At 66.4% G+C, this 111,018-nt stretch carries 112 protein-coding genes, 1 tRNA gene and 1 riboswitch (1 of these 114 cut by a window edge); of the genes, 34 read left to right on the top strand and 79 right to left on the bottom strand.

What is annotated here, in order from left to right:
• The 3 genes from ACV7NL_RS13915 to ACV7NL_RS13905 all read left to right on the top strand — a co-directional run.
• Positions 1-150 carry the end of a heme ABC transporter permease gene (locus ACV7NL_RS13915; protein ID WP_056183605.1) on the top strand. Its footprint begins 672 nt before the window's first position, so the window shows 150 of its 822 coding nt (coding positions 673-822); its start codon lies off the left edge, out of view; it ends in the stop codon at positions 148-150.
• A 63-nt stretch (positions 151-213) separates the two neighbouring features.
• Positions 214-390, top strand: coding sequence for a heme exporter protein CcmD (gene ccmD, locus ACV7NL_RS13910; protein WP_082507830.1), 177 nt, complete (start codon positions 214-216; stop codon positions 388-390).
• Entirely contained in the window at positions 387-998 is a 612-nt protein-coding gene (locus tag ACV7NL_RS13905; RefSeq protein WP_463355964.1) for a DsbE family thiol:disulfide interchange protein, read from the top strand. Before ccmD ends, ACV7NL_RS13905 begins: the two co-directional genes overlap by 4 nt.
• Before the next feature lie 37 nt (positions 999-1,035).
• Here the strand turns inward: ACV7NL_RS13905 and ACV7NL_RS13900 are convergent, their stop codons facing one another.
• Positions 1,036-1,752 carry a Crp/Fnr family transcriptional regulator gene (locus tag ACV7NL_RS13900; protein WP_463355963.1) on the bottom strand — a complete coding sequence of 239 codons (717 nt, stop codon included), beginning with the start codon at positions 1,750-1,752 and terminating at the stop codon, positions 1,036-1,038.
• Positions 1,753-2,622: 870 nt separating this feature from the next.
• Between ACV7NL_RS13900 and ACV7NL_RS13895 the strand changes: the two genes are divergently transcribed.
• Positions 2,623-3,168: a Crp/Fnr family transcriptional regulator gene (locus tag ACV7NL_RS13895; RefSeq protein WP_463355962.1), complete on the top strand. Its 546-nt coding sequence runs from the start codon at positions 2,623-2,625 to the stop codon at positions 3,166-3,168.
• Positions 3,169-3,178: 10 nt separating this feature from the next.
• On the opposite strand, the gene ACV7NL_RS13890 is transcribed toward ACV7NL_RS13895, so the two are convergent.
• Both ACV7NL_RS13890 and ftsY read right to left on the bottom strand, forming a co-directional pair.
• Positions 3,179-3,796, bottom strand: a complete 618-nt coding sequence (locus ACV7NL_RS13890) for a septation protein A (RefSeq protein ID WP_056183647.1) — start codon at positions 3,794-3,796, stop codon at positions 3,179-3,181.
• A gap of 58 nt (positions 3,797-3,854) precedes the next feature.
• A complete protein-coding gene (gene ftsY / locus ACV7NL_RS13885) occupies positions 3,855-5,330 on the bottom strand; it encodes a signal recognition particle-docking protein FtsY (protein WP_463355961.1) in 1,476 nt (491 codons plus the stop codon).
• Between the two features lie 41 nt (positions 5,331-5,371).
• Between ftsY and ACV7NL_RS13880 the strand changes: the two genes are divergently transcribed.
• The gene (locus ACV7NL_RS13880) at positions 5,372-6,073 is read left to right on the top strand and encodes an RluA family pseudouridine synthase (protein WP_463355960.1); all 702 of its coding nucleotides are present in this window, start codon (positions 5,372-5,374) and stop codon (positions 6,071-6,073) included.
• Positions 6,074-6,109: 36 nt separating this feature from the next.
• Here the strand turns inward: ACV7NL_RS13880 and mtaB are convergent, their stop codons facing one another.
• Together mtaB and dapF are read right to left on the bottom strand one after the other, a co-directional pair.
• Entirely contained in the window at positions 6,110-7,369 is a 1,260-nt protein-coding gene (gene mtaB, locus ACV7NL_RS13875; RefSeq protein ID WP_463355959.1) for a tRNA (N(6)-L-threonylcarbamoyladenosine(37)-C(2))-methylthiotransferase MtaB, read from the bottom strand.
• Between the two features lies 1 nt (position 7,370).
• Positions 7,371-8,264: a diaminopimelate epimerase gene (gene dapF, locus ACV7NL_RS13870; protein ID WP_463355958.1), complete on the bottom strand. Its 894-nt coding sequence runs from the start codon at positions 8,262-8,264 to the stop codon at positions 7,371-7,373.
• A gap of 249 nt (positions 8,265-8,513) precedes the next feature.
• Here dapF and ACV7NL_RS13865 point away from each other — a divergent pair, with 249 nt between their 5' ends.
• Positions 8,514-9,248 (top strand): GyrI-like domain-containing protein, encoded by a 735-nt coding sequence (locus ACV7NL_RS13865; protein WP_463355957.1) that lies wholly within the window; start codon positions 8,514-8,516, stop codon positions 9,246-9,248.
• 7 nt (positions 9,249-9,255) lie between these two features.
• Here the strand turns inward: ACV7NL_RS13865 and ACV7NL_RS13860 are convergent, their stop codons facing one another.
• The 4 genes from ACV7NL_RS13860 to gcvT form a co-directional block, all read right to left on the bottom strand.
• Positions 9,256-9,768, bottom strand: a complete 513-nt coding sequence (locus ACV7NL_RS13860; RefSeq protein ID WP_463355956.1) for a methylated-DNA--[protein]-cysteine S-methyltransferase — start codon at positions 9,766-9,768, stop codon at positions 9,256-9,258.
• Positions 9,769-9,829: 61 nt separating this feature from the next.
• On the bottom strand, positions 9,830-12,676 hold the full coding sequence (gene gcvP / locus ACV7NL_RS13855; protein ID WP_463355955.1) for an aminomethyl-transferring glycine dehydrogenase: 2,847 nt from the start codon (positions 12,674-12,676) through the stop codon (positions 9,830-9,832).
• Between the two features lie 287 nt (positions 12,677-12,963).
• Positions 12,964-13,326 carry a glycine cleavage system protein GcvH gene (gene gcvH, locus ACV7NL_RS13850; RefSeq protein WP_247636208.1) on the bottom strand — a complete coding sequence of 121 codons (363 nt, stop codon included), beginning with the start codon at positions 13,324-13,326 and terminating at the stop codon, positions 12,964-12,966.
• 50 nt (positions 13,327-13,376) lie between these two features.
• The gene (gene gcvT, locus ACV7NL_RS13845) at positions 13,377-14,507 is read right to left on the bottom strand and encodes a glycine cleavage system aminomethyltransferase GcvT (protein WP_463355954.1); all 1,131 of its coding nucleotides are present in this window, start codon (positions 14,505-14,507) and stop codon (positions 13,377-13,379) included.
• Between the two features lie 51 nt (positions 14,508-14,558).
• A riboswitch (glycine riboswitch) is annotated at positions 14,559-14,667 on the bottom strand.
• Between the two features lie 264 nt (positions 14,668-14,931).
• Here gcvT and ACV7NL_RS13840 point away from each other — a divergent pair.
• Entirely contained in the window at positions 14,932-15,723 is a 792-nt protein-coding gene (locus ACV7NL_RS13840; protein WP_463355953.1) for an endonuclease III domain-containing protein, read from the top strand.
• A 126-nt stretch (positions 15,724-15,849) separates the two neighbouring features.
• Positions 15,850-16,917 carry a tryptophan--tRNA ligase gene (gene trpS / locus ACV7NL_RS13835; protein WP_463355952.1) on the top strand — a complete coding sequence of 356 codons (1,068 nt, stop codon included), beginning with the start codon at positions 15,850-15,852 and terminating at the stop codon, positions 16,915-16,917.
• 44 nt (positions 16,918-16,961) lie between these two features.
• Here trpS and ACV7NL_RS13830 read toward each other — a convergent pair whose 3' ends face one another.
• The 6 genes from ACV7NL_RS13830 to ACV7NL_RS13805 all read right to left on the bottom strand — a co-directional run bounded on the left by ACV7NL_RS13830 (position 16,962) and on the right by ACV7NL_RS13805 (position 23,014).
• Positions 16,962-17,615 (bottom strand): pyridoxamine 5'-phosphate oxidase family protein, encoded by a 654-nt coding sequence (locus ACV7NL_RS13830; RefSeq protein ID WP_056183572.1) that lies wholly within the window; start codon positions 17,613-17,615, stop codon positions 16,962-16,964.
• Between the two features lie 217 nt (positions 17,616-17,832).
• Positions 17,833-18,852 carry a ketol-acid reductoisomerase gene (gene ilvC, locus ACV7NL_RS13825; RefSeq protein WP_056183570.1) on the bottom strand — a complete coding sequence of 340 codons (1,020 nt, stop codon included), beginning with the start codon at positions 18,850-18,852 and terminating at the stop codon, positions 17,833-17,835.
• A gap of 164 nt (positions 18,853-19,016) precedes the next feature.
• The gene (locus tag ACV7NL_RS13820) at positions 19,017-19,655 is read right to left on the bottom strand and encodes a glutathione S-transferase family protein (RefSeq protein WP_463355951.1); all 639 of its coding nucleotides are present in this window, start codon (positions 19,653-19,655) and stop codon (positions 19,017-19,019) included.
• 331 nt (positions 19,656-19,986) lie between these two features.
• Positions 19,987-20,529 (bottom strand): acetolactate synthase small subunit, encoded by a 543-nt coding sequence (ilvN, locus tag ACV7NL_RS13815; RefSeq protein WP_056183565.1) that lies wholly within the window; start codon positions 20,527-20,529, stop codon positions 19,987-19,989.
• Between the two features lie 116 nt (positions 20,530-20,645).
• Positions 20,646-22,421 (bottom strand): acetolactate synthase 3 large subunit, encoded by a 1,776-nt coding sequence (locus ACV7NL_RS13810; RefSeq protein WP_056183563.1) that lies wholly within the window; start codon positions 22,419-22,421, stop codon positions 20,646-20,648.
• 323 nt (positions 22,422-22,744) lie between these two features.
• Complete coding sequence (locus tag ACV7NL_RS13805) at positions 22,745-23,014, bottom strand: PepSY domain-containing protein (RefSeq protein ID WP_056183560.1); 270 nt, start codon at positions 23,012-23,014, stop codon at positions 22,745-22,747.
• A gap of 221 nt (positions 23,015-23,235) precedes the next feature.
• On the opposite strand from ACV7NL_RS13805, the gene ACV7NL_RS13800 reads away from it, so the two are divergent.
• The 8 genes from ACV7NL_RS13800 to ACV7NL_RS13765 all read left to right on the top strand — a co-directional run bounded on the left by ACV7NL_RS13800 (position 23,236) and on the right by ACV7NL_RS13765 (position 34,853).
• Complete coding sequence (locus tag ACV7NL_RS13800) at positions 23,236-23,787, top strand: chemotaxis protein CheW (RefSeq protein ID WP_463357129.1); 552 nt, start codon at positions 23,236-23,238, stop codon at positions 23,785-23,787.
• Between the two features lie 28 nt (positions 23,788-23,815).
• Entirely contained in the window at positions 23,816-25,336 is a 1,521-nt protein-coding gene (locus tag ACV7NL_RS13795) for a CheR family methyltransferase (RefSeq protein WP_463355950.1), read from the top strand.
• 65 nt (positions 25,337-25,401) lie between these two features.
• Positions 25,402-25,884, top strand: coding sequence for a chemotaxis protein CheW (locus tag ACV7NL_RS13790; protein ID WP_463355949.1), 483 nt, complete (start codon positions 25,402-25,404; stop codon positions 25,882-25,884).
• Positions 25,885-25,998: 114 nt separating this feature from the next.
• Positions 25,999-27,669 carry a methyl-accepting chemotaxis protein gene (locus tag ACV7NL_RS13785; RefSeq protein ID WP_463355948.1) on the top strand — a complete coding sequence of 557 codons (1,671 nt, stop codon included), beginning with the start codon at positions 25,999-26,001 and terminating at the stop codon, positions 27,667-27,669.
• 275 nt (positions 27,670-27,944) lie between these two features.
• The gene (locus ACV7NL_RS13780; RefSeq protein ID WP_463355947.1) at positions 27,945-30,191 is read left to right on the top strand and encodes a hybrid sensor histidine kinase/response regulator; all 2,247 of its coding nucleotides are present in this window, start codon (positions 27,945-27,947) and stop codon (positions 30,189-30,191) included.
• A gap of 56 nt (positions 30,192-30,247) precedes the next feature.
• The gene (gene cheB, locus ACV7NL_RS13775) at positions 30,248-31,291 is read left to right on the top strand and encodes a chemotaxis-specific protein-glutamate methyltransferase CheB (RefSeq protein ID WP_463357128.1); all 1,044 of its coding nucleotides are present in this window, start codon (positions 30,248-30,250) and stop codon (positions 31,289-31,291) included.
• Complete coding sequence (locus tag ACV7NL_RS13770; protein WP_056481108.1) at positions 31,288-32,994, top strand: response regulator; 1,707 nt, start codon at positions 31,288-31,290, stop codon at positions 32,992-32,994. Before cheB ends, ACV7NL_RS13770 begins: the two co-directional genes overlap by 4 nt.
• A gap of 2 nt (positions 32,995-32,996) precedes the next feature.
• Positions 32,997-34,853: a response regulator gene (locus tag ACV7NL_RS13765; protein WP_056481106.1), complete on the top strand. Its 1,857-nt coding sequence runs from the start codon at positions 32,997-32,999 to the stop codon at positions 34,851-34,853.
• Positions 34,854-34,982: 129 nt separating this feature from the next.
• Here ACV7NL_RS13765 and rplQ read toward each other — a convergent pair whose 3' ends face one another.
• The 46 genes from rplQ to ACV7NL_RS13535 form a co-directional block, all read right to left on the bottom strand.
• The gene (rplQ, locus tag ACV7NL_RS13760) at positions 34,983-35,390 is read right to left on the bottom strand and encodes a 50S ribosomal protein L17 (protein ID WP_056183546.1); all 408 of its coding nucleotides are present in this window, start codon (positions 35,388-35,390) and stop codon (positions 34,983-34,985) included.
• 272 nt (positions 35,391-35,662) lie between these two features.
• Positions 35,663-36,682 carry a DNA-directed RNA polymerase subunit alpha gene (locus tag ACV7NL_RS13755; protein WP_056183544.1) on the bottom strand — a complete coding sequence of 340 codons (1,020 nt, stop codon included), beginning with the start codon at positions 36,680-36,682 and terminating at the stop codon, positions 35,663-35,665.
• 120 nt (positions 36,683-36,802) lie between these two features.
• Positions 36,803-37,678: an MBL fold metallo-hydrolase gene (locus ACV7NL_RS13750; RefSeq protein WP_056481104.1), complete on the bottom strand. Its 876-nt coding sequence runs from the start codon at positions 37,676-37,678 to the stop codon at positions 36,803-36,805.
• A 44-nt stretch (positions 37,679-37,722) separates the two neighbouring features.
• Positions 37,723-38,112, bottom strand: coding sequence for a 30S ribosomal protein S11 (gene rpsK / locus ACV7NL_RS13745; RefSeq protein ID WP_055949325.1), 390 nt, complete (start codon positions 38,110-38,112; stop codon positions 37,723-37,725).
• Between the two features lie 180 nt (positions 38,113-38,292).
• Positions 38,293-38,661: a 30S ribosomal protein S13 gene (rpsM, locus tag ACV7NL_RS13740; RefSeq protein ID WP_019904471.1), complete on the bottom strand. Its 369-nt coding sequence runs from the start codon at positions 38,659-38,661 to the stop codon at positions 38,293-38,295.
• A 227-nt stretch (positions 38,662-38,888) separates the two neighbouring features.
• Positions 38,889-39,491, bottom strand: a complete 603-nt coding sequence (locus ACV7NL_RS13735) for an adenylate kinase (protein ID WP_463355946.1) — start codon at positions 39,489-39,491, stop codon at positions 38,889-38,891.
• A gap of 109 nt (positions 39,492-39,600) precedes the next feature.
• On the bottom strand, positions 39,601-40,938 hold the full coding sequence (gene secY / locus ACV7NL_RS13730; protein ID WP_056183538.1) for a preprotein translocase subunit SecY: 1,338 nt from the start codon (positions 40,936-40,938) through the stop codon (positions 39,601-39,603).
• 146 nt (positions 40,939-41,084) lie between these two features.
• Positions 41,085-41,588, bottom strand: coding sequence for a 50S ribosomal protein L15 (gene rplO, locus ACV7NL_RS13725; RefSeq protein WP_463355945.1), 504 nt, complete (start codon positions 41,586-41,588; stop codon positions 41,085-41,087).
• A gap of 11 nt (positions 41,589-41,599) precedes the next feature.
• On the bottom strand, positions 41,600-41,791 hold the full coding sequence (gene rpmD / locus ACV7NL_RS13720; RefSeq protein WP_056183534.1) for a 50S ribosomal protein L30: 192 nt from the start codon (positions 41,789-41,791) through the stop codon (positions 41,600-41,602).
• Between the two features lie 11 nt (positions 41,792-41,802).
• Positions 41,803-42,390 (bottom strand): 30S ribosomal protein S5, encoded by a 588-nt coding sequence (gene rpsE / locus ACV7NL_RS13715; protein WP_055949312.1) that lies wholly within the window; start codon positions 42,388-42,390, stop codon positions 41,803-41,805.
• A gap of 93 nt (positions 42,391-42,483) precedes the next feature.
• Positions 42,484-42,846 (bottom strand): 50S ribosomal protein L18, encoded by a 363-nt coding sequence (gene rplR, locus ACV7NL_RS13710; RefSeq protein WP_056183532.1) that lies wholly within the window; start codon positions 42,844-42,846, stop codon positions 42,484-42,486.
• Between the two features lie 12 nt (positions 42,847-42,858).
• The gene (gene rplF / locus ACV7NL_RS13705; RefSeq protein ID WP_056481098.1) at positions 42,859-43,392 is read right to left on the bottom strand and encodes a 50S ribosomal protein L6; all 534 of its coding nucleotides are present in this window, start codon (positions 43,390-43,392) and stop codon (positions 42,859-42,861) included.
• Between the two features lie 24 nt (positions 43,393-43,416).
• A complete protein-coding gene (gene rpsH / locus ACV7NL_RS13700) occupies positions 43,417-43,812 on the bottom strand; it encodes a 30S ribosomal protein S8 (RefSeq protein WP_055881679.1) in 396 nt (131 codons plus the stop codon).
• 12 nt (positions 43,813-43,824) lie between these two features.
• Positions 43,825-44,130: a 30S ribosomal protein S14 gene (gene rpsN / locus ACV7NL_RS13695; protein WP_056183527.1), complete on the bottom strand. Its 306-nt coding sequence runs from the start codon at positions 44,128-44,130 to the stop codon at positions 43,825-43,827.
• A 40-nt stretch (positions 44,131-44,170) separates the two neighbouring features.
• Positions 44,171-44,737 carry a 50S ribosomal protein L5 gene (rplE, locus tag ACV7NL_RS13690; RefSeq protein WP_056183525.1) on the bottom strand — a complete coding sequence of 189 codons (567 nt, stop codon included), beginning with the start codon at positions 44,735-44,737 and terminating at the stop codon, positions 44,171-44,173.
• Complete coding sequence (gene rplX / locus ACV7NL_RS13685) at positions 44,730-45,047, bottom strand: 50S ribosomal protein L24 (protein WP_056183523.1); 318 nt, start codon at positions 45,045-45,047, stop codon at positions 44,730-44,732. Before rplX ends, rplE begins: the two co-directional genes overlap by 8 nt.
• The gene (gene rplN, locus ACV7NL_RS13680) at positions 45,047-45,415 is read right to left on the bottom strand and encodes a 50S ribosomal protein L14 (protein ID WP_055949294.1); all 369 of its coding nucleotides are present in this window, start codon (positions 45,413-45,415) and stop codon (positions 45,047-45,049) included. The genes rplX and rplN overlap by 1 nt, the downstream gene beginning before the upstream one ends.
• A 353-nt stretch (positions 45,416-45,768) precedes the next feature.
• The gene (rpsQ, locus tag ACV7NL_RS13675) at positions 45,769-46,026 is read right to left on the bottom strand and encodes a 30S ribosomal protein S17 (RefSeq protein WP_056183521.1); all 258 of its coding nucleotides are present in this window, start codon (positions 46,024-46,026) and stop codon (positions 45,769-45,771) included.
• Positions 46,027-46,036: 10 nt separating this feature from the next.
• Positions 46,037-46,252: a 50S ribosomal protein L29 gene (rpmC, locus tag ACV7NL_RS13670; RefSeq protein WP_018044221.1), complete on the bottom strand. Its 216-nt coding sequence runs from the start codon at positions 46,250-46,252 to the stop codon at positions 46,037-46,039.
• 11 nt (positions 46,253-46,263) lie between these two features.
• Positions 46,264-46,677, bottom strand: coding sequence for a 50S ribosomal protein L16 (rplP, locus tag ACV7NL_RS13665; protein WP_056091591.1), 414 nt, complete (start codon positions 46,675-46,677; stop codon positions 46,264-46,266).
• Positions 46,678-46,724: 47 nt separating this feature from the next.
• On the bottom strand, positions 46,725-47,465 hold the full coding sequence (rpsC, locus tag ACV7NL_RS13660) for a 30S ribosomal protein S3 (protein ID WP_056481096.1): 741 nt from the start codon (positions 47,463-47,465) through the stop codon (positions 46,725-46,727).
• A gap of 10 nt (positions 47,466-47,475) precedes the next feature.
• Positions 47,476-47,862 (bottom strand): 50S ribosomal protein L22, encoded by a 387-nt coding sequence (gene rplV / locus ACV7NL_RS13655; RefSeq protein WP_056183517.1) that lies wholly within the window; start codon positions 47,860-47,862, stop codon positions 47,476-47,478.
• A gap of 2 nt (positions 47,863-47,864) precedes the next feature.
• A complete protein-coding gene (gene rpsS, locus ACV7NL_RS13650) occupies positions 47,865-48,143 on the bottom strand; it encodes a 30S ribosomal protein S19 (RefSeq protein WP_055949278.1) in 279 nt (92 codons plus the stop codon).
• A gap of 5 nt (positions 48,144-48,148) precedes the next feature.
• On the bottom strand, positions 48,149-48,985 hold the full coding sequence (gene rplB, locus ACV7NL_RS13645) for a 50S ribosomal protein L2 (protein WP_055949274.1): 837 nt from the start codon (positions 48,983-48,985) through the stop codon (positions 48,149-48,151).
• Between the two features lie 27 nt (positions 48,986-49,012).
• Positions 49,013-49,309, bottom strand: a complete 297-nt coding sequence (locus tag ACV7NL_RS13640) for a 50S ribosomal protein L23 (RefSeq protein ID WP_056091577.1) — start codon at positions 49,307-49,309, stop codon at positions 49,013-49,015.
• Positions 49,306-49,926: a 50S ribosomal protein L4 gene (gene rplD, locus ACV7NL_RS13635; RefSeq protein WP_056481094.1), complete on the bottom strand. Its 621-nt coding sequence runs from the start codon at positions 49,924-49,926 to the stop codon at positions 49,306-49,308. Before rplD ends, ACV7NL_RS13640 begins: the two co-directional genes overlap by 4 nt.
• Positions 49,926-50,666: a 50S ribosomal protein L3 gene (rplC, locus tag ACV7NL_RS13630; RefSeq protein WP_056183512.1), complete on the bottom strand. Its 741-nt coding sequence runs from the start codon at positions 50,664-50,666 to the stop codon at positions 49,926-49,928. The genes rplD and rplC overlap by 1 nt, the downstream gene beginning before the upstream one ends.
• 50 nt (positions 50,667-50,716) lie before the next feature.
• Positions 50,717-51,025, bottom strand: a complete 309-nt coding sequence (gene rpsJ / locus ACV7NL_RS13625; protein ID WP_018044230.1) for a 30S ribosomal protein S10 — start codon at positions 51,023-51,025, stop codon at positions 50,717-50,719.
• 89 nt (positions 51,026-51,114) lie between these two features.
• Positions 51,115-52,305 carry an elongation factor Tu gene (gene tuf / locus ACV7NL_RS13620; protein ID WP_056480538.1) on the bottom strand — a complete coding sequence of 397 codons (1,191 nt, stop codon included), beginning with the start codon at positions 52,303-52,305 and terminating at the stop codon, positions 51,115-51,117.
• A 72-nt stretch (positions 52,306-52,377) separates the two neighbouring features.
• On the bottom strand, positions 52,378-54,453 hold the full coding sequence (fusA, locus tag ACV7NL_RS13615) for an elongation factor G (RefSeq protein ID WP_463355944.1): 2,076 nt from the start codon (positions 54,451-54,453) through the stop codon (positions 52,378-52,380).
• A 30-nt stretch (positions 54,454-54,483) separates the two neighbouring features.
• Positions 54,484-54,954: a 30S ribosomal protein S7 gene (rpsG, locus tag ACV7NL_RS13610; protein WP_056183508.1), complete on the bottom strand. Its 471-nt coding sequence runs from the start codon at positions 54,952-54,954 to the stop codon at positions 54,484-54,486.
• Between the two features lie 123 nt (positions 54,955-55,077).
• Positions 55,078-55,449, bottom strand: a complete 372-nt coding sequence (rpsL, locus tag ACV7NL_RS13605) for a 30S ribosomal protein S12 (RefSeq protein ID WP_018044234.1) — start codon at positions 55,447-55,449, stop codon at positions 55,078-55,080.
• 446 nt (positions 55,450-55,895) lie between these two features.
• The gene (rpoC, locus tag ACV7NL_RS13600) at positions 55,896-60,104 is read right to left on the bottom strand and encodes a DNA-directed RNA polymerase subunit beta' (protein WP_056183506.1); all 4,209 of its coding nucleotides are present in this window, start codon (positions 60,102-60,104) and stop codon (positions 55,896-55,898) included.
• A gap of 172 nt (positions 60,105-60,276) precedes the next feature.
• Entirely contained in the window at positions 60,277-64,401 is a 4,125-nt protein-coding gene (gene rpoB, locus ACV7NL_RS13595) for a DNA-directed RNA polymerase subunit beta (RefSeq protein ID WP_056183504.1), read from the bottom strand.
• A 249-nt stretch (positions 64,402-64,650) separates the two neighbouring features.
• Entirely contained in the window at positions 64,651-65,025 is a 375-nt protein-coding gene (gene rplL, locus ACV7NL_RS13590) for a 50S ribosomal protein L7/L12 (protein WP_056183502.1), read from the bottom strand.
• Between the two features lie 57 nt (positions 65,026-65,082).
• Positions 65,083-65,613 (bottom strand): 50S ribosomal protein L10, encoded by a 531-nt coding sequence (gene rplJ / locus ACV7NL_RS13585; protein ID WP_056183499.1) that lies wholly within the window; start codon positions 65,611-65,613, stop codon positions 65,083-65,085.
• 568 nt (positions 65,614-66,181) lie between these two features.
• On the bottom strand, positions 66,182-67,807 hold the full coding sequence (locus tag ACV7NL_RS13580) for a B12-binding domain-containing radical SAM protein (protein WP_056183497.1): 1,626 nt from the start codon (positions 67,805-67,807) through the stop codon (positions 66,182-66,184).
• A 187-nt stretch (positions 67,808-67,994) separates the two neighbouring features.
• Complete coding sequence (locus tag ACV7NL_RS13575) at positions 67,995-69,326, bottom strand: aminotransferase-like domain-containing protein (RefSeq protein ID WP_463355943.1); 1,332 nt, start codon at positions 69,324-69,326, stop codon at positions 67,995-67,997.
• A gap of 391 nt (positions 69,327-69,717) precedes the next feature.
• The gene (gene rplA / locus ACV7NL_RS13570) at positions 69,718-70,416 is read right to left on the bottom strand and encodes a 50S ribosomal protein L1 (protein ID WP_056183492.1); all 699 of its coding nucleotides are present in this window, start codon (positions 70,414-70,416) and stop codon (positions 69,718-69,720) included.
• A gap of 12 nt (positions 70,417-70,428) precedes the next feature.
• Entirely contained in the window at positions 70,429-70,878 is a 450-nt protein-coding gene (rplK, locus tag ACV7NL_RS13565) for a 50S ribosomal protein L11 (RefSeq protein ID WP_018044245.1), read from the bottom strand.
• Between the two features lie 214 nt (positions 70,879-71,092).
• Positions 71,093-71,626: a transcription termination/antitermination protein NusG gene (gene nusG / locus ACV7NL_RS13560; RefSeq protein WP_056183491.1), complete on the bottom strand. Its 534-nt coding sequence runs from the start codon at positions 71,624-71,626 to the stop codon at positions 71,093-71,095.
• A 66-nt stretch (positions 71,627-71,692) separates the two neighbouring features.
• Positions 71,693-71,995 (bottom strand): preprotein translocase subunit SecE, encoded by a 303-nt coding sequence (gene secE, locus ACV7NL_RS13555; RefSeq protein ID WP_056483265.1) that lies wholly within the window; start codon positions 71,993-71,995, stop codon positions 71,693-71,695.
• Between the two features lie 228 nt (positions 71,996-72,223).
• A tRNA-Trp gene (locus tag ACV7NL_RS13550) sits at positions 72,224-72,300 on the bottom strand.
• Between the two features lie 218 nt (positions 72,301-72,518).
• Positions 72,519-73,709: an elongation factor Tu gene (tuf, locus tag ACV7NL_RS13545; RefSeq protein ID WP_056480538.1), complete on the bottom strand. Its 1,191-nt coding sequence runs from the start codon at positions 73,707-73,709 to the stop codon at positions 72,519-72,521.
• A 144-nt stretch (positions 73,710-73,853) separates the two neighbouring features.
• Positions 73,854-74,315, bottom strand: a complete 462-nt coding sequence (locus tag ACV7NL_RS13540) for a tellurite resistance TerB family protein (RefSeq protein WP_056183013.1) — start codon at positions 74,313-74,315, stop codon at positions 73,854-73,856.
• A gap of 119 nt (positions 74,316-74,434) precedes the next feature.
• On the bottom strand, positions 74,435-74,878 hold the full coding sequence (locus ACV7NL_RS13535) for a DMT family transporter (RefSeq protein ID WP_056182964.1): 444 nt from the start codon (positions 74,876-74,878) through the stop codon (positions 74,435-74,437).
• A gap of 206 nt (positions 74,879-75,084) precedes the next feature.
• Here ACV7NL_RS13535 and ACV7NL_RS13530 point away from each other — a divergent pair, with 206 nt between their 5' ends.
• Positions 75,085-75,705, top strand: coding sequence for a biliverdin-producing heme oxygenase (locus ACV7NL_RS13530; protein WP_056182961.1), 621 nt, complete (start codon positions 75,085-75,087; stop codon positions 75,703-75,705).
• Positions 75,706-75,769: 64 nt separating this feature from the next.
• On the opposite strand, the gene ACV7NL_RS13525 is transcribed toward ACV7NL_RS13530, so the two are convergent.
• From ACV7NL_RS13525 to ACV7NL_RS13495, 7 genes are all read right to left on the bottom strand, one after another.
• Positions 75,770-78,331: an HWE histidine kinase domain-containing protein gene (locus ACV7NL_RS13525; protein ID WP_056182959.1), complete on the bottom strand. Its 2,562-nt coding sequence runs from the start codon at positions 78,329-78,331 to the stop codon at positions 75,770-75,772.
• Between the two features lie 208 nt (positions 78,332-78,539).
• Complete coding sequence (locus tag ACV7NL_RS13520; protein ID WP_463355942.1) at positions 78,540-78,821, bottom strand: hypothetical protein; 282 nt, start codon at positions 78,819-78,821, stop codon at positions 78,540-78,542.
• Between the two features lie 22 nt (positions 78,822-78,843).
• On the bottom strand, positions 78,844-80,913 hold the full coding sequence (locus tag ACV7NL_RS13515; protein WP_463355941.1) for an OmpA family protein: 2,070 nt from the start codon (positions 80,911-80,913) through the stop codon (positions 78,844-78,846).
• A gap of 92 nt (positions 80,914-81,005) precedes the next feature.
• Positions 81,006-82,829 carry an ABC-F family ATP-binding cassette domain-containing protein gene (locus ACV7NL_RS13510; protein WP_463355940.1) on the bottom strand — a complete coding sequence of 608 codons (1,824 nt, stop codon included), beginning with the start codon at positions 82,827-82,829 and terminating at the stop codon, positions 81,006-81,008.
• Between the two features lie 56 nt (positions 82,830-82,885).
• A complete protein-coding gene (locus ACV7NL_RS13505; RefSeq protein ID WP_056480471.1) occupies positions 82,886-83,113 on the bottom strand; it encodes a hypothetical protein in 228 nt (75 codons plus the stop codon).
• A 101-nt stretch (positions 83,114-83,214) separates the two neighbouring features.
• Positions 83,215-83,529, bottom strand: a complete 315-nt coding sequence (locus ACV7NL_RS13500) for a polyhydroxyalkanoic acid system family protein (RefSeq protein WP_055951202.1) — start codon at positions 83,527-83,529, stop codon at positions 83,215-83,217.
• Positions 83,530-83,654: 125 nt separating this feature from the next.
• Positions 83,655-84,005 carry a septal ring lytic transglycosylase RlpA family protein gene (locus ACV7NL_RS13495; RefSeq protein WP_443136742.1) on the bottom strand — a complete coding sequence of 117 codons (351 nt, stop codon included), beginning with the start codon at positions 84,003-84,005 and terminating at the stop codon, positions 83,655-83,657.
• Positions 84,006-84,613: 608 nt separating this feature from the next.
• On the opposite strand from ACV7NL_RS13495, the gene ACV7NL_RS13490 reads away from it, so the two are divergent.
• Positions 84,614-85,807, top strand: a complete 1,194-nt coding sequence (locus ACV7NL_RS13490) for a site-specific DNA-methyltransferase (RefSeq protein WP_280138732.1) — start codon at positions 84,614-84,616, stop codon at positions 85,805-85,807.
• A 70-nt stretch (positions 85,808-85,877) separates the two neighbouring features.
• Here the strand turns inward: ACV7NL_RS13490 and mutY are convergent, their stop codons facing one another.
• Positions 85,878-87,224 (bottom strand): A/G-specific adenine glycosylase, encoded by a 1,347-nt coding sequence (gene mutY, locus ACV7NL_RS13485; RefSeq protein ID WP_463355939.1) that lies wholly within the window; start codon positions 87,222-87,224, stop codon positions 85,878-85,880.
• Positions 87,225-87,415: 191 nt separating this feature from the next.
• Between mutY and ACV7NL_RS13480 the strand changes: the two genes are divergently transcribed.
• From ACV7NL_RS13480 to ACV7NL_RS13440, 9 genes are all read left to right on the top strand, one after another.
• The gene (locus tag ACV7NL_RS13480; protein ID WP_463355938.1) at positions 87,416-87,901 is read left to right on the top strand and encodes a DUF721 domain-containing protein; all 486 of its coding nucleotides are present in this window, start codon (positions 87,416-87,418) and stop codon (positions 87,899-87,901) included.
• Between the two features lie 138 nt (positions 87,902-88,039).
• A complete protein-coding gene (locus ACV7NL_RS13475; RefSeq protein WP_056182939.1) occupies positions 88,040-88,693 on the top strand; it encodes a thioredoxin domain-containing protein in 654 nt (217 codons plus the stop codon).
• A 193-nt stretch (positions 88,694-88,886) separates the two neighbouring features.
• Positions 88,887-89,261 (top strand): AtpZ/AtpI family protein, encoded by a 375-nt coding sequence (locus ACV7NL_RS13470; protein WP_056182936.1) that lies wholly within the window; start codon positions 88,887-88,889, stop codon positions 89,259-89,261.
• A 121-nt stretch (positions 89,262-89,382) separates the two neighbouring features.
• Positions 89,383-90,138 (top strand): F0F1 ATP synthase subunit A, encoded by a 756-nt coding sequence (locus tag ACV7NL_RS13465; RefSeq protein ID WP_056182933.1) that lies wholly within the window; start codon positions 89,383-89,385, stop codon positions 90,136-90,138.
• Positions 90,139-90,231: 93 nt separating this feature from the next.
• Entirely contained in the window at positions 90,232-90,459 is a 228-nt protein-coding gene (locus ACV7NL_RS13460; RefSeq protein ID WP_018044493.1) for a F0F1 ATP synthase subunit C, read from the top strand.
• A gap of 91 nt (positions 90,460-90,550) precedes the next feature.
• Positions 90,551-91,114, top strand: coding sequence for a F0F1 ATP synthase subunit B family protein (locus ACV7NL_RS13455; RefSeq protein WP_056182929.1), 564 nt, complete (start codon positions 90,551-90,553; stop codon positions 91,112-91,114).
• A 95-nt stretch (positions 91,115-91,209) separates the two neighbouring features.
• Positions 91,210-91,695: a F0F1 ATP synthase subunit B family protein gene (locus ACV7NL_RS13450; RefSeq protein WP_463357127.1), complete on the top strand. Its 486-nt coding sequence runs from the start codon at positions 91,210-91,212 to the stop codon at positions 91,693-91,695.
• A 178-nt stretch (positions 91,696-91,873) separates the two neighbouring features.
• Positions 91,874-92,800, top strand: coding sequence for an ABC transporter ATP-binding protein (locus ACV7NL_RS13445; protein WP_463355937.1), 927 nt, complete (start codon positions 91,874-91,876; stop codon positions 92,798-92,800).
• Positions 92,797-93,558: an ABC transporter permease gene (locus tag ACV7NL_RS13440; protein ID WP_247636052.1), complete on the top strand. Its 762-nt coding sequence runs from the start codon at positions 92,797-92,799 to the stop codon at positions 93,556-93,558. The genes ACV7NL_RS13445 and ACV7NL_RS13440 overlap by 4 nt, the downstream gene beginning before the upstream one ends.
• A gap of 17 nt (positions 93,559-93,575) precedes the next feature.
• Here ACV7NL_RS13440 and ACV7NL_RS13435 read toward each other — a convergent pair whose 3' ends face one another.
• Both ACV7NL_RS13435 and ACV7NL_RS13430 read right to left on the bottom strand, forming a co-directional pair.
• Positions 93,576-94,340 carry an alpha/beta fold hydrolase gene (locus ACV7NL_RS13435; RefSeq protein WP_463357126.1) on the bottom strand — a complete coding sequence of 255 codons (765 nt, stop codon included), beginning with the start codon at positions 94,338-94,340 and terminating at the stop codon, positions 93,576-93,578.
• Positions 94,341-94,534: 194 nt separating this feature from the next.
• Positions 94,535-95,794, bottom strand: a complete 1,260-nt coding sequence (locus ACV7NL_RS13430; protein ID WP_056480452.1) for an outer membrane beta-barrel protein — start codon at positions 95,792-95,794, stop codon at positions 94,535-94,537.
• A gap of 347 nt (positions 95,795-96,141) precedes the next feature.
• On the opposite strand from ACV7NL_RS13430, the gene ACV7NL_RS13425 reads away from it, so the two are divergent.
• Complete coding sequence (locus ACV7NL_RS13425; protein ID WP_056182910.1) at positions 96,142-96,972, top strand: FkbM family methyltransferase; 831 nt, start codon at positions 96,142-96,144, stop codon at positions 96,970-96,972.
• A gap of 30 nt (positions 96,973-97,002) precedes the next feature.
• Here the strand turns inward: ACV7NL_RS13425 and sfsA are convergent, their stop codons facing one another.
• Positions 97,003-97,725: a DNA/RNA nuclease SfsA gene (gene sfsA, locus ACV7NL_RS13420; protein WP_463357125.1), complete on the bottom strand. Its 723-nt coding sequence runs from the start codon at positions 97,723-97,725 to the stop codon at positions 97,003-97,005.
• A gap of 182 nt (positions 97,726-97,907) precedes the next feature.
• On the opposite strand from sfsA, the gene ACV7NL_RS13415 reads away from it, so the two are divergent.
• Positions 97,908-98,780, top strand: a complete 873-nt coding sequence (locus ACV7NL_RS13415; RefSeq protein ID WP_463355936.1) for a DUF937 domain-containing protein — start codon at positions 97,908-97,910, stop codon at positions 98,778-98,780.
• A gap of 16 nt (positions 98,781-98,796) precedes the next feature.
• On the opposite strand, the gene ACV7NL_RS13410 is transcribed toward ACV7NL_RS13415, so the two are convergent.
• Positions 98,797-99,021, bottom strand: coding sequence for a Flp family type IVb pilin (locus tag ACV7NL_RS13410; protein ID WP_463355935.1), 225 nt, complete (start codon positions 99,019-99,021; stop codon positions 98,797-98,799).
• A 230-nt stretch (positions 99,022-99,251) separates the two neighbouring features.
• Entirely contained in the window at positions 99,252-99,497 is a 246-nt protein-coding gene (locus tag ACV7NL_RS13405; protein WP_247636047.1) for a DUF3072 domain-containing protein, read from the bottom strand.
• Between the two features lie 320 nt (positions 99,498-99,817).
• Between ACV7NL_RS13405 and ACV7NL_RS13400 the strand changes: the two genes are divergently transcribed.
• From ACV7NL_RS13400 to ACV7NL_RS13385, 4 genes are all read left to right on the top strand, one after another.
• Complete coding sequence (locus ACV7NL_RS13400) at positions 99,818-100,327, top strand: MarR family winged helix-turn-helix transcriptional regulator (RefSeq protein ID WP_056182898.1); 510 nt, start codon at positions 99,818-99,820, stop codon at positions 100,325-100,327.
• Complete coding sequence (locus ACV7NL_RS13395) at positions 100,327-101,049, top strand: response regulator (RefSeq protein ID WP_056182895.1); 723 nt, start codon at positions 100,327-100,329, stop codon at positions 101,047-101,049. Before ACV7NL_RS13400 ends, ACV7NL_RS13395 begins: the two co-directional genes overlap by 1 nt.
• Positions 101,050-101,054: 5 nt before the next feature.
• Positions 101,055-102,461, top strand: a complete 1,407-nt coding sequence (locus ACV7NL_RS13390) for an ATP-binding protein (RefSeq protein WP_463355934.1) — start codon at positions 101,055-101,057, stop codon at positions 102,459-102,461.
• A 149-nt stretch (positions 102,462-102,610) separates the two neighbouring features.
• Positions 102,611-102,805 carry a hypothetical protein gene (locus tag ACV7NL_RS13385; protein WP_056182889.1) on the top strand — a complete coding sequence of 65 codons (195 nt, stop codon included), beginning with the start codon at positions 102,611-102,613 and terminating at the stop codon, positions 102,803-102,805.
• Positions 102,806-102,915: 110 nt separating this feature from the next.
• Here the strand turns inward: ACV7NL_RS13385 and ACV7NL_RS13380 are convergent, their stop codons facing one another.
• Positions 102,916-106,056, bottom strand: coding sequence for an efflux RND transporter permease subunit (locus ACV7NL_RS13380; protein ID WP_463355933.1), 3,141 nt, complete (start codon positions 106,054-106,056; stop codon positions 102,916-102,918).
• Between the two features lie 12 nt (positions 106,057-106,068).
• Positions 106,069-107,304, bottom strand: coding sequence for an efflux RND transporter periplasmic adaptor subunit (locus ACV7NL_RS13375; protein ID WP_463355932.1), 1,236 nt, complete (start codon positions 107,302-107,304; stop codon positions 106,069-106,071).
• A 184-nt stretch (positions 107,305-107,488) separates the two neighbouring features.
• Here ACV7NL_RS13375 and ACV7NL_RS13370 point away from each other — a divergent pair, with 184 nt between their 5' ends.
• Positions 107,489-107,662: a hypothetical protein gene (locus ACV7NL_RS13370; protein WP_463355931.1), complete on the top strand. Its 174-nt coding sequence runs from the start codon at positions 107,489-107,491 to the stop codon at positions 107,660-107,662.
• Positions 107,663-107,790: 128 nt separating this feature from the next.
• On the opposite strand, the gene gmd is transcribed toward ACV7NL_RS13370, so the two are convergent.
• The 3 genes from gmd to ACV7NL_RS13355 all read right to left on the bottom strand — a co-directional run bounded on the left by gmd (position 107,791) and on the right by ACV7NL_RS13355 (position 110,922).
• Entirely contained in the window at positions 107,791-108,867 is a 1,077-nt protein-coding gene (gene gmd / locus ACV7NL_RS13365) for a GDP-mannose 4,6-dehydratase (RefSeq protein ID WP_247636045.1), read from the bottom strand.
• 93 nt (positions 108,868-108,960) lie between these two features.
• Positions 108,961-109,926: a GDP-L-fucose synthase gene (gene fcl, locus ACV7NL_RS13360; RefSeq protein ID WP_463355930.1), complete on the bottom strand. Its 966-nt coding sequence runs from the start codon at positions 109,924-109,926 to the stop codon at positions 108,961-108,963.
• A 237-nt stretch (positions 109,927-110,163) separates the two neighbouring features.
• Positions 110,164-110,922 carry a Crp/Fnr family transcriptional regulator gene (locus ACV7NL_RS13355; RefSeq protein ID WP_463355929.1) on the bottom strand — a complete coding sequence of 253 codons (759 nt, stop codon included), beginning with the start codon at positions 110,920-110,922 and terminating at the stop codon, positions 110,164-110,166.
• Positions 110,923-111,018 lie beyond the last annotated feature (96 nt).

The following is a 111,018-nucleotide window of genomic DNA, read 5'->3' as shown; positions in this document are numbered from 1 at the left end:
ATCCTGCGCCGCCGGGTTCGTGCCCTGACCCTGCGCGAGGCGGAGCAGCTTGATGCGGGGATGTCCACCGGAACCGCCGCCTCGGTCGCGCCTGGACGCAGCATTCCCCTGAGTCAGGCGCCAGTCGGGCGCGTGGCGCAAGGCCTGTGAGGACGGCGCAGGTCCTCACGAACAGGTCGGATTTCCTGCAACGCTGATGGTGAAGTTTCGATCATGAACGTTGGACCGCATGCCGGTTACATTTTCGCCGCCTATGCCTTCACGGCTCTGGTGATCGGCACCTTGATTGCGCGCGCTCGACGGGATCACACTGCCCAGAAGCGGGCCCTTGCGCGTTTTCAGGATGGGTCGCAGGGGGGATCGCAGGACGGGGCGGGAGTGCGCCCATGAGCCCGATCGACCCTGCCACGCATCGGGCGGAGCCCGCGCGCCGCTCGCTTTTGGTGATCCTGCCCCTCGTCACCTTCGCGGTCCTGGCCGCGATCTTTTTCCTGCGTCTGCGCTCGGGCGCGGACCCCGCAGCGATTCCGTCCGCGTTGATCGGTAAGCCGGCCCCGGAATTCGTTCTTCCCGGTCTGCCGGGTCTGGCCACCAACGGAGCTTCAATCCCCGGCGTGTCTCGCGCCGACCTTCTGGGCAACGTTACCGTCGTCAATTTCTGGGCATCCTGGTGCGCCCCCTGTCAGGTCGAGCACCCGCAACTGATGCGGCTCGCACGCGAGCCGGGCGTGCGCCTGGTGGGCATCGCCTACAAGGATACGCCCGAGAACGGCCGCCGCTTCCTGACCCGGAATGGCATACCGTTCCAGGCCGTGGGGTTGGATACGGAAGGGCGCACTGGGATCGATTTCGGCGTCTATGGCGTGCCCGAGACGTTCGTCATCGGGCCTGACGGCACGATCCGTGACAAACTCGTGGGCATCCTCACACCGGAGAGTTATGCCGGCGTGCTCGACAAGATCCGGGCCGCCGGAACTGCGCCGGCGTCGTCTCGCTGACCCGATAGAGCCGCGGACGAATCGGGCACCGGAACGCTCAGCGTCCAGTGCGGATCAGGCGCCCATATTCGATCTCCGGCACGCCGTAGCTGTCTCCCGCCGCGGTCTTCAGCTTCTCCCGATCCAAGACCTGGATGTGCGAGCGCCGGGCCTTGATCATGCCGCCCCCCTCGAGGCTGTGGATCGCCGTCGTGACGCCTGGCCGCCGCACGCCGAGCATCGTCGAGAGGAATTCATGGGTCACGGGAAACTCGTCCCCATCGACCCGATCGTGGCACATCAGCAGCCAGCGCGCGAGGCGCTCCTCCAGGGTATGGCTGCCGTTGGAGAGGGCCGTGCCGGCGGTCTGCATATGGGCCACGTAGGCGTAGTTCGCGAAGGTGCGTCGCAGGTTCGGCCGTTCCTCGATCAGGGTCCGGAAGCTTGCGGCATCGATCCGCAAGGCCTCGCACTCGATCTGCACGAAGGTCTCATGCGGTGTTCGGTCGACATCGAGCAGTAACGGGACCCCGACCATACCCTCGCGTCCGGTGATGCATACCTCGATCCGGCGCCCTTCCGGAGTGGCGGCAATCTCCGAGGCGATCCCGGCTTCCAGGAAATACACGTGGGTGATCGTCTTGTTGCCGGCGATCAGGATATCCCGCCGGCCGAGCATCACGCTCTCGGCGACAGCCTGAACGGCCCCATAATCATCACCACCCAGGATGCTGAGGAGCTGGTTTCGGACATATCGCTGAGACGGCACCGGCATGAAACGTAGCGGCTCGATAGAGCAGCCATCGTACGTTTTGCTGCTCGGGAGGAGGGATGGATGTCCCTCATAGCTGGATCGGGGTGTGAAGGAACCGCACAGTCCGGGGTCTGTACTATGTCGTACAATCTCTGGCTCTGGACCTTGTCTGCGCTGGGGCCCCACAGTCCGCTATCGTACGTGAAAACAGAGACATCCGTGTCGGATCTCACCTGCTCTTTCAGCGAGCGCGAAGGAGTCATCCTCTCCTGAAGCGCGGCGCTTCAGGTCGTGCGCCTCCCCGATGTCGGCGTCGCGTTTCGCGATCTGGTTCCGCTCATGGTCCGAGCCCACAAGCCCCTTGTCCGTCGCTTTATAAGCCCGGGTCACGTCTACTGCTGAAGGCCATCACCGTTGTGGCCGTGACTACCAAGTCTCACCGAAAGCCGGCACACAATCCCCGCGAGTGAACTTGCGGAGAAGCTGTGGCCGGCGATCGCGGCGAAAAATCGACGAAAATCGATAATACTTAGGCTATTTCGATCTTACGGTTGTAATTCATATTGTAATATCGAAGTTTGTCTGAAATCGGACAAAAATATAAGTCCACGTTCTCTTCCCTGTGTTAAATTCGTGTGCCATGTCCACTGCGTTCCCTGAAATGAATTCAGGTTGCGGGTGACCTTGCGTTTGCACTCCCGCCTATTGAGTGCCGGAGTTGTGGCGTCGTTCATCGTTCAATCTGAGGTCCGTAACCGCCTCCTTCGCGCATTGCCGCCGCTTGAGTTCGAGCGTCTTCAATCGCATTTCGTCCGGTGCTCGCTCGATCAGGGTGCCGTCCTCGAGGCACCTGGTGTCACGATCCGCGCTGCGCATTTCCCGGAACCTGGCATGATCTCCGTCGTCGCGCACGGCGCGGATGGAACCCAGGCGGAAGCCGGCATCGTCGGGCCGGAGGGCATGACTGGCATCACCCTGCTGAACGGCGTCGATGCCTCGCCCCATACGGCTCTGGTTCAGGTGCCGTGCCGAGCCCTGCGGATCGAAGCGGATGTCCTCCGGGGCGTGCTGGCTGAGAGCCGACCCCTGCATGATTACCTGTTGCGGTATGCCCAGGCCTTCGCGGTGCGGCTGGCTCAGGCCGGTCTCTGCAATGCCCATTTCACCATTGAGCAACGCCTCGCGCGCTGGCTTCTGATGTGCCACGACCGTGCCGATCGTGAGGATCTGCCGCTGACCCACGAGATGCTCTCGCTGATGCTCGGCGTGCGACGGGCGGGGGTGACCACCGGTCTGCGCGTGCTCGAACTCACCGGGGCCCTGAAGACACGGCGCGGCGGCGTCGACATCAGGGACCGCACGGCGCTGCTGGAGATTGCCGGGGCTTCCTATGGGGTTCCCGAACTCGAATATACCCGAATCCTAGGAATCCCCTGATGGGGTCCGGTCAGACCGGGTCTGCGCCGGGCTCCTTGCGCTCGTAGCGCATCAAGAGGGGCGTCTGGGCCAATGCGAAGACAATGGTCAGCGGCATGATGCCGAACACCTTGAAGCTCACCCAGAAATCCTCCGTCTGGGTTCGCCACACCACCTCGTTCAGGACCGCCAGTACCAGGAAGAATACGCCCCATCGGAAGGTGAGCTTGCGCCAGCCATCCTCGGTCAGGGTGAACATCGAATCGAGCACGACCGACAGCAGGGATTTTCCGAACGCGAGACCGCCGAGCAGCACGAGACCGAACAGCGTGTTCACGATGGTGGGCTTCATCATGATGAAGGTCTTGTCCTGCAGCGCCAGAGTCAGGCCGCCGAACACCACCACCACGACGCCCGAGACGAGCGGCATGATGGGAAGCCTCCGCATCAACGCGTAGTGGATTGCCAGCGCCACCACGGTCGCCGCGATGAAGACTCCGGTGGCCACGAACAGCTTCTGGTCGGGGTGAACGCCGAGGCGCTCGGCATAGGCATTGCCGAAGAAGAAGACCATCAGCGGCCCAAGCTCGAGCGCGAGCTTGAGCAGGGGCGGAAGATGGCGGCGCGGGGGAATGGCTTCGATCTGCATGGTGTCCATATCTATAGCAGTCCCGGCCGTTGTGGGCTGTGACGTGGCGCTCGGTCGCCTAAATGGCGTCGAGCCCGGCGATGGCGCGGGCGAAATCCCGGGCCTCGAAGGGCTCGAGATCTTCAACGCCCTCGCCGACCCCGATGAAGTGGACGGGGAGGCCGAACTTGGCCGCGAGCGCGACCAGGATGCCGCCGCGCGCGGTGCCGTCGAGCTTCGTCATGACGAGGCCTGTGACGTTGGCGGCCTTCGAGAACAGCTCGACCTGGCTTAGCGCGTTCTGACCCACGGTGGCGTCGAGGACGAGGAGGACGGCGTGGGGGGCCTCCGGGTCGATCTTGCGGATCACCCGCAGGATTTTCTCCAGTTCCGCCATCAGGCCGGCCTTGTTCTGGAGCCGTCCGGCGGTGTCGATCAGCAGTACGTCGGTGCCCTGTGCCCTGGCAGCCTCATAGGCATCGAAGGCGAGGCCTGCCGCGTCCGCGCCCTGGGCCCTGGCGATCACGGGGGTCTGCGTGCGCTGCCCCCAGACCTTGAGCTGCTCGATCGCCGCGGCCCGGAACGTGTCGCCCGCGGCCAACATGAGGGAATGACCTTCCGCCTTCAGCTTCATCGCGAGCTTGCCGATGGTGGTGGTCTTGCCGGCTCCATTCACCCCGATCATCAGGATCACGAAGGGCTTCTTCGTGGTGTCGATGCTGAACGGGATGGCCACGGGGGTGAGCGCCCGCTCGACTTCGGTTGCGAGGATCTCGCGCACCGCATCCGGTGAGATGCCTTTCTCGTAACGGCCCTTGCCCACGGCCTCGGAGATCCGCATGGCGGTCTCGATACCGAAATCAGCCTGGATCAGGGCGTCTTCCAGTTCTTCCAGCGTATCGGCATCGAGCTTGCGCTTGGTGAACAGGCCGGTCACGCGCTCGGTCAGCGCGGAGGACGTGCGCTTCATGCCTCCGGTCAAGCGGCTCCACCACCCGCGCTTGGGCTCCTCCGCAGCCGCGTCCGGCTCGGGCATGAAGATCTGGGTCGCGACTTCCGGCTCAAGCTTCAGATCCGGTACCTGCACTGGCTCGGACGGAAGGTCCGGTGCCTGCGCGGGCTCGGGTGCAAACGCCTGGGTCGTCGTATCGGCGGCCTCGGCACCCCGGTTCGGGTCGTCACCGGCCGTACCGGCGGGGGGACGCTCCTCGGCACCCTCCACCGGCTGCAGGTCGGCTCCTTCGAGTTCGTCAGGCACCGCGTTCTTGTCCGGCGTCCCTGTGCCGGGCTCGTTCGGCGGCGGTGGCACGTGGGACACATCCGTCGCGGCGGTGGCGAAGTCCGGCTGTCCTTCGGAGAACGAGGCTGGGGATTCGGGTGGGGGGGCTACGGGTGCGACGACAGGCTCAGGCACCGGTTGTGGAGTGGGCGCCAGAGTCCCTGCCGAAGTCGGCTTCGGGTCCGGCGGCTGAACTGGTACCGGTGCCGGACGCGGCTCCTCCTTGGTGCCGAACATCTTGCGCAGCAGCCAGCCCGGCCTCTTGTCTTCGCTCATTCCCGCTTGCTCCCCGGACCCGGCATGGTTAGCGCAGGGCCATGTCCCCAGCCGATGCCCTCGTAACAGACATAGGCGCGCGCCTCCTCTACCGCGATGCCCTGGTGCTCGTCATCGACAAGCCGGCGGGTTTGCCCGTTCATCCCGGGCCGAAGGGGGGCGAAACCCTCACCGACCATCTCGATGCCCTGCGCTTCGGCCTGCCCCGACGGCCTGAGGCCGCGCATCGGCTCGACCGGGACACCTCCGGCTGCCTCGCGCTCGGACGCCACGCCAAGGCGCTGGCGCGCCTGAACAAGCTGTTCGCCGCGAGCGGCACCGTCGAGAAGACCTACTGGGCCCTCGTGGAGGGAGGGCCATCCGACCAGTCGGGTACGATCGATCTGCCACTTGCACGCCGCTCCGACGATCCGCGCTCCTGGTGGATGAAAGCCGATCCGGCGGGCGATCCTTCCCTGACGCGCTACACCGTTCTGGGGCGCGGCGATGGCCTGACCTGGCTCGCCCTCTCGCCGGTCACCGGCCGGACGCATCAGCTTCGCGTCCATTGCGCGGCGATGGGCTACCCGATCCTCGGCGACCCGATCTATGGCGCCGGCCCCCGCAGCGGCGGTCCCGGGCTGCAGCTGCATGCCCGGGCCCTGCGCCTTCCGCTATACCCGAAGAAGCCGCCGATCACGGTGGAAGCGCCGGTGCCCGAGCCTATGCGCTCGAGGCTGGAGACGTGCGGCTACGCGCAGTGAACGGCGGCGCCCGACTGGGGCATCGACGCTCACCCTTCAGGACGCGATGAGCACCCGTCCGTCGTGCCCCGTGATCGTCACATCGAGAAACCGGCCCGCCGGTGTGTCGGACGACAGGCGGACGGGGGTAAACCCCTCGGTCCGCGCGATCCCACCGCGCTCGGTGAGCACCCGGTGGGTGCGCCCGACCTCGCTGGCGAGATGGACCGCCAGGGCGGCTGCGCCTGCCTCTCGCAGGCGGGCCGCGCGCTCCCGGACGATGTCATCCGGCACCGGCGGCATTCGGGCCGCCGGTGTCCCGGGGCGGGCCGAGTACGGAAAGACGTGCAGATGGGTCAGCCCGCACGCGTCCACGAGGTCGAGGGAGCGGGCGAACTGTGCTTCGGTTTCGGTCGGAAAGCCCGCGATCAGGTCAGCGCCGAACACCGCTCCCGGCCGTAATCGCCGCACGGCGTCGCAGAACCGGATCGCGTCGGCACGGGCGTGGCGACGCTTCATCCGCTTCAGGATGAGGTCGTCGCCGGCCTGAAGGGAGAGGTGGAAATGCGGCATCAGCCGCGCTTCGCCCGCAATCGCCTCCATCAGCGCATCATCGACCTCGATGGAATCGATAGAGGAGAGACGGAGCCGGCCGAGATCCGGGACCTGTGCGAGGATAGCCTGAACCAGTCGGCCCAGGCTCGGGGTTCCGTCGAGGTCTCGGCCATAGGCCGTGAGATCAACGCCGGTGAGCACCACTTCGCGGCCGCCGACCGCGACGATGCGGACGACTTGGTCGATGACGTCGGAGATCGGGACGGAGCGCGAGTTTCCGCGCCCGAAAGGAATGATGCAGAAGGTGCAGCGATGGTCGCAGCCGTTCTGGACGGGCACGAAGGCGCGGGTCTGCCCGGCGATGCCGGCGATCCGGGTGGAGTTCGCCCGACGCACCGACATGATGTCGTCGACCTCGATCCGTTCCGTCGAAGTCCGTTCCGCCGGCCACGCAAGTGGGCCCCAGGTCTCGGCGCGACTCTTCGCATCGTTGCCGACGAGACGTGCGACCTCGGGCATCGCCGCGTAGGCGGCGGTCTCGACTTGCGCGCCGCAGCCGGTGACAACGATCTCCGCGCCGGGACGCTCGCGGGCGAGGCGGCGAATGGCCTTTCGCGATTGGCGCCCGGCTTCGGCCGTCACCGCGCAGGTGTTGACGATGACGAGGTCGCGGTGCATCGCAGCCGCCTCCGCATGCTCGCGCATCACCTGCGATTCGACGGTGTTGAGGCGGCATCCGAAGGTCAGGGTTTCCACCGCCATGTCAGGCGGCGTCCACGTGCGAAAACAGCTCGGGCGGGAAGGTGCCCTCCCATTCGAGAGCCACGGGTCCGGTCATCAGGACGTGATCATCGGCGCGCCACTCGATGACCAGGTCGCCGCCCGGCAGGCTTACTGTGGCGCCGCGGCCGATCATGCGCAGGCGCGAAGCCGCCACCACGGTGGCGCAGGCGGCCGTGCCGCAGGCGAGCGTCAACCCGGCCCCGCGCTCCCAGACCCGCAGCTTGATCCGATCCGACCCGCGGACCTGCGCCACCGAGATGTTGGCCCGCTCCGGGAAGATGGGGTGGTTCTCCAGCATCGGGCCGATGCGGGCGAGATCGTAGCTGTCGGGGTTGTGCTCCACGAAGAAGATCGCGTGCGGGTTGCCCATGTTGACGACGCTCGGCGAGTGCAGGACCGGATCGTCGATCGGCCCGATCTGCAGCTCGATCCGCCGCGTATCCTGGAACGGTTCGGCGAGCGGGATCTCGTTCCAGGCCAGTTTCGGCCGACCCATGTCGACGGTGAAGGAGCGCTCGGCAACGCGCTTGACGCCCACCAACCCGCCCTGCGTCTCCAGGAGCAGCCGACCGCTCTCCGCCGGGCGCGCCATGGCCGGATCATCGAACATGGCGTAGGCGACGCAGCGGGTGCCATTGCCGCAGGCACCGGATTCCGATCCGTCCGTGTTGTAGATGCGCAGGGACGCGTCTGTGCCGGGGGTGCGGGCATCATGGATGACCATGAGCTGATCGAAGGCCGATCGTGGATGCTCCGCGATCGCGCGCGCCTCCCCGGGAGCGACCTGCGTGGAGGCTCCGCGCAGATCCAGCACCACGATCCGGTTGCCGGCTCCGTGCATCTTCAGGAACCGTCGATGGGCGAGCTCGCTCATGCCGCCTGGTCTCTTTCGTCTGTCTTCCGGTGTGTTCAATGCCCTAGGGCTATAGGGCAAAGCGCGCTCGCACGCACGGGGGCCAGCGCCAGAGCTGCGTTGCAGAAGCGCCGCGCCCTGCAGGCTTCGTGCGTCGCGACACCCATGATCCCTCGCCGATCGCTCCTGTCGCCACTAGGTTCCTGACCTCGGAGTCGCGTCGCCGATCCGACGTCATCCGCGCCCCAGCGACGTTCCGGAGCCCTCGCCTTGACCCGCACACGTTCCAAGTCGCGTTCGACGCTGCTGGCCCGCACGCTCGCCGGGTGCCTCGCGCTCTCGGTCGCCGATGCTGCCGCACCTGCTCTTGCTCAGTCACCGCCGCCGGCCGCAACGAACCCGCTGCCAACGACCACCAATCCCGATCCGAAGACGCCGGGAACGGCCGATATCCCGGTCCCCGCCCAGGCGGGTGCTGCTCCCTCCGCCACCCCGCCGGATGCGGCACGCGAGACACTGGTCGCGACGCCGGGCGACGCCAACGATGTCGACGAGGTTTCGCTGCCGGCCAAGCCGGCCGCCATCCTGGCGGGCCGGGCCAAGTGGGAGGAGGCGGTGCCGAGCCTGAAGGCCGCTTTCCAGCGGATCGAAGCCGATCTAGCCAAGGCCGGCATTCGGCCGGTGGGCCGGCCGATCGCCGTCTTCGCCAAGACCGACGATGACGGTTTCCAGTACGACGCGATGATCCCGATCGCCGCAATGCCGGACCCGAAGCCGGCCGAAACCGACGGCCTGCGCTTCGGCACCACGCCGAGCGGCAAGGCCCTGCGCTTCCCGCACAAGGGCTCCTACGACGAGATCGACGGCACCTACGAGACTCTGACGGCCTATCTCGATGCCAAGGACGTGGTGGTGCAGGATAGGTTCATCGAGGAATACGTCACCGATCTCAATGACAAGGCGGACGAGAAGCTGGACGTGAACATCTACGCCCTGCCGAAATAGGCGGGTATCAGGGTCGACCTATCTGCTCCAGCTGCGTGCGACCGTGACCGCGTTCGAGTGCCAGCAGGAAGCGCTTGGTATCGAGGCCGCCGGCAAAGCCAGTCAGGGCGCCGCCTGCACCGATGACCCGATGGCAGGGCACCACGATGGGCAAGGGATTGGCGCCGTTGGCCGCGCCGACGGCCCGGCTGGCACGCGGGCGGCCGATCCGTTGGGCGAGTTCGCCGTAGGAGATCGTCTCGCCCGGCGGAATTTCGGTGAGGGCCCGCCAGACCTCGAGCTGAAACGGCGTACCGCGCGGAGCGAGTTCCACCTCGAACCGTGTGAGGCACCCACCGAAATAGGCACCCAACTGGGCGCGCACATCCGGGAAGGCTGCATCGTCCCGTCGCCAGTCGGAACCCACTGTCACAGCGCCTTTGCCGGCGGGGAAACCGATGCAGGCGAGGCGTCCGTCCGCACCCACGAGGACGAGGGTGCCGATGGGGCTGGGCAGGGTTGTGTAGCGCATTCGGGACATGGCCCCTCCTAGCACGGCGCCACGCGCTTGGAATGGAGCAGGTGGCGCCGGCACGCGCGCCCTACTCCGCTGCCTCGCTGTAGGAATCCATCGGCGGGCAGGAGCAGACGAGATTGCGGTCGCCATAGGCGTTGTCGACGCGGTTGATCGGGGGCCAGTACTTGTCCATCCCGAGGCTGCCAGACGGGAAGCACGCGGCCTCGCGGGAATAGGGACGCTCCCAGGTCCCGACGAGGTCCCGGACCGTGTGGGGCGCGTGCTTCAGCGGGTTGTTCGCCTTGTCCATCCGCCCCTCCTCGATGGCGCGGATCTCCTCGCGGATCGCCAGCATGGCATCGCAGAAGCGATCGATTTCGCCCTTGGTCTCGGATTCGGTGGGCTCGATCATCAGGGTGCCGGCCACCGGCCAGGACATGGTCGGCGGGTGGAAGCCGCAATCGATCAGTCGCTTGGCGATGTCATCGACGCTGACTCCCGCGCTTTTCTGGAACGCGCGCATGTCGATGATGCATTCGTGCGCCACGCGGCCTCCTGCGCCGGAATACAGCACCGGGTAGGCGCCCGCGAGGCGGGCCGCGATGTAGTTGGCGTTGAGGATGGCGATGCGGGTCGCCTGGGTCAGGCCGCGCCCGCCCATGAGCAGGCAGTAGCTCCAGGAGATCGGCAGGATCGAGGCCGAGCCGTAGGGGGCGGCCGAGACCGCGCCCTCTTCACCCGTTTGCGGGTCGGAGGGCAGGAACGGGATCAGGTGCGCCTTCACGCCGATCGGGCCCATGCCAGGGCCTCCGCCGCCGTGGGGAATGCAGAAGGTCTTGTGCAGGTTGAGGTGGCTGACATCGGCGCCGATGTCACCGGGCCGGGCAAGGCCCACCAGCGCATTGAGGTTGGCTCCGTCGAGGTAGACCTGCCCGCCATGGCCGTGGACGATGTCGCAGATCTCGCGGACCTGCACCTCGAACACTCCATGCGTCGACGGATAGGTGATCATGCAGGCAGCGAGCTTGTCCGCGTGCTGCTCGGCCTTCCGGCGGAAGTCCGCGAGGTCGACGTTACCCTGGGCGTCGGCGCCCACCACCACCACGCTCATGCCGCACATCTGGGCCGAGGCCGGATTGGTGCCGTGGGCCGAGGATGGGATCAGGCAGACCGTACGGTGCGCTTCGTTCCGCGACAGGTGGTAGGCCCGGATGGCGAGAAGCCCGGCATACTCTCCCTGCGCCCCCGAGTTCGGTTGCATCGAGATCGCGTCGTAGCCGGTGATGGCGCAGAGCTTTTCGGAGAGGTCGTCGATGAGCGCCCGATAACCCAGTGCCTGGTCTGCCGGGACGAAGGGGTGGATCTCAGAGAATTCCGGCCAGGAGATCGGCAGCATCTCGGCGGTGGCGTTCAGCTTCATCGTGCAGGAGCCGAGGGGGATCATCGCTCGATCCAGCGCCAGGTCACGATCCGCGAGGCGGCGCATGTAGCGCGTCATCTCGCTCTCGGCCCGGTTCATGTGAAAGATCGGGTGCGTCAGATACGGGGAGGTGCGCACCAGGGCTTCCGGTAGGCGGGCTTCGGGCCAGGCCTCGTCGTAGGCCGGGTCCTGGGCCCCGAAGGCGCGCCACACGGCCTGGAGGATGTCGGGGCGGGTGCGCTCGTCCACCGTGATGCCGATGCGCTCGTCGCCGACCTTACGCAGGTTGACGCCGTTGGCCACGGCCTGTCCGAGGATCAGGCTCTGAAAGGCGCCGACCCGCACGGTGATCGTGTCGAAGAAGTGCTCCGGTTCCACCGTGAAGCCGAGGGCTTCCAGCCCAGCGGCGAGGCGCACGGCGTCGCGGTGGACGCGGGCGGCGATGGCCTTGAGACCGCGCGGGCCGTGGAACACCGCGTACATGCCGGCGATGACCGCGAGCAGCACCTGCGCGGTGCAGATGTTCGAGGTCGCCTTCTCGCGCCGGATATGCTGCTCGCGGGTCTGGAGCGCGAGACGGTAGGCCCGGTTGCCGCGGGCATCCACCGAAACACCGACCAAGCGCCCCGGCAGGGTCCGCTTGTGCGCGTCGCGGGTCGCCATGTAGGCGGCGTGCGGACCGCCGTAGCCCATCGGCACGCCGTAGCGCTGCATCGAGCCGATGGTGATGTCGGCGCCCATTTCACCGGGGGAGGTCAGCAGCGTCAGCGCCAGAGGGTCGGCCGCCACGACGGCGACCGCGCCGGCCGCGTGCAGGTCGGCGATGGGCTGTGTCAGGTCGCGGATGCCACCGCAGACGCCGGGATACTGGAAGATCGCGCCGAAGACCTGCCCCGGATCGAGATTGGTCGCGGGGTCGCCCACGACGATCGTCCAGCCCAGGGGCGCGGCGCGGGTGCGCAGCACTGCGATGGTTTGGGGCAGGCACTCGGCATCCACGAAGAAGGTCGTCTTCCCGTTGCCGGCAATGCGCTGGGCCATGCCCATGGCTTCCGCCGCGGCGGTGGCCTCGTCCAAGAGCGACGCGTTGGCGATGTCGAGGCCGGTGAGGTCGCAGACCAGAGTCTGGAAGTTCAGCAACGCCTCCAGCCGACCCTGGCTGATCTCCGGCTGGTAGGGCGAGTAGGCGGTGTACCAGGCCGGGTTCTCGAAGATGTTGCGCTGGATCACGGGCGGCATCGTCGTCCCGTGATAGCCCTGTCCGATCAGCGAGACGAGGAGCCGGTTCTTGTCGGCGATGCCCCGCATGTGCTCGATGACCCGGCGCTCGGTCATGGCGATCCCGAAGTCCAGGCGCTCTTCCTGGCGAATGTCGGCTGGCAGGGTCTCGTCCATCAGAGCGTGCAGGCTGTCCGTGCCCACGACTCCGAGCATCGCGTCGATTTCCTGCGTCGTTGGACCGATGTGGCGGCGGTTGGCGAAATCGTAGGGGTCGTAGCGGTCGGTGGTCATGGGGGCCTCGAATGGTGAATTGTCGGGATTGCGCCGGCGCTCTCACGGGTCTTTGCGAAAGGGAGCGGACGTCGCGAGTGGCGTGTCCGGTAATCGCCTGAGGCGCCGCGTTATCCTGGGTCCGCGCAGCGGAGCCCCGGATCCAGAACCGCATGGGGTGGGCGGTCCAGCGCCGTAGGCGGTTCTAGATTGCACGCCACTGGAGCGCCTCTTGGAGTCCGGGGTCGCCTGCGGCGACTTGAAAGGCGCGCGCAGGGAGACGGTCGTCGTCATGCGCCAGCGGGGCGCTACTTCGCGAAGTCCGCGTAGGCCGCCTCGTCCATCAGCTCGTCGAGGCTGGCGGGATCGTCGAGGCGGATGCGATAGAGCCAGCCGGCACCCTGCGGATCGGCACCCACGCTGGACGGGTCGGCCACAGCTGCCTCGTTAACCTCCGTAACCTCGCCGGAGACAGGTGCGTAGACGTCCGAGGCGGCCTTCACCGACTCGACCACCGCCGCGGCTTCGCCCTTCGTCAGCCGGGCGCCGACCTTCGGCAGCTCGATGAAGACGAGGTCACCGAGCTGCTCGGCGGCATGGCTGGTGATGCCCACCGTGGCCACGTCGCCGGCGCAGTCCAGCCATTCGTGCTCGTCCGTGAACTTCCGCATCGCTCTCTCCTGATTGTTGACATGCGTTGGGGGTCGACGTGAAAGGGGGGTCAGGCGCGCTTGAAGCCCGCCGGAACGAAGGGCAGTGCCGAGACCACGACGGCGAGGCGCTTGCCGCGCACCTCCGCGAAGATGCGGGTGCCGGGGGTGCTGAGCGCTGCCGGCAGGTAGCCCATAGCGATGGGCGCCTGCAGGCTCGGTCCGAATCCGCCGGAGGTGACGTGGCCGATTGCTTCGCCAGTCTCGTCGCCGAAAAGCGGCGCGCCGGCCCGAACGGGCGTCGGTCCCTCGGGGCGAAGGCCGACGCGCTTGCGGGGCGGCCCGTTTTCCAGGGCGTCGAGGACGCGCGCGGCGCCGGGGAAGCCGCCGCTCCGAGCGCCGCCACGCCGTCGCACGGCGGAAATCGCCCAAGACAGCCCGGCTTCTACGGGGTCGATTCCCGCGTCGATGTCGTTGCCGTGCAGGCACAAACCCGCCTCGAGGCGGAGCGAGTCGCGGGCCCCGAGCCCGATCGGCAGCACGGTCGGATCGGCCAGCAGTGCCTCGGCCAGGGCCTCGGCTCGGTCCTCCGGAACCGAGATCTCGAAGCCGTCCTCGCCGGTATAGCCGGAGCGGCTGACGATGGCGGACGTGCCGAGAAGGCCGAGCATCCGCACGTCCATGAAGCGCATCTCCGTCACCTCCGGCACGAGGCGGGACAGGGCCGCTTCGGCGCCTGGCCCCTGGAGGGCGACGAGGGCGCGGGCGAGGACCGTCACCTTGCAGGCATGGGACAGGTGGGCCCGCAGATACGCCTCGTCGGCAACCTTGTTGGCCGCATTCACCACGAGGAAGAGGCTGTCGCCGCAATGCGCGACCATGAGGTCGTCGCGAATGCCGCCGGATGCGTCGAGGAGGAGTCCGTAACGCTGGCGACCTGGCCTCAAGCCGAGCACGTCGATGGGCAGAAGCGTTTCCAGCGCGCGCGCCGCGTCCTCGACGTCGCCGGAATGCGGCGTAAGTCGAATCTGACCCATGTGCGACACGTCGAACAGGCCGGCATGAGACCGGGTGTGCAGGTGTTCCTTCATCAGGCCGGCCGGGTATTGCACCGGCATGGCATAACCCGCGAATGGCACCATCCGGCCGCCATGGCGCAAGTGCAGCCCGTGCAGGGGTGTGCAGGCAACATCAGGGGACATCGGATGACTCCACGACACAAAGCTTCCGGATGCTCGGTTGAGCGTTTCCGGCTGCCCCCATCTGTCGCGGTTACCTGAGAGTTTCTCCCGGGCTGCGAGTGCGGCCCAGGATTTCTCCTTCGGTGGACGCCGTCAGGCGCCTCTCTCCAGATTGTCCAACGATACGGTGATTGTGCCTGAGAGTTTCCGGGGGTGGTTGCTCCGTCGGCGCCATGGTCCGGACGATTCGCTCAGCGAAACTTGCGGCCTGGGCTCTCCCGTATCGTCATTGCTGACCCGGACAAGGTTCCACACCGCACCGCGTCAGACAAGCCGCCCGACACCGCAAGCGTGTGACGCTTGTGGTGATCCGTCATTCCGAATGGTCTGCCGGCAGCTGACGATCGCCTGGGAACCGCGAAGACTCGGCAGGGATTCCCTCCGCATGCCGACCCCATCCGGGCACGACCTCGCCGGCCCCCGCCCTCGCCGGACCCGTTCCTCGAAACCGCCCAAGACGGAGGTCGATCCGGCCCTGACCGACAAGGCCCTGGCGATCCATGCGCGCCTCTGTCCGGTCTATGGCTGTCCGATCCCGTACTTCCACGCGCTCGATCCCTTGAGCGAACTCGTCTCGTCGCTCCTCTCGCACCGGACGCGCAACGCGGATTCGGGACGTGCCTTCAAAGCCCTGCGATCCCGCTATCCCGATTGGGACATGATGCTGGCGGCTCCCGTCGCCGAAATCCAGGCGACGATCGCGGGTGTGACCTGGCCTGAACTGAAGGCGCCGCGGCTCCAGGCGATCCTGTCCGCCGTGAAGGCGCGCCACGGCCGTCTCAGCCTTGACTTCCTCAGGGACATGGCGGTGGACGAAGCCCGGGACTGGCTGGAGACGATTCCGGGTGTCGGGCCGAAGACCAGCGCGGCCGTGCTCTCCTTCAGCGTCCTGCGGATGCCGGCCCTGCCAGTGGATAGCCACCATCACCGAATCGCCCAGCGCACCGGACTCATCGGTTCGCGCGTCGACGTCGGACCGTCGCATCCGATTCTGCGGGCGCAATTGCCCGCTGACTGGAGCGCGCAGGCCCTCTACGACAATCATGAAGTGCTGATGCTGCATGGCCAGCAGATCTGCCACCATCGCAATCCGGCCTGCGGGCGCTGTGTGCTCCTCGACCTCTGCCCCGAGGGGCAGGCCCGAATGGGTGCCGGAGGCGCTATCCGCGAGCCCTGAACGCGGGTGCCTTCGCGGGCCTGGAGCCTTGACCGGTCCCGGCGCGGCGTCCAGAAACCGGCGCTTGGCTGCGGGATTGTTCGCCGGCGGCTGCCTCACCCCTATCCCTACGAGGACCACGCCGCGATGAGCGCGTTCAAGGAACTGGTGTTCTCGGGCGTACAGCCGACCGGGAACCTGCATCTCGGTAACTATCTCGGCGCCATCAAGCGCTTCGTCGAGATGCAGGCGCGCGACGCGCAGTGCCTGTACTGCGTCGTCGACATGCACGCGATCACCCTGTGGCAGGACCCGGCCGCGCTCAAGGGGCAGATCCGCGAGGTCACCGCCGCTTTCCTCGCCGCGGGCATCGATCCGAAGCGCTCGATCGTCTTCAATCAGAGCCAAGTGCCCCAGCACGCCGAGCTCGCCTGGATCTTCAACTGCGTCGCGCGCCTGGGCTGGCTCAACCGCATGACCCAATTCAAGGACAAGGCCGGCAAGGACCGGGAGAACGCCTCGATCGGGCTCTACGCCTATCCGGTCCTGATGGCAGCCGACATCCTGGCCTATCGGGCGACCCACGTCCCGGTGGGCGAGGACCAGAAGCAGCACCTCGAATTGACGCGGGACATCGCGCAGAAGTTCAACAACGATTTTTCGGAATCGATCGCCGCGCATGGGCACGACGAGGGCGCTGGCTTCTTCCCCGTCACCGAACCGCTGATCGGTGGGCCGGCCGCCCGTGTCATGAGCTTGCGCGACGGCACCAAGAAGATGTCGAAGTCGGATGCCTCCGACAATTCGCGCCTCAATCTTACGGACGATGCTGACGCCATCGCGGCCAAGGTGCGCAAGGCCAAGACTGATCCGGACGCCCTCCCCTCCGAGGTTGAGGGCCTCAGCGGCCGGCCAGAGGCCGACAACCTGGTGGGCATTTTCGCCGCCCTGAAGGATATCTCGCGCGAGGACGTGCTGCGCGATTACGGCGGCGCGCAGTTTTCGGCCTTCAAGGGTGCGTTGGTCGAACTCGCCGTCGAAACTCTGGCGCCCCTGGGCGCCGACATGAAGCGCCTGGTCTCAGATCCGGCCGAGATCGATGCCGTGCTGGCCGATGGCGCCGAACGCGCCGAGGCCATCGCGGCCCCAACCCTCGATGCGGTCAAGGACATCGTCGGGTTCGTCCGCCGGGGACCGCGCCTGCGGATGGTGTGAGGCGTTCCGCCCTCTCCCATGCAGGGAGAGGGCGGGGCGTGATGTCAGCTCTCGCCGCGGGCGACCCGGGCCTCGTATTCCGGAAGTTCGAGACGTCCTTCCTTCTCGACGCGGGCCTTGTCCGCTTCGGGAATGACGTCGGCGACCATGTCGAGCCGCTTCCAAAGGGCGAGAGGCGTCTCCTTGTCCGGGGTCGGTACGTACTTGTTCTGCGCCACCTTCTGGTACTTGTGGATGTAGCGTGGGCAGTTGACCCAGGCCTTCGTGACCTCGACGCGTACGAGGTACTTGGCCTCGGTGTACTCGGCCATCAGAGGATCGTCGCGAAGCATCCGGGCATGGCCCTGGACGCGGACCCTGTGCGGGGTCTCGAAATCGATGAACAGCAGGCCGACCTTGGACTGCCCCTCGATGTTGCCCATCGAGTACCACATGCCGTTGCCGTCGAAGCCCGGGAAGACGAGGGTGTTGTCGTCGAGCACCTTCACGAAGCCGGGGCTGCCGCCCTTGTAGGAGACGGTGGGCATGCCGTCGGGATCGACGGTGGAGAGAAAGAACATGTCTCGGCTGCCGATGAAGGCGGCTTCATCCTTGCCGATCGCGTCATGCACCCAGCCGGTATCCAGGCGCTCGGCGAGCTTGACGGTATTGTACTCCTCCTGCAGCGCGCGATGCTCGTCGTAGTATAGCGATGCCATGGGTGTCCTCCGCGTTTCGGCTGCTCTCAAGATGGGCGGCCGTTGCGGAGCATGATCGCGGGAAAGCTGTTTGAGCACAACAGGCGGGACGTCTTGATCACGTCTCAGTGACGGCTGCGTGTCCGATGATCGACGCATGAAAAAGCCGACGCCGCTTGCGCGACGCCGGCTTCATCCGCAACCGGAGGCCGAGCGAAGCCGGCCTCCCAATCCCGAATTAATTCTTGGCTTTGTCGACCAGGGCCTTCTCGGAGATCCACGGCATCATGCCGCGCAGCTTGGCGCCGACCTCCTCGATTGGGTGAGCGGCGAGCTTGGCGCGGGTGGCTTTGAACGAGGTCTGGCCAACCTTGTTCTCGAGCATCCAGTCACGGGTGAACTTACCCGACTGGATATCGTTGAGGACGCGCTTCATCTCGGCTTTGGTCTCCGGCGTCACGATGCGCGGGCCGGTGACGTACTCGCCGTACTCGGCGGTGTTCGAGATCGAGTAGTTCATGTTGGCGATGCCGCCCTCGTAGATGAGGTCGACGATGAGCTTCACCTCGTGCAGGCACTCGAAATAGGCCATCTCGGGGGCGTAGCCGCCCTCGACGAGGGTCTCGAAGCCGGCCTTGATCAACTCGACGAGGCCGCCGCACAGCACGGCCTGCTCGCCGAACAGATCGGTTTCGCACTCTTCCTTGAAGGTGGTCTCGATGATGCCGGCGCGGCCGCCGCCATTGGCCGAAGCGTAGGACAGGCCGAGATCGTGCGCGTTGCCGGAAGCGTCCTGCGCGATGGCGATCAGGGTCGGCACGCCGCCGCCCTTGAGGTACTCGCCGCGCACGGTGTGGCCGGGGCCCTTCGGCGCGACCATCAGCACGTCGAGGTCCTTGCGGGGCTCGATCAGGTTGAAGTGGACGTTGAGGCCGTGGGCGAACAGAAGGGCGGCGCCCTGCTTCATGTTCGGCTCGAGCGACTCCTTGTAGATGTCGCCCTGTAGCTCGTCCGGGGTCAGCATCATGACGACGTCGGCCTGCTTGGCGGCGTCGGCGACGTTCATCACCGTGAAGCCCTCATGCTCCGCCTTCTTGGCGGTGGCGGAGCCCTCGCGCAGGGCGATGACAATGCCCTTGACGCCCGAATCGCGCAGGTTGAGGGCGTGGGCATGGCCCTGGCTGCCGTAGCCGACGATGACGACCTTCTTGCCCTTGATCAGGTTCAGGTCGGCGTCACGATCGTAATAGACCCGCATGGCGGTACCTTCTCTTTTCTCTCGATTGAGCATGAGTGCGCTCCGGCGCCCTCATCTGAAACGACATCCGCGCGGCCGTGCGATCCGCGGAGCTTTTAGCGAGGCGATCCCCTTGACGGAAGGGGAATTGTCGCATGCCCCGCGCTTTGCTTCGCTTCCGGTACTCAGGCCGGCAGTTTCAATCCCTCGCGGGCGAAGACCGCCTGCACGGCGGGACGCGCAGCCATGGCGCGGGCATGCGCCGTCCAGGCGGGGAAGTGCGCCGCCATGTCGAAGCCGAGGGCCGGGCCGCGGCCCCAGGTCCAGAACAGCAGGAGGTAGGGATCGGCGACACTGTAGGTCTCGCCGATGGCCCAGCCGCCGTTGGAGAGCTTGACCTCGGTCATCGTGAAGAGGTCGCCGCAGGTCTCCGCACCCTTGGCCTGGATGCCCGGATAGGCTGCCTCGTCTCCACTGTAGCGCTCCGCTCGGCGGATATGCGCGTAGGCGATGTGGTGGCCGGTGGAGAGCCAGCCGAGCCATTCGTCGACCCTGGCCTGGTCACGCGGCGTCTCGGGCCACAGGCCGGCCTGCGGGTGAAGGCGCGCGATGTGGCGCAGGATCGCGGTGTTCTCGGTGAGCACCCAGTCGGTCTCCACCAGCGCCGGCACGCGGCCGCGCTCGTTAACGGCGAGGTATTGTGGGGCCCGCTGATCGCCCTTGGCGAGGTCGAGCCGCACGGTCTCGTAGGGCGCGCCGGTTTCTTCCAGCGCGATATGGGAGGCAAGCGAGCAGGCGCCGGGGGCGTAGTAGAGGGTGGTCATGTGGCTTCGTCTTCCTCCGCCAGGTCGATCACCGGTACGCCGATGAGGGTAGCCAGTTTCGATCAGGCTTCTGCAAGGATGTTTCCCGGAACTCTGCCGAGGCGTCGGTCTGTTCCGGTCCGGAGATCGATGAAGCGAACCTGATCAACCAGGATCGCTTCGGACGCCTTCCGCGCGTTCAGATCCAAGCTTTCAGATCTAAGGGTTCAGATTTAGGACCTGGATCGGAATGAACGCGCGTCCCATCGCTGGCGGTCCAGGAGACCAGTGGGGATCGTCGTCCTTGATGATGTCGGAACCGCCATCCGCCCTCTCTGTTTGCGAATTCCCGTCACATCGGCTCGGCGCCACGTCCCATTGCGGCGATCCCGGTGCGGGAGATCTCCACGAGGCCGATCACCGTCATCAGGCCGATGAAGCGATCGATCTCCTCGGTGGTACCGGTGACCTCGAACACGAAGGAGTTCAGGGTCGCGTCGAGGGTCTTGGCGCCGAAGGCGGCCGCGAGGGTCAGCGATTCGGTGCGGTGCTCGCCGGTGCCCGCGACCTTCACGAGGCACAGTTCGCGCTCGAGGGCCTTGCCCTGGAGGGTCAGGTCAACCACCCGGTGCACGGGAACGAGGCGGTCGAGCTGCGCCTTGATCTGCTGGATCACCGCGTCGGTTCCGGCGGTGACGATGGTGATGCGGGAGAGATGGCGCGCCACCTCGGTCTCCGACACCGTCAGGCTCTCGATGTTGTAGCCGCGTCCCGAGAACATACCCGAGATCCGGGCGAGCACGCCGGGCTCGTTGTCGACGATGACAGCCAGGGTGTGCCGGTTGATCGGCTCGACCCGGCCGGCATCGGGATAGTGCGTATTCATGGCGTTCATGGGCGTGCCCCGGATCTTCGTCTGCGATGGCGTGTCGTGGGTGGCCCGGCGGGGCCGATGGAGAATGAAGGGGTCGGCCGGGCGTGTCACCGCCCGGCCCGGCTGCGCCTGGAGGCTCAGACCAGCATCTTACCCTCTTCGGAGATGACGTCGCCGATCTCGACCCCAGTCTCGCCGAGGTAGTCGGACAGCAGCATCTCGTTGTGCGCCTTGCCCGACGGGATCATCGGGAAGCAGTTCTCCTTCTTGTCGACGATGCAGTCGAAGACGACCGGACCGTCATAGTCGAGCATCTCGGCGATCGCGGCATCGAGATCGCCCGGCTTCTCGCAGCGGATGCCCTTGGCGCCGTAGGCCTCGGCCAGCTTGACGAAGTCGGGCAGGCTCTCGGAGTAGCTCTGCGAGTAGCGCGAGCCGTGCAGCAGCTCCTGCCACTGGCGCACCATACCCATGTACTCGTTGTTCAGGATGAAGATCTTGACCGGCAGGCGATACTGCACCGCCGTCGACAGTTCCTGCATGTTCATCAGGATCGAGGCTTCGCCGGCAATGTCGATGACGAGGCCGTTCGGGTGGGCGAGCTGCGTGCCGATGGCCGCTGGCAGGCCGTAACCCATGGTGCCGAGGCCGCCGGAGGTCATCCAGCGGTTCGGCTCGTCGAACTTGAAGTACTGCGCCGCCCACATCTGGTGCTGGCCGACTTCGGTCGTGACGTAGGTCTCGCGATCCTTACAGGCCTCGTAGAGGCGCTGGACGGCGTATTGCGGCTTGATGATCGTGCCCGATGGCCAGTAGGCGAGGCAGTCGCGCGCCTTCCAGGTCCGGATCTTGGTCCACCAATCCTCAAGGCGAGCCTTGTCCGGCTGTCGGGGCAGCGCGGTCCAGGCGGCGAGCATGTCTTCCAGCACCGAGCCGCAATCGCCGACGATCCCGACATCGACCTTGACGACCTTGTTGATCGAGGAGGCATCGATATCGACGTGGATCTTCTTCGAGAACGGCGCGAAGGCATCGAGCCGGCCGGTGATCCGGTCGTCGAAGCGAGCGCCGATGCAGACCATGACGTCGCAATCATGCATCGCCAGGTTGGCCTCGTAGGTTCCGTGCATGCCTAGCATGCCCAGGAACTGGTCGTCCGAGGCCGGAAACGCGCCGAGACCCATCAGGGTCGAGGTAACGGGAAAACCAGTCTCGGCGGCGAGCTTGCGCAGCAGCGCCGAGGCGTGCGGCCCCGCATTGATGACACCGCCGCCCGTGTAGAGGATCGGCCGGCGTGCGGAAGCCATCAGTTCGACAGCCGCCTGGATCTGGGCCGCGTCGCCCTTGAAGGCCGGCTTGTAGGTCTTGTGGCCGTTCTGGGTCGGGCGCTCGTAGACGCCGGACGCGAACTGGATGTCCTTCGGCAGGTCGATGACGACCGGGCCGGGCCGCCCGTTGGCAGCGACGTAGAAGGCCTCGTGCAGGATGCGCGGCAGGTCGTCGATCGATTTGACCAGATAGTTGTGCTTCGTGCAGTGGCGCGTGATGCCGACCGTGTCGCACTCCTGAAAGGCGTCCGTTCCGATCAGGTGCGTCGGAACCTGACCGGTGATGCAGACCAGCGGGATCGAATCGAGCAGCGCGTCGGTCAGGCCCGTGATGATGTTGGTGGCGCCGGGTCCCGAGGTGACGAGGACGCAGCCGACCTTGCCGGAGGAGCGGGCATAGCCCTCCGCCGCATGGACGGCGCCCTGCTCGTGGCGCACGAGGATGTGCTTCAGGGTCTCCTGGTGGAACAGTGCATCGTAGATCGGCAGCACCGCGCCGCCGGGATACCCGAATAGCGTATCGACACCCTGATCCTGAAACGCCCGGATGACCATTTCGGCCCCGGTCATGACCTCGCCGCCCATCGTCCTGCTCCTTGAAACCTGTCTGTGCTGCTCGTGTCGTCCAGCGCGTCGCGGCAATAAAAAAGGGTCCCGAGGGACCCTGCATGCGCCACCATTCGGATCGCGGACCCTGCTGTCAGGTCCGCCCCGTCGGTGGCGCTTCCGTTACGATAAGGATGGCACGCATCGCGTTGTCGTCTGCCTTGTTCGTTCGCCAAGACGGCGAATCGAAAATCGTGTGGGGTGTCATACTGGAGGCGAGGTCCCCGGTCAACGCGCAGGGCGCACAATCGTGCAGGTTCAGACGTCGCGATGTGGGTATTGCGACGGTAAAACCGGCCACCCTATTCGACTGGAACCTCGCCGAGGATCGCACCGGTTCTCGGATCGGCATCGAAGGTCATCCGCCGCCCGTTCTTGATGCCCTCGCCGTCCCAGTGACCATCATCGGCTTCGAGCTTGGTGATCTCGCTGTAGCCCGCGCTTTTCAGAGCTTCCTTCGTCTGCGCCGGGGTCAGCCAGTCGGCACCCGGCATCTCGGCCGATGCCGGCAGAGGCGCGGCAAATGCGACGATCGCCAGGAAAGCGAGACCGTATCGGATTGGACGGGACATGCGGGCGATCCTTGCAGGATGAATCTGGCGGGGCGGGCCTGGCGAGACGGGTCTGGCAAGGCGAGTCTGGGTAGGGCGGTTCTTGCGAAACAGGCTTTGCGAACGGTGACGCCCGTGGATGGCGTGGTCTGACCGGGAATACCCGACATCGCAAGACGGCGGGCTCGGCCGGAGATTCAGATTTGCCCGGTCCCGTCTCCCCGTCCTATCAAGGCCGGAGGCTGCGAGAGGTTCGCGCCCGACCCCGGTCCTCTACCGAACAAGGATATCCAATCCTGCCCGAGACCACCGCCTTTCTCCTCCTCGACGTGGCGGGTGTCGCCTGCGCTCTGGCGCGGACGTCGGTGAGCGAGGTCCTGCCGCTGCCAAATCTACATGCTCCGCCAGCCGGAGGCGGTCCCCTGGAGGGCTTCCTCAACCTCGGCGGCAATCCGATTCCAGTCGTCGACCTCGCCCGTCTTCTCGGCCTCCGCGCGGGCGGCACCGAGTCGGAGGCTACAAGTGCCTACCGGCATATCGTGCTCGATGCGCAGGGGAGCACCGGCTTCCTGGTCGACAGGGTCGAGGACCTCATCTCGATCGAGGCCTCCGCGATCCGGGCGGTCTCACCGGAGCGGACCCTCAACGGTTGCGTCATATCCGAGATCGCGCACGACGACGGCCTAATCCACGTGCTCGGCTTGTCCCATCTCCTCACGTCGGAGGAGCGCCTGCGCTTGGCGGCGCTGGCCGATGCGGCGGCCGAGCGCCTCGCCGCGTTGTCCGCAGCCTGAGCAAACAGCGACGCGAAATGCAGCGCCCATGACGCGTCCGCCGCGCTCCGGTCCGGAGGTCGATCCGGGCTTCCCGGCTCTCAAGGCCCGGATCATCGCCCGCACCGGCCACCATTATTACGCCGACAAGGACGATCTTCTCTTCGATCGCCTGCGCAAGCGTTTCCGGGTGCTCGGGCTCACCGATTCGACAGCTTACGCCGCATGGCTCGACGACCGGTTGGCGGGCGGCCCAGAATGGGCTGCGTTGGAGGCCGAGATCACCATCGGCGAAACGTTCTTCTTCCGCTACGCCGAGCAGTTCGCCGCCCTGCGCACCACGATCCTGCCCACCCTGATCGCCGCTCGTTCGACCGAACGTACCTTGCGAGTCTGGAGTGCCGGCTGCTCCACGGGGGCGGAGCCCTACTCCATCGCCATTCTGCTGCACGAGCTTCTCGGCCCCGCCCTCCCCGATTGGCGCCTCTCGATTCTCGGGACCGACATCAGCACGGCGGCCCTCGAGACCGCCCGGGCGGGGATCTATGGTCGCTGGGCCCTGCGGACCCTGCCCCCCGGGGAGCGCCTCCGCTATTTCGTCCCGGGGCCGCCCGTGGCGGGATCGGGACGTGACGGCACCTATGCCCTGCGGCCGGAATTTCGCCGGATGGTGCGCTTCGAGCGGCGCAACCTCATGGACCTCATCGACGTCCGGGCGGTGCAGCCCCTGGCCGACTTCGACCTGATCCTCTGTCGCAACGTGCTGATCTATTTCGAGGCCGAGGTGGTCCTGGGGATCGTGCGCGGTCTCGGTCGGCGCCTGACCCCGGAGGGCTGGCTCCTCATCGGCCACGCCGAGCCGAATCCGGCCATCTCCGCCCTGCTCGAACCCGTCAACCTGCCCGGAACCGTGGCTTACCGTCCTTGGGGTGCACGGGCTCCGATCGCCCCTGCCCCGTCCTGGCGGCCGGAGCCGGTGGTTGCGGCGGCTGCAACGTTCCGGCCGGCAGACCCGCTTCCCCCCGCGATGGGCACCGGGGCGTCGTCCAGGTCCGAGGCCACGTCCTCTGATGCCCGGGAATCTCTGGCCGAATCTTCGTCCGATCCCTCGCCCGATCCTTTTCCCGAACCGCAGCCCGAGCCAGGATCTCATTCCAGCGAGCCGGCGGCTGTGCTTGCGCAGATCCGCGTGCTTGCAAATTCTGGGGACACGGCCGAGGCCTGGCGGGCTCTGCGGCGGGCAATTCCCGCCTCACCCGCCGATCCGGTGCTGCACTATTACGACGGCCTTCTCGCCCACAGCCTCGGACGCGAGGTGGAAGCCGAGCGCGCTTGGCGCGGCGCACTTTATCTCGACCGGGACTTCGTCATGGCCCACTACCAACTCGGCCTGCTGATGCTCGGCCTCGGTCGGTCCGCGGAAGCGGTCCGGGCCCTCGACAATGCCATCCGTCTGGCCCAAGCCCTGGCGCCCGATGCCAGGGTGGCAGAGGGCGACGGGATCGGTCCGTACGAGCTCGCGCGTAGCGCAGCCCTCGCCCGCGCAGCCGCGAAAGGAAAGGTGCCGTGACGGAGTTTGGTGGCGGCGAAACCGCCTCTCTGAACCTGCAGGTCTTGCGTGAGGAGCGCTCTCGCATGCTCGCCCGTCGCGGGCACGCGAGGGCGGGGGCCGCGGGCGGGATGCGCGCCCTTCTCGTCTGCGCCTGCGGAGACGAACGCTTCGCCCTCCCCCTGACCCATGTCGCTCAGGTGCTGCCGGCCCGAACCGTGACGCCACTGCCGGACGCTCCGCCCGCGATCCTCGGGCTCATCGCGATCTCCGGCCGGGTCGTCAGTCTGATTGCCCTGGGGCGCGCGCTCGGGCGTGCTGCGAATGGAGGAAGTGAGGCCGGACACGTGGTCCTGATGCGCGGGTCCGGAAGTCCCGTCGCGCTGGCTGTCGATCGGGTGCTCGGCGTTGTGGAGGTGGCGGAGGATTCGACTGACCTGACCTTCGGCGAGGCGGGTTTGAGCACCGAGGCGGTTTCGGGCTATGCCGCCCCCGGCGCCGGACCTGACGCGACGTCCGGGTTCGTCGTCGTCGACCTGCCGCGCCTGCTGCGCCAATTCCTGCCGTGAATTCGTCCCGTTGCGTGTCTCGCTGAGGCGCCGCTTCGGCTGAGACCCTTGTGAGGCTGACCCGGGCGCCGCCAGCCGGGATGTCAGTCGATTTAGCGAAGCCTGGAGCCACCTGTGTCGATCTCGATCGGAAAACGCATTCTCCTCGGCTTCGTCGCCATCACGGTGGTGAGTATCGCGCTCGGCCTCTACGCCCTCGGCCAGATCGCCGTCGTGCGCGACACCACGGACGGCATCGTCACCCGCGATCTCACCGTGGCGCGTCAACTCGACGAACTCGCGAACAAGGCCCGTGACATGGGTCTTCAGCGGCGCAACGCGATCATCGCCCTGCTGATGCGCGCGCGTGGCGGACCGGAGCGAGAGGATGTCTCCGGGAGCTGGCGCCGGGCGGCGACGGAAGCCGATGCGATCCTCGCCGACCTGATCCGCGCGAGCGATGGATATCAGAGCCGCTCAGCATCCGAGGAGCGCAGCCGGGCCTGGCGCAAGGTGAACGGCATCGCGCTCGAGGCCGCGGCCGATCTACGCGAGCTGCGTTCCGCCAGCGAGGCGCAGCTTGCCGCCATCGCCGCCAAGGATATCGACGGTGTCGAGTCCCGGAACGACGCGGTGAATCGCAGTCAGGACGTGTTCCTCGCCGATGTCGAGCGCACGCGCTCTGCCCTTGATGAGGGCATCACGGCGGGACAACACCGGGTCGCTGACGTGTACGATCACAGCCGCTTCCTGATTCTGGCGACCCTCGGCGCCTGCATTCTCCTCAGCGTCCTCATCACCATCCTCATCAGCCGGGCGGTCGTGCGACCCCTCGAAGAGGTGATGGCCTTCGCCGAGCGCGTCGGCGAGGGCGACCTGTCGGGCACCCTGGATGCGCGGGGCAAGGACGAGATCGGACGCCTCGGGCGAACTCTCAACCGCATGGTCTCGGGTCTTGCCGATCTGGCGCGGACCAACCGGGCCGCCACCTCCGACCTGAATGCGGCGGCCGCCGAGATCCGCGCTTCCGCCCAGGAACAGGCGGCCAGTGTCGAGGAGCAGTTCGCCGCCGTGCAGGAGACCGCCGCCACCGTCGACGAGATCACCCATTCGGGCGCTCAGATCGGCAAGCGTGCCGGCGAGGTCATCGCCACCGCACAGTCGACGGCCCAGACCTCCCGCGCCGGTCTGCGCGCGGTGGCCGACACCGCGCGGGCGATGGATTCGATTCGCGAGCAGGCCGAGGCGGTGGCCGGCAACATCGTCGCCCTTTCGGAGAAGACGCAGGCGATCGGCGACATCATCACCACCGTCAACGACATCTCGGAGCGCACCCACCTCCTGGCGCTGAACGCCGCCATCGAAGCCGCGGCGGCCGGCGAGAGCGGACGCAGCTTCGCCGTCGTCGCGTCCGAGATGAAGCTCCTGGCCGATCAGGCCAAGGCGGCCACCGGACAGGTCCGCACCATCCTTGGCGAGATCCAGCGTGGCATCAATACCTCGGTGATGCTCACCGAGGAGGCGGTCAAGCGTGCCGCGACCGGTAAGGCCCGCTCCGACACGACGCAGCGGACCATCGAGGAGATCACCGCCCGGGTCGAGGAGAGCGTCCAGACCTTCCAGCAGATCGTCGCGTCGACGAACCAGCAGCAACTCGGCATCGAGCAGGTGATGGGCGCCCTGCAGAACATCCGTCAGGCGAGCCAGCAGACTGCGGCCGGCACCCGCGAGGTCGAGGCAGCCTCGGCCAACCTGACCGAACTCGCGCAAGCCCTGATGACGCTCGCCGAGCGCTACCGGCACTGATACGGCATCCGCACGAACCGAGCGGTTGTCGGGCAAGTCTCTATTGGGCAAGTCACTGTCGGGAAAGTCGCTGCCGGGTCACTCGACCCGGTGCGCTACTGGGGGCAGCTCGGATCACTCATTCGGATGGATCCGGGCATATGGATCTGGGATGGGACGTTTTTCGCACTTCACCGGTCATGAGAAGCCGGCGAAGCTCATCGCTCACGAATGGGTGGTCGGCTCTTCCGAAGTTTTGGGAGTCGCGCTGACTCCGAGGTGGCCCTAGGCGACGGATGGATATTCGCCAGCTTCTTCTTGCGGCATTCGAGGTCGAGCATCGCGAACATGTCGATGCGATTCGCGCCGCCCTGGGTGGCGAGGCCAGCACGCACGCCCCCGATTGGAACGACATCTTCCGGCGGGCGCACAGCCTGAAGGGTGCGTCACGCGCCGTTGACCTGCCAGCGGTGGAGGCCGTCGCTCATCGGTTGGAGACCCTGTTCGAGCGCGTCGTCGCACAGGACGGGGGCCTGTCGCGCGCCGCCGCCGCTGCCGTGCATCTCGCCCTCGACCGGATCGAGGCTTATGTCGCCGGCCTTACCGATGGAGCCGGCCCGGACATGCCGGGCGATGCCCTCGCGGCGCTGGACGGAGCGCTCGACTCGAAGGCCGCGCTTGCGCCAGAACCAGCGCCGCCAGTACCCCCGGCCCCATCCCCTCCTCCTGTTGCCGCTGCCAAGCCCACGGCGACGGAGCCACCGGCCGAGGGGGTTCAGACCCTCCTGCGGGTCCCGGCAGACGCGGTTGAAGCCCTGACCCGGGCGACGCATGAACTTGCCAGTGCGCTTGGCGGCGAGGCCGTGCTGGCCGAAGGCCTCGCGCGGCTGGGCCGCCGTGCCAACGATCTCGCCCGCCTGATCGAGACGCAGCGCGGCAGCGTGAGGCGTCGAACCGCGGTTGCGCGCGGGGCACAGGTCCGACAGGCCGGCTCGGACGCGGAGGCGCGCGCCCTCGAGACCGGTCTTCTCGCGCTCGCTCGCGATGCTGCCGATTTGGCGCGGGTGCGCGGCGCCCTCGCTTCCTCCGTCGACGGCGCCATGGCCCGGGTTGCGGGCGAAGCCGAGCGTTTGGCGCTCGTGCCGGCTGAGACCGCTTTTGGAGGCTTTGCCCGGACCCTGCGCGATCATGCGCGCGGCGAAGAGCGCGAGATCGAAGTGACGGTCCACGGCCTCGACCTTCCCGTCGACCGAGCGATGCTTCAGGTCCTCAAGGACCCTGTTCTACACGCCCTGCGCAACGCCCTGAGCCACGGCGCCGAACCGCCCGAGACGCGCCGACGCCTCGGCAAGCCGGCCGCACTGGCGATCGGTCTCGACGTCGCGGTTCAGGGCGGCCGCCTCGTCGTTCGCGTGCAGGACGATGGGCGTGGACCCGATTTTGCCGCCATCGCCGAGACCGCCCGGCACCGAGGGCTGCTGAATGGCGGCGCCGATCCCGCGCCGGAGGCGCTTCTCGCCCTGGTGTTCGAACCCGGATTCTCCACCGCCTCCGCCGTCGATACCCTGTCCGGGCGCGGGATCGGCCTCTCGGTAGTGGCCGATGCGGTGCGCCGGCTCGGCGGTGCCGTCCGGCTCGCGCCACGCGTGCCGTTCGGTACTGAACTGACCATGACGCTGCCGCTCTCGGCTGCGCGCCGGGCGATACTTCTCGTCGAAGCAGCCGGTATCACCTACGCGATTCCAAGCGGATCGGCGGAGCGGTTGCTCCGGCTGGACCGACTCGACCTGATCTCCGTCATGGGCCGCACTGTGACACAGGTGGAGATCGAGGGACGCGCCATCAGTCTGCCGGTCCTTGATCTGAGGAGCCTCCTTGGATTGGCACCCCGGTCCGACGAGACGGGGACGACACGTCCGGCGATTCTGCTCCGCGGCGGCGGGCGCCGCTGCGTGCTTGCCGTGGATGCGCTCTCGGATGTCGTGTCGCTGCGGGTGTTGCCGGCGCCCCCCATCGGCACCGATCCGCGCCTGATTTCCGGAACCGTGATCCTGGCCGGGGATAGGCCCGCCGTCGTCCTCGATGCCGACGGCCTCGTCGCACGAGCGGGTGAGGCAGGCCGCGCCGCGGCGCCGCAGCCGATAGGCCCACACGGAACGATCGCGCAGGGACCACGTTCGACGATCCTCGTCGTGGACGATTCCATCACCACGCGCACCTTGGAGAAAGGTATCTTGGAAGCCGCAGGATACCGCGTCGTCGTCTGTGTCGACGGTCAGGATGCGCTCGATCGTCTGCGGGCGGGCATCGAGCCGGTCGACCTCGTCGTCGCCGACGTGGAAATGCCACGCCTCGACGGCTTCGGCCTCCTGAAGGCGCTGCGCGCCGAGGAGGCGTTCGCGCGCCTGCCGATCATCCTGATGACCTCGCGCGGCGATGCGGAAGACGTGGCACGCGGCCTCGACCTCGGCGCGGATGCCTACCTGACGAAGCAGACCTTCGATCAGCGCAAGCTCCTCGACACCATCGGGCAATTGCTGTGAGCGGACAGGGACGGGACAGAGCGATTCAGGAGGGACGATTGGCGCGGGTGCGCGTGATGCTGGTCGAGGATTCCCTGGTGGTGCGGCAACTCCTCATCCACATCGTCGGACGGGATCCGCGCCTGGAAGTGGTGGCGGCGGTGGCGTCCGGCGAGGAAGCCCTCGCGACGATCAGCCAGGTTCGGCCGGACGTCGTCTCGATGGATATCCGTTTGCCCGGCATCGATGGTCTGGAAACCACGCGGCGGATCATGGCCGAGCATCCGACGCCCATCGTGGTGATCGCGGACTCGATCGAGGATTCATCCCTCCGCATCTCGATGAACGCCCTCAGGGCCGGTGCGCTGTCCGTGGTACAGAAGCCCGTAGCCACCACCCATGCGGGTTATGACGCGGCGGCCAGCGAGATTTGTACGCAGCTGCGCATCATGGCGGCCGTTCCGGTCATCCGGCGCCGGCCGATCGGATCGGAATGGGCCGGCCGGGCGGCCAGCCCGGTGCCGATCGCCGCCGCACTCAAGGTGCCTGAATCGGCCAGTGTGCTCGCCATCGCGGCGTCCACGGGCGGTCCGCCGGCGCTGGCCCGGGTCATCGGCGCCCTGCCGGTAAATTTCCCTCTGCCGATCCTGGTGGTCCAACACATGGGCCCGGCCTTCATGGAGGGCTTCGCGTCCTGGCTGAACGGCGTCGTCGGGCTCACCGTGTCCGTGGCTCAGGAGGGTGAACGGGTGGCGCCCGGTCGTGTCTACGTTGCGCCGGGAGACCGGCATCTCGAGCTCGGCGGGGGTGGTCACCTGCGCATCACCGATGCCGTACCGGTCGGCGGCCAGCGTCCGGCCGCCACCGCCCTGTTTCGCTCCGTCGCCCGGCACGCGGGAACGCGCGGTATCGGAGTCCTGCTGACGGGGATGGGCGAGGACGGCGCGACCGGGCTCCTCGACATGCGCCGGGCCGGTGGCCTGACCGTCGCCGAGGACGAGAGCACGGCGGTCGTGTTCGGTATGCCGGCGGCCGCGATCCGCCTCTCCGCGGCCGGGAGCGTCTTGCCTCTGGACCGGATCGCCGCTCACCTCGTCCGCCTTGCGGAGGGGGGTCCGTGAGCGAGACCAATCCGGCGCGCCTCCTGCTCGTTGAAGATTCCGAGACCCAGGCGTTGGAGTTGCGGCTCCTGCTCGAATCGAAGGGGTTCGTGGTCGAGCGCTGCGCCACGGCCGAAGCCGCTCTCGATCACCTGAACACCCGCCTGCCCGATCTGGTGGTGGCCGACCACCACCTTCCCGGCATGAACGGGGACGAGTTCGCCCGGCAGCTTCGCCTCTCCCTGCGCACCCGCGCCCTGCCGCTCCTCATGCTCACCGGTGCCCGCGACGGGGAGCGGCAAGGACTGGAGAGCGGCGCCGATGCCTACGTAGCGAAATCCGCCGATCGCGACCTTCTGGTGCTCCGCATCCGTGCGCTTCTGCGCGAGCGCACGGGCGGCAGCGACGGTCCGGGCATCTCGGCGTTTCGGCGGGGCCGCGTCCTCGTGGTCGACGGGAGCGCGACCTACCGGACCTTCCTGGCGGGCCTCCTCGCCCATGAGGGCCACGAGGTCGCCACCGCGGACACTCACGCCGCCGCCATGGAAGCGCTGAGCACAGAGGGGGCGGCGTTCGACTGTGTGACGATCGACCTTCTCGCCACCCGCTATGACGGCCTCGCCCTGTGCCGGGCGATCAGCGAGCATCGCAATGCCGAGCTTGCGCGCCGCGAAGCTGGAGGCCCGACTTTCCAGGTGGTCGGCATCGCCGGCACCAGCCCGGCGAAAGACTTCCTGGTCGAGGCCTTTGCGGCGGGGGCCGATGACGTCGTCTCGAAGTCCGACGGCGAGATCCTCGTTCTGCGGGTCCGCAGTCTCGTCCGCCGCAAGCTGCTCGAGGAGGACAACCGCCGGATCGCCGGAGAATTTGGTGCACGCGAGCGGGCCCTCGAACGTGCCCGCGCCGAAGCCGAGGCCGCGGAAGCGCGCGCGGCTCTCGCGGGTGCCCTGGAGCAGGCCAATGCCGATCTTGCCACGGCCAACCGCAAGCTCACCGACGCCCAGGCCAAGCTGGTCCAGGCGGCCAAGATGGCGTCCCTCGGCGAGCTGGTCGCGGGCATCGCCCACGAAATCAACAATCCGCTGGCCTTCATCCTCGCCCATCAGGGTACGGTGGAGCGCATCCTGGGTGAGGTGTCCACGGCACCCGATGCTGCCGACAATCCCCGTCGCCTGAAGAAATGCGGCGATCGCGTCGGCGCTATGCGGATGGGCCTGACCCGGATCCAGGATCTCGTCCTCAACCTGCGAAAGTTCTCGCGCTTGGACGAGGGCGAGCGGACTCTCGTGCATGTCCCTGAGGCGATCGAAACGGTCCTCGCCTTGATCCAACACAAGCTTGGCGACCGGATCGCTGTGGTGCGTGATTTCTCAGGGCGGCCGGAGATCCACTGCACGCCGGCCCTGCTCAACCAGGTGGTGATGAACATTCTTGGGAATGCCGCCGATGCCATGCCGGAGACCGGGACCATCGTCATCGAGACCCGCAGCAGCCCTGACCTTGATCTGATCCGCATCAGCGACACCGGACCGGGCATCCCTGAACCCCTGCGTGAGAAGATTTTCGAACCCTTCTTCACCACGAAACCCGTCGGTTCGGGGACGGGCCTGGGTCTCGCGATTGCCTACAGTGTCGTCCAGGCGCATAGCGGCACGCTCAGTGTTGAGGCCGCTCCCGGAGGCGGAGCCTGTTTCGTGATCGGCATTCCACGGCAGACGGGTTGAGCATGTCCCAAGGCACGATCCTCGCCGTCGACGACGAACCGGACATCCTCGTTGCCCTCGAAGACCTGTTCGAGGACGCGTTCCGCGTGCTGACGACAACGAAGCCGGCGGAGGCCCTCGAAATTCTGGCCGGCAATCCGGATATCGCCGTCATCCTCTCGGATCAGCGCATGCCCGGCATGACCGGCGACGCCATGCTGGCGGAGGCACGCCGGTTCCACGATGCCCAGGCGATCCTGCTCACTGGCTACGCCGATATGAGCGCCGTGGTCGCAGCCCTGAACCAGGGTGGCATCACCGGCTATGCCACGAAGCCGTGGGACGCGAACCTCCTGCGCAATACGGTGCGGCAGGCCTTCGAGCGTCACCAGCTCGCCCGGGAACTCGCAACCGAGCGCGCACTGCTGCGTGGGCTCCTCGACAATGCCCAGGATGCCATTTCCTTCAAGGATTCCGCCGGCCGCTTCATCCGTCTCAATGCCTACAAGGCGGAGAGCCTGGGCAGCGACGTCTCCGACTGCATGGGGCGAACCGAGGACGACGTGCTCGGGCAGGATGGCATCATCCAGGCTGCGGACGTAGCCGCGATCACCACTGGGGCGCCGAGCGACAGCTTGGTATCCGAAGGGGCGGTGGGAGCTGAGCGCTGGCGCCACGTCACCCGCGTGCCGATCCGTGACGCGGCTGGGGGGATCACACATCTGGCGACGATCGAGCGGGACGTCACCGCGCAGAAGTCCCTGGAGGCACGCCTGCGCCAGTCCGACAAGATGCAGGCCTTGGGGACCCTGGCCGGCGGTATCGCGCATGATTTCAACAACCTTCTGATGGCGATCCTGGGGAGCCTCGAGCTGGTGGCGCCCAAGGTTGCGGATCAGCCGCGGGTGCAGCGCCTCGTCGGGAACGCGATGCAGGCGGCCCAGCGAGGCGCTTCCCTCACCAAACGCCTGCTCAGCTTCAGCCGATCGCGTGATTTGCGTCCCCGCGCCGTCGACGTGAACAGCCTGATCGAGGGAATGAACGATCTCCTTGCCGGCAGTCTCGGCGGCCTCGTCACCATCCAAACCACGCTCGCTCCCGAAGCGCCGGCGGCCTGTGTCGACCCCGATCAGCTCGAGCTCGCGATCCTCAACCTGTGCATCAACGCCCGCGATGCGATGCCGGAGGGCGGCCAGATTGCGATCGGCACCCGCAACCTCCGGGTAGCTGACGATCCGGACCTGGACCCTGGGGATTACATGATGGTCGAGATCGCCGATTCTGGCAGCGGCATCGCGCCCGAAATCCTCGCGCGGGTGTGCGAGCCGTTCTTCACCACCAAAGCGGTCGGCCAAGGCACGGGCCTCGGGCTTGCGATGGTTTTCGGTCTTGCGCAGCAATCCCACGGTCGTCTGCGCATCGAGAGCGAGCTTGGTGCCGGAACCCGGGTCCAGATCACCTTGCCGCGCGTCGAAGCTGCGGGACCGGCTGAGGTCCTGGCGCCCGGCCCGACAACTCCAGCAGTCCGCGGTGCCCGTATCCTCGTGGTGGATGACGACCCGGAGGTCCGGCATGTCACCGCCTCATTCCTGTCGAGCTTCGGCTATACCGAACGCGAAGCCTCCGATGGATCGACGGCCGTCTCCCTGATGGAGCAGGACGCCTTCGATCTCGTGGTGGCGGATCTCGCGATGCCGGGCATGACGGGCGTCGAGCTCGCCGAGATCGTGCGGACGCGCTGGTCCGATGTGCCGGTGCTCATCGTCACCGGCCATGCCGAGGCGATCCCGATTCCTCCGGATCTGCCTGTCCTGCGCAAGCCTTTCGAATCCGCCGAGCTCGCCGCAGAGGTCTCGCGCTTGCTCGATAGGGCGGCCTGAGCGAAGTAGAGACTTGCTCTTCACGGCAACCCATCTGGGATGGATGACGTGGCCGTGGCGACCGCAGCGACAACGAAAAAAGGCGGCCCAAGGGCCGCCTTTTCCTATCCAATGACGCGGACGCGTGATTTACGCGGCGTCGTCCAGAACCGGGCCGGAATCCTTGCCGCGAGCGTCGACGTCACGATCAACGAATTCGATCACCGCGAGCGGGGCATTGTCGCCGTAGCGGAAGCCCGCCTTCATGATGCGGCAGTAGCCGCCCGGACGCGCGTTGTAGCGCGGGCCGATGACGGCGAAGAGCTTGCGGACCATGTCCTGGTCGCGGATTTGCGACATGGCGAGACGACGGGCATGCAGCGTGTCGGTCTTGCCGAGGGTGATCAGCTTCTCGATGACCGGACGCAGGTCCTTGGCCTTCGGCAGGGTGGTGACAATCTGCTCGTGCTTGATCAGCGCGGCCGACATGTTGGCGAACATCGCCTTGCGGTGTTCGGTGGTGCGGTTAAAGCGACGACCGCGAAATCCATGACGCATGATGGCTGATCCTTGGTTGATGGCCGCCGTGCCACGGTACGGCCAAGCGCCCCTCAGAATGGATCTTCGGGGCTGTTGATTCCGCGTAACCCTGCGGCGGGATTCCTTCACCCTGACGCTAACCGAACCGGGCTTGCGTCAGGCCTTGCTCATCCCGGGCTTCCCAAGGCGATCCCGGGAGGCGGATACCACAACACCGAACGGTCGAAACCATCGGCGTTCTGGTTGTCCGGGCTCTGCGGCGCAGCGCCGGGACAGACGTGCGGTGTTGCCTAGTAGTGCTCTTCGAAGCGCTTGGCGAGGTCTTCAATGTTCTCCGGCGGCCAGCCGGGGATATCCATGCCGAGGTGCAGGCCCATCGCGGCGAGCACTTCCTTGATCTCGTTCAGAGACTTGCGTCCGAAATTCGGAGTGCGCAGCATCTCGCCCTCCGACTTCTGGATCAGATCGCCGATGTAGACGATGTTGTCGTTCTTCAGGCAGTTCGCCGAACGCACCGAAAGCTCGAGTTCATCGACCTTCTTGAGCAGGGCCGGATTGAAGGGAAGCTGCGGCGCGAGCGGCTGAGCCTCTTCCTTGCGGGGCTCCTCGAAGTTCACGAACACCTGGAGCTGGTCTTGGATGATGCGTGCGGCATAGGCCAGTGCATCCTCCGGCGAAACGGCACCATTGGTCTCGATCGTCATCGTCAGCTTGTCCTTGTCAAGATCCTGGCCCTCGCGGGTGGTCTCGATGCGGTAGGACACCTTGGTGACGGGAGAAAACAGGGCATCCACCGGGATCAGGCCGATGGGCGCATCTTCGGGGCGGTTGCGCTCGGCAGGCACGTAGCCCTTGCCGGTCGCGACCGTGAACTCCATGCGGATCTCGGCGCCATCGTCGAGGGTGCAGATTACCAGGTCCGGGTTCAGGATCTGGACGTCACCCACCGTACCGATATCACCGGCGGTGACGATGCCGGGACCCGTCTTCCGCAGGGTCAGGCGCTTGGGCGCCTCGGTCTGGGAGCGAATGGCAATGGTCTTGATGTTGAGGACGATGTCGGTGACGTCTTCACGCACGCCCGGGATCGACGAGAATTCATGCAGCACGCCGTCGATCTGCACGGAGGTCACGGCCGCGCCCTGGAGCGAGGAGAGCAGCACCCGGCGCAGCGAATTTCCGAGCGTCGTGCCGAAGCCGCGCTCCAGGGGCTCGGCAACGACGGTGGCGACCCGCTTGGGGTCGTGTCCGGTCGAGACCTGAAGCTTGTTCGGCTTGATGAGCTCTTGCCAGTTCTTCTGAATGACCACGATGCTACCTCTCGCAAGATCGGCGCGGGCCCCACACGTGGTCCGCGCGTCGCCCGTCGACGCCGCGCCATCGGCGCCCGGCGGGCCTGAAACTGATGTGTCCGCGCTGAGCGCCGACAATTATTGCGCAGCGACCCAGAGTTCCGGGACGAAACGGTAACCGGCTCCATCCCGAGCAACGAAGCCCAGAGCGGGAAATTCCAGATGGGCACCTGCCACGAAGGCCCGGTCCTGAGAGACCGAATCAAGCATCCGGCGACGCACGTCGCGTGCCTGATTTTCATCGACGTCGAAGACCATACCGGCTTCCGGCTGCTTGAACTGGATCGCCGGCAGATGAACGATATCTGCCCACATCAAAAGCGACGCATTACCCGATGTGATGCGATAGCCTGTGTGTCCCGGAGTATGCCCCGGCAACGGCACAGCCTCGATTCCCGGAGCGACGCTACCGCCCGTCATCGTGCGGATGCGTTCCGCGTAGGGTGCCGTCGCCTTTCTCGCCATCTCGAAGTAGGGCTTCGCTTCCTCGGATGCACGCGAGAGCGCCCCGTCGTCGAGCCAATGTGCCGCCTCGTCGGAATGCAGCACGAGTTCCGCATTCGGGTAGGCCGCCATCCCTTCGCCGGCGAGCAGCCCGCCGGCGTGATCTGGATGCAGATGCGTGAGCAGCACCGTCTCGATCGAGGCGGGCGCCACACCCGCTGCCGCGAGAGCCGCCGGAACGCGACCGAGAGACGGTCCGCCGAAGCTGCCCATCCCCGAGTCGATCAGGACCGGTTTGCGACCGGGGCCCGTGATTAGAAACGCGTTCAGCGTGATGCGAGGATCCTGCGCGCGAAAGCCGGCAGCCTGCAGGGCACCGGCCTCCTCGCGTTCGATCCCGGTGACGAGATCGAGCGACCCCTGAAGGTAGCCGTCATTCATCACCGTGATCGTGAGATCACCCAAGCTCCACCGCAGCACACCCGGAAGCGGATTCTGAGCATTCGACACGCGCGTCTCCGTGGCAGGCCCCAAGAGTTCGTGTTCGCTTTCGCTTAGACGCGACGACGCTTGCGCGGGCGGCAGCCGTTATGCGGGATCGAGGTCACGTCACGAATCGAGGTCACGGTGAAGCCGGCGGCCTGCAGGGCGCGCAGAGCCGACTCGCGACCCGATCCAGGACCGGAGACCTCAACCTCGAGGGTCCGCATACCGTGCTCGGCCGCCTTGCGGGCAGCGTCTTCGGCCGCAACCTGAGCGGCATAAGGGGTCGACTTACGCGAGCCCTTGAAGCCCATCGCGCCGGCAGACGACCACGAGATGGTGTTGCCCTGGGCATCGGTGATGGTGACCATCGTGTTGTTGAACGACGCGTTCACATGCGCGACGCCCGAGACGATGTTCTTACGTTCGCGGCGACGAACGCGGGTGGTTTCCTTGGCCATGTGTTCTCTCGTCCTTCAGGCGCGCCCGTGATTCCAGGCGCTCGGGAGTCTTCTGATCTCAGGCAAGCGAGCACTGGATGAACGATCCAGGCCCACCGTGCCACCACGTGGTTCCCGACAACGGGATCCGCGACCCAAAAGAGGCGGGCCGGACGAAGCCGACCTGCCAATCTCGAATGATTACTTCTTCTTACCGGCGATCGGCTTCGACTTGCCCTTGCGGGTACGCGCGTTGGTATGCGTGCGCTGGCCGCGGACGGGCAGGTTACGGCGATGGCGCAGGCCGCGATAACAGCCGAGATCCATCAGGCGCTTGATGTTCATCGACACTTCACGACGCAGATCGCCCTCGACGATGTAGTCGCGGTCGATGGTCTCACGGATCGAGAGCACTTCGGCGTCGGTCAGCTGGTTGACGCGGCGCTCGGCCGGGATACCGACCTTGCCGGTGATCTCCTCGGCTTTCTTGGGGCCGATGCCGTGGATGTACTGAAGCGCGATGACAACGCGCTTGTTGGTCGGGATGTTGACGCCGGCGATACGAGCCAAGGGAACTCTCCATGAGGCACCGGGCGAAGGCTCGGGCCAAAGTGTGACGCGCGTCCGGTGGAGACCGGCCCATGCACGCCGTCCAAAACGAAAAATCGGCCCGCATCAGCCCCTCAATGAGGCGATCCGAACCCACTTTCGCTGAACGAAGACCGGCCCACTAGCGCGGACCAGAGAATATGTCAATCCGAGCAGCGGGCGAAATCGAAGACGCCACCGGCACCTGTTCAGGGCGCGGCGGTGGCCGACTGACGATCGAGGATCGCGACGAGATCCTCGGTCACGGCATCGACCGCCTTCATGCCATCGATCGTCTGCAGCAGACCGGTACCGGCGTAATAATCGGAAAGCGGCGCAGTCTGCTTCCGATACGCATCGAGGCGCGTCTTGAACACCTCCGGCGTGTCATCCTTACGGACGGGCTGGCCGCGCGCCGCAGTCTCCTCGGCACGCCGGGCGATACGGCCGACCAGGGCATTCTCATCGACAGCGAACTCGATCACGGTATCCAGGGCGATGCCCTTCTGCGACAGCATGGCATCGAGGGCCCTGGCCTGTTCCACGGTGCGCGGAAAGCCGTCGAGGATGAAGCCGCGCTTGGCGTCGGCCTCCTCGATCCGGTCTGCGACGATCCCGACCACGATCGCGTCCGAGACCAGTCCACCCGCCTCCATGACGCTCTTCGCCTGCAGACCGACCGGGGTTCCTGCCGAAACCGCCGCCCGCAACATGTCGCCGGTCGATAGTTGTGGGATGCCGTACCGTGCAACGATCCGCTCAGACTGCGTCCCCTTCCCCGCGCCGGGGGGCCCAAGCAGGATGATGCGCATGGTGTCGTTTCCTCAGTACGTTTTGTCTTGATCGCTCGGCAGTCCGACCCGGGAAAGCCGGTAGTCTAGCAACGGGCGCGGCAGCCGGAAAACCACCGCGGCCGTCATGTCAGCGACGGCGCGATGCCCCACGCAGTTTGGCCTTCTTGACCAAGCCCTCGTACTGATGCGCCATCAAATGACCGTGGATCTGCGCCACCGTATCCATGGTCACGGAGACAACGATCAGAAGCGAGGTCCCGCCAAAGCCAATGCTGGCTGAGGAGTAGGAGGCCAGAATCTCCGGCACCAGGCACACGAAGGTCAGGTACAGGGCGCCGATTAGGGTAATCCGCGTCAGAACCTTGTCGATGAACGCAGCCGTACGCTCACCGGGACGGATGCCGGGGATGAATCCTCCCTGCTTCTTCAGATTGTCCGCGGTTTCCTCGGGGTTGAACACCACCGCGGTATAGAAGAACGCGAAGAAGATGATCAGCGCCGCATAGAGGACCATGTAGAGGGGCCGGCCATGCCCGATATAGGTCGTGATCGTCGCCAAGATACCGGTGCCGCCATTGTTGGCCGAGAAGCTCGCGACAGTCGCGGGAAGCAGCAGCAACGATGAGGCGAAGATCGGCGGAATGACGCCGGCGGTGTTGAGCTTCAAGGGCAGGAACGAGGTCTGACCCTCGTACATCCGATTGCCGACTTGCCGCTTCGGGTAGTTGATCAACAAGCGGCGCTGAGCACGCTCCATGAACACGATGAAGTAGACCAGCGCGATCGCCGCGACGCCCATCCCGAGAATCACCGCGGAGGACAGTGCACCGGTTCGGCTGAGCTCGAGAGCGCCCACGATGGCGACCGGCAGGTGTGCGACGATGCCGGCGAAGATGATCAGGGACGAACCGTTGCCGATGCCACGCGAGGTGATCTGCTCACCGATCCACATCAGGAAGAGCGTACCTCCCGTCAGCGTGATCACCGTCGACAGGATGAAGAACGGTCCTGGGTCGATCGCCGCACTCGAGCTCTGCAAGCCGAAGGCGATACCCCACGATTGAACGAGCGCCAGCACCACCGTGAGATAGCGTGTGTACTGGTTGATGACCTTGCGGCCCGACTCGCCTTCTTTCTTCAGCGATTCCAGGCTCGGGATCACCGAGGTCAGGAGCTGGATAATGATCGAGGCGGAGATGTAGGGCATGATATTGAGCGCGAAGATCGCCATGCGCTCGACCGCACCGCCCGAGAACATATTGAACAGGCCGAGCACGCCGCCCGCCTGCTGCTGGAAGTTCCGCGCGAACTGCTCCGGATCGATCCCGGGGATCGGGATATAGGTGCCCAGACGGAAGACGATGAGCGCGCCCAGAGTGAACCAGATGCGCTTCTTGAGTTCATCGGCCTTGGCGATGGCCCCGAAGTTGAGGTTCGCGGCGAGCTGCTCGGCGGCTGAGGCCATGACACCGTTTCCTGAGATGGGTCATACGGAAGCTGCGGATCGTCTCAGACGAGACGCTCGCGCTCCCCGATAAAACGGGAACAGCGGCCACGCGCGAGGTCGCACGGGCCGCCGCTCAGAGCATCGACTTAAAGTCAGACTCGGGGCTACGCAACCACGCGGGCGGGCTTGCCGCGCGTGGACACACCATCGCCGAAGGTCACGGTGACCGCACCGCCGGCCTTCTCGACACCCTCGATCGCCGACTTCGACGCGCGGGTGACCTCGAAAGTCAGTTTGGTGGTCAGCTCACCGACGCCGAGCAGCTTCACGCCGTCACGGGCGCGAGCGCAGATGCCGGCGGCGATCAGGGTCTCGACGGTGACGGTCGCGCCCGCCTCAATGCGGCCGGCATCGACAGCCTGCTGGACGCGGCCGAGGTTCACCTCGTTCAGGTCCGTCGAGTACAGGTTGTTGAAGCCGCGCTTCGGCAGACGACGATGCAACGGCATCTGGCCGCCCTCGAAGCCCTTGATGGAAACGCCGGTCCGGGCCTTCTGACCCTTCACGCCACGTCCCGCGGTCTTGCCCTTGCCGGAGCCGATGCCCCGACCGACGCGCATCCGGTTCTTGGTGGCGCCGTCGTTATCGCGAAGTTCGTTGAGTTTCATGATGCCCTCCCTCAGGCCGCGTCGCTGACGACGCGCACGAGGTGCTGCACCTTGCGGATCATGCCGCGCACGGAGGGGGTATCCTCCAGCTCGGAAACCCGGTGCAGCTTGTTCAGCTTCAGGCCGATCAGCGTCGCGCGCTGGTCACCTTCGCGGCGAATGGGCGAGCCGATCTGCTCAACCCGGAGAGTCTTCTGTGCCATCGGACCCCCCATTACGCTACGGCTGCTTCGGACATGTCGGACGGATCGGCATCACGGCGACGGGCCTGGAGGGCCGACACCTTGAGACCGCGACGGGCCGCAACCGAACGCGGGCTGTCTTCGTTCTTGAGCGCCTCGAAGGTCGCACGCACCAGGTTGTAGGGGTTCGATGAACCGAGGCTCTTCGCCACCACGTCCTGCATGCCCAGCGTCTCGAACACGGCGCGCATCGGACCACCCGCGATGATGCCGGTACCCTGGGGGGCAGCGCGGAGAATCACCTTGCCGGCGCCATGACGACCATAGACGTCGTGATGCAGCGTACGACCCTCGCGCAGTGCGACACGGACGAGACCGCGCTTGGCAGCTTCCGTGGCTTTGCGGATCGCTTCCGGCACTTCGCGCGCCTTGCCATGGCCGAAACCGACGCGGCCCTTCTGGTCGCCGACGACGACGAGCGCCGCAAAGCCGAACCGACGGCCGCCCTTCACCACCTTGGCGACACGGTTGATGTGGACGAGCTTGTCCACGAACTCGCTGTCGCGCTCCTCGCGCTCATCGCGGCGGCCGCGGCCCCCGCCTTCACGTTCACGTGCCATTCTGTACATCCATCTCACTGGCGCGGGTGGCGGACCCGCTCGCTTGAATCGTCTGGAACGGAGAGCGACCGAAGCCGCCCTCCTCCGCCTATCTTAGAACTCGAGGCCGCCCTCACGGGCGGCGTCGGCGAGCGCCTTGACGCGCCCGTGATAGAGGTAGCCCGAGCGATCGAAGATCACCTGGGTGACACCCGCAGCCTTGGCCCGCTCAGCAACGAGCTTGCCAACCGCCTGCGCGGCGGAAACGTCGGCACCGGTCTTGAGGCCGGTGCGGAGATCCTTGTCGAGGCTCGAAGCCGAAGCGAGGGTCTTGCCCGCCGCGTCGTCGATGACCTGAACGTAGATCTGCTTGGATGAACGGAACACCGAAAGCCGGGGCCGCCCATTGGCCGCCGCCCGCAGCGCGCGGCGCACACGCGCCTTGCGGCGGTCGAGTGCATCGAATTTGCGTGACATGTTGGCCGGCCCTTACTTCTTCTTGCCTTCCTTGCGGAAGATGAACTCGCCCGCGTACTTCACGCCCTTGCCCTTGTAAGGCTCAGGGCCGCGATAGTCGCGGATCTCGGCTGCCACCTGTCCGACCACCTGCCGGTCGATGCCGGTGATGACGATTTCGGTGGGCTTCGGCACCGCGATCGTGATCCCCGCGGGGATCTCGTACTCGATGTCGTGGCTGTAGCCGAGCGAGAGCTTCAATGCCTTGCCGGCCATCGCGGCGCGGTAACCCACGCCGGTGATCTCGAGCTTCTTCTCGAAACCCTTGGAGACGCCCTCGACGAGGTTCGCCACCTGAGCTCTGGAGGTCCCCCACAGCGAGCGGGCCTCCTTCGTCTGGTTCCGGGGCTGCACCGAGACGGCGCCGTCCTCGAACTTCACGTCGACCACGTTGGGAACGACGTACTGGAGCTCGCCCTTGGAGCCCTTCATCTTAACCGTCTGACCGGTCACCGTGGCCGTCACACCGGACGGGACGGGAACGGGCTTCTTGCCTACGCGAGACATCGCCTTATTCCTCCAAGTCCGAGATCAGAACACCTTGCAGAGCACTTCACCGCCGACGTTGCGCTCGCGCGCCTCGTGGTCGGCCATGACGCCCTGCGGGGTGGACACGATGGTGACGCCGAGACCGTCGGCGACGCGCGGCAGCTCGCCAACCGACGAGTAGACGCGGCGGCCGGGCTTCGACACGCGCTGGATCGAGCGGATGACGGGCTGGCCGTCGTAGTATTTCAGCTCGATCGCGAACTCGGTACGGCCGTTGCCGTAATCCGTGGTCGCGTAGTCGCGGATGTAGCCCTCGGACTTGAGGACGTCGAGCACACTGGCGCGCAGACGCGAACCAGGCGTCTGGACGACGTTGCGGCGGCGCTGCTGACCATTGCGGATGCGGGTGAGCATATCACCCACGGGATCGTTGACCATGGTGGTTGCTCCTTACCAGCTCGACTTGACGAGACCGGGGATCAGACCCTGGTTGCCGAGTTCGCGCAGCGCGATGCGCGAGATGCCCATCTTGCGATAGAAGGCACGCGGCCGGCCGGTCATGCCGCAACGGTTGCGGATGCGGGTGGGGGACGAGTTGCGGGGCAGTTCCGCGAGCTTCAGGCGCGCCTCGAAGCGCTCCTCCATCTCGAGGGACTCGTCATTCGCCGTGGCAAGCAGCGCCTTGCGCTTGGGAGCATAGAGCTTCACCAGCGCTTCGCGGTGCTTGTTCTTCTCGATCGAGCTTTTCTTTGCCATTTCTCTCTCCGGTGTCCGCGTCTGAGACCCTAACGGGAGCTCACTGCCGGAACGGGAATCGGAACTGCGTGAGGAGCGCGCGCGCCTCAGCATCGGTGCGTGCCGTCGTCTGGATGACGATGTCCATGCCCCAGGTGGCCTCGGCCTTGTCGTACGAGATCTCCGGGAACACGAGGTGCTCTTTCAGACCGAGGGCATAGTTGCCATTGCCGTCGAAAGAGCGCGGGTTCAGGCCGCGGAAGTCGCGAACGCGCGGGAGCGCGATCGTAATCAGCCGATCCATGAACTCGTACATGCGCTGCTTGCGCAGCGTCACCTTGCAGCCGATCGGCATCCCCTCACGGACCTTGAAGGTCGCGATGGCCTTACGGGCCTTGGTGATGACCGGCTTCTGGCCGGCGATGAGGGCCAGATCGCCGGCGGCAACCGAAGCCTTCTTGGAGTCCGCGGTCGACTCACCGACACCCATGTTGATCACGATCTTCTCGATGACCGGAACCTGCATGGGGTTCTTGTAGCCGAACTCTTCGATCAGCTTCTGGCGCACCACTTCGTCGTAGTGCTTGCGCAGGCGCGGGGTGTACCCGTCAGTGTTCTTCTCAGCCATCGATCAGATCCCCCGAGCGCTTGGCGAACCGGACTTTGCGGCCGTCGTCGAGAATGCGGAAACCAACGCGCGTGGGCTGACCATCCTTGGGGTCGGCGACGGCGATGTTGGACAGGTGAATCGCAGCTTCCTTGGAGACGATGCCGCCTTCCTGGTTCTGCGTCTGCTTCTGGTGCTTCTTGACCAGGTTGATGCCGCGAACGAGCGCGCGATCTTCCTTGGGGAGCACCTGGATGACCTCGCCGGAACGACCCTTGTCGCGACCGGTGAGGACGACGACCTTGTCGCCTTTCTTGACCTTAGCGGCCATTACAGCACCTCCGGCGCGAGCGAGATGATCTTCATGTGGTTGCGGGCGCGCAGCTCGCGCGGAACCGGTCCGAAGATACGGGTGCCGATCGGCTCCTTTTGATTGTTGATCAGAACGGCAGCGTTCTTATCGAAGCGAATCACCGACCCATCGGGACGCTTCACTTCCTTCGCCGTGCGAACGACGACCGCCTTCATGACGTCGCCCTTCTTCACGCGGCCCCGGGGAATTGCTTCCTTGACGGAGACCACGATGATGTCGCCGACACCGGCGTATTTACGCTTCGACCCGCCCAGAACCTTGATGCACATCACGCGGCGCGCACCAGAGTTGTCGGCGACGTCCAGATTCGTCTGCATCTGGATCACGGGCAGTGACCTTTCCTTGTTTCAGGCGGGTTTCCGCACGCGGACGGTATTGTCCGGCGGACGACGCCTGATGGGGATCTGATGTCCCCGGCTCATATGAAGCACCGCGCTATCGGTGTCCGTAGACCCCGGCGCGGTCGCCGCGTACGAAGGGTGCGAACACCCCTCTCACCTGTCGCGAAGGCATGGCCATTACACCGGCAGGCCAAATCACGCAAGGTGTATTTCGGTAACCGGCGGTACAGCCGGGAACCACCGGACACAGCCTCAGCCGATCCAGAATCGGCCGCGACAACGAAAAAGCGGGCGCAGGGATCTGCGCTCGCTTCGACGTCGATGCATCTCGGTCAGGCCTAAGCCGGAGCCACCTCGTTGGCGGGAGCACCCTCGACGAGCTTCCAAGTTTTGGTCTTGGAGAACGGACGGCACTCCTCGATCGACACGGTCTGGCCGACCTTGGCGATGTTAGTCTCATCGTGAGCGTGGTAGTTCTTCGAACGACGGACGGTCTTCTTCATCACCGGGTGGGTGAAGCGACGCTCCACCTTGACGACGATGGTCTTCTCGCCCTTGTCGCTAACAACGACACCCTGCAATACGCGCTTCGGCATGATGTACTCCTCAGGCCTGCGCGGACTTCAGCGTCTTCTGACGCTGGAGCGTGCGAACGCGGGCGATATCGCGGCGGACTTCACGGACACGCGCGACGTTCTCGAGCTGACCGGTGGCACCCTGGAAGCGCAGGTTGAACTGCTCCTTCTTCAGGTTCAGCAACTCATCGTTCAGCTGATCGGGCGACAAGGCGGCCAGATCCGACTGTCTTTGCGACGACTTCATGATCCCCTCCCTCAATCAGCGATGCGCTGGACGACGCGCGTGCGGATGGGAAGTTTCGCTGCGCCGAGGCGCAGGGCCTCCTTCGCAACGTCCTCGGCCACGCCGTCGACTTCGAACATGATGCGTCCGGGATGCACGCGAGCAGCCCAGAACTCCGGAGCACCCTTACCGGAGCCCATGCGGACTTCGGTGGGCTTCGCAGTGACCGGAACGTCCGGGAAGATCCGGATCCAGACACGGCCCTGGCGCTTCATCTCACGGGTGATGGCGCGGCGAGCCGCCTCGATCTGACGCGCAGTGATGCGCTCGGGCTCGATGGCCTTCAGGCCGAACGTCCCGAAGTTAAGGTCGAAACCGCCCTTGGCCGCGCCGTGAATGCGACCCTTGAACTGCTTACGAAACCTGGTCTTCTTGGGTTGCAACATGGCAGCCTCTCAACACCTTTCTGGGTGACGGGGTCACGAACACGCCGTCAGGCGTGCTCGCGCCGGCCGCGCTCGCGGCCACCCTCACCATCGCGCTCGCGACGGCCGCCCGAACGGCCACCCTCTTCCTGCGCCTTCTTATCCTGTGCCATCGGGTCGTGCTCGAGGATTTCGCCCTTGAACACCCAAACCTTGATCCCGCACGTCCCGTAGGTTGTGAAGGCGGTCGCGACGCCATAGTCGACATCGGCGCGGAGCGTGTGCAGCGGGACGCGTCCCTCGCGATACCATTCCTGGCGGGCGATCTCGGCGCCGCCGAGACGGCCCGAACAGTTGATCCGGATGCCCTCGGCGCCGAGACGCATCGCCGACTGAACAGCGCGCTTCATGGCACGACGGAAGGCGACACGGCGCTCCAGCTGCTGAGCGATCGAGTCGGCCACCAGCGTGGCGTCGATCTCGGGCTTGCGCACCTCGACGATATTGATCGTCACCTCGGCCTTGGTCAGCGTACCGACCAGCTTGCGCAACTTCTCGATATCCGCACCCTTCTTGCCGATGACCACGCCCGGACGACCCGAGTGGATGGTGACACGGCACTTCCGGTGCGGACGCTCGATGACGATCTTCGAAACAGCAGCCTGCTTGAGCTGCTTCATGAGGGCGGCGCGGATCGCGACGTCCTCGTGCATGAGCTTCGCATATTCACCCTTCTGGGCGAACCAGCGGGAATCCCAGGTCCGGTTGATACCGAGCCGGAGACCGATCGGATTGACTTTCTGGCCCATCAGGTCCTCCTCACGCCGCTTCGGCGGTCGGGACTTCGCGCACCACGATGGTGAGGTTCGCGAAGGGCTTCAGGATACGGGCGCCGCGGCCACGCGCACGGGCGTGGAACCGCTTCAGCACGAGGGCTTTGCCAACGAACGCCTGGGTGACGACGAGATCGTCGACGTCCAGGTTGTGGTTGTTCTCAGCATTGGCGATCGCGCTCTCGAGGCACTTCTTGACCTCGCGGGCGATCCGCTTGCGGGAGAATTCGAGATCGGCCAATGCCGAATCGACCTTCTTGCCGCGAATGAGCTGCGCGACGAGATTGAGCTTCTGGGGGCTGACGCGCAGCATGCGCGCGACGGCTTGAGCCTCGTTCTCGGGGAGCGCGCGGGGAGTGGCGGGCTTACCCATGATCAGCGCCTCTTCGACTTCTTGTCGGCTGCGTGACCGTGGAAGGTTCGGGTCGGCGAGAACTCACCGAACTTGTGGCCGACCATTTCCTCGGAGACGTAGACCGGGATGTGCTTCTGCCCGTTGTGCACACCAAAGGTGAGGCCAACGAACTGCGGCAGGATCGTGGAGCGGCGGCTCCAGATCTTGATGACTTCGTTACGGCTGGAACCGCGAGCGGCTTCAGCCTTCTTGAGGAGGTAGCCGTCGATGAACGGCCCCTTCCAGAGCGAGCGTGCCATGGGCGTTACTTCTTACGGTTATGACGGCTGGACAGGATGAAGACGTCGGTCCGCTTGTTCGAGCGGGTCTTCTTCCCCTTCGTGGGAACGCCCCAGGGCGTGACCGGGTTACGGCCGCCGGAAGTGCGTCCCTCGCCGCCGCCGTGCGGGTGGTCGACCGGGTTCATGGCAACGCCGCGAACGTGCGGGCGCTTGCCGAGCCAGCGGTTGCGGCCGGCCTTGCCGAGCGAGATGTTCATGTGGTCCGGGTTCGAAACCGCGCCGACGCTGGCGAAGCACTGACCATGGACCAGGCGCTGCTCGCCGGAGTTCAGACGAAGCGTCACGTAGCCCTGATCGCGACCCACGATCTGGGCGTAGTTGCCGGCTGAGCGGGCGATTGCGCCGCCCTTGCCGATCTTCAGCTCCACGTTGTGGACAATCGTGCCCACCGGCATGTTGCCGACCGGACCGGCATTGCCGGGCTTGATGTCGACCTGTTCGGCCGCGATCACCTTATCGCCGGGCGACAGACGCTGCGGAGCCAAGATGTAGCTCTGCGTGCCATCGGGGAAGGCGATCAGCGCGATGAACGCCGTGCGGTTCGGATCGTATTCGATCCGCTCGACGGTGGCGGACACGCCCATCTGCTCGCGACGCTTGAAATCCACGTTGCGGAGCGTGCGCTTGTGACCGCCGCCGCGAAAGCGAACCGTGATGCGGCCGAGGTTGTTGCGGCCGCCGGACGACGACTTGCCCTCAGTGAGCTTCTTGACCGGCTTGCCCTTGTAGAGCTCACGGCGGTCGACGAGCACGAGCTGGCGAAGGCTCGGCGTGACCGGTTTGAATGTCTTCAAGGCCATCGGTGGTAATCCTTAACCCGACTTGTCTCAGAGGCCGGTCGTGACGTCGATCGTCTCACCCTCGGCGAGGGTCACGATCGCTTTCTTCACGTCCGAGCGCTGTCCGCGAAGCCCGCGGAAAATCTTCTTCTTGCCCTTGGTGACGAGCGTATTCACGCCCGTGACCTTGACGTCGAACAGCTTCTCGACCGCTTCTTTGATCTGCGGCTTCGTCGCCTTCGGGGCTACCCGGAACACGACCTTGTTCTGTTCGGTGAGGTTCGTCGCCTTCTCGGTGATGACCGGGGAGACGATGATGTCGTAGTGGCGCGGATCGGCACTCATTGGAAACGCGCCTCCAGCGCATCGATCGCTGCGCGGGTCAGCACGAGCTTCTCGCGACGCAGGATGTCGTAGACGTTGATGCCTTGGACCGGAAGCACGTCGATCTGCGGAATGTTCCGGGCAGCGCGGGCAAAGTTAACGTCGACCTCGGCACCGCCGATGATCAGAGCGCTGGACAGCCCCATCTTCTCGAAACGCTCGACAAGCGCCTTGGTCTTACCCTCGGCCAGCTTCACGTCATCGATGATGATGAGGGTGGAATCCTTCACCTTCGCCGAAAGGGCATGCTTCAGAGCGAGAGCACGGACCTTCTTCGGCAGGTCGTGTGCGTGGCTGCGCACGACCGGTCCGAAAGCGCGTCCACCGCCGCGGAACTGAGGTGCCGACGCCGCGCCGTGACGTGCGTTACCCGTACCCTTCTGCTTGTACAGCTTCTTGCGGGTGCGGTTCACGTCGGACCGGTTCTTCACAGCGTGGGTGCCGGCCTGACGCTTAGCGAGCTGCCAACGCACCATGCGCTGGAGCAGGTCGACGCGGGGCTCGAGACCGAAGATGGTCTCGTTGAGGTCGACCGATCCGGCACCTTCGCCGTCGAGCGTGGTGATATCGATCTGCATCACGCGTTCTCCTCGGAAGCGGGAGCCTCGGGAGCCGGTGCCTCGGTCGCGGGAGCCGAAGCGCCCAGCTCACGGAACTTACCAGGCTGCGGAACGTCCGCGGGGAGCTTACGCTTCACCGCGTCGCGGATCTGAATCCAACCGCCGGCGACACCGGGGACGGCGCCCTCGACGAGGATGAGGCCACGCTCAGGGTCCGTGCGCACGACACGCAGGTTCTGGGTGGTGACCCGATCGACGCCCATGTGACCGGGCATCTTCTTGTTCTTGAACGTCTTGCCCGGATCCTGGCGCCCACCGGTCGAACCGATCGAACGGTGCGAGATGGACACGCCGTGGGTGGCGCGAAGGCCACCGAAGTTCCAGCGCTTCATACCTCCGGCGAAGCCCTTACCCGTGGTCGTACCCGTCACATCGACGAACTGGCCCGGAATGAAGTGGTCGGCGGTGATCTCGGCGCCGACCGGGATCAGCTTGTCCTCGGACACGCGGAACTCGGCAAGCTTCTGCTTGGGCTCGACCTTGGCGACTGCGAACCGGCCGCGCTCGGCAGCCGACACGTTCTTCACCTTGGCCTTGCCTACGCCGACCTGAAGGGCGACGTAGCCGTTCTTCTCGACGGTACGGTGGGCAACCACCTGGCATTGATCGATTTTGAGCACTGTGACGGGGACATGTTCGCCTGCATCCGTAAAGATGCGGGTCATGCCGACCTTCTGTGCGATGACGCCTGAGCGCATAGGTGTCTCCCTCGCGCGATTCTACGGTAAGCTCTAAATCCCCGCGGGACTTAGAGCTTGATCTCCACGTCCACGCCGGCGGCGAGGTCGAGCTTCATCAGCGCGTCCACGGTCTGCGGCGTCGGATCGACGATATCGAGGACGCGCTTGTGGGTGCGCATCTCGAACTGCTCGCGCGACTTCTTGTCGATATGCGGCGAGCGGTTGACGGTGAACTTCTCGATATGCGTCGGCAGCGGTATGGGACCACGGATGGTGGCGCCGGTGCGCTTGGCCGTCGAGACGATCTCGCGGGTCGACGCATCGAGGATGCGATGGTCGAACGCCTTGAGGCGGATACGAATATTCTGACCGTTCATGACCTGAAACCTTGGCGGGGCGATGGGGGGCGGGCGCGAGGACCCGCCCCTCAATCGTTCCCTGCAGACGTGACCGTTGAGGCGGACGATTACTCGTTGATGGCGGCGACGACGCCGGCGCCGACGGTGCGTCCGCCTTCACGGATGGCGAAGCGCAGCTTCTCTTCCATGGCCACCGGCACGATCAGGGTGACGTCCATGGTCACGCTGTCGCCCGGCATCACCATCTCGGTGCCCTCGGGCAGCACGCACACGCCGGTCACGTCCGTGGTGCGGAAGTAGAATTGCGGGCGGTAGTTGGTGAAGAACGGCGTGTGACGGCCACCCTCTTCCTTGGTGAGGATGTAGGCCTCGGCCTTGAACTTGGTGTGGGGCTTGACCGAGCCGGGCTTGCACACGACCTGGCCGCGCTCCACGTCCTCGCGCTTGGTGCCGCGCAGCAGCACGCCGACGTTGTCGCCCGCCTGACCCTGGTCGAGCAGCTTGCGGAACATCTCGACGCCCGTGACCGTCGTGGTCTGGGTGTCGCGGATACCCACGATCTCCACCGTCTCGCCGACCTTGACGATGCCGCGCTCGACGCGACCCGTCACCACCGTGCCGCGACCCGAGATCGAGAACACGTCCTCGATCGGCATCAGGAACGGCTTGTCGATCGGACGCTCCGGCTGCGGGATGTAGGCATCCACCGACGCCATCAGCGCCAGCACCGCGTCGTGGCCGACGGCCTTGTCGCCGTTGTCCAGGGCAACCTTGGCCGAGCCCTTGGTGATCGGGATGTCGTCGCCGGGGAAGTCGTACTTGGAGAGGAGCTCGCGCACCTCCATCTCGACGAGCTCGAGGAGCTCGGCGTCGTCGACGAGGTCGACCTTGTTGAGGAACACCACCAGGGCCGGCACGCCGACCTGACGGGCGAGCAGGATGTGCTCGCGGGTCTGCGGCATCGGGCCGTCGGCCGCCGACACCACCAGGATCGCGCCGTCCATCTGCGCCGCACCCGTGATCATGTTCTTCACGTAGTCGGCGTGGCCCGGGCAATCGACGTGGGCGTAGTGACGGTTGGCCGTCTCGTACTCCACGTGCGCCGTCGAGATCGTGATTCCGCGCGCCTTCTCCTCGGGAGCCTTGTCGATCTGGTCGTAGGCCGTAAACGTCGCACCGCCCGACTCCGCCAGGACCTTCGTGATCGCCGCCGTCAGAGACGTCTTGCCGTGATCAACGTGACCGATCGTGCCGATGTTGCAGTGCGGCTTCGTACGCGCGAATTTCTCTTTGGCCATGATAGCCTCCGTCTGATCTGATGTTGCGTCTGAAGGGGTGCGGGAGGCGCTCCCGTGGGAGCGCCGACGGCTTTAGGCGTACTTGGCGACGACCTTCTCGGCCTCGCCGCGCGGCACCTCTTCGTAATGGTCGAACTGCATCGTGAAGTTGGCGCGGCCCTGTGAGAACGACCGGAGCTGATTCACGTAGCCGAACATGTTGGCGAGCGGCACCATCGCGTTGATGACGTTCGCATTGCCGCGCATGTCCTGGCCCTGGATCTGGCCGCGGCGGGAGTTGAGGTCGCCGATGACCGAACCCGTATATTCTTCCGGCGAGACGACCTCGACCTTCATCACCGGCTCCAGAAGCACCGATCCACCCTTCTGCAGGGCTTCACGAAGCGCCGCGCGGGACGCGATTTCGAAGGCGAGAGCCGAAGAGTCGACGTCGTGGTAGGCGCCGTCGATCAGTTCGACTTTGATGTCGACGACCGGGAAGCCCGCCAGGATGCCAGCACCGAGAACCGAGTTGAGGCCCTTCTCGACGCCCGGGATGTATTCCTTCGGGACAGTACCGCCGATGATCTTCGAGGAGAATTCGAAGCCCTTGCCGGGCTCGTTCGGCTCGACAATGAACTTCACCCGAGCAAACTGACCGGTACCGCCGGTCTGCTTCTTATGGGTGTAGTCGATCTCGGTGCGCTTCGTGAGCTTTTCACGATAGGCCACCTGCGGCTGACCGATATTTGCATCGACCATATAGGTGCGGCGCAGGATATCGACCTTGATGTCGAGGTGAAGCTCGCCCATCCCGCGAAGGATGGTCTGGCCGGATTCCTGGTCCGTGGAGACCCGGAACGACGGATCCTCGGCTGCCAGCTTGGCAAGCGCGATGCCGAGTTTCTCCTGATCGGCCTTGGACTTCGGCTCGACCGCGATCTCGATGACGGGCTCCGGAAACTCCATCTTCTCGAGGATGACGGCGTCCTTCGGATCGCACAGGGTATCGCCCGTACGGGTTTCCTTGAGACCGGCCAGGGCCACGATGTCACCCGTGAAGGCCTCCTTCACGTCCTCGCGATTGTTGGCGTGCATGAGAAGCATGCGACCGACGCGCTCTTTCTTGTCGCGCGACGAGTTGATGACGTTGGCGCCCGACTCGATCTTTCCCGAGTAGACGCGGCAGAACGTGATCGTGCCGACGTGCGGATCGTCCATGATCTTGAAGGCGAGCATGGAGAAGGGATCGCTATCCGACGGATGGCGGACGATCTCTTCCTCGGTCTTGAAGTCGAGGCCCTTGATCTCGCCACGGTCTGCAGGAGACGGCAGGTAATCGACAACGGCATCGAGCAGGGGCTGGACGCCCTTGTTCTTGAACGCCGAACCGCACAGCACAGGGTGGAAGGCACGACGCTGGACGGCCGTACGGACGAGGCGATGCATCGTCTCGGCATCCGGCTCGACACCGTCGAGATAGGCCGCCATGGCGTCATCATCCATTTCCACACAAGCTTCGACCAGCTTGATGCGGTACTCAGCGGACTGATCAGCGAGATCGGCTGGAATTTCCGTTTCCGAGAAATCGGCGCCCAGCTTCTCGGACGTCCAGACGATGGCCTTCATCTTGATCAGGTCGATGACGCCCTTGAAGGTCGTCTCGGCGCCGATCGGAAGCTGCAGACACACCGGCTTGCCAGCGACGCGGTCGATGATGTCGGCGACACACTTGAAGAAGTCGGCGCCGATCTTGTCCATCTTGTTGACGAACACGACGCGCGGCACGTCGTACTTGTCGGCCTGACGCCAGACGGTCTCGGTCTGGGGCTCCACGCCCTGGTTGCCATCGAGAACGCAGACGGCACCGTCGAGGACGCGAAGCGAGCGCTCCACCTCGATGGTGAAATCAACGTGGCCGGGGGTGTCGATGATGTTCAGGCGCTTGTCGCGCCAGAAGCAGGTAGTAGCAGCCGAGGTGATTGTGATGCCACGCTCCTGCTCCTGCGTCATCCAATCCATCGTCGCGGCGCCGTCATGGACTTCGCCGATCTTATGGGACTTGCCGGTGTAATACAGGATCCGCTCGGTGGTCGTGGTCTTGCCAGCATCAATGTGAGCCATGATGCCGAAATTGCGGTAGTCCTCGATCGCGTGCGTGCGGGGCATCGGATTGCTCCTGAAAGGGTCCGGGTCCGCTTACCAGCGGTAGTGCGAGAAGGCGCGGTTGGCTTCCGCCATCCGGTGCGTATCTTCACGCTTCTTGACGGCGTTGCCGCGATTGTTGGCGGCATCGAGAAGCTCGGCCGACAGCCGCTCGACCATGGTCCGATCGTTCCGGCCGCGGGCGGCCTGGATCAGCCAACGGATGGCGAGTGCCTGGCGGCGCTCGGTGCGCACCTCGACGGGGACTTGGTAGGTTGCACCTCCAACGCGGCGGGAGCGGACTTCGATCGCCGGAGCGACGTTGTCGAGAGCCGCGCGGAACACCTCGATGGGGTTTGCACGGGCGCGGTTCTCGACGATGTCGAAGGCGCCATAGACGATCCGCTCAGCGGTGGACTTCTTGCCCTCGTACATGATGGAATTCATGAACTTGGTCAGCACGATGTCCCCGTACTTCGGGTCCGGGATGATCTCACGCTTCTCGGCAGAATGGCGGCGGGACATCGCTCGCTCCGTCTTAAACTTGGTCTTCTTGAAACCACCCTGCGCAGGCCGCCTTGAACCTCTTCGAGGCCGGCGACATCCTTACAGGGTGCGCGAATATCAATCGTACGTCGCGTGTCGCTCTTACTTCGGACGCTTGGCGCCGTACTTGGAGCGACGCTGCTTGCGGCCCTTGACGCCCTGCGTGTCGAGCACGCCGCGCAGAATGTGGTAACGCACACCAGGAAGGTCCTTCACGCGGCCGCCGCGGATCATCACCACGGAGTGCTCCTGAAGGTTGTGACCCTCGCCTGGGATGTAGCCGATGACCTCAAAGCCATTGGTCAGACGAACCTTCGCGACCTTACGGAGCGCGGAGTTCGGCTTCTTCGGAGTCGTCGTGTAGACGCGGGTGCAGACGCCACGCTTCTGCGGGCAGGCGTCGAGCGCCGGCACCTTGTTGCGGCTCTTCTGCGCCTTGCGCGGCTGAGCGATCAGCTGGTTGATCGTCGGCATGCCAATCCTCTCGAAACGCGTCACCATCGGCGGTGACCGTCGAAATCCAAATCTCGTTGTGGCCAGCCCCGGCATCGCACAAAGCTGTGCGACGAAACGCAAAACCGCGCCCCAGGCTGATCTCAGCCTTTGGCGCGCCGTTGCAAGCAGAGGATCACCCGCATTGAAGCAAGCGATCATGCCGGACTGACACGTGTTCGTTCGTTGAAATCGGATGCGTCTAGGAAGCCTGGATCGAGGCTCGGCGCCTCACGATCGTTTGCTGCCTACGGCCAGCCGTTCAATGAGGGCCTGATAGAGGTGGATTCGACCCGCGTCAACCCATTCCGTTACAGGATCATGAAGTTGCGTCGTCCGACGACGTACGAAATCTTTGATCCGACCGTTCACGAAAAAGGGGCCGCCCATGGGCAGCCCCTTCGTTCCGACGCGATGCGGCGTTCGAGTTATTCCGCGGCGGGCGGTAGCTCCGAGAGGGGCTGAGCCCCGCTCTCGGCGGCCTTCTGCTGCAGAATGAGGTTGTCGCGGCGGCGCGCGACAGCCCGGATCTCAGCAGCCATTGAGCCGGTACCCGCCGGGATGAGCGAGCCCACGATCACGTTTTCCTTGAGGCCTTCAAGGTAATCGATCTTGCCGTTGACGGCAGCTTCGGTGAGCACCCGTGTCGTCTCCTGGAACGAGGCCGCCGAGATGAACGACTTCGTCTGAAGGCTCGCTTTGGTGATGCCGAGCAGAACCGGAACACCGACGACCGGCTTCTTGCCCTCGGCAAGCAGCTTCTCGTTGATGTCTGCGAGTTCCGTCCGGTCGATTTGGTCGCCCGTCAGGATGTCGGAATCGCCACCATCGGTGATCTCGACCTTCTGCAGCATCTGCCGGACGATGACCTCGATGTGCTTGTCGTTGATGGACACGCCCTGGAGCCGGTAGACCTCTTGGATCTCGTTGACGAGGTAGGCAGCAAGCTCCTCGACGCCCTTGATCGCCAGGATGTCGTGCGGTGCCGGGTTGCCGTCGACGATGTAGTCGCCAAGCTCGACGACGTCTCCATCCTGAAGGTGGATGTGCTTGCCCTTCGGGATCAGGTACTCGACCGCCTCGGAACCGTCATGCGGGGTCAGCGTCAGGCGACGCTTGTTCTTGTAGTCGCGTCCGAACTGAATCGTACCCGACTTCTCCGCGATGATCGCGGCATCCTTCGGACGCCGTGCCTCGAACAGTTCCGCCACCCTCGGCAGACCGCCGGTGATGTCGCGGGTCTTCGCTGAGTCGGTGGAGACGCGGGCGAGGATGTCGCCGGCCTTCACTTTCGCGCCGGGGTCGTAGCCGATGATGGCATCGACGGGCAGGAAGTAACGGGCATCGGAGCCGCGCGGCAGCTTCATCGGCTTGCCGTCGTCGTCGAGCACCAGCATCGCCGGCTTGAGGTCGGCGGTGCGGGCGGTCCCCCGCCAGTCGATGACGACGCGCTTGGCGATGCCGGTCGACTCGTCGGTGGTCTCGGTGATCGACTGGCCGTCGATGAGGTCTTCGTAGGCCACCACACCGTCGGTTTCGGTGATGATCGGACGGGTATAGGGGTCCCATTCGGCGATGCGCTGACCGCGCTTCACCTTGTCCCCATCGTCGACCCGCAGCTTCGCGCCGTATTGCAGGCGGTGGACGGCACGCTCCGAGCCGTCGGTGCCGACGATGACGACAGCAACGTTACGGCCGGTGGCGATCAGATCACCATCCGAGTTCCGGGCGAGGGCCCGGTTGCGGATTTTGATCGAACCTTCGAAGCTCGACTCGATGAAGGACGAGTCGGCGATCTGGGCCGCACCACCGATGTGGAAGGTCCGCATGGTGAGCTGGGTGCCCGGCTCGCCGATCGACTGCGCGGCGATGACGCCGACAGCCTCGCCCATGTTGACGGGCGTGCCACGGGCCAGATCGCGCCCGTAGCAGGTGGCGCAGACGCCGCTCTTGGTGGCGCAGACGAGCACCGAGCGGATCTTCACCTCCTGAATACCGGCCGCCTGGATGGCGGGCAGGTGCTTCTCCTCGATGGTCTCGCCGGTCTTGACGATCATGGTGCCATCCTGGGCCACCAGATCCTCGGCCGTGGCACGGCCCAGGATACGGATCGCCAGCGGAGCCACGACTTGGCCGGCATCTACGATGGCGCGCATGCGGATGCCGTTCGTCGTGCCGCAATCGGTCTCGCGGATCACGGCATCCTGCGCCACGTCGACGAGACGACGGGTGAGGTAACCGGAATTCGCGGTCTTGAGCGCGGTGTCGGCGAGGCCCTTACGTGCGCCGTGCGTCGAGTTGAAGTACTCGAGCACGTCGAGGCCTTCCTTGAAGTTCGAGATGATCGGCGTCTCGATGATCTCGCCCGATGGCTTGGCCATCAGGCCGCGCATGGCGGCGAGCTGCTTCATCTGGGCCGGCGAACCACGGGCACCGGAATGGCTCATCATGTAGATCGAGTTGACCTGCTTGTCGGCGCCGTGCTCGTCCTTCTGCACGGTCGAGATGCGCAGCATCATCTCGGCGGCGAGCTTGTCCGAGCACTTGGCCCAGGCGTCGACGACCTTGTTGTACTTCTCGCCCTGGGTGATCAGGCCATCGTTGTACTGCTGCTCGTAATCCTTCACCAGCGCGCGGGTGTCGTCCACGATCGGCCACTTGTTGTCCGGCACGACCATGTCGTCCTTGCCGAACGAGATGCCAGCCTTGAACGCGTGGTTGAAGCCGAGCGCCATGATGCGATCACAGAAGATCACCGACTCCTTCTGACCGCAGTGGCGGTAGACGGTGTCGATCATCGCGGAGATCTCCTTCTTCGTCATCAGCTTGTTGACGACGTCGTAGGGGACGTTCTTGTGCAGCGGCAGAGCGGTCGAGAGGATTACGCGGCCGGGGGTGGTGTCGTAGGTCTTGGTCAGCGGTTCGCCGTCGGGCCCGATGCCGTTCCAGCGCCAGCGGATCTTGGTGTGCAGCTTGACGGTCTTCGCCGCCAGAGCATGCTCCAGTTCGCCGATGTTGCCGAAAACGCCCTGCATCGGGTTCTGCTTGTTCGTTGGGTCGAACGCGCCGATGGCGCCCTCGGCGACGATCGACAGGTAATAGAGGCCGAGAACGATGTCCTGCGACGGCACGATGATCGGCTGACCGTTCGCGGGGTGCAGGATGTTGTTCGTCGACATCATCAGGACGCGCGCCTCCAACTGAGCCTCGAGGCTCAGGGGAACGTGCACGGCCATCTGGTCGCCATCGAAGTCGGCGTTGAACGCGGCGCAGACCAGCGGGTGCAGCTGGATCGCCTTGCCCTCGATTAGCTTCGGCTCGAAGGCCTGGATGCCGAGGCGGTGCAGGGTCGGTGCGCGGTTCAGCATCACCGGGTGCTCGCGGATCACCTCATCGAGGATATCCCAGACTTCCGGCTTCTCCTTCTCGACTAGCTTCTTGGCCTGCTTCACCGTGGCGGAGAAGCCCTTGGCGTCGAGGCGCGCGTAGATGAACGGCTTGAACAGCTCAAGCGCCATCTTCTTGGGCAAGCCGCACTGATGCAGCTTCAGCTCCGGGCCCACCACGATGACCGAGCGGCCCGAGTAGTCGACGCGCTTGCCGAGCAGGTTCTGGCGGAAGCGGCCCTGCTTGCCCTTCAGCATATCGGCGAGAGACTTCAGCGGACGCTTGTTGGCACCCGTGATGACGCGGCCACGGCGGCCGTTGTCGAACAGTGCGTCCACCGCCTCCTGAAGCATGCGCTTCTCGTTGCGGATGATGATGTCCGGCGCGCGCAGCTCGATCAGCCGCTTCAGACGGTTGTTGCGGTTGATGACGCGGCGGTAGAGGTCATTGAGATCGGACGTGGCGAAGCGACCGCCGTCGAGCGGGACCAGCGGGCGCAGGTCCGGCGGAATCACCGGCACCACGGTGAGGATCATCCATTCGGGCTTGTTGCCCGACATCTGGAAGGCCTCGATGATCTTCAGGCGCTTGAGCAGCTTCTTCGGCTTCAGCTCTGAGGTCGTGGTGGCGATCTCTTCGCGCAGGGAATCCGCGATGCCGTCGAGGTCCAGTTCCTGAAGAATCCGGCGGATCGCTTCGGCGCCGATCATGGCGGTGAAGCTGTCCTCGCCGTATTCCTCCTGCGCGCGCAGGTACTCCTCCTCCGACAGGAGCTGACGCTCCTTCAGGGGGGTGAGGCCCGGCTCGATGACGCAGTAGGACTCGAAGTACAGGATGCGCTCGAGGTCCTTGAGCGCCATGTCGAGCAGCAGGCCGATGCGGCTCGGTAGCGACTTCAGGAACCAGATATGGGCGACGGGCGCAGCGAGCTCGATATGGCCCATGCGATCGCGCCGAACGCGCGCGAGGGTCACCTCGACGCCGCACTTTTCACAGATCACGCCCTTGTACTTCATGCGCTTGTACTTGCCGCACAAGCACTCGTAGTCCTTGATGGGTCCGAAGATGCGGGCGCAGAACAGGCCGTCACGCTCAGGCTTGAACGTGCGATAGTTGATCGTCTCGGGCTTCTTGATCTCGCCGAAAGACCACGAGAGGATCTTCTCGGGCGACGAGATCGAGATCTTGATCTGGTCAAAGCTCTGGGGCTGAGCCTGCTGATTGAAAAGATTCATGACCTCTTGGTTCATGATCTACTCCTGCTGACGAGGCGCACCCTCCGCCGAGGGGCTGACCACGTGCTGAAAACGGATGCGGCGCGACGACCGGCCGGATCGTCGCTGACCGTAGAACGGGAGGCCCTGCCCCTCCCCGCTCAGACCGCGCCGGAACTGATCCCGGCGCGGGAGCGTGATGCGGTCGTTATTCGGCCGCCTCTGCGGGCGGCTCGATCTGGTCGTTGGCGAGCTTCTTGGAGGACGTCAGCTCCACGTTGAGGCCGAGCGAACGCATCTCCTTGACGAGCACGTTGAACGACTCCGGAATGCCGGCCTCGAAGGTGTCGTCGCCACGGACGATCGCCTCGTAGACCTTGGTCCGGCCGGCGACATCGTCCGACTTGACCGTGAGCATCTCCTGCAGCGTGTACGCGGCGCCGTAGGCTTCCAGAGCCCAGACCTCCATCTCGCCGAAGCGCTGACCGCCGAACTGAGCCTTTCCGCCCAGCGGCTGCTGGGTGACCAGGGAGTACGGGCCGATCGACCGGGCGTGGATCTTATCGTCCACCAGGTGGTGCAGCTTCAGCATGTAGATGTAGCCCATCGTGACCTTGCGGTCGAAAGGCTCACCGGTCCGACCATCGTAGAGCGTCGACTGGGCCGACCGGTCGAGACCGGCCATTTCCAGCATCTGCTCGATGTCGGCTTCCTTGGCGCCGTTGAACACCGGGGTCGCCATCGGCACGCCGCGACGCACGTTGTTGGCGGCTTCAGCCAACTCGTCGTCGGACAAGCCTTCCAACTCGGACGGCGAGTAGATCGCCTGCATCTCGCCGCGAAGCGGCTCGATGTCCTGGTTGCGCAGGTAGGCGTCCACCGCGAGGCCGACCTTGCGGCCGAGACCGGCCGCAGCCCAACCCAGATGGGTTTCCAGGATCTGGCCGACGTTCATGCGCGAGGGCACGCCCAGCGGGTTCAGCACGATGTCGGCATGGGTCCCGTCTTCCAGGAACGGCATGTCCTCAATCGGGACGATCCGCGAGACCACGCCCTTGTTGCCGTGGCGTCCGGCCATCTTGTCGCCCGGCTGGATCTTACGCTTCACCGCCACGAAGACCTTGACCATCTTCATGACGCCGGGCGGAAGTTCATCGCCGCGCTGCAACTTCTCGACCTTATCGAGGAAGCGCTGCTCGAGGCGCTTCTTCGACTCGTCGTACTGCTTCTGCATCGCTTCCATCTCGGTCATGAGACGGTCGTCGATGACGGCGAACTGCCACCATTGCGAACGCGGGTACTCGCTGAGCAACTCGCGGGTGAGCGTGGTCTCCTTGCGGAAGCCCTTCGGTCCCGCGATGGGAGCCTGACCGATGAGCACCGTTGCGAGACGGGCGTAGGTGTTGCGGTCCAGGATCGCCTGCTCGTCGTCACGATCCTTGGCGAGACGCTCGATCTCCTCGCGCTCGATCGCCTGGGCGCGCTCATCCTTGTCGACGCCGTGGCGGTTGAACACCCGGACCTCGACGATGGTGCCGGTCACGCCCGGGGGAACCCGAAGCGAGGTGTCGCGCACGTCCGATGCCTTCTCGCCGAAGATAGCGCGCAGGAGCTTTTCCTCCGGCGTCATCGGGCTTTCGCCCTTCGGCGTGATCTTCCCGCACAGGATGTCGCCGGCGTGCACCTCGGCACCGATATAGACGATGCCGGCCTCATCGAGGTTCTTCAACGCCTCTTCCGAGACGTTGGGGATGTCGCGGGTGATTTCTTCCGGTCCGAGCTTGGTATCTCGGGCCATCACCTCGAACTCCTCGATGTGGATCGAGGTGAACACGTCATCCTTCACGATCCGCTCGGAGAGCAGGATCGAGTCCTCGAAGTTGTAGCCGTTCCACGGCATGAACGCGACAAGCACGTTCCGGCCGAGAGCGAGTTCACCGAACTCCGTCGAAGGGCCGTCGGCGATGATCTCGCCCTTCTTCACGGCCTCGCCGACACGCACCAGGGGCTTCTGCGTGATGCAGGTCGACTGGTTGGAGCGCTGGAACTTCTGCAGGCGATAGATGTCGACGCCGGGCTTGTTGGCATCGGCCTCTTCGGTGGCTCGGATGACGATACGGGTGGCGTCCACCTGATCGACGATGCCGGTGCGGCGGGCCGCGATGGCGGCGCCGGAGTCGCGGGCGACCACGGCCTCCATGCCGGTGCCGACGAAGGGCGCATCGGCGCGAACCAGCGGCACCGCCTGGCGCTGCATGTTCGAGCCCATCAGTGCGCGGTTCGCGTCATCGTTCTCGAGGAACGGGATGAGCGCGGCCGCGACCGACACCAGCTGCTTCGGCGACACGTCCATCAGGTCGACGCGATCCGGCGGCACGACGATGACGTCACCGGCGCGACGGCAGACCACAAGATCCTCGATGAGCTTGAAGGTCTCATCCATCTGCGCGTTGGCCTGCGCGACGTAGTACTTCGCCTCTTCCATTGCCGAGAGGTAGGCAACGTCGGTGGTGACGACGCCGTCCTTCACCCGCCGGAAGGGGGTCTCGATGAAGCCGTACTTGTTGACGCGTGCGAACGTCGCGAGCGAGTTGATCAGACCGATGTTCGGGCCTTCCGGCGTCTCGATCGGGCAGATGCGGCCGTAATGGGTCGGGTGCACGTCGCGCACTTCGAAGCCGGCCCGCTCACGCGTCAGACCGCCCGGGCCAAGCGCCGAGAGGCGGCGCTTATGCGTCACTTCGGAGAGCGGGTTGGTCTGATCCATGAACTGCGACAGCTGCGACGAGCCGAAGAACTCGCGCACGGCGGCAGCGGCCGGCTTGGCGTTGATGAGGTCCTGCGGCATCACCGTGTCGATGTCGACGGAGGACATCCGCTCCTTGATGGCGCGCTCCATGCGGAGCAGGCCGAGGCGGTACTGGTTTTCCATCAGCTCGCCGACCGAGCGTACCCGGCGGTTGCCGAGGTGATCGATGTCGTCGATCTCGCCCTTGCCGTCGCGCAGGTCCACCAGCGCCTTGACGACCGCGAGCATGTCCTCGCGACGCAGGGTACGCACGGTGTCCTCGGCATCGAGGTCCAGGCGCATGTTCATCTTCACGCGGCCCACGGCGGAGAGGTCGTAGCGTTCGGAATCGAAGAACAGCGAATGGAACATTGCCTCCGCGGTATCGAGCGTCGGCGGCTCGCCGGGGCGCATGACGCGGTAGATGTCGAACAGCGCGCCTTCGCGGCCGGAATTCTTGTCCACCGCGAGCGTGTTGCGGATGTAGGGACCGACATTGATGTGGTCGATGTCGAGCACCGGCAACTCGGAGACCCCGACCTCTTCCAGGCTCTTGAGGAGCTTGTCGGAGATCTCATCGCCGGCCTCGGCCCAGATCTCACCCGTCTTCGGGTTGACCAGGTCCTCGGCGATGTACTGGCCGATCAGGTCCTCGTCGGTGGCCTTGAGGAAGTTCACGCCACGCTCGGCGATCTGCCGGGCGTTGCGGGCGTTCAGCTTCTTGCCGGCCTCGAGCACGACTTCGCCGGACTCCGCGTCGATCAGGTCGACGGACGCCTTGAAGCCCTTCAGTCGGTCGGCATCGTAAGGCACGCGCCACTCGGCGCCGTCACGATCGTAGATCACGCGGTTGTAGAAGGTCGACAGGATCTCTTCGCCGTCGAGACCCAGCGCGAACAGCAGCGAGGTTACCGGCAGCTTGCGCTTCCGATCGATGCGGACGTGGACGATGTCCTTCGCGTCGAACTCGACGTCGAGCCAGGAGCCGCGATACGGAATGATGCGGGCGGCGAACAGGAGCTTGCCCGAGGAATGGGTCTTGCCCTTGTCGTGGTCGAAGAACACGCCGGGCGAGCGGTGCATCTGCGAGACGATGACGCGCTCGGTACCGTTGACGATGAAGGTGCCATTCTCCGTCATCAGGGGCATATCGCCCATGTAGACGTCCTGCTCCTTGATGTCCTTGACCGACTTCGCGCCGGTATCCGGGTCCACATCGAACACGATCAGGCGCAGCGTAACCTTCAGCGGGGCTGCGAACGTGATCCCGCGCTGCCGGCACTCGTCGACGTCGTATTTCGGCTGCTCGAACGTGTATTTCACGAATTCGAGCAGGGCCGTGGAAGAGAAGTCCGAGATCGGGAACACCGACTTGAACACGGTCTGCAGGCCTTCGTCGCCCCGTCCGCCTTCCGGCTCATCCATGATCAGGAACTGATCGTAGGATGCCTTCTGAACCTCGATGAGGTTCGGCATCTCGGCGACTTCCTTGATCTTGCCGAAGAACTTGCGAATCCGCTTGCGACCGACCAGCGTGTTGGCCATGGGTGACCTCGCTCCTACGTCCCGCGTACCGGGTGCCCGGGGAAGGCTCTTGCCTCCCGCGACCAGGCGGTGAGCCCGTCCCGCCGGACGACGCCCTCCCGAACTGAAAAACTCGTGGCCCTCACGTGGGCCGGTCGGGTCGCCTGAAGCGACCGTGGCCCACGGGCGTGAACCCGCGGGCCTTCGGTGCCCTCAGGTCCGGATGGACCCGAGGGGCGGTGATGGACCGGTACGGCCCACCGAAGAGTCTTACTTGAGCTCGACCTTGGCGCCAGCCTTCTCCAGTTGAGCCTTGAGCTTCTCGGCCTCTTCCTTGTTGACGGACTCCTTGACAGCCTTCGGAGCGCCCTCAACGAGGTCCTTGGCTTCCTTGAGGCCGAGGCCGGTGATCGCGCGGACCTCCTTGATGACCTCGATCTTCTTGTCGCCGGCGGCGGTGAGCATGACCGTGAACTCGGTCTGCTCCTCGGCAGCGGCAGCCGGGCCGGCGGCCGGACCAGCGGCGACGGCGACGGCGGCAGCAGCCGAGACGCCCCACTTCTCTTCGAGCATCTTGGCGAGGTCAGCAGCCTCGAGAACGGTCAGCGAGGACAGGTCGTCAACGAGCTTGGCGAGATCAGCCATGTTAGTATTCCTTTAGATATCGGTTTGAACGGATGGGATGAAAAGAGCGATGCGGCCTCAGGCCGCTTCGCTCTGAGCCTCGTCCTTGTTGGCATAGGCCCCGAACACGCGGGCGAGCTTGGCCGCCGGTGCGTTGACGACCTGGGCGATCTTGGTCGCGGGAGCCTGGATGAGCCCCACGATCTTGGCGCGCAGTTCGTCGAGGGACGGGAGCGAGGCGAGGGCCTTCACACCGTCCGGGTTCAGGGCTGTCGTGCCCATGGCGCCGCCGAGGATCACGAGCTTGTCGTTGGCCTTGGCGAAGTCCACCGCAACCTTGGCGGCCGCGACTGGATCGCTGGAATAAGCGAGCAGGGTCGGACCCTTCAGGAGGGGCTTGATGGAGGCGACGTCCGTGCCATCGAGAGCGATGTTGGCGAGGCGGTTCTTGGTGACCTTCACGGTGGCACCGGCCTGCTTCATCTGCGAGCGCAGCTTCTGCATGTCGGCGACCGTGAGGCCCTTGTAGTGGGCCACGACGACGACGGACGTGTTCGCAAACACGCCGTTGAGCGTCGAGACGAGATCAGCTTTGGCTGTCCTGTCCACTGGGGCTCTCTCCGGTTGGCGGAACCCGAGAATGGGTCCGCCGGTTGCACATGCCGCCCGGGACGGAACTCGGCTTAACGAGAAGCCGGAACGTCCTTGGCGACGCTTCACGGCCCTGTCCCCTATCGGCCCCCGGAGCGGGTGGACGATACGGGTGAGATGGTTCAAACCGATTCCTCGTCCTGTCCGCGTCGAGCGAACCGGCCGAGGGGTCTAGAAATTCGGTCTTCCCCGTCTGTGCAGGCTTGGACGATTAAGCCGGTTGCCCGGCACCTGCAGTCTCGGACAGGACATGGCCGGACGAAGCCCCGAAGCGCTTTCGCCCTTCAAAGCCTTCCGGCCATCACCGCCTAGTTGCCCAGGCGATCTCTCAATCGGAATGCGACCGATCGGCCGATTCCTTTCGCATGTATGAAAACGTTGAGGCGGTCTATAGAGCCTTGCAAGCAGCCTGCCAAGAGCCCCGCCGTGAAAAATGAGCGATGCGTGCTGTTTTCCCTTGACGCCCTCTCGTCACGTCGTCTCGCCCCGTCCGCCCGGCCATGATCCGCCGGGCGCCAACCTCTTCCTAGGTCGGAAGGAACTTGCGGGCCGCGCGCCACCAGGGCTCGCGCGCCGTGTTCTTCTGCTCCGCCTTGGCGGCGTAGAACGAGGCGTTGTGCTCGCCCCGCAGCGCTTCCCGGGTGAAGCGGATGAGGTGATGGGCCACGAAGCCCATGTTGAAGACGGCCTCGATCTGGCCCCGCTTGAGGGCGTGACCGGCCGCTTTCCAGAACACCCGTCGATAGTCCGAGAGCAATCCGACCCGCACCGCGATGTTGAAGCCGAGGACGAGACCCCGGCGTAGATTGGTGCGCGTGAGCTTGCCCTTGATCGGAGTCTTGATCCGGTTCGGGTAGGTCACCTCGACCTGATGGCGGAAGCGTTCGAAGATCTGCGCCGGCTCGTAGGCGTGGGCGATCGCCCGGCGCCAGCTCGCCACCACGTCGTCGTGCGGGCGCTTGAACAGCACGTTGGATTCGAGGGCCGCGTCGTGGACGAGGCGGTTCTCACGAGTGAGCCGATCCCAGAGCGGCGTCTTGGGCAGGGCCTGGAGCAGGTTCATCGTCAGCACGGGCACGGCCGATTTGTCGATGAAGTCGATCAGCTTCTGCTCGGACTGGTCGGTGTCGGTGTCGAGGCCGAGGATGATGCCGGAGGTCACCTCGAGGCCGAAGCTGTTAAGGATCTCGATCGCCTCATACATCGGCACGGCGGCGTTGTGCTTCTTGTCGATGCCCGCGAGGGCGTCCTCCTCCGGCGTCTCGATGCCGACGAAGACAGTCATGAAGTTGGCCTGACGCATCAGCTCGAGGATGTCGGGCTGCTTGGCCATGTTCAGGGTCGCCTCGCAGGCGAACTGAAGCGGATAATCGTTCTTCTTCTGCCACGCCACGAGGTGGGGCAGCATGTCCTTCGTGGCCTTGCGATTGCCGATGAAGTTGTCATCGACGAAGTACACCACCGCCGGGTGGCCAGGCTGGGCGATGATGGCGTCGAGTTCGCCGAGCATCTGCTCGGGGGATTTGAGGCGCGGCTGGCGGCCGTAGAGCTGCGGGATATCGCAGAATTCACAGCGATAGGGGCAGCCGGAGGAGAACTGCAGCGATCCGATGAGGTAGCGCTTCAGGGGAGCCGCCTCGTAGGCGGGGGCCGGGAAATCCGACAGCGGAAGCCGCTCCTTCGTCTCCAGGCGCACCTGCGCGGCCGGGATCGACACGTCGCGGTCGAGGATCGCCACCAGTTCATCGGTGGCGTCGCCGATCTCACCGAGATGCAGGTAGTCGAATTCGGGGTACTGCTCCGGCGAGCCTGACACCGAGGGACCGCCCAGCACCGTCACTTTATTCGCGGCGTGGGCGCGGGCGTAGATGTCCCGGATCTGCGGGGCCTGGATGTGCATGCCCGACACGAAGACCGCATCGGCCCAGGCGAAATCCGCTGGGCCGGCTCGGGCGATGTTCTCGTCGATGAACCGGTACTCCCAGGCCTCGGGCATGTAGGCCGCGATCAGCAGGAGCCCCTGCGGCGGCATGAAGGCCTTCACGCCACCCATCAGGGGATAGGCGTGAGAGAAGGTCCCGAAGGACGGCGTGTAGGCAGGGAAGACGCACAGGATGCGTCGCTTCGAGTTGACGGAGAGGGTGCATCGCATGGCTGCATACCTAGCACAGGCATCCACGAAGGCGTCACCCTCGCATGTTGTTTTCTCGCGTGTTTGCTCGGGCCCGGACGACCATCCGTCACAGTCGGCGCTTCCCCTCACGCGCCTTTGAACGGAGTCGACGCCGTCGCACCGGTTTCGCGGCTCCCGAAGGCCGCATCACCCGCCGGCCGGAGGGCTACTCGACCTGGGAATCCTCGCCATCGAGGGCGAGTTGCCGAAGGATCTGGAGCGCGATCGTGAGCTTCGGGATGGTGGGCGAGCCGAGCGCGAGGCGGACGCCGTCGGGCGCCGTCGCGGGGTCGATGGCGAAGGCGCTCGCGGGCGAGACCGCGACACCGCGGCGCGCCGCCGCCGCGGCGTAGCGCTCGGCATTCCAGGCGCCGGGAAGTGTCAGCCAGAGATGGTAGGCGCGTGGGTCTCCCTGAACGTCGAGGCCGGTCAGGATCTCGCGGGCCAGAGCTTGTCGAATCGCCACGTCCGCCCGCTTCGCCTGCCCAATGCGGCTCGCAAGGCCGTCTTCGATGACCTGAAGGGCCATCGCGAGCGGCAGGCCGCTGGCGGTCCAGGCTCCGTTGCGGATGGTGCGCGCCAGCGGTTCGACCAGGGCAGAGGGTACGGCGAGAACGCCGAGGCTGAGCCCAGGGGCCAGCCGTTTCGACAGGCTGTCGACCACGATCACCCGATCCGGTGCGAGGGCCGCCAGAGGCTCCTCGTCGCACAGGAACCCGTACACCGCGTCCTCGATGCAGATGATGTCGTGCCGGTCGAGCAGGCGCGCGACGTCCTGCCGGCGTCGGGCATCCATGGTGTGCCCCAGGGGACTGTGCAGCACGGTCTGAAGGTAGAGGGCCCGCAGCGGTCCGGCGCGGTGCGCATCCGTGATCGCGTCCGGCCGTACACCCTTCCCGTCCATTGCCAGCGGAACCAGGGTGAGGCCGAGGCGAGCCGCCATGCCCTTGACCACTGGATAGGTCAGGGCTTCGACCCCGATCCGGTCACCGGGGCGGGCCAAGGCCATCAGTGCGGCGGCGATTCCCTGTCGTCCCGCTCCGGTGAACAGGATGCGCTCGGGCTCGGCCGACCAGCCGCCGCGGCGGAAGAAAGCCGCCGCAGTGGCTCGCGCCTGCGGTGTCGCGCTGGCACGGAGCGGCGGGAACGTGGCTTGGAGCGCCGCCGGACGAAGAAGGGCGGCTAAGCTCGCCGACAGATCTGCAGCCTGCGTCGGCAGGATCGAGAAGACATGCTCGAGATTGATCAGGCCGTCGTCGGTATCCGGCGGGGCGTCGCCTAGCGGAGCTCCAGACATGCGGATGAAGGTGCCACGTCCGACCTCTCCGGTGACGAGGCCGCGCCGCGTCAACTCGGCATAGACCCGACTCGCGGTCGAGACCGCAATGCCACGCTCATAGGCGAACTGGCGCTGTGGCGGCAGTTGGGCGCCGGGAGGCAGGCTGCCCGCGGCGATCTCGGCCGCAATCCCGTCGGAGATCGTTCGGTAATCCGTCACGCTTAAATTGCTCCGAGTGCAATTCTATAATTGAATCGATTCATATTCGGATCAATAGGATCGCGTGCAGCGATGGAGATGCCCGTGACGACGAATACAAGACCGCCTCCGCTAGGCTCATTCTGCCTGTTCCGGCACCTAAATCCAGGCACTCTCGCGGGTACAGAGCATCTCGCAAGACCCATGGCGCTGCTAAGGACCTGGCGCCGGCGTTCTCAGGGGCGCAAGACAATTCGTCAATTGTCCTCGGAGCAAATGATCGAACTCGATCTTGATCCCGTTGTCCTGCGCCAAGAGGGCCGCAAGCCATTCTGGCGGAAGTGAGTGCAAACGAAAACGCCCGGCCGCAAGGGCCGGGCGTTTCCAACGTTTGGATGCACGCGCGCGTGAATCAGGCGGTGAGGACCGTCGACGGCTCCACCTTGACGCCAGGACCCATGGAGGAGGTCACGGCGACGCGCTGGACGTACTGGCCCTTGGCGCCGGCCGGCTTCGCCTTGGACACCGCGTCGGCGAACGCCTTGATGTTCTCGACGAGCTTATCGGCGTCGAAGGAGACCTTGCCGATGCCGGCGTGGATGATGCCGGCCTTCTCGACGCGGAACTCCACCGAGCCGCCCTTGGCGCCGGCGACGGCACCCTTCACGTCCATGGTGACGGTTCCGACCTTCGGGTTCGGCATCAGACCGCGCGGGCCGAGCACCTTGCCGAGACGGCCGACGAGCGGCATCAGGTCGGGGGTCGCAATGCAGCGATCGAACTCGATCTTGCCGCTCTGGACGATCTCGAGCAGGTCCTCGGCGCCCACGATGTCGGCGCCGGCGGCCTTGGCCTCGTCGGCCTTCGCGCCGCGAGCGAACACCGCCACCCGCACCGTCCGGCCGGAGCCGTTGGGCAGGTTGCAGACGCCGCGGACCATCTGGTCGGCGTGGCGCGGGTCGACGCCGAGGTTCATCGAGATCTCGACGGTCTCGTCGAACTTGGCGCTGGCCTTCTCCTTCACGAGCTTGATCGCCTCGTCGATGGGATAGAGCTTGAGCGCGTCGATGCCCTCGCGGGCGGCGCGGATGCGCTTGCCTTCGTGTGCCATTGTGCCCTCCCCTTAAGCGACGACGTCGAGGCCCATGGCCCGAGCGGAGCCACGGATCATGGCGACGGCGGCGTCAACCGAGTCGCAGTTCAGGTCGGGCATCTTCTTCTCGGCGATCTCGCGCAGCTGCGCCTCGGTCACCTTGCCCACGGTCGGGCCCTTGCCCGGAGTCTTCGAGCCGGAAGCCGGCTTCTTGCCGATCTTCAGGCCGGCAGCCTTCTTAAGGAAGAAGGTGACCGGCGGCTGCTTCATCTCGAAGGTGAAGGAGCGGTCCTGGTACGCCGTGATGACAACCGGGATCGGGGTCCCCTTCTCGATCTGAGAGGTCTTCGCGTTGAAGGCCTTGCAGAATTCCATGATGTTGAGGCCGCGCTGACCGAGCGCGGGGCCGATGGGCGGCGACGGGTTCGCGGCTCCTGCCGGAACCTGAAGCTTCACGTAGCCCGTGATCTTCTTTGCCATAGGGACTGCTCCCAAAGAATGCCCGCTGTCCGGCTGGCCTCAGCGCGAACGATACGGGCGGTTGCAGGTCGCGGTTCGGACCGTCGACCCCGGCGGCGAACCGGGCGGGCCTCCCGCGTGTGACACCGCTGCGAAGAACGGTGGTTTCGCGCCCGGCTCTAGGCCGAACGAAAGGGTATGACCGATCGCGGACGATCGACCGAAAGCGAAGCGATCAGATCTTCTCGACTTGGCCGTATTCCAGCTCGACCGGCGTCGCGCGGCCGAAGATCGAGACCGCCACCTTGAGGCGCGAGCGGCTCTCGTCGATTTCCTCGACGGTGCCGTTGAACGACGCGAACGGACCGTCGGAGACACGAACCGTCTCGCCGATCTCGAAGGAGACGGAGGGCTTCGGACGGTCGACGCCCTCGGCAACCTGGCCCTTGATGCGCTCGGCCTCGGCATCCGGGATCGGAACCGGCTTCGACTTGTCGGCGCCGAGAAAGCCCGTCACCTTGGGCGTGTTCTTGATCAGGTGATAGACTTCGTCGGTCAGGTCGCACTTCACCAGGACGTAGCCCGGGAAGAACTTGCGCTCGGCATCGACCTTGCGGCCGCGCCGGACCTCGACGACCTTTTCGGTCGGGACCATGACCTCGTCGAACAGCTCCATCAGGCCACGCTGGGCCGCCTGATCCTTGATGGACTGCGCGACCTTGTTCTCGAAATTCGAGTAGGCGTGGACGATGTACCAGCGCTTCGACACGGTTCTCACCAAATCCTGACGTCAGTCAGCCCGGGCGCTGCAGGGCGCTCGGGCCGAGAAGTGATTTTAAGCGCCGACCCCGAGGATCAGGGTCACGAGATAACGCAGCGCCTGATCCACCACGGTGAAGAAGATGCTGGCCACCACCACCATGATGAACACCATCACGGTGGTCACGACGGTCTCCTTGCGGCTCGGCCACGTGACCTTGCGGCCCTCGTCGCGAACCTGGGTCAGGAACTCGGCCGGTCCGACACGCTTCGGGGTCGGGCGGGCGGGCGGTGTCGCCCGCGGGGGCGTCGGCGTGGCGGAGCCGCGCTGCGGAGTGCGCGCGAGGTCCACTTTCTTCGATGCTTCGTTCGATGCCATGGCGCCAACAACAGGGAGATCGGCCCGAGCTTCGGGAAAGCGCAATGCGGCGGCTCCGGAGGGAGCCAGCATCAACGGCCTTCATCGATCTCGGAAGGCGACCGCTCTAACGCAAGTCGCCGGGCTTGTCGACTACGCCCGACCGGACTTCGCGGATGAACGATCAGCTCGAAGGAACGGGGATGGGAGGGTCGACTGGTTTGACGCGGCCAGTTGGCAAAATCCAAGTGGCAGGAGTGGAGGGACTCGAACCCGCAACCTCCGGTTTTGGAGACCGGCGCTCTGACCAGTTGAGCTACACTCCTACGCGAGGGACAAGTCCTTCGCCGCGGCGCTGCTATAGACCGGTCGCCGTGGCTCCGCAATGGTCAAACTGCGCGGTCGACAAAGATCCTTCGCCGTCTCGATTGCAGGCAGTCGGCAGGTGCCGACGCCGGCTAAAACGCGCACGGCGCCCCGGACGAAACCGGAGCGCCGTGCTTGGCGTCATATCAGGCGGCCGCTCGGGCCGACCGGATCAGGACTACTCGTTGATGGCGGCGACGACGCCGGCGCCGACGGTGCGTCCGCCTTCACGGATGGCGAAGCGCAGCTTCTCTTCCATGGCCACCGGCACGATCAGGGTGACGTCCATGGTCACGCTGTCGCCCGGCATCACCATCTCGGTGCCCTCGGGCAGCACGCACACGCCGGTCACGTCCGTGGTGCGGAAGTAGAATTGCGGGCGGTAGTTGGTGAAGAACGGCGTGTGACGGCCACCCTCTTCCTTGGTGAGGATGTAGGCCTCGGCCTTGAACTTGGTGTGGGGCTTGACCGAGCCGGGCTTGCACACGACCTGGCCGCGCTCCACGTCCTCGCGCTTGGTGCCGCGCAGCAGCACGCCGACGTTGTCGCCCGCCTGACCCTGGTCGAGCAGCTTGCGGAACATCTCGACGCCCGTGACCGTCGTGGTCTGGGTGTCGCGGATACCCACGATCTCCACCGTCTCGCCGACCTTGACGATGCCGCGCTCGACGCGACCCGTCACCACCGTGCCGCGACCCGAGATCGAGAACACGTCCTCGATCGGCATCAGGAACGGCTTGTCGATCGGACGCTCCGGCTGCGGGATGTAGGCATCCACCGACGCCATCAGCGCCAGCACCGCGTCGTGGCCGACGGCCTTGTCGCCGTTGTCCAGGGCAACCTTGGCCGAGCCCTTGGTGATCGGGATGTCGTCGCCGGGGAAGTCGTACTTGGAGAGGAGCTCGCGCACCTCCATCTCGACGAGCTCGAGGAGCTCGGCGTCGTCGACGAGGTCGACCTTGTTGAGGAACACCACCAGGGCCGGCACGCCGACCTGACGGGCGAGCAGGATGTGCTCGCGGGTCTGCGGCATCGGGCCGTCGGCCGCCGACACCACCAGGATCGCGCCGTCCATCTGCGCCGCACCCGTGATCATGTTCTTCACGTAGTCGGCGTGGCCCGGGCAATCGACGTGGGCGTAGTGACGGTTGGCCGTCTCGTACTCCACGTGCGCCGTCGAGATCGTGATTCCGCGCGCCTTCTCCTCGGGAGCCTTGTCGATCTGGTCGTAGGCCGTAAACGTCGCACCGCCCGACTCCGCCAGGACCTTCGTGATCGCCGCCGTCAGAGACGTCTTGCCGTGATCAACGTGACCGATCGTGCCGATGTTGCAGTGCGGCTTCGTACGCGCGAATTTCTCTTTGGCCATCGTCTCTTTCCTGCGGCAAGCTCACACGAGCGGTCGCCCGGGCTGTCGCTCGACGCGATGTCGAGCCGGGCGAAAGACGGTGGCTCGCTTAGAGGCTTGCCGTCCTTTGATCAAGGGCTTTGCCGAATTCGGGCCGGCCGCCCTCTACGGAACCGGGCGCCGTACCGGCGATGCGGCGAGGAGCGCGGCCTTGTCGAGACCGAGTGCCGCGGCGATCTCGTCCAGGGCCCGCGCCTCCACGTCGACGATTCCATCGAGGTCGGCCACATCCGCTGCGATGAGGAAGGTCGCCTCGCGGTCCTCCTGCCCCCGGCCCTCAATGGCGGCGACGAGGCGCAGGTTTTCGGCTCGGCCGGCCCGCGTCCTGGCCCGGGCGATCCCGTCATAAAGTTCGCTTTCCAGCATCAGCCGGTCGTAGCCCTTCTCGAGGATCGGGTTGGCCTGCATGCCCGCCAACGCCATGTCGAACTCCTCGCTCGCGACTTCCCCGTCGGCCACGATCACGTTGGCGGCGGCCGAGACCATGGCCTGCATCAACGCCTTGTCACCCGCATAGGCCGTCACGGTCTGGCTGAACCGGCTGACGAGATCCTGGAAAATGGTCATGGCAGCCTTGGCAACGGTCGGGTCGGTGAGAATGGGGGCGTCGACGTAGCGGAGAGGCTTTGCCGGTCCGGCGCCGGATGACAAGCGGGGCGAACGATTTCGGGTCCTGTGCGACGGGGTCAAAACATCGCCACCAGGGCGATCCCGGCGATCATCAGCAGGCCTCCGAGGAGGCGCCAGACGGTCACGCCGTGCTGCTCGAACCCGATCCAGCCGAAATGATCGAGGAGCATCGACGTCACGACTCCGGCCGTCACCAGGAGACCGAAATAGGGCGCGGCCCCGATGGTCTGGGCTACGAAGAGCTGGGACAGGATCAGGAGCGCCCCCAGGGTGCCGCCGAGCCAGGCCCAGGGCGGCACGGACCGGATCTCGTCGACGGTCGGCAGGGCGAAGCGGCCAAGCATCAGGCCGACCACCAGCAGGGTCCCGGCGCCGACCAGCGAAACAACGATGGCCGCCGCGAAGGGCTGCCCCAGGGATTTCGACAGGGTCGCGTTGGTTCCCGACTGGACCGCGTTGGCGATGCCGGCCACGAGGGCGAAGCCATAGAGGAGCCACATGGGGAATCCTGGAGAATCCTGGGCGGGAAAATGGGCGGGAAAATGGGCGAGGAAACGGACGATGAAGTGCGTGGTGAACGGGCGTGGATGTCACCGTGATCCTGTGATCGATCCTTGGCGGCGGCGTCGGATCGTCTAAGACCGTCGGGACCATCCGGCGCAGCGGGCCCGATGGCGAAGAATCGGGCTACCTGGGGGATCTGGGCATGGACGAGGGACAGGTGCCGTTCGCGGTGCATGCGATGCCGGAGCCGGGGGAGCGACGTGTGGCCGAGCCACGCGATCTCCGCTTCGTGCTTCGTGACGCGACGGACGCGGCCCATCGTCGCCTCGATGCGGGGTTTGCCGCTCACGACCTGACGCGCCGTGCGGATTACGTCGCCTTCCTGTCGGCGATGTCCGGTCCCTTCTGGCAGATCGAGGGATGGCTCGACGGGATCGAGGCCGCGTTCCTGCCGACCGACTGGCCCGTGCGCCGCCGCTTTCGCGAGCTTCGCGCCGACCTGGAAGGTCTGGGGCTTGCATTCGATCCCGCCGCAGGCGCCGAATCCGGAGCCGAGAGGCCGTCTGAGGCCGAGGCGCCGGGTCTGCTCTACGTTCTGGAGGGATCGCGCCTCGGCGGTCAGGTCCTGCTGCGACAAGTCGTGACCAGCATCGATCCGCAGGTTCGGGCGAATGCCCGCTTCCTGAGCCATGGCGAGGGCCAGCGCCTGTGGCCGAGCTTCGCCGCCTGGTTGGGAGCCCGCCCCGCGGAAGGGCACGAGGCCGCTATTCGGGGCGCGCATCGCGCCTTCGCGCTGTTCGCAGCGGCGCAATCTACGGGATAGACCATCGCTCTGCCGGCTCTGCGCCGCGGCGGCCGACGCATCGGCGATGCTGGGCCGCAAGATGTCACTGCCTTCCGGGAAGAGACGCCAGGGCCCGGCGCAGGGTGTCGGCCGTATAGGGCTTCTTGATCATCATCACGGCGCCGAGTTCGGGCGGGATGCGGAAGCTCTCGCCGTAGCCCGTGGCGAAGACGAACGGAATTCCGGAGGCCAGCAGGCGACGCGCGACCGGTAGGCTCGTCTCCGATCCGAGATTGACGTCCAGAAGCGCAAAGCTGGGGCGCGCCGCCTCGATCTGCCGCAGAGCCTCGTGGACGGAGCCTGCCATGTCGACGGCCGATGCCCCGAGAGAGGCCAGGATCTCCTCAGCCTCGAGGGCGATGATCATGTTGTCCTCGACCACCAGAACCGTGCCCGACAGGGTGATGGGATCGAGGTCCAGCATGGATTCGCGACCCGGCGCCGCCTGGGGCTGTGCAATCGGGGCCGGGCGCACATAGCGCGCCGGCACTGCGAAGCGCCCGCGCAGACCGGTCAACGCGTAGCTGATCTCCGCCTCGCCCTTCAGCTCGTACGGGATCGAGCGCTCGATCAGCGTCGTGCCGAAGCCGCGTCGGCTCGGCGGTTTCACCGGCGGGCCGCCGCTCTCGCACCAATGGATGACGAGGCAGTCCGACGGATCGCGCTCCCACGTCACGTCCACCTGCCCGGCGGCCTCCGACAGGGCGCCGTACTTCGCCGAATTGGTCATCAGTTCGTGGATGACCAGAGCGAGGGTGGAGAACGCCTGAGGTTCGAGGAGGACGTCGGTTCCCTCCAGGCGAACCCGGACCGCCTGCTGGTTGAGGTAGGCTTCGGCCTCGAGGGTGATCAGGTCGCGCAGCGAGCCCGGTCCCCAGTTCGTGGTGGTGATCTGGTCGTGTGCACGCGCGAGAGCCTGGATGCGCTCCCCGATCACGCTGGAAAACTCCTCGACGCTGGTCGCCCGCGATCGGCTCTGGGCGACGATGCCGCGGATGAGGTTCAGGATGTTGCGGACCCGATGGTTAAGTTCCGCGATCAGCAGCTCCTGGCGCTCTTGCGCGGTCTTGCGCTCCTTCTCGGCCGAATCGGTGAGCCGCAGGATGACTTCGAGGAGCGTGATCCGCAGCGCCTCGGCGATGCGCAGGTCCGCCGCGCTCCAGGGCGCGGACTGGCCGCGCACGACTTCGGTCCAGGCCTCGAAGCTCTTGCGGGGGGTGAGACGCAGGCCGTTCGGGCCGAGCGATGCGGGCTTTTCCGGATTGCCGGCCCAGGTCACCGTCCGGGCGATCTCGGTCCGGAAGAACACCAGGAAGTCGCGCGGCGCTCGCGAGATCGGAATCGCCAGGAGACCGGCCGCCCGTTCGGTGTAGTCGGCAGCCGGCGGATGGACCGCACCGATTTCTTGCGTCGCGAAGGCCCGGCTGGTGGCGGTCCGGTTGAGGAAGCGGACCAGGCCGGTGAATTCCTCCGCCGTCGGGGTCGCACCCCGCAGGGTGATCTGCCCGTTCACCCACACTCCGATGCCGTCGCAGGTGACGATGCCGGCAATGTCGTCGAGGAAGTCGGTGATATTCTCCAGGCTGGTGCCGCCGGAGGCGAGGGCGCCCATGAGGCGATCGTGCAGGGCACGGGAACTTCCCTCGTAAGCCGCCTCCGCCTCGCGCTCCCGACTCTCGAGAATCAGCGAGAACATCTGGCCGAACAGCTCGGCGCCGGTCCGGCGCTCCAGGGAGATGTGGCGCGGTTCGGTATGGTGGCAGGCGAACAGGCCCCAGAGCTTGCCGCCCCGCAGGATCGACACCGACAGGGAGGCCGCCACCCCCATGTTGCGCAGGTATTCGAGGTGGATCGGCGACACCGTCCGCAGCGTGCTCATCGACAGGTCGAGCGGGCGCCCATGCGGGTCGCGCTGCGGCAGCACGGCGACCGGCTCGGCATCGACATCGGCGATGATGCGCAGCCAGTTGCGCTCGTAGAGGGCGCGCGCCTGCTTCGGGATGTCGGAGGCCGGGTAATGCAGCCCGAGATAAGGATCCAGGCTGGACCGTGCGGATTCGGCGATGACCACGCCCGAGCCATCGGGATCGAAGCGGTAGACCATCACCCGGTCGAAGCCGGTCAGCGCGCGCATCTGGCGCGCGGCCTCGCGGCAGAAGGGATCGAAGCCGATGGTCTGCTGCAGCCGCCCGACCATGCTGCGGACGAGGTTGCCCGCGTTGAGATGCTCGCTGACGCTCGGCTCCATCTCCATGACGATGGCCCCATCGGAGAGGTGCAGGGCGATGTCGTAGGGTGTGCCGCCCGGTCGCAGGGGGGTGCCGAAGATCCGGTCGATGGCGTCGGGTCCGCGCAGGGCCTGCAGATGGCCGCGGATCAGGTGGATCGTCTCCCCGTCGATGAGGTCGGACAGGGGAAGTCCGAGGAGATCCGGCTCCAACAGACCGAGACGGACGGCCGCGTTCTCCGACGCGCGAACCACGATCCAGTCCGACGAGACGGCGATCAGGAAACCGAAGGGCTGAACCGCACCCAGGATGTGGATCGGCTCACGGTCGCAGGATGACAGATCCAGGGGCTGGGTTCGTTCTGCGTGATCCGTCATCAGGTCTGGTGTTCTGGGGGCCGCTGGTACCGGAGGGTGGCGCGCCCCGGGAACAACGACAGAACACCGGGAAAGTCCCGTCGATTGTCGGGGACCGGACGCAAATCCTTCGCAAATGTGACGGTCAGGCAACGCTTGCGCCGAAAAGAGCAACGCATGTCCCGAAGGGAAAAGGATTCGTCCAGCGGGAAAGACCGGGTTCGGCCGGTCATGGCCGTTCGCCGCTGCCGTGGAGAACGGCCGCGACCAAAGTCGCGCCGATCAGGTAGGCCGCAAGCGCAAGCGCCGTGCTCTCGACCCAGAATCCGGCACGGCCCGGAACTAGGCCGAAGACCGCGATGCCGGCGGCGGCTGCGACGACCGCGACCAGAACCACCGCGATCCCGCGGGCCATCGGCGTTCGGGGAAGTCCCGTCAGCCAACCGACGGCGGCTCCAAGAAGGGCGCTGGCGACCAGCACGGGCCACAGCAACGTCATCAGAAGGGGCACGGATTCTGCCTCGCGTCGCGCGTCATGACCGGTTCGCGATTCCCACGCCCTCGGCGGCGGGCCGTACTATCCCGCCCGCTGCGATCGCCACCTGGTCCTGTCGCAAGCCGGCCTGAAGCAGGTAGTCGACGATCGCCAGGGCCCGCTGCTGGGCGAGGTCCGGCCCCGGTTCCGCCGTTGCCGCCGGCTTCGCGTCGGTCTGACCCGGTGCGCGTTTGGCCGAGTCGGTTTTCGGCGCGGTCTTTGGTGCCGTCTTCGGGGCGGTCTTGGCGAGGGACTTGTCCTTCGAGTCCTGCTTGTCCGAGCCCTTGTCACCCGGCCTCTTGACGGTCTCCGGCTTTTCCAAACGCGTGGCTTCCAGGGACGCGGTGCTCTCCACCGCCGATTCGACAGCGGGCTTGTCGACTGCAGTCTTGTCGACCGCAGTCTTGTCGAGGGTGGAATTGGCGACAGCAGTCTTGGCCGATGCCGCGGGGTCGCTCGGATCGCCATGGCCGGTGATGAGGAGCCGTAGGGTCGGGCAAGTCTTCGCCAACGCGGCGATCGCATCGAGACGTGGATAGAAGGCCGGTTTCAGCGTGGCGCTTCCCGGCGAGAACACAGGGCCCGGGCCGGCCGCGCCGGCGTCGAACGCGGTCACGCAGGCCTCGGGGGTCCGGACCGCTGTCGTCCCGGGGGAGGTCAGCGTGGTCTCGGCATTCCAGCCCTGCGGCATCGCCGCCGACAGATCGACCGCGATGCGGCGGGCACCCTGCGGGTAAAGGCTCTCGCCCGTCAGGGTCACGGAGCGGTCGGCGATGCGGGCCTCGCCCTTGGCCAGGAGCGTGAAGGAGCCCGCGGCGACCTGAAGCGCGCGGGCGAGTTCGGCCGGCGCCCCCTGCCCCAGGCGGGTCCTGTCGATCAGGCGTTCGCGAAACAGCCGCGCCCGCAAGGTGCCGAGCAGCGCCTCCCGGGTTGCGGTATCCGGAAGGTGCCCGGTCAGGGTGACGCTGTCTCCATCCCGCCGCATCGCTACCCGATAGGGCGAGAGCGGACGTGTGGTCAGGGCCACGTCGCCGCGCGCGAGGCCGGCGGGCAATCCGGTGCGCAGCAGGGTGTCGATCTCGGGGATCGCCTGCGCGTCCAGGGCGACTCCGCTGAGCGAGACGCGCGCCTCGGCCACGGTAACGCTGCCCTCCTGCATCAGGCCAGCGAGCTGCAGCGTCACGCGCGCCATCGCGGCCGCATCGATCTCCGGCGGGAGTCCGCGCGCGTTGCGCATCCGGTCCGTGACTTGGCCGTTCTCCGCTGCGGCCGCCGCTTCGCCGCGAATCTCGGCGCGCACCGCGTCCGACACCACGTAGCCGGACAGGTCCAGTCCGCCTTCGGCGGTGCGCGTCACGACGAAGCGGAAGTTGGGAATCATAGCCGGCAGAATCGCGATCCGGCCGAGGCTGTAGCCCGTCGGCAGGTCGGTGAGGGCTGCTCTCACGACCTCGTCGTCCGACACCGACGCCGCCTCTCCGAGGATGGAAAGGCGCATGTCCTCCAGCATGACCCGGCTGCCGGGCGTGAGGGCACGCAGGCGGGCCAGGGCGTAGGCGGCGGCGGCGGTGAAGTCCGGCGGGCCCCCGAGGGCGGCATGGGCCTGGTCGCGCAGGGGTGTTCCCGGCTCCAGCGCCGGGGCGAGTTGCTCGGCCAAGGCTCCAACCCCGATCTCGGCCGGGCGCGATCCCGTCAGGTCGACCCCGTCCCGGCTTCGCGTCGCGATCCAGACGAAGGGCGAGGCCAGCGCCACCAATCCGACCGGCCCAACCAGACGCCGAACGCCGGGGAGGGCGGCGAGGCGCCGGTGCGCGGTGTCGCGGGTCGCGGCATCGGGCGCCTCACCGTTGAGGATGAGGTCGCGCCCGGCGACCGCGACGCGCAACCACGGCTCCGCACCGGGTTCGGCCGTCGCCCGCGCGATCGCATCGGCCTCCGCGCCGAGGCGATCCTCGACGCGCGGCGTGATCCAGGCGGCGGAGACGCCCAGGATCGCTGCGAGCCCGGGCAGACCGACGGCCCAGCCGAGGCGACGGCATCGGTCGCGAAATGGAGAGGCGGCGGACACGTCGAACCTCGGTGGCAGGCGGCGCATGGAAGCGGGCGCACGTCGATGGTATTCCACAAGCGCATCGCGGCATCATGAAGGCCGATGGCCGCTCATGCGTCGCGCAGCATCTCCAGTTCGAGCCATCGGTCCTCGGCTTTCGCGAGTTCGGTCTCGGCAACCCTGAGGAGGTCCGAAGCCTTGGCGAAGCGTGCCGGGTCGCGGGCATAGAGGCCCGAATCGGCCAGAACCTCGCGCAGCTTGCCGATATCCGCCTCGAGCTTCTTCATCCGGTCCGGCAGGGTCTTCAACTCGTGCTGGTCCTTGAAGCCGAGCTTCGACTTGCCGGCCGACGTCCCAATCTCCGGGGTCTTCGCACGGTCTCGCGCATCCCCGCGCGACTCAGCCTTTCCGGCGCGCTGCGCGACGGCGCGGGCCTGCACGCCCTCCCCGCGCTGGGCGATCATGTCGGTGTAGCCGCCGGCATATTCGACCCAGGCCCCCTCCCCCTCGCTGACGAGAACGCTCCCGACGACGCGGTCGAGAAAGTCTCGGTCGTGGCTCACCAAGATCAGCGTGCCGGAATAATCCGCCAGCATCTCCTGCAGGAGGTCGAGGGTCTCCAGGTCGAGGTCGTTGGTGGGCTCGTCGAGGACGAGGAGGTTGGCGGGCTGGGCGAGCGCGCGGGCGATGAGCAGGCGGTTGCGCTCGCCGCCCGAAAGCACGCTCACCGGAGTGCGTGCCTGCTCCGGGGCGAACAGGAAGTCCTTGAGGTAGCCGATGACGTGGCGGCTGACGCCGCCGACGATCACCGAATCGCCACTACCGCCGGTCAGGACCTCGGTGACCGTCATGCTCGGCTCCAGCACGGCGCGAGCTTGGTCAAGGAGCATCATCTTGAGGTTGGTGCCGAGCGCCACCGTGCCCGAATCCGGCGGTACCTGCCCGGTGAGCAGGTTGATCAGGGTGGTCTTTCCGGCCCCGTTGGCGCCCACGATGCCGAGGCGGTCGCCGCGCATCACCCGCAGCGACAGATCGTCGACGATCCGGCGTTCTCCGTAGGCCTTGGCCGCGTGCTTGGCCTCGATCACCAGGGCACCGGAGCTCTCGGCCTCGGTCGAGGTCATGGTGGCGGTGCCCACGGGGCGCCGGTCGTCGCGACGCTCCTTGCGCAGCGCATGCAGGTTGCCGAGCCGGCGCACGTTGCGCTTGCGCCGCGCGGTGACGCCGTAGCGCAGCCAGTGCTCCTCGTCGGCGATCTTGCGCTCGAGCTTGTGGCGGTCGCGCTCCTCCTCCTCGAAGAAGGCGTCGCGCCAGGCCTCGAAGGTGGAGAAGCCCTGCTCGATACGCCGGGTCACACCGCGGTCGAGCCAGATCGTGGTCTTCGACAGGGCTGAGAGGAACCGCCGGTCGTGGCTGATCAGCACCAGGGCGCCACGCACGCTCTTGAGTTCGGATTCGAGCCACTCGATGGCCGGCAGGTCGAGGTGGTTGGTGGGCTCGTCGAGGAGCAGGATGTCGGGCTCGGGGGCCAGGGCCTGGGCCAAGGCGACGCGGCGTCCTTCGCCGCCCGACAGGCTGCGCGGGTTCTCCGCGCCGGTGAGGCCCAGGCTCTCCAGCAGGTAGCGGGCGCGATAGGCGTCGTCGTCGTGGTTGAGCCCGGATTCGACGAAATCGAGGGTCGTCTCGAAGCCCGAGAAGTCCGGCTCCTGAGCCAGGTACCGGATGGTGGTGCCTGGCTGAATGAAGCGTTTGCCCTTGTCGGGCTCGACGAGCCCGGCGGCGATCTTCATCAGGGTCGACTTGCCCGAGCCGTTGCGCCCGACGAGGCAGGTGCGTTCGCCGGGCGAGATCGCGAGTTCGGCGCGCTCGATCAGCGGCGTGCCGCCGAAGGTGAGCGCGACGTCTTGGAGGGTGAGGAGCGGAGGAGCAGCCATGAGGCCGGCTTATGGCAGCGACAGCGCCTCCGAACAAACCCGCAATCCGGGCCGGCTCACATCGTCGGGTTGGCGGGACCTGTCGGCATCGGGTCCGGGGCGATGGCGGGGCCGATATCCGGATCGTTGACCGGGATCTCGGTGGGCGTCACGTCCGGGGCCTCGGTCGGAGTCGTGCCCGGCACGTCGGTGCCGGGGGTGTCGGGGCCGGGTGCCGGCGTCTGGGGGGCCTCGTAGGGCGTCTCAGGCACCGGGGCTTCCGGGATCGGGCCGGGGTTCGACATCGCTTAGCGCCTCTCAGAGCCTCAGGAACGGACCGGTGGAACAGTCCGCCCCGGAGGGAGGTTCCGAGCGGCGGCGGCCCGACTTCACTTCCCGCTCGCCGTCACTTCTTGGTCAGGAGCAGATTGCCCTCGCTGCCGAGCTTCTTCTGGATCTGCTGTGCGAACAGGGCCAGCAGCAGGGGCAGCCGGACCTCGACCCGCACGGTCTCGGGGCGGACATCCACCTGCCCGTCGACCTTCTGGCCCAGGGCCGCCATGGCGAAGTCGAGCCGGTCGTTGGTCCAGGCCATCTTTTCCACGGCGACACCCGCCTTGGCGAACAGCCCGTCCGCCTGGGTGATGCCATCCGCGATGCGCCGGCGGGCCTCGGCCAGGCCGAGTTCATGAGGGATTTCGACGATCAGCGGCTTTGCCATGGGGTTCTGAGCTCTCGGTTCTGCCGGCGAGATGGGGCCGGCCGGTCCATCTCACAACGCCGACCGGCCCGATAAGCTCAGTTCCCCACGAGCTCAGGTCATCACGAGCTCAGTTCACCACGTGCTCAGTTCACCACGCTCAAGGCGACATAGGTCGTGCCGCCCATCCCGAGCGCACGGGCCGAGCCCCGGGCAAGATCGATGATTCGACCGCGCACGAAGGGGCCGCGATCGTTGATGCGCACCACCACGGAGCGGCCATTGCGCTTGTTCTCCACCCGGACTCGGGTGCCGAACGGCAGGCTGCGGTGGGCGGCCGTCATCCCGTTCGGATTGAAGCGCTCGCCGTTCGCCGTCCGGTGCCCGCTCGCATACCAAGACGCGGCGCCGCTCTGGGCGCTGGCTGGTTGAACGGCGGCGAGTGTCACGACGGTCCCGATGATGGCAGCGGCCCCACGAACAGGCTTGATAGTCATCCGCATTCCCTTTGTTGTTTCGGATGGCCGGCAAAATGAAGCGGAACGGGGCCAAAATGAGACCGGCGAAATGTGGCCTCAGGTGCCTTGTTTGAGGCTATAACGATTTCTTAATCTCCAGTTGTGTGCGGCGATATTGTCGAATAACCGCGCGGATTCCAATGATGCGGAGGCCTTGCTGTCGCATAGATCACGCCGGTGAAAATGGGCTGTGACGGGCCCTCCGGTACAACGTTGGGCTGCGACAGAACGAAACTACCGATGCGCTGAGCGAAACCCTGTCCTGCAGGCGAACGTAGCGGGCGGACGGAGAGAATTTTTCTCCCGATCAAGCGAGAGGTGAATCCGCCGGCCCGAGCGGGTCTTGAAACGGGCCGAGATCAGGTGTGGCGTCAAGCGAGCCGTTGCCTGAGGTTGACGTGCGATGACATTGGATCTGCAAAGCCGATATTTGCAGTGACCGCCGGAATAGCCTGCTTCTGCGCGGAACGACCAACCCGGCAAAAATTGCAGCCCCAAATCGAGACGTCTTGTCGGGATGCCGGCAACCCGGCCTTTACGTTAACGGGGCCAAGGTCTGCCGGTCAGTCGCGTAACCGGTGTTTGCCATGGCTTCCCTGCGTACCGCGGTCGCCGACACCGCCGCCCGGAAAAGTGTCTCGCGTGCCGGGCGGCTCGTGTCAGCGCCGCGGATGGGTCTCGTACCCCCCGCTCAGCGTCTTCCCCTCGACGAGATTCTCGTCGGCGATTGCATCGCGGCCATGAACGCCCTTCCGGCGTCCAGCGTCGACTGCGTCTTTGCCGACCCGCCCTACAATCTCCAGCTCGGAGAGGGCTCGCTGCTGCGTCCCGACCAAAGCCGCGTCGACGCCGTCGACGACGACTGGGACAAGTTCTCGACCTTCGCCGCCTACGATGCCTTCACCCATGCGTGGCTCGCCGCCGCGCGCCGGGTGATGAAGCCGAACGCCACCCTGTGGGTCATCGGCTCCTATCACAACATCTTCCGGGTCGGCGCCACGCTGCAGGACCTCGGCTTCTGGATTCTCAACGACATCGTCTGGCGCAAGGCCAACCCGATGCCAAACTTCCGAGGCAAGCGCTTCACCAATGCGCACGAGACCCTGATCTGGGCCTCCCGCTCGGCGGACTCGAAGGGCTACACCTTTCACTACGAGGCGCTGAAGGGCGGCAACGACGACGTCCAGATGCGCTCGGACTGGTTCATCCCGCTCTGCACCGGCGACGAACGCCTGAAGGGCGCCGACGGTCAGAAGGTTCACCCGACCCAGAAGCCGGAGGCGCTGCTCGCCCGCACCCTCCTGTCGGCGACCAACCCCGGCGACGTGGTGCTCGATCCGTTCTTCGGCACCGGCACCACCGGCGCCGTCGCCAAGCGTCTCGGCCGCCGCTTCATCGGCATCGAGCGTGAGACGGCCTATGCGCAAGCCGCCCGCGCCCGCATCGATGCCGTCGAGCCGCTGTCGCAGGCGGCCCTTCTGGTGGCGCCGAGCAAGCGCGCCGAGCCGCGCGTGGCCTTCCTCAGCGTCATCGAGGCGGGGCATATCCGTCCCGGCGAAACCCTTACCGACGCGCGCGGCCGCCACAGCGCAATCGTGCGCCCTGACGGAACCCTGATGGCCGGGCCGGCCACGGGCTCGATCCACAAGATCGGCGCCCTGGTGCAAGGCTTCCCCGCCTGCAACGGCTGGGATTTCTGGCACGCCACCCGCGACGGCAAGCCGGTGCTCATCGACGTGTTCCGGGCCAAGATGCGCATCGCCATGGGTTCGGCGGCCTGAGCCGCGCTCGCGTTTGTCAGCGATCGGTGGAAACCGGTTATCCCGATGAGACAAGCGAAAACGAAAAACTCTAACGCGTCCGGGGTCGTCCGCGCTTGCGCGGACCGACCGGGGGTGCCGCGTCGGCCGGTGCCTCGAACCCACCCATCTCGTCGTCGATGTCCCGCGGCGGCGCCGGTGCCGGGCGTGGGGTCGGCTTCGGCACGGGACGGAAGCGCGGCTGAGGCGCTATCGATTCCGGCTCGGGGTCGGCGAAGAGCGGTGTGTCCGGCACGCTCCGCATCGCCTTCGGCCGACCGGGCTTGGCGGCCTTCTCCGGCTCGGGCTTCGGGTCGAAGGCGTGCGCCAGCACCTTCTTCATCACGCCCGGCAAGGGCTCGTCGTCGAGGTCGCGGCGCGGCGTGAAGCGCATGCCGGCGGGCGCCGCCGTGCTGAGTGCGACCTTCGCGCAGAACACCGTCAGCTCCAGGGGGAAATGCGTGAAGCCGTGCCGCACCAGCCCCGGCAGGCGCTTCCAGCGGGCATCCAGCGGCGCGTCGAGGAGGGCCTGGGCCGGGTCGTAATCCGGCTCCCACGGGCTCATGGGCGGCTCGGCCATGGCCCCCAGCAGGCCCTCGGGGGGACGGGTGCGCAGCAGGATCGCCTCGTCGCCGCTGCGGATCGCCACGAAGGCTGCGCCCCGTCGCAGCGTGCCCTTCACCGCCTTCACCTTGCGGGGGAAGGTCTCCTGCAGGCCGAGGGTGCGGGCGCGGCACGGCGCCATCCAGGGGCAGAGGGCGCAAGCCGGACGCTTCGGCGTGCAGATGGTGGCACCGAGATCCATCACGGCCTGGGCAAAGTCGCCGGGGCGGTCCGATGGCACCAGAGCCTGCGTGACGAGACGGATTTCGGGGCGGGCCGCGGGCAGCGTCGTCTCGATGGCGAAGAGCCGCGTCATCACCCGCTCGACATTCCCGTCTACCGCCGCTTCCGGCCGGTCGAAGGCGATCGCCGCCACGGCGCCCGCCGTATAGGCGCCGATGCCGGGAAGCTTGCGCAGGGCCGCCGCCGTATCGGGGAACCGGCCGGCGGCCGCTACCGCCTTGGCGCAGGCGTGCAGGTTGCGGGCGCGGGAATAATAGCCGAGCCCGGCCCAGGCCGACATCACGCTCTCTTCCGGCGCCTCCGCCAAGGCTTCCACTGTGGGAAACCGCCCCAGGAACTTCTGAAAATACGGCTTCACCGCCGCGATCGTGGTCTGCTGCAGCATCACCTCCGACAGCCAGACCCGGTAAGGGTCGGGTGTCTCACCCGGCAGCGCCCGCCACGGCAGGACCCGACGATGCCGGTCGTACCAGGTCAGAAGGTCCGCGGCCTCGGGGGCGAGAGGTGTTGTGTGGGACACGGGCACCGGCGCGTGGTGGGGATGCCCGTCCATAGCCGTCCGGCCGGACGCTTCAAAGCGCGCATTCGGCGAAGCGGCTTCGAGTGGTGCGGCTTCGAGCGGTGCGCCTTCGAGCGAAGCCGCTCGGAGGAATGCGGCTTCGGCCTGCCGGAACCGCATGCTAACCATTGCACGCGATACCGGAGCCTCGGACCCGTCGCGAACCGACCCACGGAACCCTGCGCATGGCGCGTGTCAAACCCCTTGCCGAGTTGCTGGAGGGCTGCATCGGCCCGGCCTTCGCGGCGCAAGGGTTCGCCTCCACCGATATTCTGGCCGCCTGGCCCGAGATCGTCGGGGAGCGGCTGGCGCGCTACTGCCAGCCCTCCAAGCTCGAATGGCCGCGCCGGCGTCGGCGCGAGGAGGAGGGTCGTCCCGATCCCGGCACCCTCGTGGTCCGGGTGGAGGGCGTGTTCGCCCTCGAATTGCAGCATCTCGCGCCGGTGGTGATCCAGCGCATCAACGCGCATTACGGCTGGGCCTGCATCGGCAAGATCGTGATGCGCCAGGGCCGGGTGGACCGGATCGGCCGCCGGCCACCGCCCCCGGTGATCGACCCCGTTCGCCGCGGCGAAGTGGCGTTCGCCGTGCAGGTGATCGAGCACGATGCCCTGCGCGATGCGCTCGATCGCCTCGGGACCGCGATCATCGCGACCACCCACAAGCGCTAGTCGACGCATCCGGCTTCGCGCGCGTTGGCGCGTGCTCCTGCGCGCAAGTTGGCGCATGCTGCCTTGTCAGGACGCTTGCGGGATTCTACCGCATCGCTGACGAACAGATTTGGTCCGCGACCGGAGCCCGCCCCGAGCATGATCACCCGACGCGACGCCCTGAAAGCCACCGGCCTTGCCGTCGGCGCGGCGATCCTCCTGCCCCGGTTCACCCTCCCGGCCGTGGCCGAGGATGCAAACCTCTCGACCCTGATGGAGCCCGGCCCGCTCGGGGACGTCTGGCTCGGACCGAAGGACGCCAAGGTGACGATCATCGAATATGCCTCGATGACCTGCTCGCATTGCGCCGCCTTCCACAAGAACACCTGGCCGGCCCTGAAAGAGCGCTACATCGACACCGGCAAGGTGCGCTTCACGCTCCGGGAATTTCCCCTCGACCCTCTGGCGACGGCGGCCTTCATGCTGGCGCGCTGCGACGGGGATGCGAAATACTATCCCATCACGGACCTGCTGTTCGACCAGCAGGCGGGCTGGGCCTACGTCCAGAAGCCGCAATCGCCCGTCGATGCCCTGGAGCAGATGCTGCGCCAGGCGGGCTTCTCGAAGGAGAAGTTCGAGGCCTGCCTAAAGGATCAGAAGATCTACGGAGCCGTCAACGCGGTGAAGCAGAAGGGCATGGACACCTTCAAGGTCGATTCGACGCCGACCTTCTTCATCAATGGCGAGCGCTTCAAGGGCGAGATGACCATCGACGGAATGGAAAAGGTGATCAAGCCGCTCCTGGGCGCCTGATCGCCCACCGGCCCCCGGCTTTTGCGAACGCCCGGGGGCGGATCGGTAAAACACGAATTTCTCGTGTGTTGCCAGGATCTTACGCTGTGTCGAGGGTGCCTTGACACCCAAGGTAGGCGAAACTATGGTGCGCCCCGCCTGACGGAGGCGTTCCGACCGGTTCCCAACCCTCTCGCCAATGTGAGTTTTCGCCGTGAGCGGCAACGAAACAGGGGACGAAGGCGGGGACGGACGGAAGAAAGCACTGGACGCCGACCTCTCCCAGAGGCTCAAACGTCTTGAGACGCAGATTGAGCGGAAGCGGCCCAGTGCCCCTCCCGGTCATTCCACGCGTCCCGGTCCTGCGACCGGGCCTTCTCCTCTCGGCCAAGCGATGCGGCTCTCGACCGAGTTCATCGCGGGCGTCCTGGCCGGGGGCATTCTCGGGTGGATGTTCGATCATTTCCTCGGGACGAAACCCTGGGGGCTGATCGTCCTGCTGATGCTGGGCTTCGCGACCGGCGTCTACAACGTCATGCGTGCCGCGGGATCGCTCTCGAAGGCGCCGACGACGGAACGGGACCCTTGAGCGGTCCCGAGGGGGAACGCCGCACGTGCGGCCGGACCAGGGTTTTTCAGAATGCCGCTTCGGCGGCACCGGTGGTGGCGGGTCGTCTGGCTCGCCAAGATTCAGAAGGGCGGGAGCGGCAATGGCCGTAAAGATGGATCCGATCCACCAGTTCGAGCTCAAGCCGCTGGTCTCCTTCGGTCATATCGGTAACCAGGAGATCGCGTTCACGCAGTCCGCGCTCTACATGTTCGCCGCCGTCGGGATCATCGCGCTGATCACCGTGGTGGCCACATCCCGCCGCTCGGTGGTGCCGGGCCGCATGCAGTCGATGGCCGAGATCTTCTACGAGTTCATCGGCTCGACCCTGCGCCAATCCGCAGGCCACGGTTCCGAGCGGTTCATGCCGCTGATCTTCTCGCTCTTCATGTTCGTGCTCGTGCTGAACATGCTCGGCATGATCCCCTACGCCTTCGCGGTGACCAGCCACATCATCGTGACCTTCGCGCTGGCGCTGCTCGTGATCGGCACCGTCATCGTGTACGGCTTCATGGCCCACGGCACGAAATTCCTGAAGGTCTTCGTGCCCTCCGGCGTGCCCGGCTGGCTGCTGCCGATGATCGTCGCCATCGAGATCGTGTCGTTCATCTCGCGCCCGATCAGCCTCGCGGTTCGTCTCTTCGCCAACGTGCTCGCGGGCCACATCGCGCTGAAGATCTTCGCGGGCTTCGTCCCGGCCCTGCTCGCCGCTGGTGCCTGGGGTGCGATTTCGCCGCTGCCGCTGGCGCTCAGCGTCGCCGTCACAGCCCTTGAATTCCTCGTCGCCGGTCTGCAGGCCTACGTCTTCGCGACGCTCGCCTCGATCTATCTCAGCGACGCGCTGCATCCCGGCCACTAAGGCGCCGGGACGCCATCCCCTTCCGTCCCCGGTTCGCGATCGCGGCCGGATTTCTCTCCACGCAACGACGATACGGACACCAGGAGCAATTTGATGGATCCCTTAGCTGCCAAGTACATCGGTGCCGGCCTCGCCTGTCTCGGTATGGCGGGCGCCGCCATCGGCCTCGGCAACCTCTTCGGCCAGTTCTACGCCGGCGCGCTCCGCAACCCCTCGGCCGCCGACGGCCAGCGCGGCAACCTGCTCCTCGGCTTCGCGCTCACGGAAGCGCTCGGCATCTTCTCGCTGCTCGTCGCGCTGCTGCTCCTGTTCGCCGTCTAGTCGAAGCGAACCGATATCGGACCGGACGCGGCGTCCCCGAGGGGATGCGATACGCGTCCGGTCCTGACCAACTCATTTTCCGAAGGACGTCATGGCTCAGCCGGCGCACCCAACCGCAACACAGGATGGTTTCATGGCGACTCCGCCTGCAGAGCATGGCGGCGGCTTTCCGCCCTTCGAGAGCCATACCTTCGCATCGCAGCTGATCTGGCTCGCCCTGGCCTTCGGGCTGCTCTATTACCTGATGGACAAGATCGCCCTGCCGCGCATCCAGGCGATCCTGCATGATCGCGCGGTGCGCCTGTCGGGTGACCTCGACGAAGCCCAGCGCCTGAAGGCCGAGGCGGACACCGCCGGAGCCGCATACGAGAAATCCTTGAGCGACGCGCAGGCCAAGGCGCAGGCCATCGCCCTCGAGACCCGCACCGCCCTCACGCAGGAAGCCGAGACCAAGCGCAAGGCGCTCGAGGCCGAGCTCAATGCCCGCATCGCCGCCTCCGAGGCGACGCTGCGGACCCGGACCACCGAGGCCATGGGCAATGTCCGCGGAATCGCCGGGGAGACGGCTTCGGCCATCGTCGAGCGCCTCACCGGCCGCAGCCCCGACGAGGCCTCCCTCGCCAGGGCCCTCGACAGCGTCGCGTTCCCGCACTGAGGCGGACCGCTAAACCAAACCTCACCGGCCGAGCCTGAGGGTCCTCCGACCCGGGCTCACCCGCCGGACGCCACCACGTTGGGACGACGAGCATGTTGTTGGAAGCCGAGTTCTGGGTCGCAGTCGCCTTCGTGCTGTTCATGGCCCTGGTCTGGAAGGTCGGCGGCTTCAACCAGGTCACCAAGGGCCTCGACGGCCGCGCCAAGCGCGTCCGGCACGAACTCGACGAGGCTCGTCGGCTTCGTGAAGAGGCTGCCGGCGTGCTCGCCGATTACAAGAAGCGCCGCTCGGAGGCCGAGCGCGAGGCCGATGCGATCGTGGCGTCCGCCCGCGAGGAGGCCCAGCGCATCGCCGAGGAGGGCCATGCCCGCCTGAACGACTTCATCGCCCGCCGGACGAAGTCGGCCGAGACCAAGATCGCCCAGGCTGAGGTTCAGGCTACCGCCCAGGTCCGTGCCGCCGCCGCCGACGCGGCCGTGAAGGTCTCCGAGGTGATCCTGCGCGAGCGCATGCAGGGCGAAGCCGCCGAAGGTCTGGTCCGCCAGAGCCTCGGCGAGGTCCGGAACCGCCTCCAGGCCTGAGGTCGCATCCCCGATGCCGGGTCTTTCCCGCACCGGGCATCGGCACACCGATCCTCTGCGACATCGCAGAAGCCGCCGCGAGGCGGCTTTTTCGTTTTCCGGGCGCCTGCCCGTCGGCGGCATGCTATAGCGCCGGCCCGATCGTGCCGGCGCTATAGCATGCCGCAGCGGAGTCCCGATGCAGCCGATCATCTCGATCCAAAACCTGTCGAAGGTTTACGCCTCCGGCCTGAAGGCCCTCGACGGCATCAGCCTCGACATTGCCGAGGGCGAGATCTTCGCGCTTCTCGGCCCCAACGGCGCCGGCAAGACCACGCTGATCAGCACCGTCTGCGGCATCGTCACCGCCAGCGAGGGGCGCATCCTGGCGGCTGGGCACGACATTGCCCGGGATTACCGCAAGGCGCGCCGCCTCATCGGCCTCGTGCCGCAGGAACTCACCACCGACGCCTTCGAGACGGTGTGGGCCACCACGAGCTTCAGTCGCGGCCTCTACGGCCTCAAGCCCGATCCGGCCCATATCGAGCGGGTGCTGCGGGACCTCTCCCTGTGGGAGAAGCGCGACGCGCGGATCATGACCCTGTCCGGTGGGATGAAGCGGCGCGTTCTCATCGCCAAGGCGCTGAGCCACGAGCCGCGCATCCTCTTTCTCGACGAGCCGACGGCGGGCGTCGACGTGGAATTGCGGCGGGACATGTGGCGGCTCGTCCGGTCCCTGCGCGATACGGGCGTCACTATCATCCTCACCACGCATTACATCGACGAGGCCGAAGAGATGGCCGACCGCATCGGCGTGATCCGCAAGGGACAGATCATCCTGGTCGAGGAGAAGGCGGAGCTGATGCGCAAGCTCGGCAAGAAGCAGATGACCCTGAACCTGCAGGAACCGCTCACCGCGCTTCCCGACTCCCTGGCCCGCCACGATCTCACCCTCAAGCCGGGCGGCCAGGACCTCGTCTACACCTACGACACCAAGGGCGAGCGCACCGGCATCACGGCGTTGCTGGCGGACCTGGCCCAGGCCGGCATCCGATTCCGCGATCTCCAGACCAGCCAGTCGTCGCTGGAGGAAATCTTCGTCGACCTCGTGAAGGAGCGCGCATGAACTGGTATGCGGTCCGTGCCATCTACGGCTTCGAGATGGCCCGCTTCTGGCGCACGGCGCTGCAGAGCATCGTCGCCCCGGTCATCGCCACCTCGCTCTACTTCGTGGTGTTCGGGGCGGCCATCGGCTCACGCGTCGCCTCGGTCGACGGCGTCGCCTACGGGGCGTTCATCGTGCCCGGGCTGATGATGCTGTCGCTGCTCACGCAGAGCATCGCCAACGCCTCCTTCGGCATCTACTTCCCGCGCTTCGCCGGCACGATCTACGAAATCCTGTCGGCGCCTGTGTCACCGCTGGAAATCGTCTTGGGCTATGTCGGCGCAGCGGCCTCGAAGTCGATTCTGATCGGCCTGATCATTCTTGCCACCGCCACCCTGTTCGTGCCCCTGCGCATCGAGCATCCGTTCGTGATGGTGCTGTTCCTGCTCCTGACGGCGGTGACCTTCAGCCTGTTCGGCTTTCTGATCGGCCTCTGGGCCGACGGCTTCGAGAAGCTGCAGTTGGTGCCACTCCTCATCGTCACCCCGCTGACCTTCCTGGGCGGCAGCTTCTACGCCATCGAGATGCTGCCGCCGTTCTGGCGGGCGGTGAGCCTCGCCAATCCGGTGGTCTACCTGATCAGCGGCTTCCGCTGGTCGTTCTTCGGCACCTCGGATGTCGGCGTCGGCGTCAGCTTCGCCATGGCGCTGGTCTTCCTGGCCCTGTGCCTTGCGGGCGTGACCTGGATCTTCCGGACCGGCTATCGTCTCAAGAGCTGAGGTCCGGCGGCACCCGGTCAGGGCCGCTGCTTGAGAAAATCGAGGACGCCGGCCCGATGGCCCCGGTCACCCACCGCCGTACTGTGATCGCGGTTCTGTAGTTCGAGCGCGGTGGCGTTCGGCAGGAGAGCGACCAGAGCCGGGCCGGAACCCGAGACCGTGTCGAGGGTGCCGGTGGTGACCAGGGTCGGCGTCCGGATCTCCGCGACCTCGGCCCGCGACAGGGCTTGGCGCGAGCCGCGCATACAGGCGGCCAGGGCGCGCAGGTCGCTCTTCGTCTGCTCGGCGAAGGTTCGAAAGGCGGCGGCGGTCGGGTTCGGGGCCGGCGCACCGGGCTCTGCCTCCAGGGCTTCGGCGATGCCGTCCGGAAGCCCCCTGCCCTCGACCAGGTGGAGGCCGAGACCGCCCAGCAACAGCGAGCGCACCCGCTCCGGCGCGTCGAGGGCGAGGAAGGCGGCGATGCGCGCGCCCATCGAGTAGCCCATCACGTCGGCCCGGGCGACGCCGAGATGGTCGAGAAGGCGGCGCGCGTCCTGGGCCATGAGGTCGGCCCCGTAGAGATCCGGGTCGTAGAGCTTCTGGCTCTCGCCATGGCCGCGGTTGTCGAACGCGATGGTGCGGTAGCCGGCCTGGGTCAGCGTCCGTACCCACAGGGTATTGACCCAGTTCACCGCATGATTCGAGGCGAAGCCGTGGATCAGCAGCACCGGATCGCCGGTGCCGCCCTCGGCCGGCACGTCGATATACGCGATCGCGACACCGTCGGAATCGAAGCTCTGCATGGGCTCGGGCCTTATCGGTCGGGGCATGGTGCCTGCCTCCTTGGACCGTGCGGCGCCCCGACGAAAGCCCCGCGATGCTGCTCGCCGGAAAATCTCAACGGCAGATGTCTCTGCCGGACCGCCTCGTTCAAACAGAAAGCGGCGGCAGGTTTCCCCTGCCGCCGCTTTTCGTCAGACCGATCGGATTGCGAGGATCAGAAAGTGATGCCGGTCTCGAGCATGTAGCGCTCCTGCGAGGTCTTCAGGCCGCTGCGGCCGAAGCCGAGGCCGGGGGTGATGTCGTAGAGCTGGACCGTCGAGAACTCACCGCGGACGAAGTAGCGGTCGAAGGTGAAGGTCGGGGTGACGGTGAAGGAGAAGGCCGAGCTGCCGGCACCGTAGAGGACCGACGTCTGCCCAAACGGGTTTCCACGGTTGCCGCTCTGGCTGATGTACTCGACGCGGCCGGCCAGGGCGAAGTTGTCGGTGAAGGCGTAGCTGGCGAGAAGTGCGCCGCCGATCGTCTCGGCACCGGCGAGGCCGAGCACCACGCTGCTCTCGACGTTGGTGTATTGGACGTAGGGCGTCACGATCCACGGACCGTCGGCATAGGTGTAGTTGGCGCTGATGATGCTGCTGTTCTGCAGAGCCGCCGGGGTGGCGTACTGGTAGCGCAGGCCGCGGCGGCCGAACGGGTTGACGAAGTCGAAGTTGGTGTAGGTGGAGAAGTGGGTGCCGCCGTTGATGCCGACCGTGTTGGCGGCGTCGATCTTGTAGGTGATCGCACCCGTGACCCAGTTGATCTCACCCGAATAGAAGCCGTCCGTGGCAGCGAACGATGCCGCCCACGGACCGTCCGAGTAGTTCACCTGCACGCCCTGGTTGATCACGTTCTCCTGGTTGAAGAGGAGGCCGCGCGAGATGTTCAGGTTCTGGAAGGTGAACGGCAGCTCGGAGCCGATCAGGGTCGGCATGCGGCCGCCCTGGACCGACCAGTTGTCGTTGATCACGTACTTGCCGAACACGATCGGGGCGGGAGAGTACAGCAGATCGGTCTGATCGAAAGTGCCGTAGATCGGCAGGCCCAGACCCGGGATCGAGTAGGCGCCGAAGGCGGCATAGAACTGGAACGGCCCGTCAGCCTTCTGGATGAAGCCCATCAGGTTCGAGACGTCGACGCGGCCGGCGCGATCGCTCGGCAGAGGCGCGGGCGAGAACGTGTACTGGTTCGGCTGCGTATAGAAGTAACCGGTCACCGCGCCGCCGACATAGATGTCGCCGAAGCCGCCGATGGTCAGGCAGGCCGGGTTCGGGTTCTGCTTGATGATGCCGCCATAGGCCGGGAAGGTGATCTCAGCCTTGCAGGACGCCGGGATCGGAGCCGGAGCTACGGGCACTCTCAGATCGGCGGCGTAGGCACACACCGAGGAGAGAAGGATGGCCGTAAGAGCAAGGAGCGGTTGCTTGATGGTCATTGGGGAACTCTGGGGCGGGATCGGTGTTGCATTGAACGTCTCAAAGTACCTGCGTCGCGGCAAAGCTATCCTTTGTGCATCCGCCTACTTTTGAGGCAGATTAGACCTGTGCGCCGCGGTTTGGGTCGTGGTGTTGCCACAATGGAACAGGTCGCGACTGGCCTTAGCCCGTCGGATCGCTCGTCGGTTGAGATGAACCGGTTCAGTCTCGCAGCGATGAGCCTCGAACATGCCTCGTGTCCGCAGCATCGTTACGACCTCCTAGGGCGCTGCCGCAGGTGCCGTTCGCCGCGCCGCAGGTCTCATCCGCTTGCCGCCGTGCTCCCGCGCTGGCATCAGCAGGCGCGATGAAAGACTCCCAGCCCTTCGGTACCTACGCTCCCACCGGCCTTGTCGCGGGCATTGCCCGGCAGACGGGCCGGCTTTCCTATGGCAGCTGGGCGGGTCGGCGCCTCGCCCTGTTCCTCCGCCGCGTGGCGATCGGCCTGCTCCGCGGGGCGCCTCTCGATGTCGAGCGCTATGGCGCCCGCATGCGGCTCTACCCCTACAACAACAACTGCGAGAAGAAGGTGCTCTTCACGCCGCAATTCTTCGATCCGGAGGAGCGGGATTGTCTGCGTGCGAAGCTGCAGCCGGGCTGCACCTTCCTGGATATCGGGGCGAATATCGGCGCCTATGCGCTGTTCGTGGCCGCCTTCGCGGGGCCGCGCGCCCGCATCCTCGCCGTCGAGCCCCAGCCCGACGTATTCGACCGCCTGACCTACAACATCGGTCAGAACCCGTTCGGAACGGTCAAGGCCGTGGCCTGCGCCGTCGCCGACAAGGCCGGCGAGTTGACCCTGTTCGTGGATCCGCGCAACCGAGGCGAATCGAGCCTGAAGATCGTCGGCACCAACGAGGGCGCTCAGATCCGCGTCCCGGCTCTGCCCCTGCTGGACCTCGCCCGCGGCGAGGGCATCGAGCGCATCGATGCCATGAAGCTCGACGTCGAGGGGGCTGAGGATCTGATCCTCGAGCCGTTCCTGCGCGCCGCCCCGGCCTCGCTCCATCCTGGACTGCTCATCGTCGAGAACGGCATCGACCAGTGGCAGATCGACCTGCCCGCCCTACTGGAACAGCACGGCTACCGCCGGATCGCCCAGACCCGCCTGAACCTCATCTTCGAGCGCACGCCCTGACGGGAGGGCCTTTCGCCCGGATGCGCCGCGCTACAGAATCGGGATGGCATCGGCCACGGTGATGCCGGCGGGGTCGATCCGGCAGCGATGGGCATGGACGGCGACACCCGCCGCACGGGCGGCCTGGAAGGCGCGGTCGAAGGCCGGATCGAGGTCGCGGGCGGTGTCGAAACGCTCGGCCCACATCTGCACCACGATGATGACCATGGCCCGGCCTCCGGCCTCCACCACGGCGGCCAGCTCGGCCATGTGTCGGGCGCTCCGGGCCGCGACGCAATCCGGAAACTCCGCCAGGCCCGGCACCCGCATGAGGTGGCAGTTCTTCACCTCCACGTGGCAGGGCGGAACAGGAGCGCCGGTGGGGCTCTCCCCGGTGGCCAGGAAGTCGACCCGGCTCGCGCGACCGTAGCGGACTTCCGGGCGCAGCGCCGTGTAGCCGGCGAGCGGCGGCAGGGTCCCGTCGGCGAACGCCTCCGCCACCAGGGCGTTCGGCCGCATCGTGTTGATGCCGACCCATTGCGGCCCGCCCGGCAGGTCCGCCTTCACCAGCTCCCACGAGAAGGCGAGCTTGCGTGTCGGGCTGTGGGCCTCGGAGAGCAGGACCCGCGCGCCCGGCGCCATGAGGCCCAGCATCGCTCCCGGATTGGCGCAATGGGCCGTGACGATGCGCCCGTCCGCCAGCGCCATGTCGGCCAGAAAACGCTTGTAGCGACGCACGAGGCGCGCCTCGATCAGGGGCGCGGCGAAGCGCATCGGCGGATCCGGGGTCACAAACAGGTTGATGTCCGCCCCCGTCGCCCCGGAATCGGGCGGCGATGAGGCGTCCGGGCTGGTCAGTGCTGGCCGGATGCGACAGACTCCATCGGAGAGTCCCGCTCCATGGGACATTCCCGGATCGTCGCCCGGGATCGTCTGTGTTCGTCCGCGAGGCCGCCATGTTCAACCTGTTCGACATTCTCCAGGCGCAGGCGGGCGCCCAGACTCAGGGCTCGGCGATTCCAGGGTTCGGGTTTCCGGGGGGCGGCCTGCAGAGCTTCGGGCCCCAATTCGGACTGTCGCAGGAACAGGGTCTGCGCGCCATGCAGGCCCTTCTGCCGGCCCTGACCATGGGGTTGCAGCGCAATGCGGCCCAGGACCCGATGGGCTTCGCCCAGATGTTCAACCTCGTCGGCCCTGCCGCGCCGCCGCCGCCGTCGCAGATGGACATGCTGGTCAAGCAGCTCTTCGGGTCGTCCCATCTCAGCCAGGCGGTGCTTCAGCAGGCGGCGACCGTGAGCGGGGTGGCAATGCCGGCCCTGAAGCAGATGCTGCCCGTCATGGCCGGCATGGTGGTGGCGGGCATCGTCCACGTGATGATCAATCAGGCGCCGCAGCCCGCGCCGGCGCCCCGTGCGATGCCCGATCCGTTCGGATTTTCGCCCAATGCCTGGTCCGACATGATGCAGGCCTTTCTGACGGGCGGTGGTCCGGGCGCGAGCGCTGCGCCCGCACCTCGGACGCCACTTCGTCCGGCTCCGGCACGCATCCCGACAGCTGTGACCTCAACGACGACTTCGGGGAAAACTTCCGCGAAGGCCCCGGCCGACGCAGAGGGCAAGGCTGGTGCAGATTCAGGCTTCGATCTGATGCAGCAGATGTTTCAGACCGGCCTGGAGGTGCAGCAGGAAAACGCGCGGGCGATGCAACGCCTGTTCGACACGTTCTGGCAGGCGCCGAAGAAAGCCGCCGATAATTCGCCGCCCCGTGATAACGCCGTCTCCGGAGATTCCTCCAGACCCACGCCAAAAGGGGGTACCGGCCGGCGCTGAGGGGCGGTCGGCGGGATCAGGACGATGAGCTTACGAGCTTGCTGCCGATATAGGTATACATCGCAGCCGTCTGGCCGGTCATGTAATGAATTGCTGTCACAATCGCCAGGAAGACCAGGCCCATAATCAGGCCGTACTCAATCGCCGTCGAACCGGTCGTGTTCTTGAGGAATCGTCCGACGAGGGCGGAATTGGCAGTCCATGACCGCAGGCTGGCTCGTCTGGATACCAGTTCGGTCATGGTCGCATCGTGTCTTTCGTCTGGCCGAGCCGGCTGATGGATAAAGGGTCTTTCTTGCGGAGGCCTTAAGCTGATGGGCGAGGCCGAAGGTAGATCCCGAAAAATCCTTTCGGAAAGATTTTGCCGGTGGCGAAGTCTTCGGCTGGCACCGGGTCTTCGGCTGGCACCGGGTCGTCGGGGGAACGCCCGCGACGGCCCGGTCCGTCCTGGGGGTCGCGGGTCGGCGCCCGTCAGGCCTTGCCGGATTCCTTCCGCAACTCATCGATCCGCTGCGAAGCTTCGGCCTTGTCGAGGTCCGGGTCGAACGAGTCCGGCGACTTCGCCTCTTCCGACAGGGTCTTGAGATAGGAGGCCTGCGCGCCGGTCATCGGCTCGCCGCCGGTGGTCCACTGGCTCGGATCCTTGATCTGATTGGAGGTGTCCTTCGGGTCGGTCTTCGGGTTGGTGTCCGACTCGGCATGCTGGGTCTTGGCCATGGTGTGTTCCTCGAGTTCACGAAATGTTCTTGTGAACGCGGCGATCGCAGACGGGTTCCAGCGGTCTCGCGCTGCGGATCGCCGTGTCCCAGGCAAGTGTCCCAGGCAAGTGTCCCAGGTCTCGGTGCAGGGTTCCACACGCTGATGCGGTGCTGTCCGGCCGAGGCTGGTTCGGCCAACGCGGGACGCCGGCCGGAATCGCTTGACGGATCCAGCCGATGCCGTTCCCGACCAGGAGACTTGACGGGTCATCGGGGGGCTGGAACATGTCAACATCACTGACATAAATCGAGGTCGCCCCCGACGTGAGTGCCCCCGTGATGCGAGACGCCGATCCCGATGCGCCGCTGCCGACCCCCGGCTCCGGTGACGATCTGATCGAGCTCCTGTTCTTTGCCTACCGGGATTTTGTCGGTGATCCCGACCGCATCCTGGCCCAGTATGGCTTCGGGCGGGCGCACCATCGCGTGCTGCATTTCGTCGATCGCTATCCGGGTCTTACGATCGCCGAACTTCTGGATATCCTGCGCATCACCAAGCAGAGCCTCAATCGGGTGCTGAAGGATTTGATCGAGCAGGGCTACATCGCGCAGAAGACCGGCACGAACGATCGCCGCCAACGCCTTCTGTTCTGCACCGCCGCCGGTGCCGACCTCGCGGGCGATCTCATCCGGCTGCAGAGCCGCCGGGTGGCACGGGCGCTGACGGATTCCGAGCATGGCGGCGAGCGGCCGCTCTCGGCCGAAAGCTTCCTGTTCGGCATGATCGAACCCGACGCGCGCGCGGCCGTCCGGCGCCTCATGGCGCGCCGCACCCGGAGCGCCGCCTGATGGCCGCGCCCAGCCCGCGCCTGGGCAGCGAACTGCCCGACCATGCGCCGCACATCCTGGTGGTCGACGACGACCGCCGCGTGCGCGAGCTGCTGTCCCGTTTCCTCTACGAACAGGGATTTCGGGTGACGTCCGCCGGCAACGTCCCGGAGGCCCGGATCAAGGCACAGTGCTTCGTCTTCGACGCCCTGGTGCTCGACGTGATGATGCCGGGTGAGAGCGGCTTCGACTATGCCCGCGAAGTGCGCCAGACCTCGCGCGTCCCCATCCTGATGCTGACCGCCCGCTCGAACCCCAACGACCGGGTGATGGGTCTCGAGATCGGTGCCGACGACTATCTGCCCAAGCCTTTCGAGCCGCGCGAACTGATCCTGCGCCTGTCCAACATCATCAAGCGGCGCAGCGACGATGGCGGCCGGGCCCGGGGGCACGACACCGTGACCTTCGGCCCGTTCTCCTATCGCATCGACCGGGGCGAGCTGCGCCGCGAGGACGAGACCATCCGCATCACCGAGCGGGAGCGGGAAATCCTGACCATCCTGGCGCAGGCCGGTGGGGCCAACGTGGAGCGTGAGGCGCTGGCCGGGAGCGGGGGCCTCGCCGCCGAACGCAGCATCGATGTGCAGATCAACCGTCTGCGCCGGAAGACCGAGGTCGATCCGACCAATCCCTTGTTCCTGCAGACGGTGCGGGGCGTCGGTTACCGCCTCGCAATCGACTGATCCGCATGGCCGCCTCCGGCCTCCTGCAGCGCACCGCGACCCGTCTCGCCGCCCTGCCCCGCCCGGCCCGCCTGTGGCGGCTGCTCAGCCGCGCCATCGGCGACGTGCTGCCCAAGGGGCTCTATGCCCGCTCCCTGATCATCATCATCGCGCCCGTGGTGCTGCTCCAATCGGTGATCGCCTACACCTTCATGGAGCGGCACTGGCAGCTCGTGACGCGGCGTCTCTCCGCCGCCGTCACGGCCGACGTCGCCGCGCTGATCGACATCTACGAGAGCTATCCGCAGGACAAGGATTCCGAGACCCTGACCCGGATCGCCAACGACCGGCTCAACCTCGACGTCGACATCCTGAAAGGGGCCAAGCTCCCGCCGGCGGGGCCGCGCCCGTTCTTCTCGATCCTCGACGAAGCCCTCTCCGACGAGATCCGGCGCCAGATCCGCCGGCCCTACTGGATCGATACGGTGGGCCGCTCCAGCCTCATCGAGATCCGGGTGGCGATCCCCGACGGGGTGATGCGCGTCACCGCCCGGCGCAGCATGGCCTATGCCTCGAATTCGCACATCTTCCTGCTGTGGATGAGCGGATCGTCGCTGGTGCTGCTCGGCGTCGCCATCCTGTTTCTGCGCAACCAGATCAAGCCGATCCTGCGTCTCGCCGCCGTGGCCGAGAGCTTCGGCAAGGGGCGTGAGATCGAGTTCCGGCCGCGCGGCGCCCGCGAGGTCCGTCAGGCGGGCCATGCCTTCATCGAGATGAAGCGACGCATCGAGCGGGCGATGGAGCAGCGCACGACCATGCTCAACGGGGTCAGCCACGACCTGCGCACCATCATCACGCGCTTCAAGCTTTCCCTCGCGCTGGTCGAGCAGACCACGGAGGTCGAGGACCTGCAGCGCGACGTCGACGAGATGAGCCGGATGCTGGAGGCCTATCTCGCCTTCGCGCGCGGCGATTCGGGCGAGGCGGCGGTGCCGACCGACATGCGCGCCCTGCTGGAGGACCTGCGCACCGATGTGGAGCGCCTCGGCGCCCATGTGGACGCGGTGGAGATGGACGATCACCCGGACGTGACGTCCTTCCACGTGACGCTTCGGCCGGACGCGATGCGGCGCTGCCTGTTCAACCTCGCCGCCAACGCAGCCCGCTACGGCGACACCGTGCTGATCACGGGCCGGCGCGAGGCCCGCGCCTTCCTGGTCTCCATCGACGATGACGGACCGGGCATTCCCGTCGATCAGCGGGAGGAGGTGTTCAAGCCCTTCGTGCGCCTCGACGACGCGCGCCAGGATGCCGGCGGGTCCGGGCTCGGCCTCTCCATCGCCCGCGACATCGCCCGCGCCCATGGCGGAGACGTCGCCCTGCACGACAGTCCGCTCGGCGGTCTGCGGGCGACCGTGCGAATTCCCGCCTGACCGGGCTTCTTCGTTCGTGCCGTAGCGTCTCGGTCCCGCAGGAGCTTGGCCAGACGATCTTGGCGCGCACCGCCCCGCGATGCTATGGGGAAGGCAGTGAACGCCACACGGTCCGGTGAACCGGGTCCGACAGAGGTTGAGAGACCCGCATGAACAACCCGCTGACCCCCCTCCTGATTCTCCTGCTCCTGCCGATCACCGCCATCGGCGCCGTGCTGTATACGGATGCGGGCATCGAGCCGGCCCTGTTCTACGCCACTGTGAAGACCTTCGTGGTGCTGTTCATCGTCGCCGGCGGCCTCTGCTTCGCCGCAAGCCGCCTCGCGGCCCGCACCGAGGGCTGAAGCTTTCGGGTTCGCGGCAGCGAACCTGTTCGCGACACTGACGAAAACGCCCGGGCCGAGAGGTCCGGGCGTTTTCGTTCACGGGCCATCCCGGCGTCGCTGGCCTCACCCTACTCCGCCGCGATGCGGGGCTGGAACGGCTTCGGGTCGTTGGCCGAGGGCGTCGCCGGCAGCGCGAAGGCGCCTTCCGTCGGCTCGTCCACCGCGCCGATGAAGCGGCCGAAGACACGCACGAACAGGCGCGACAGGTCGTCCACCAGGATGAAGATCGCCGGCACGAAGATCAGCGACAGGCCGGTGGAGACGATGAGGCCGCCGATCACCGCGATCGCCATCGGCGCCCGGAACTCGCCGCCGATGCCGAGGGCCATGGCGGAGGGCACCATGCCGGCCGCCATCGCGATGGTGGTCATCACGATCGGCCGGGCGCGCTTGCGGCCCGCATCGACGATCGCGGTGACGCGGTCGACCCCGCGCGCCATCTCCTCGACGGCGAAGTCCACCAGCATGATGGCGTTCTTGGTCACCACGCCCATCAGCATGAGGATGCCGATCACCACCGGCATCGAGATCGGCTTGTTGAAGATCAGCAGGCCCAGGATGGCGCCGCCGATGGAGAGCGGCAGCGAGAACAGGATGGTCAGCGGCTGCAGGAAGTTACCGAACAGCAGCACGAGCACGCCGAACACCATCATCAGGCCGGCGCCCATAGCGAGGGCAAAGCCTTCGAACACCTCGCCCATCACTTCGGCGTCGCCGGTCTGCCGGATGGTCACGCCGGGCGGAAGGTCCTTCGCGGTGGGAAGGTCGAGGATCGCGGCGATGAGCGAGCCCAGGGCATCGGACCCCTCCATGTCGGCTTCCAGCGCCACCCGGATGGCGCGGTCGTAGCGGTCGATCGCGGTGGGGCCGCGCCCGAGGCTGAGATCCGCCACCGTGGAGAGCGGCACCGCCCCCCCGCCCTTCACCGGGACCTTGAGGGTTTCGAGCTGCGAGAGGTCGCCGCGCAGGCGTTCGGGCAGTTGCACGCGGATCGGCACCTGCCGGTCGATGGTGTTGAACTTGGCGAGATTCGCACCGATGTCGCCGATGGTGCCCACCCGCACGGTCTCGGCGATGAGATCGGTGGAGACGCCGAGTTCGGCCGCGACGCCGGCCTTCGGGCGGATGCGGATCTCGGTGCGGTCGAGGGGCGCCGTCGAGAGCACGTTGACGAGGTGGGGAACCCGTGCCGCCTCGCGCTGAAGCTTGGCCGCCGTATCGGCCACCACGGTCTTGTCCGGACCGGAAACAATCAGGGTGACGTCGCGCTGGCCGCCCTCGCGCAGGGCCCAGAACCGGATGTCGGGCTCCTCGTGCAGGATCGCCCGCACGGCGGTATCGACCTGCTTCTGAGTGCGGTGGCGGGTGTTCTTCGGGGTGAGGTTGATGGTGAAGGTGGCGAGCCGCACCTCCTTCTTCCCCGGCAATTGGCGGCCGCCGTCGATGAAGACGCTGCGCACCTCCGGCAGGGCGCGGATGCGTTCCACCAGGCTGTCGGTGACCCGCGTGGTGTCGGCGAGGCGCGCGCCGGGCGGCAACTCGACCACGAAGATGGTGCGGGCCGCGTCCTCCGCCGGCAGGAAGCCCGCCGGCAGCAGCCCGGTCGACAGGATCGACCCGGCAAAGCAGGCCAAACCGAGCACCAGCGTGATGAACTTGTGGCGCACCGACCAGGCGACCACGCGGGTGTAGCCGCGCATGACGGGCCCGTCCCGCGTAAGGTCGGGGCCGTGGTCGCGCAGGAAATACGCGGCGAGCAGAGGCGTGATCAGGCGCGCCACCAGGAGCGACATGAACACCGCCGCCGCGATGGTCAGGCCGAACTGCTTGAAATACTGTCCGGCGATGCCGCTCATGAACGAGACGGGCGCGAAGATCGCCATGATCGTCGCCGTGATGGCGATGACGGCGAGCCCGATCTCGTCGGCGGCTTCCAGGGCGGCGCGGTAGGGCGACTTGCCCATGCGCATGTGCCGGACGATGTTCTCGATCTCCACGATGGCATCGTCGACGAGGATGCCGGTCACCAGCGTGATGGCGAGCAGGCTGACGGCGTTCAGGGAGAAACCGAGGGTACTCATCACCCAGAAGGTCGGCAGCACCGAGAGCGGGAGCGCGATCGAGGCGATCAGGGTCGCGCGCCAGTCGCGCAGGAACAGGAACACCACGATCACCGCCAGGGCGGCGCCCTCAACGAGGCTCAGCATCGCCGAGTGGTAATTGCCCACCGTGTTGATGACGGAGGTGTCGATCAGGTCGAAGCGCACGCCCGGGTAGCGGCTCCCGAGTTCCGCGATGCGCTTGGCCACGCCGACCGCGACCTCGGCGTCGCTGGCGCCGGTGGAGCGCGAGATCGCGAAGGCGACGACCGGCTCGCCGTTGAAGCGGGCGAAGGTGCGGGGCTCCTCCGAGCCGTCGACCAGGGTGGCGAGTTCGTCGAGGCGCACCTTGCGGCCGCCGGGCACGATGATCGAGGTCTCCGCCAGGGTGTCGAGGCTGGCGGCACCCGCCAGGGTCCGGATCGACTGCTCCTGGCCACCGAGTTCGCCACGCCCGCCGGCCATGTCGGCGGCGGTGAGGCGCAGTTGCCGATTGACGTCGGCCGCCGTGATGCCGAGGGCCAGCAGCCGGTCGGGCTTCAGGGTCACGCGGACCTCGCGGGCGACGCCGCCGAGGCGCTCGACGCCGCCGACGCCCTTCACGCTCTGGACTTGCCGGGCGATGACGTCGTCGATGAGCCAGGACAGGTCCTCCGGGGTCATCGCGGGCGCCGAGGCGCCGTAGATCATGATGGGAAGGCCCGCGATCTCGACGCGGTTGATGATCGGCTCCTCGATGGTGCGGGGCAGGTTCACCCGGACCTTCGAGAGGGCGTCCTTGACGTCGTTGACCGCCCGGTCGCTGTTCACCTCCAGGCGGAACTCGATGGTGGTGCTGGAGACGCCTTCCGAGATCGTCGAGATGACGTGCTTGACGCCCTTCACCCCCGCCACCGCGTCCTCGACCACCTTGGTGACCTGGGTCTGCAGCTCGGACGGGGCCGCCCCCGATTGCAGGACCTGGACCGACACGATCGGGATGTCGATGTTGGGGAAGCGCGTGATCGGCAGGGCGCGGAAGCTGACCAGCCCGAGGACGACCAGCACCAGGAAGAGGACGAGCGAGGGGATCGGTTTGCGGATCGCCCAGGCCGAGATGTTCAACCGCATGGGATGGTCCGATCAGCGGGGAGCGGCATCGGCCGCCTTCAGGGGCGGGACGACGGCCCGGACGCGATCCCCGTCGCGCAGGAAGCTGCTGGCGCGGGCCACCACCGCCTCGTCCGCCTGCACGCCGGAGCGGATCTCCATGAAGCCCTCGGCCGCGAGGCCCGGAACGATGCGGCGCGCTTCGACGTGGTCCTTCGCCACCACGAAGACGCTCGCGGCACCATCAGCGGCGTAGAGCACGGCGGAGAGCGGCACCGCGACGCCGGTTCGGCGGGCGACCTCGACCCTGCCGCGCGCGAAGGCGCCGATGCGCAGGGTGGGGTCGGGATCGAGGCTGATGCGGACGCGGCCGAGGCGGGTGGCGCGGTCGATCTCCGGATCGATGCGGCGGACGCGGCCCCGCAGGGTCCGGCCCTCGTCCCAATCGAGCTGGACCGGGTCGCCCACATGCAGGCGCGGCATCCAGACCTCGGGAATCTCTCCCTCAAGCTCGATCTCGCCGCGGGCGATCAGCCGGAACATCGGCTCACCGGCCGCCGTGGCGGTGGCACCGACCCGCGCGGTGCGCCGGCTGACGATCCCCGCCTCGGGGGCCCGGATCTCGGTGCGGGCGCGGCGCAGGGCGATCTCGGCGCCCTGCGCCCGCGCGGTTTCGAGATCGGCCTGGGCGAGCTGAAGGCCGCCGCGGGCGGCGGCGAGACGGCCCTCGTTGCCCTGTGCGGTCGAGATGCGCTGTTCCAAGGTCACCGCGGTGGCGTTGCCGGTGCGGACGAGGCTGCGGGTGCGCTCGAGCGCCAGGTTCGCCTCCACCTGCGCGGCCTCGGCCTGAACGATCTGGCTGCGGGCCTGGATGATCGCGGCCTGCGCCTTGGCCAGGGTGGCGACGTTGGCGGCTTCCTGGGTCACGATCATCTCGAGGGAGAGGCGGGCCAGGGGCTGGCCGTGCGTGACCTGCGCGCCCTCCTCCACCAGCAATTCGGTGATGCGGGTGCCCTCGATCTCCGGAGCCACCAGGATTTCGTCACGGGGCACCAGGGTTCCGGTGACCACCGCGCGCTCGATCACCGCGCGCTCCACGGCTGCGACCACCGTGACGGCCGGCGCCACCGCGGCGGGCTCCGGCACGGAGGCGGGCTCGGCGGCCCAGGCCCTGCCACCTGTCGCGAACGCGCCGGCCATGAGGGAAGCGGCGAGAGCGAAGGCGAAGCGGGATTCGGGACCGCACATCGGGGAGCGAAGGGGCTGCATGACTCGCTCGGCGACGACGGGAGGCCGATGTCTGGTGCAGGAGGCCGGCGTTTTCATGGCGTATCCCCGGGCACGGCCGATCGCGGCGCCGACGAGCGGTCGGGGAGCAAGAAACCCTGCAACTTTTCGCCAGGCATCACGTTGGGAGAAGGATAGACCTTTCCCCCGCGAGGGTTAACCAATCATGAGCATCTTTGAAGTCCGTCAGCAGACCAATGGCGCCGTTCTGTGGACCGGCAGTGCCCTCAACGCGAGTTCGGCCCTGGACGCGATGGCGCGCGAGGCCGGGTATTCCGACTACACGGCTCTGCCGGAGACGATCCGCTCGGCCTGCCCGGTGGCCCGCGCCATCGACTGATTCGCCGCCGGATGACCGTTCCAAGCCCGGTCGTCTCCAAGCCCGGTTGACCATCAGCGAAACGCCCTCCCGTCCGATCGGACAGGAGGGCGTTTCGCGTTGGACAAGCAGAATCGGGACGTCGTCCCTCAGTGGTTGGCCTGGGCGGCGGCGAGGTCGGCGCGCACCATCTCGTCGACGAGATCCGGGAAGGTGACGGTGTGGGTCCAGCCGAGCTTCTCGCGGGCTTTGGTGGGGTCGCCCAAAAGCTGGTCGACCTCCGTCGGCCGAAAATACACCGGATCGATCTTGACCAGCACCTGACCGGTCTTGGCGTCGAGGCCCTGCTCGTCGACGCCTTCCCCGCTCCAAACCAGCGTCCGGCCGACCACCGCGAAGGAGCGCTCGACGAATTCGCGCACCGAGTGCATCTCGCCGGTGGCCAGCACGTAATCGTCCGGCACCTCCTGCTGGAGGATGCGCCACATGCCCTCGACGTAGTCGCGGGCATGGCCCCAGTCGCGCATGGCATCGAGGTTGCCGAGATACAGCGTCGGCTGACGGCCGACCTCGATCGCCGCGACCGCGCGGGTGATCTTGCGGGTGACGAAGGTCTCGCCCCGGGTCGGGCTCTCGTGATTGAACAGGATGCCGTTCGAGGCGTGCATGCCGTAGGCCTCGCGGTAGTTCACCGCGATCCAGTAGGCGTAGAGCTTGGCCACCGCGTAGGGGCTGCGCGGATAGAACGGGGTCGTCTCGCGCTGGGGCACCTCCTGGACCTTGCCGTAGAGCTCGGACGTCGAGGCCTGGTAGAAGCGCGTCTTCTCGCTCAGGCCCAGGATGCGGATCGCCTCCAGCAGGCGAAGGGTGCCGATGGCATCGGAATTGGCGGTGTATTCCGGGGTCTCGAAGCTGACCTGGACGTGGCTCTGGGCACCGAGGTTGTAGACCTCGTCCGGCAGGGTTTCCTGCATGATGCGGATCAGGTTGGTGGCGTCGGTCAGCTCGCCGTAATGCATGTGGAAGTCGGTCCGCGCGAAGCGGGGATCGTCGTAGAGATGGTCCACGCGTCCGGTGTTGAAGGACGACGAGCGGCGCTTGATGCCGTGGACGATGTAGCCCTTCGCGAGCAGCAGGGCGGCGAGATAGCCGCCATCCTGTCCTGTGACGCCCGTGATCAAAGCTGTTTTCTGCGTCGTGGACACGCTTTTCTGCGTCGTGGACATGCGTCGCTCCTTAGGGCGTCGGGAGGGGAATGAGGCGCGCGGGCGGCCGGGACGGGCGGGGCTCGCCGGGGGGCGCTCCCGGGGCCGGCCGGGTCAGGCCTCGGGGTGATGGTGGCGGAACCACGCATAGGCCTCCGCGATCCCGTCGCGCAGGCCGATCCGCGGCCGCCAGCCGAGGGCCTCGAGGCGGGAGGTGTCGAGGCGCTTGCGCGGGGTGCCGTCAGGCTTGGTGGTGTCGAAGTCCAGGTGCCCCTGCCAGTCGAGGACGTCCGCGATGGTCTCGGCCAGCGCCCGGATGGTGACTTCCTGGCCCGAGCCGACATTGACCGGACCGTCGCCCGAATACGACCGCATCAGGAAGATGCAGGCATCGGCCAGATCGTCGACGTGGAGGAACTCGCGGAACGGGGTTCCGGTGCCCCAGAGCGTGATGCGGTCGCGGGCGTCACGCCGGGCCTCGTGCACCTTGCGCAGGAGGGCGGGCAGGACGTGGCTGCCCTGGGGATCGTAATTGTCGCCCGGCCCGTACAGGTTGGTCGGCATGGCCGAGATGAAGTCGGCCCCGTGCTGGCGGCGATAGGCCTGGCACAGCTTCAATCCGGCGATCTTGGCGATGGCGTACCATTCGTTGGTCGGCTCGAGCGGCCCGGTGAGGAGCGCGTCCTCGGTCATCGGCTGGGCCGCCATCTTCGGATAGATGCAGGAGGAGCCGAGGAAGAGCAGCTTCTCGACGCCGACCGCATGGGCGCTCTGGATCAGGTTGGCCTCGATCATGAGGTTGTCGTAGAGGAAGTCGGCCGGATAGGTGTCGTTGGCCACGATCCCGCCGACCTTGGCGGCGGCCAGGATCAGGGCCTGCGGCCGCTCCGCCGCCATCCAGGCCTCGACCTCGGCCTGGCGCCGCAGATCGACACGGTCCCGCCCAAGGGTCAGGATGGTGCAGTTCTCCGAGGCGAGCCGGCGCACCAGCGCCGCACCCACCATGCCCCGATGCCCCGCGACCAGGACGCGCTTGCCGGTGAGATCGTAGGACCCGGACCGTTCGGTGGATGACATCATCGGATGGCCGGATCCTTGAGCCCGGTATCCGGCCGGGCCTTCGCCCGCGCCTCCCGGCTTCCTGCAGATCGGACCGCGATAGCAGAGACGGGGCGCTTCGGAAATCGGGCCCCTGGACGGTGGTTCAGGTCGGCCCACGGCACGCGGGCGCAAGGCCCGCCGGAGGAAGGCCCGCAGGAGGAAGGCACGGCTGCAACCGGCTGTTGCGGGCGGCCCCGCCCGGCCGCACGAGGCCCTTCAGGGCAGCCCGACCGTTTCGAGCGACAGGTACCGTGGATTGAAGCCGCTGAGGGTGACCAGTCGTGGCACGTTCCGGATCGTCAGGAGACGGGACCGCAGCTCGATGAGGCCCTGGCGCTTTAGGTCCTGGAGCGTGCGATTGACGTGAACGGTGGAGAGTCCGGTCGTCTCGGCCAGATCAAGCTGCGACACCGGCAGATCGTAGCTGTCGCCGCGCGTCAGCCCGATCGCCCGCAAGCGCAGGAGCAGTTCCAGGAACAGGTGGGCGATGCGCTCGATCGCGGAGCGGGACCCGACATTGACCAGCCACTCGCGCGCGGTCGCGTCGTCGACCAGCGTCGCCCGACGCATCGCCCGGATCATCGACGGCTGATTCACGATGAGGTCCTGGAGGGTATCGAGTTCGATCCGGGCCACGCGGCAGCTGGAGAGGGTGCTGATCGCATGATCCCGGCGCGTCAGCAGGCCGACATCGACGTCGCAGAAATCACCCGGCACCAGATAGGCGAGGATCTGACGCGCACCGCTGCTTCGGACCTTGTAGCGGCAGGCCATGCCCTCGAGGAAGACGAAGAGGCAGTTCGGAATTTCGCCTTCGTGGGCGAGATCCGTCCGCGGGGCGACCAGGCTGGCCTCGGCGGCGAGACGGGTCAGCAGGTCCCGTTCGGGCTCCGCAAGAGGTCCGAAGCGCTCGAGTTTATGGATGAGGGGTCGAACCGCGCGGCTTTCCACTTCGGAGCCGGCGTCGAGGACCAATCCCGTCCTGCGTGATGCCGGCCTCATCGACCCGCACGCAACGCATGCGAGGAAGCAAGGTGATGGATGCTCACGCTCCACTTCGCATGACCTGTC

The sequence above is a fragment of the Methylobacterium sp. Ger2507 genome (assembly GCF_055231875.1).
Note: the sequence above shows the minus strand (reverse complement) of the source record. Positions and strands in the feature narration are given on the sequence as shown.

What these genes read in the sequence shown, in the direction of transcription:
- ccmD (WP_082507830.1), top strand. Translation starts at nt 214, where the DNA reads ATGAACGTTGGACCGCATGCCGGTTACATTTTCGCCGCCTATGCCTTC.
- ACV7NL_RS13905 (WP_463355964.1), top strand. Translation starts at nt 387, where the DNA reads ATGAGCCCGATCGACCCTGCCACGCATCGGGCGGAGCCCGCGCGCCGC.
- ACV7NL_RS13900 (WP_463355963.1), bottom strand. Translation starts at nt 1,752, where the DNA reads ATGCCGGTGCCGTCTCAGCGATATGTCCGAAACCAGCTCCTCAGCATC.
- ACV7NL_RS13895 (WP_463355962.1), top strand. Translation starts at nt 2,623, where the DNA reads ATGATCTCCGTCGTCGCGCACGGCGCGGATGGAACCCAGGCGGAAGCC.
- ACV7NL_RS13890 (WP_056183647.1), bottom strand. Translation starts at nt 3,796, where the DNA reads ATGCAGATCGAAGCCATTCCCCCGCGCCGCCATCTTCCGCCCCTGCTC.
- ftsY (WP_463355961.1), bottom strand. Translation starts at nt 5,330, where the DNA reads ATGAGCGAAGACAAGAGGCCGGGCTGGCTGCTGCGCAAGATGTTCGGC.
- ACV7NL_RS13880 (WP_463355960.1), top strand. Translation starts at nt 5,372, where the DNA reads ATGTCCCCAGCCGATGCCCTCGTAACAGACATAGGCGCGCGCCTCCTC.
- mtaB (WP_463355959.1), bottom strand. Translation starts at nt 7,369, where the DNA reads ATGGCGGTGGAAACCCTGACCTTCGGATGCCGCCTCAACACCGTCGAA.
- dapF (WP_463355958.1), bottom strand. Translation starts at nt 8,264, where the DNA reads ATGAGCGAGCTCGCCCATCGACGGTTCCTGAAGATGCACGGAGCCGGC.
- ACV7NL_RS13860 (WP_463355956.1), bottom strand. Translation starts at nt 9,768, where the DNA reads ATGTCCCGAATGCGCTACACAACCCTGCCCAGCCCCATCGGCACCCTC.
- gcvP (WP_463355955.1), bottom strand. Translation starts at nt 12,676, where the DNA reads ATGACCACCGACCGCTACGACCCCTACGATTTCGCCAACCGCCGCCAC.
- gcvH (WP_247636208.1), bottom strand. Translation starts at nt 13,326, where the DNA reads ATGCGGAAGTTCACGGACGAGCACGAATGGCTGGACTGCGCCGGCGAC.
- gcvT (WP_463355954.1), bottom strand. Translation starts at nt 14,507, where the DNA reads ATGTCCCCTGATGTTGCCTGCACACCCCTGCACGGGCTGCACTTGCGC.
- ACV7NL_RS13840 (WP_463355953.1), top strand. Translation starts at nt 14,932, where the DNA reads ATGCCGACCCCATCCGGGCACGACCTCGCCGGCCCCCGCCCTCGCCGG.
- trpS (WP_463355952.1), top strand. Translation starts at nt 15,850, where the DNA reads ATGAGCGCGTTCAAGGAACTGGTGTTCTCGGGCGTACAGCCGACCGGG.
- ACV7NL_RS13830 (WP_056183572.1), bottom strand. Translation starts at nt 17,615, where the DNA reads ATGGCATCGCTATACTACGACGAGCATCGCGCGCTGCAGGAGGAGTAC.
- ilvC (WP_056183570.1), bottom strand. Translation starts at nt 18,852, where the DNA reads ATGCGGGTCTATTACGATCGTGACGCCGACCTGAACCTGATCAAGGGC.
- ACV7NL_RS13820 (WP_463355951.1), bottom strand. Translation starts at nt 19,655, where the DNA reads ATGACCACCCTCTACTACGCCCCCGGCGCCTGCTCGCTTGCCTCCCAT.
- ilvN (WP_056183565.1), bottom strand. Translation starts at nt 20,529, where the DNA reads ATGAACGCCATGAATACGCACTATCCCGATGCCGGCCGGGTCGAGCCG.
- ACV7NL_RS13810 (WP_056183563.1), bottom strand. Translation starts at nt 22,421, where the DNA reads ATGGGCGGCGAGGTCATGACCGGGGCCGAAATGGTCATCCGGGCGTTT.
- ACV7NL_RS13805 (WP_056183560.1), bottom strand. Translation starts at nt 23,014, where the DNA reads ATGTCCCGTCCAATCCGATACGGTCTCGCTTTCCTGGCGATCGTCGCA.
- ACV7NL_RS13795 (WP_463355950.1), top strand. Translation starts at nt 23,816, where the DNA reads ATGACGCGTCCGCCGCGCTCCGGTCCGGAGGTCGATCCGGGCTTCCCG.
- ACV7NL_RS13790 (WP_463355949.1), top strand. Translation starts at nt 25,402, where the DNA reads ATGCTCGCCCGTCGCGGGCACGCGAGGGCGGGGGCCGCGGGCGGGATG.
- ACV7NL_RS13780 (WP_463355947.1), top strand. Translation starts at nt 27,945, where the DNA reads ATGGATATTCGCCAGCTTCTTCTTGCGGCATTCGAGGTCGAGCATCGC.
- cheB (WP_463357128.1), top strand. Translation starts at nt 30,248, where the DNA reads ATGCTGGTCGAGGATTCCCTGGTGGTGCGGCAACTCCTCATCCACATC.
- ACV7NL_RS13765 (WP_056481106.1), top strand. Translation starts at nt 32,997, where the DNA reads ATGTCCCAAGGCACGATCCTCGCCGTCGACGACGAACCGGACATCCTC.
- rplQ (WP_056183546.1), bottom strand. Translation starts at nt 35,390, where the DNA reads ATGCGTCATGGATTTCGCGGTCGTCGCTTTAACCGCACCACCGAACAC.
- rpsK (WP_055949325.1), bottom strand. Translation starts at nt 38,112, where the DNA reads ATGGCCAAGGAAACCACCCGCGTTCGTCGCCGCGAACGTAAGAACATC.
- ACV7NL_RS13735 (WP_463355946.1), bottom strand. Translation starts at nt 39,491, where the DNA reads ATGCGCATCATCCTGCTTGGGCCCCCCGGCGCGGGGAAGGGGACGCAG.
- secY (WP_056183538.1), bottom strand. Translation starts at nt 40,938, where the DNA reads ATGGCCTCAGCCGCCGAGCAGCTCGCCGCGAACCTCAACTTCGGGGCC.
- rplO (WP_463355945.1), bottom strand. Translation starts at nt 41,588, where the DNA reads ATGAAACTCAACGAACTTCGCGATAACGACGGCGCCACCAAGAACCGG.
- rpmD (WP_056183534.1), bottom strand. Translation starts at nt 41,791, where the DNA reads ATGGCACAGAAGACTCTCCGGGTTGAGCAGATCGGCTCGCCCATTCGC.
- rpsE (WP_055949312.1), bottom strand. Translation starts at nt 42,390, where the DNA reads ATGGCACGTGAACGTGAAGGCGGGGGCCGCGGCCGCCGCGATGAGCGC.
- rplR (WP_056183532.1), bottom strand. Translation starts at nt 42,846, where the DNA reads ATGTCACGCAAATTCGATGCACTCGACCGCCGCAAGGCGCGTGTGCGC.
- rplF (WP_056481098.1), bottom strand. Translation starts at nt 43,392, where the DNA reads ATGTCTCGCGTAGGCAAGAAGCCCGTTCCCGTCCCGTCCGGTGTGACG.
- rpsH (WP_055881679.1), bottom strand. Translation starts at nt 43,812, where the DNA reads ATGGTCAACGATCCCGTGGGTGATATGCTCACCCGCATCCGCAATGGT.
- rpsN (WP_056183527.1), bottom strand. Translation starts at nt 44,130, where the DNA reads ATGGCAAAGAAAAGCTCGATCGAGAAGAACAAGCACCGCGAAGCGCTG.
- rplE (WP_056183525.1), bottom strand. Translation starts at nt 44,737, where the DNA reads ATGGCTGAGAAGAACACTGACGGGTACACCCCGCGCCTGCGCAAGCAC.
- rplX (WP_056183523.1), bottom strand. Translation starts at nt 45,047, where the DNA reads ATGGCCGCTAAGGTCAAGAAAGGCGACAAGGTCGTCGTCCTCACCGGT.
- rpsQ (WP_056183521.1), bottom strand. Translation starts at nt 46,026, where the DNA reads ATGCCGAAGCGCGTATTGCAGGGTGTCGTTGTTAGCGACAAGGGCGAG.
- rpmC (WP_018044221.1), bottom strand. Translation starts at nt 46,252, where the DNA reads ATGAAGTCGTCGCAAAGACAGTCGGATCTGGCCGCCTTGTCGCCCGAT.
- rplP (WP_056091591.1), bottom strand. Translation starts at nt 46,677, where the DNA reads ATGTTGCAACCCAAGAAGACCAGGTTTCGTAAGCAGTTCAAGGGTCGC.
- rpsC (WP_056481096.1), bottom strand. Translation starts at nt 47,465, where the DNA reads ATGGGCCAGAAAGTCAATCCGATCGGTCTCCGGCTCGGTATCAACCGG.
- rplV (WP_056183517.1), bottom strand. Translation starts at nt 47,862, where the DNA reads ATGGGTAAGCCCGCCACTCCCCGCGCGCTCCCCGAGAACGAGGCTCAA.
- rpsS (WP_055949278.1), bottom strand. Translation starts at nt 48,143, where the DNA reads ATGGCACGCTCGCTCTGGAAGGGGCCGTTCATCGACGGCTACCTCCTC.
- rplB (WP_055949274.1), bottom strand. Translation starts at nt 48,985, where the DNA reads ATGGCCTTGAAGACATTCAAACCGGTCACGCCGAGCCTTCGCCAGCTC.
- ACV7NL_RS13640 (WP_056091577.1), bottom strand. Translation starts at nt 49,309, where the DNA reads ATGAGTGCCGATCCGCGCCACTACGACATCATCGTCTCCCCGGTCATC.
- rplD (WP_056481094.1), bottom strand. Translation starts at nt 49,926, where the DNA reads ATGCAGATCGATATCACCACGCTCGACGGCGAAGGTGCCGGATCGGTC.
- rplC (WP_056183512.1), bottom strand. Translation starts at nt 50,666, where the DNA reads ATGCGCTCAGGCGTCATCGCACAGAAGGTCGGCATGACCCGCATCTTT.
- rpsJ (WP_018044230.1), bottom strand. Translation starts at nt 51,025, where the DNA reads ATGAACGGTCAGAATATTCGTATCCGCCTCAAGGCGTTCGACCATCGC.
- tuf (WP_056480538.1), bottom strand. Translation starts at nt 52,305, where the DNA reads ATGGCCAAAGAGAAATTCGCGCGTACGAAGCCGCACTGCAACATCGGC.
- fusA (WP_463355944.1), bottom strand. Translation starts at nt 54,453, where the DNA reads ATGCCCCGCACGCACGCGATCGAGGACTACCGCAATTTCGGCATCATG.
- rpsG (WP_056183508.1), bottom strand. Translation starts at nt 54,954, where the DNA reads ATGTCCCGCCGCCATTCTGCCGAGAAGCGTGAGATCATCCCGGACCCG.
- rpsL (WP_018044234.1), bottom strand. Translation starts at nt 55,449, where the DNA reads ATGCCGACGATCAACCAGCTGATCGCTCAGCCGCGCAAGGCGCAGAAG.
- rpoC (WP_056183506.1), bottom strand. Translation starts at nt 60,104, where the DNA reads ATGAACCAAGAGGTCATGAATCTTTTCAATCAGCAGGCTCAGCCCCAG.
- rpoB (WP_056183504.1), bottom strand. Translation starts at nt 64,401, where the DNA reads ATGGCCAACACGCTGGTCGGTCGCAAGCGGATTCGCAAGTTCTTCGGC.
- rplL (WP_056183502.1), bottom strand. Translation starts at nt 65,025, where the DNA reads ATGGCTGATCTCGCCAAGCTCGTTGACGACCTGTCCTCGCTGACCGTT.
- ACV7NL_RS13580 (WP_056183497.1), bottom strand. Translation starts at nt 67,807, where the DNA reads ATGCGATGCACCCTCTCCGTCAACTCGAAGCGACGCATCCTGTGCGTC.
- rplA (WP_056183492.1), bottom strand. Translation starts at nt 70,416, where the DNA reads ATGGCACACGAAGGCAAGCGCATCCGCGCCGCCCGCGAGGGCATCGAC.
- rplK (WP_018044245.1), bottom strand. Translation starts at nt 70,878, where the DNA reads ATGGCAAAGAAGATCACGGGCTACGTGAAGCTTCAGGTTCCGGCAGGA.
- secE (WP_056483265.1), bottom strand. Translation starts at nt 71,995, where the DNA reads ATGGCATCGAACGAAGCATCGAAGAAAGTGGACCTCGCGCGCACTCCG.
- tuf (WP_056480538.1), bottom strand. Translation starts at nt 73,709, where the DNA reads ATGGCCAAAGAGAAATTCGCGCGTACGAAGCCGCACTGCAACATCGGC.
- ACV7NL_RS13540 (WP_056183013.1), bottom strand. Translation starts at nt 74,315, where the DNA reads ATGACCATTTTCCAGGATCTCGTCAGCCGGTTCAGCCAGACCGTGACG.
- ACV7NL_RS13535 (WP_056182964.1), bottom strand. Translation starts at nt 74,878, where the DNA reads ATGTGGCTCCTCTATGGCTTCGCCCTCGTGGCCGGCATCGCCAACGCG.
- ACV7NL_RS13530 (WP_056182961.1), top strand. Translation starts at nt 75,085, where the DNA reads ATGGACGAGGGACAGGTGCCGTTCGCGGTGCATGCGATGCCGGAGCCG.
- ACV7NL_RS13525 (WP_056182959.1), bottom strand. Translation starts at nt 78,331, where the DNA reads ATGACGGATCACGCAGAACGAACCCAGCCCCTGGATCTGTCATCCTGC.
- ACV7NL_RS13510 (WP_463355940.1), bottom strand. Translation starts at nt 82,829, where the DNA reads ATGGCTGCTCCTCCGCTCCTCACCCTCCAAGACGTCGCGCTCACCTTC.
- ACV7NL_RS13505 (WP_056480471.1), bottom strand. Translation starts at nt 83,113, where the DNA reads ATGTCGAACCCCGGCCCGATCCCGGAAGCCCCGGTGCCTGAGACGCCC.
- ACV7NL_RS13500 (WP_055951202.1), bottom strand. Translation starts at nt 83,529, where the DNA reads ATGGCAAAGCCGCTGATCGTCGAAATCCCTCATGAACTCGGCCTGGCC.
- ACV7NL_RS13495 (WP_443136742.1), bottom strand. Translation starts at nt 84,005, where the DNA reads ATGACTATCAAGCCTGTTCGTGGGGCCGCTGCCATCATCGGGACCGTC.
- ACV7NL_RS13490 (WP_280138732.1), top strand. Translation starts at nt 84,614, where the DNA reads ATGGCTTCCCTGCGTACCGCGGTCGCCGACACCGCCGCCCGGAAAAGT.
- mutY (WP_463355939.1), bottom strand. Translation starts at nt 87,224, where the DNA reads ATGGACGGGCATCCCCACCACGCGCCGGTGCCCGTGTCCCACACAACA.
- ACV7NL_RS13480 (WP_463355938.1), top strand. Translation starts at nt 87,416, where the DNA reads ATGGCGCGTGTCAAACCCCTTGCCGAGTTGCTGGAGGGCTGCATCGGC.
- ACV7NL_RS13475 (WP_056182939.1), top strand. Translation starts at nt 88,040, where the DNA reads ATGATCACCCGACGCGACGCCCTGAAAGCCACCGGCCTTGCCGTCGGC.
- ACV7NL_RS13465 (WP_056182933.1), top strand. Translation starts at nt 89,383, where the DNA reads ATGGCCGTAAAGATGGATCCGATCCACCAGTTCGAGCTCAAGCCGCTG.
- ACV7NL_RS13460 (WP_018044493.1), top strand. Translation starts at nt 90,232, where the DNA reads ATGGATCCCTTAGCTGCCAAGTACATCGGTGCCGGCCTCGCCTGTCTC.
- ACV7NL_RS13455 (WP_056182929.1), top strand. Translation starts at nt 90,551, where the DNA reads ATGGCTCAGCCGGCGCACCCAACCGCAACACAGGATGGTTTCATGGCG.
- ACV7NL_RS13445 (WP_463355937.1), top strand. Translation starts at nt 91,874, where the DNA reads ATGCAGCCGATCATCTCGATCCAAAACCTGTCGAAGGTTTACGCCTCC.
- ACV7NL_RS13440 (WP_247636052.1), top strand. Translation starts at nt 92,797, where the DNA reads ATGAACTGGTATGCGGTCCGTGCCATCTACGGCTTCGAGATGGCCCGC.
- ACV7NL_RS13435 (WP_463357126.1), bottom strand. Translation starts at nt 94,340, where the DNA reads ATGCAGAGCTTCGATTCCGACGGTGTCGCGATCGCGTATATCGACGTG.
- ACV7NL_RS13430 (WP_056480452.1), bottom strand. Translation starts at nt 95,794, where the DNA reads ATGACCATCAAGCAACCGCTCCTTGCTCTTACGGCCATCCTTCTCTCC.
- ACV7NL_RS13425 (WP_056182910.1), top strand. Translation starts at nt 96,142, where the DNA reads ATGAAAGACTCCCAGCCCTTCGGTACCTACGCTCCCACCGGCCTTGTC.
- sfsA (WP_463357125.1), bottom strand. Translation starts at nt 97,725, where the DNA reads ATGCGCTTCGCCGCGCCCCTGATCGAGGCGCGCCTCGTGCGTCGCTAC.
- ACV7NL_RS13415 (WP_463355936.1), top strand. Translation starts at nt 97,908, where the DNA reads ATGTTCAACCTGTTCGACATTCTCCAGGCGCAGGCGGGCGCCCAGACT.
- ACV7NL_RS13410 (WP_463355935.1), bottom strand. Translation starts at nt 99,021, where the DNA reads ATGACCGAACTGGTATCCAGACGAGCCAGCCTGCGGTCATGGACTGCC.
- ACV7NL_RS13405 (WP_247636047.1), bottom strand. Translation starts at nt 99,497, where the DNA reads ATGGCCAAGACCCAGCATGCCGAGTCGGACACCAACCCGAAGACCGAC.
- ACV7NL_RS13400 (WP_056182898.1), top strand. Translation starts at nt 99,818, where the DNA reads ATGCGAGACGCCGATCCCGATGCGCCGCTGCCGACCCCCGGCTCCGGT.
- ACV7NL_RS13395 (WP_056182895.1), top strand. Translation starts at nt 100,327, where the DNA reads ATGGCCGCGCCCAGCCCGCGCCTGGGCAGCGAACTGCCCGACCATGCG.
- ACV7NL_RS13390 (WP_463355934.1), top strand. Translation starts at nt 101,055, where the DNA reads ATGGCCGCCTCCGGCCTCCTGCAGCGCACCGCGACCCGTCTCGCCGCC.
- ACV7NL_RS13385 (WP_056182889.1), top strand. Translation starts at nt 102,611, where the DNA reads ATGAACAACCCGCTGACCCCCCTCCTGATTCTCCTGCTCCTGCCGATC.
- ACV7NL_RS13380 (WP_463355933.1), bottom strand. Translation starts at nt 106,056, where the DNA reads ATGCGGTTGAACATCTCGGCCTGGGCGATCCGCAAACCGATCCCCTCG.
- ACV7NL_RS13375 (WP_463355932.1), bottom strand. Translation starts at nt 107,304, where the DNA reads ATGCAGCCCCTTCGCTCCCCGATGTGCGGTCCCGAATCCCGCTTCGCC.
- ACV7NL_RS13370 (WP_463355931.1), top strand. Translation starts at nt 107,489, where the DNA reads ATGAGCATCTTTGAAGTCCGTCAGCAGACCAATGGCGCCGTTCTGTGG.
- gmd (WP_247636045.1), bottom strand. Translation starts at nt 108,867, where the DNA reads ATGTCCACGACGCAGAAAAGCGTGTCCACGACGCAGAAAACAGCTTTG.
- fcl (WP_463355930.1), bottom strand. Translation starts at nt 109,926, where the DNA reads ATGATGTCATCCACCGAACGGTCCGGGTCCTACGATCTCACCGGCAAG.